This is a genomic window from Acidovorax sp. LjRoot129, assembly GCF_964253765.1.
Classification (GTDB): Bacteria; Pseudomonadota; Gammaproteobacteria; order Burkholderiales; family Burkholderiaceae_C; genus Acidovorax.
Window position 1 is genome coordinate 3,933,971 of the sequence record NZ_CAXUSE020000001.1, and the last position, 112,313, is coordinate 4,046,283.

The 112,313-nt window shown below is 65.5% G+C and carries 98 protein-coding genes (2 of these 98 running past the window's edge); 48 read left to right on the forward strand and 50 right to left on the reverse strand.

The annotated features are described in order from the left end of the window. The 7 genes from ACSQ3Q_RS18070 to ACSQ3Q_RS18100 form a co-directional block, all read left to right on the forward strand. Positions 1–918, forward strand: partial view of a tyrosine-type recombinase/integrase gene (locus ACSQ3Q_RS18070; RefSeq protein WP_436135709.1) — the 3' portion only. 162 nt of this gene lie to the left of the window's left edge; the window shows 918 of its 1,080 coding nt (coding positions 163–1,080); the start codon falls outside the window, past its left edge; the stop codon is at positions 916–918. A gap of 1,118 nt (positions 919–2,036) precedes the next feature. Beyond that, positions 2,037–2,420: a DUF6463 family protein gene (locus ACSQ3Q_RS18075; RefSeq protein WP_436135710.1), complete on the forward strand. Its 384-nt coding sequence runs from the start codon at positions 2,037–2,039 to the stop codon at positions 2,418–2,420. Between the two features lie 58 nt (positions 2,421–2,478). After that, the gene (locus tag ACSQ3Q_RS18080; RefSeq protein WP_436135711.1) at positions 2,479–3,024 is read left to right on the forward strand and encodes a DUF2867 domain-containing protein; all 546 of its coding nucleotides are present in this window, start codon (positions 2,479–2,481) and stop codon (positions 3,022–3,024) included. A gap of 889 nt (positions 3,025–3,913) precedes the next feature. Next, positions 3,914–4,195 carry a hypothetical protein gene (locus ACSQ3Q_RS18085; protein WP_436135712.1) on the forward strand — a complete coding sequence of 94 codons (282 nt, stop codon included), beginning with the start codon at positions 3,914–3,916 and terminating at the stop codon, positions 4,193–4,195. A 33-nt stretch (positions 4,196–4,228) separates the two neighbouring features. Further along, positions 4,229–4,468: a hypothetical protein gene (locus tag ACSQ3Q_RS18090; protein WP_436135713.1), complete on the forward strand. Its 240-nt coding sequence runs from the start codon at positions 4,229–4,231 to the stop codon at positions 4,466–4,468. Positions 4,469–4,912: 444 nt separating this feature from the next. Next, entirely contained in the window at positions 4,913–6,079 is a 1,167-nt protein-coding gene (gene bcsZ, locus ACSQ3Q_RS18095; RefSeq protein WP_436135714.1) for a cellulose synthase complex periplasmic endoglucanase BcsZ, read from the forward strand. A 178-nt stretch (positions 6,080–6,257) separates the two neighbouring features. Then, positions 6,258–7,490 (forward strand): multidrug effflux MFS transporter, encoded by a 1,233-nt coding sequence (locus ACSQ3Q_RS18100; protein WP_436135715.1) that lies wholly within the window; start codon positions 6,258–6,260, stop codon positions 7,488–7,490. 55 nt (positions 7,491–7,545) lie between these two features. Here the strand turns inward: ACSQ3Q_RS18100 and ACSQ3Q_RS18105 are convergent, their stop codons facing one another. The 3 genes from ACSQ3Q_RS18105 to orn all read right to left on the reverse strand — a co-directional run bounded on the left by ACSQ3Q_RS18105 (position 7,546) and on the right by orn (position 12,024). Further along, positions 7,546–9,015: a sensor domain-containing diguanylate cyclase gene (locus ACSQ3Q_RS18105; RefSeq protein ID WP_436135716.1), complete on the reverse strand. Its 1,470-nt coding sequence runs from the start codon at positions 9,013–9,015 to the stop codon at positions 7,546–7,548. A 155-nt stretch (positions 9,016–9,170) separates the two neighbouring features. Next, positions 9,171–11,048: a DEAD/DEAH box helicase gene (locus ACSQ3Q_RS18110; protein WP_436135717.1), complete on the reverse strand. Its 1,878-nt coding sequence runs from the start codon at positions 11,046–11,048 to the stop codon at positions 9,171–9,173. Between the two features lie 397 nt (positions 11,049–11,445). After that, entirely contained in the window at positions 11,446–12,024 is a 579-nt protein-coding gene (gene orn / locus ACSQ3Q_RS18115) for an oligoribonuclease (RefSeq protein ID WP_436135718.1), read from the reverse strand. Between the two features lie 37 nt (positions 12,025–12,061). Between orn and ACSQ3Q_RS18120 the strand changes: the two genes are divergently transcribed. The 3 genes from ACSQ3Q_RS18120 to rsgA are packed head-to-tail and all read left to right on the forward strand — an operon-like array spanning position 12,062 to position 14,667. After that, positions 12,062–13,369, forward strand: coding sequence for a M48 family metallopeptidase (locus ACSQ3Q_RS18120; RefSeq protein WP_436135719.1), 1,308 nt, complete (start codon positions 12,062–12,064; stop codon positions 13,367–13,369). After that, complete coding sequence (locus ACSQ3Q_RS18125) at positions 13,366–13,701, forward strand: 4a-hydroxytetrahydrobiopterin dehydratase (protein ID WP_436135720.1); 336 nt, start codon at positions 13,366–13,368, stop codon at positions 13,699–13,701. The genes ACSQ3Q_RS18120 and ACSQ3Q_RS18125 overlap by 4 nt, the downstream gene beginning before the upstream one ends. Positions 13,702–13,722: 21 nt before the next feature. After that, positions 13,723–14,667 (forward strand): ribosome small subunit-dependent GTPase A, encoded by a 945-nt coding sequence (rsgA, locus tag ACSQ3Q_RS18130; RefSeq protein ID WP_436135721.1) that lies wholly within the window; start codon positions 13,723–13,725, stop codon positions 14,665–14,667. Positions 14,668–14,826: 159 nt separating this feature from the next. Here rsgA and ACSQ3Q_RS18135 read toward each other — a convergent pair whose 3' ends face one another. The 6 genes from ACSQ3Q_RS18135 to rpsP all read right to left on the reverse strand — a co-directional run bounded on the left by ACSQ3Q_RS18135 (position 14,827) and on the right by rpsP (position 18,910). Beyond that, positions 14,827–15,813: a CobD/CbiB family protein gene (locus ACSQ3Q_RS18135; protein WP_436135722.1), complete on the reverse strand. Its 987-nt coding sequence runs from the start codon at positions 15,811–15,813 to the stop codon at positions 14,827–14,829. A gap of 54 nt (positions 15,814–15,867) precedes the next feature. Continuing rightward, positions 15,868–16,587 carry a CoA pyrophosphatase gene (locus tag ACSQ3Q_RS18140; RefSeq protein ID WP_436135723.1) on the reverse strand — a complete coding sequence of 240 codons (720 nt, stop codon included), beginning with the start codon at positions 16,585–16,587 and terminating at the stop codon, positions 15,868–15,870. Positions 16,588–16,701: 114 nt separating this feature from the next. Continuing rightward, positions 16,702–17,097 (reverse strand): 50S ribosomal protein L19, encoded by a 396-nt coding sequence (gene rplS / locus ACSQ3Q_RS18145; RefSeq protein ID WP_436135724.1) that lies wholly within the window; start codon positions 17,095–17,097, stop codon positions 16,702–16,704. A gap of 126 nt (positions 17,098–17,223) precedes the next feature. Then, a complete protein-coding gene (gene trmD, locus ACSQ3Q_RS18150; RefSeq protein ID WP_436135725.1) occupies positions 17,224–17,982 on the reverse strand; it encodes a tRNA (guanosine(37)-N1)-methyltransferase TrmD in 759 nt (252 codons plus the stop codon). Positions 17,983–18,010: 28 nt separating this feature from the next. Then, positions 18,011–18,580 carry a ribosome maturation factor RimM gene (rimM, locus tag ACSQ3Q_RS18155; RefSeq protein ID WP_436135726.1) on the reverse strand — a complete coding sequence of 190 codons (570 nt, stop codon included), beginning with the start codon at positions 18,578–18,580 and terminating at the stop codon, positions 18,011–18,013. Between the two features lie 78 nt (positions 18,581–18,658). Continuing rightward, complete coding sequence (gene rpsP / locus ACSQ3Q_RS18160) at positions 18,659–18,910, reverse strand: 30S ribosomal protein S16 (RefSeq protein WP_436135727.1); 252 nt, start codon at positions 18,908–18,910, stop codon at positions 18,659–18,661. Positions 18,911–19,057: 147 nt separating this feature from the next. On the opposite strand from rpsP, the gene ACSQ3Q_RS18165 reads away from it, so the two are divergent. After that, positions 19,058–19,579, forward strand: coding sequence for an N-acetyltransferase family protein (locus ACSQ3Q_RS18165; protein ID WP_436135728.1), 522 nt, complete (start codon positions 19,058–19,060; stop codon positions 19,577–19,579). A 6-nt stretch (positions 19,580–19,585) separates the two neighbouring features. Then, on the forward strand, positions 19,586–20,032 hold the full coding sequence (locus ACSQ3Q_RS18170) for a hypothetical protein (RefSeq protein ID WP_436135729.1): 447 nt from the start codon (positions 19,586–19,588) through the stop codon (positions 20,030–20,032). A gap of 166 nt (positions 20,033–20,198) precedes the next feature. On the opposite strand, the gene ACSQ3Q_RS18175 is transcribed toward ACSQ3Q_RS18170, so the two are convergent. From ACSQ3Q_RS18175 to ACSQ3Q_RS18185, 3 genes are all read right to left on the reverse strand, one after another. Continuing rightward, complete coding sequence (locus ACSQ3Q_RS18175; protein ID WP_436135730.1) at positions 20,199–21,218, reverse strand: inorganic phosphate transporter; 1,020 nt, start codon at positions 21,216–21,218, stop codon at positions 20,199–20,201. Between the two features lie 16 nt (positions 21,219–21,234). Further along, the gene (locus ACSQ3Q_RS18180; protein ID WP_436135731.1) at positions 21,235–21,882 is read right to left on the reverse strand and encodes a DUF47 domain-containing protein; all 648 of its coding nucleotides are present in this window, start codon (positions 21,880–21,882) and stop codon (positions 21,235–21,237) included. A 150-nt stretch (positions 21,883–22,032) separates the two neighbouring features. Further along, positions 22,033–22,395 carry a DMT family protein gene (locus ACSQ3Q_RS18185; RefSeq protein WP_436135732.1) on the reverse strand — a complete coding sequence of 121 codons (363 nt, stop codon included), beginning with the start codon at positions 22,393–22,395 and terminating at the stop codon, positions 22,033–22,035. 405 nt (positions 22,396–22,800) lie between these two features. Here ACSQ3Q_RS18185 and ACSQ3Q_RS18190 point away from each other — a divergent pair, with 405 nt between their 5' ends. Then, positions 22,801–23,448 (forward strand): porin family protein, encoded by a 648-nt coding sequence (locus tag ACSQ3Q_RS18190; protein WP_436135733.1) that lies wholly within the window; start codon positions 22,801–22,803, stop codon positions 23,446–23,448. A 192-nt stretch (positions 23,449–23,640) separates the two neighbouring features. Here ACSQ3Q_RS18190 and ACSQ3Q_RS18195 read toward each other — a convergent pair whose 3' ends face one another. The 5 genes from ACSQ3Q_RS18195 to ACSQ3Q_RS18215 all read right to left on the reverse strand — a co-directional run bounded on the left by ACSQ3Q_RS18195 (position 23,641) and on the right by ACSQ3Q_RS18215 (position 28,866). Further along, complete coding sequence (locus ACSQ3Q_RS18195) at positions 23,641–24,369, reverse strand: ABC transporter ATP-binding protein (protein ID WP_436135734.1); 729 nt, start codon at positions 24,367–24,369, stop codon at positions 23,641–23,643. A 2-nt stretch (positions 24,370–24,371) separates the two neighbouring features. Continuing rightward, the gene (locus ACSQ3Q_RS18200) at positions 24,372–25,154 is read right to left on the reverse strand and encodes an ABC transporter ATP-binding protein (RefSeq protein ID WP_436135735.1); all 783 of its coding nucleotides are present in this window, start codon (positions 25,152–25,154) and stop codon (positions 24,372–24,374) included. Between the two features lie 25 nt (positions 25,155–25,179). Beyond that, entirely contained in the window at positions 25,180–26,256 is a 1,077-nt protein-coding gene (locus ACSQ3Q_RS18205) for a branched-chain amino acid ABC transporter permease (RefSeq protein ID WP_436135736.1), read from the reverse strand. A 13-nt stretch (positions 26,257–26,269) separates the two neighbouring features. Continuing rightward, on the reverse strand, positions 26,270–27,199 hold the full coding sequence (locus ACSQ3Q_RS18210) for a branched-chain amino acid ABC transporter permease (protein ID WP_436135737.1): 930 nt from the start codon (positions 27,197–27,199) through the stop codon (positions 26,270–26,272). A gap of 314 nt (positions 27,200–27,513) precedes the next feature. Then, on the reverse strand, positions 27,514–28,866 hold the full coding sequence (locus ACSQ3Q_RS18215) for a replication-associated recombination protein A (protein ID WP_436135738.1): 1,353 nt from the start codon (positions 28,864–28,866) through the stop codon (positions 27,514–27,516). Between the two features lie 262 nt (positions 28,867–29,128). On the opposite strand from ACSQ3Q_RS18215, the gene ACSQ3Q_RS18220 reads away from it, so the two are divergent. After that, the gene (locus ACSQ3Q_RS18220; protein ID WP_436135739.1) at positions 29,129–29,488 is read left to right on the forward strand and encodes a DUF1304 domain-containing protein; all 360 of its coding nucleotides are present in this window, start codon (positions 29,129–29,131) and stop codon (positions 29,486–29,488) included. An 80-nt stretch (positions 29,489–29,568) separates the two neighbouring features. On the opposite strand, the gene lolA is transcribed toward ACSQ3Q_RS18220, so the two are convergent. Further along, complete coding sequence (lolA, locus tag ACSQ3Q_RS18225) at positions 29,569–30,201, reverse strand: outer membrane lipoprotein chaperone LolA (protein WP_436135740.1); 633 nt, start codon at positions 30,199–30,201, stop codon at positions 29,569–29,571. A 137-nt stretch (positions 30,202–30,338) separates the two neighbouring features. Beyond that, a complete protein-coding gene (locus ACSQ3Q_RS18230; RefSeq protein WP_436135741.1) occupies positions 30,339–32,675 on the reverse strand; it encodes a DNA translocase FtsK in 2,337 nt (778 codons plus the stop codon). A 253-nt stretch (positions 32,676–32,928) separates the two neighbouring features. Here ACSQ3Q_RS18230 and ACSQ3Q_RS18235 point away from each other — a divergent pair, with 253 nt between their 5' ends. Continuing rightward, positions 32,929–34,941 carry an O-linked N-acetylglucosamine transferase family protein gene (locus ACSQ3Q_RS18235; protein WP_436135742.1) on the forward strand — a complete coding sequence of 671 codons (2,013 nt, stop codon included), beginning with the start codon at positions 32,929–32,931 and terminating at the stop codon, positions 34,939–34,941. Here ACSQ3Q_RS18235 and ACSQ3Q_RS18240 read toward each other — a convergent pair. Then, a complete protein-coding gene (locus ACSQ3Q_RS18240; RefSeq protein ID WP_436135743.1) occupies positions 34,934–35,611 on the reverse strand; it encodes a Crp/Fnr family transcriptional regulator in 678 nt (225 codons plus the stop codon). The two genes, ACSQ3Q_RS18235 and ACSQ3Q_RS18240, sit on opposite strands and share 8 nt — an antisense overlap. A gap of 225 nt (positions 35,612–35,836) precedes the next feature. Between ACSQ3Q_RS18240 and trxB the strand changes: the two genes are divergently transcribed. The 3 genes from trxB to rpmG all read left to right on the forward strand — a co-directional run bounded on the left by trxB (position 35,837) and on the right by rpmG (position 37,390). Continuing rightward, positions 35,837–36,790 (forward strand): thioredoxin-disulfide reductase, encoded by a 954-nt coding sequence (gene trxB, locus ACSQ3Q_RS18245; protein WP_436135744.1) that lies wholly within the window; start codon positions 35,837–35,839, stop codon positions 36,788–36,790. A gap of 184 nt (positions 36,791–36,974) precedes the next feature. Beyond that, a complete protein-coding gene (gene rpmB, locus ACSQ3Q_RS18250) occupies positions 36,975–37,208 on the forward strand; it encodes a 50S ribosomal protein L28 (RefSeq protein WP_010463481.1) in 234 nt (77 codons plus the stop codon). A gap of 11 nt (positions 37,209–37,219) precedes the next feature. Continuing rightward, on the forward strand, positions 37,220–37,390 hold the full coding sequence (gene rpmG / locus ACSQ3Q_RS18255; protein WP_007859760.1) for a 50S ribosomal protein L33: 171 nt from the start codon (positions 37,220–37,222) through the stop codon (positions 37,388–37,390). Positions 37,391–37,514: 124 nt separating this feature from the next. Here the strand turns inward: rpmG and ACSQ3Q_RS18260 are convergent, their stop codons facing one another. Continuing rightward, a complete protein-coding gene (locus ACSQ3Q_RS18260) occupies positions 37,515–39,041 on the reverse strand; it encodes a PLP-dependent aminotransferase family protein (RefSeq protein ID WP_436135745.1) in 1,527 nt (508 codons plus the stop codon). Between the two features lie 249 nt (positions 39,042–39,290). Here ACSQ3Q_RS18260 and ACSQ3Q_RS18265 point away from each other — a divergent pair, with 249 nt between their 5' ends. Continuing rightward, positions 39,291–39,719 (forward strand): hypothetical protein, encoded by a 429-nt coding sequence (locus ACSQ3Q_RS18265; RefSeq protein WP_436135746.1) that lies wholly within the window; start codon positions 39,291–39,293, stop codon positions 39,717–39,719. A 57-nt stretch (positions 39,720–39,776) separates the two neighbouring features. Here ACSQ3Q_RS18265 and ACSQ3Q_RS18270 read toward each other — a convergent pair whose 3' ends face one another. The 3 genes from ACSQ3Q_RS18270 to ACSQ3Q_RS18280 form a co-directional block, all read right to left on the reverse strand. Continuing rightward, positions 39,777–40,991, reverse strand: coding sequence for a DesA family fatty acid desaturase (locus ACSQ3Q_RS18270; RefSeq protein ID WP_436135747.1), 1,215 nt, complete (start codon positions 40,989–40,991; stop codon positions 39,777–39,779). 192 nt (positions 40,992–41,183) lie between these two features. Next, positions 41,184–42,458, reverse strand: a complete 1,275-nt coding sequence (locus ACSQ3Q_RS18275; protein ID WP_436135748.1) for an RsmB/NOP family class I SAM-dependent RNA methyltransferase — start codon at positions 42,456–42,458, stop codon at positions 41,184–41,186. Between the two features lie 221 nt (positions 42,459–42,679). Next, complete coding sequence (locus ACSQ3Q_RS18280; RefSeq protein WP_436135749.1) at positions 42,680–44,533, reverse strand: M48 family metalloprotease; 1,854 nt, start codon at positions 44,531–44,533, stop codon at positions 42,680–42,682. A gap of 62 nt (positions 44,534–44,595) precedes the next feature. Here ACSQ3Q_RS18280 and ACSQ3Q_RS18285 point away from each other — a divergent pair, with 62 nt between their 5' ends. Beyond that, positions 44,596–44,862: a DUF1653 domain-containing protein gene (locus tag ACSQ3Q_RS18285; RefSeq protein ID WP_436135750.1), complete on the forward strand. Its 267-nt coding sequence runs from the start codon at positions 44,596–44,598 to the stop codon at positions 44,860–44,862. A 324-nt stretch (positions 44,863–45,186) separates the two neighbouring features. Here ACSQ3Q_RS18285 and purN read toward each other — a convergent pair whose 3' ends face one another. Continuing rightward, the gene (gene purN / locus ACSQ3Q_RS18290; protein ID WP_436135751.1) at positions 45,187–45,768 is read right to left on the reverse strand and encodes a phosphoribosylglycinamide formyltransferase; all 582 of its coding nucleotides are present in this window, start codon (positions 45,766–45,768) and stop codon (positions 45,187–45,189) included. A gap of 24 nt (positions 45,769–45,792) precedes the next feature. On the opposite strand from purN, the gene ACSQ3Q_RS18295 reads away from it, so the two are divergent. The 5 genes from ACSQ3Q_RS18295 to ACSQ3Q_RS18315 all read left to right on the forward strand — a co-directional run bounded on the left by ACSQ3Q_RS18295 (position 45,793) and on the right by ACSQ3Q_RS18315 (position 52,009). Beyond that, positions 45,793–46,503, forward strand: a complete 711-nt coding sequence (locus tag ACSQ3Q_RS18295; protein ID WP_436135752.1) for a YceH family protein — start codon at positions 45,793–45,795, stop codon at positions 46,501–46,503. A 47-nt stretch (positions 46,504–46,550) separates the two neighbouring features. Beyond that, a complete protein-coding gene (locus tag ACSQ3Q_RS18300; protein WP_436135753.1) occupies positions 46,551–47,756 on the forward strand; it encodes an acyl-CoA dehydrogenase family protein in 1,206 nt (401 codons plus the stop codon). A gap of 129 nt (positions 47,757–47,885) precedes the next feature. Then, a complete protein-coding gene (locus ACSQ3Q_RS18305) occupies positions 47,886–49,001 on the forward strand; it encodes an acyl-CoA dehydrogenase family protein (RefSeq protein ID WP_436135754.1) in 1,116 nt (371 codons plus the stop codon). Between the two features lie 91 nt (positions 49,002–49,092). Then, positions 49,093–50,484 (forward strand): alpha/beta fold hydrolase, encoded by a 1,392-nt coding sequence (locus tag ACSQ3Q_RS18310; protein WP_436135755.1) that lies wholly within the window; start codon positions 49,093–49,095, stop codon positions 50,482–50,484. 214 nt (positions 50,485–50,698) lie between these two features. Then, entirely contained in the window at positions 50,699–52,009 is a 1,311-nt protein-coding gene (locus ACSQ3Q_RS18315) for a tetratricopeptide repeat protein (RefSeq protein WP_436135756.1), read from the forward strand. 96 nt (positions 52,010–52,105) lie between these two features. Here ACSQ3Q_RS18315 and ACSQ3Q_RS18320 read toward each other — a convergent pair whose 3' ends face one another. Further along, positions 52,106–52,663, reverse strand: coding sequence for an HNH endonuclease (locus tag ACSQ3Q_RS18320; protein ID WP_436135757.1), 558 nt, complete (start codon positions 52,661–52,663; stop codon positions 52,106–52,108). Positions 52,664–52,832: 169 nt separating this feature from the next. Between ACSQ3Q_RS18320 and ACSQ3Q_RS18325 the strand changes: the two genes are divergently transcribed. From ACSQ3Q_RS18325 to lspA, 3 genes are all read left to right on the forward strand, one after another. Beyond that, the gene (locus tag ACSQ3Q_RS18325; RefSeq protein ID WP_436135758.1) at positions 52,833–53,882 is read left to right on the forward strand and encodes a bifunctional riboflavin kinase/FAD synthetase; all 1,050 of its coding nucleotides are present in this window, start codon (positions 52,833–52,835) and stop codon (positions 53,880–53,882) included. A 106-nt stretch (positions 53,883–53,988) separates the two neighbouring features. Continuing rightward, positions 53,989–56,859, forward strand: coding sequence for an isoleucine--tRNA ligase (ileS, locus tag ACSQ3Q_RS18330; RefSeq protein ID WP_436135759.1), 2,871 nt, complete (start codon positions 53,989–53,991; stop codon positions 56,857–56,859). Beyond that, positions 56,856–57,401 carry a signal peptidase II gene (lspA, locus tag ACSQ3Q_RS18335; RefSeq protein ID WP_436135760.1) on the forward strand — a complete coding sequence of 182 codons (546 nt, stop codon included), beginning with the start codon at positions 56,856–56,858 and terminating at the stop codon, positions 57,399–57,401. Before ileS ends, lspA begins: the two co-directional genes overlap by 4 nt. A gap of 246 nt (positions 57,402–57,647) precedes the next feature. Here lspA and ACSQ3Q_RS18340 read toward each other — a convergent pair whose 3' ends face one another. Then, the gene (locus ACSQ3Q_RS18340) at positions 57,648–58,556 is read right to left on the reverse strand and encodes a proline dehydrogenase family protein (protein WP_436135761.1); all 909 of its coding nucleotides are present in this window, start codon (positions 58,554–58,556) and stop codon (positions 57,648–57,650) included. Between the two features lie 801 nt (positions 58,557–59,357). On the opposite strand from ACSQ3Q_RS18340, the gene ACSQ3Q_RS18345 reads away from it, so the two are divergent. Next, entirely contained in the window at positions 59,358–61,010 is a 1,653-nt protein-coding gene (locus ACSQ3Q_RS18345; RefSeq protein WP_436135762.1) for a Na/Pi cotransporter family protein, read from the forward strand. 194 nt (positions 61,011–61,204) lie between these two features. Here ACSQ3Q_RS18345 and ACSQ3Q_RS18350 read toward each other — a convergent pair whose 3' ends face one another. Further along, complete coding sequence (locus ACSQ3Q_RS18350) at positions 61,205–62,026, reverse strand: NUDIX domain-containing protein (RefSeq protein ID WP_436135763.1); 822 nt, start codon at positions 62,024–62,026, stop codon at positions 61,205–61,207. Between the two features lie 8 nt (positions 62,027–62,034). Further along, on the reverse strand, positions 62,035–63,018 hold the full coding sequence (locus ACSQ3Q_RS18355) for a quinone oxidoreductase family protein (protein WP_436135764.1): 984 nt from the start codon (positions 63,016–63,018) through the stop codon (positions 62,035–62,037). 150 nt (positions 63,019–63,168) lie between these two features. On the opposite strand from ACSQ3Q_RS18355, the gene ACSQ3Q_RS18360 reads away from it, so the two are divergent. Further along, positions 63,169–64,068, forward strand: a complete 900-nt coding sequence (locus ACSQ3Q_RS18360; RefSeq protein ID WP_436135765.1) for a DMT family transporter — start codon at positions 63,169–63,171, stop codon at positions 64,066–64,068. A 62-nt stretch (positions 64,069–64,130) separates the two neighbouring features. On the opposite strand, the gene ACSQ3Q_RS18365 is transcribed toward ACSQ3Q_RS18360, so the two are convergent. The 4 genes from ACSQ3Q_RS18365 to ACSQ3Q_RS18380 all read right to left on the reverse strand — a co-directional run bounded on the left by ACSQ3Q_RS18365 (position 64,131) and on the right by ACSQ3Q_RS18380 (position 69,769). Further along, positions 64,131–64,700, reverse strand: coding sequence for a hypothetical protein (locus tag ACSQ3Q_RS18365; protein WP_436135766.1), 570 nt, complete (start codon positions 64,698–64,700; stop codon positions 64,131–64,133). Between the two features lie 97 nt (positions 64,701–64,797). After that, positions 64,798–67,497: a bifunctional diguanylate cyclase/phosphodiesterase gene (locus ACSQ3Q_RS18370; RefSeq protein WP_436135767.1), complete on the reverse strand. Its 2,700-nt coding sequence runs from the start codon at positions 67,495–67,497 to the stop codon at positions 64,798–64,800. Then, positions 67,494–68,618, reverse strand: coding sequence for a TRAP transporter substrate-binding protein (locus ACSQ3Q_RS18375; protein ID WP_436135768.1), 1,125 nt, complete (start codon positions 68,616–68,618; stop codon positions 67,494–67,496). Before ACSQ3Q_RS18375 ends, ACSQ3Q_RS18370 begins: the two co-directional genes overlap by 4 nt. Positions 68,619–68,938: 320 nt before the next feature. Further along, on the reverse strand, positions 68,939–69,769 hold the full coding sequence (locus ACSQ3Q_RS18380; protein ID WP_436135769.1) for an SDR family oxidoreductase: 831 nt from the start codon (positions 69,767–69,769) through the stop codon (positions 68,939–68,941). Between the two features lie 64 nt (positions 69,770–69,833). On the opposite strand from ACSQ3Q_RS18380, the gene ACSQ3Q_RS18385 reads away from it, so the two are divergent. Together ACSQ3Q_RS18385 and ACSQ3Q_RS18390 are read left to right on the forward strand one after the other, a co-directional pair. Then, positions 69,834–70,451, forward strand: a complete 618-nt coding sequence (locus ACSQ3Q_RS18385) for an SH3 domain-containing protein (RefSeq protein ID WP_436135770.1) — start codon at positions 69,834–69,836, stop codon at positions 70,449–70,451. A gap of 11 nt (positions 70,452–70,462) precedes the next feature. Continuing rightward, positions 70,463–71,470: a M48 family metalloprotease gene (locus ACSQ3Q_RS18390; RefSeq protein WP_436135771.1), complete on the forward strand. Its 1,008-nt coding sequence runs from the start codon at positions 70,463–70,465 to the stop codon at positions 71,468–71,470. A gap of 163 nt (positions 71,471–71,633) precedes the next feature. On the opposite strand, the gene ACSQ3Q_RS18395 is transcribed toward ACSQ3Q_RS18390, so the two are convergent. From ACSQ3Q_RS18395 to ACSQ3Q_RS18435, 9 genes are all read right to left on the reverse strand, one after another. After that, entirely contained in the window at positions 71,634–72,563 is a 930-nt protein-coding gene (locus ACSQ3Q_RS18395; protein WP_436135772.1) for a DMT family transporter, read from the reverse strand. A gap of 22 nt (positions 72,564–72,585) precedes the next feature. After that, on the reverse strand, positions 72,586–74,208 hold the full coding sequence (locus ACSQ3Q_RS18400; RefSeq protein WP_436135773.1) for a gamma-glutamyltransferase family protein: 1,623 nt from the start codon (positions 74,206–74,208) through the stop codon (positions 72,586–72,588). A gap of 294 nt (positions 74,209–74,502) precedes the next feature. Continuing rightward, complete coding sequence (locus ACSQ3Q_RS18405; protein WP_436135774.1) at positions 74,503–75,804, reverse strand: DUF3422 family protein; 1,302 nt, start codon at positions 75,802–75,804, stop codon at positions 74,503–74,505. A gap of 119 nt (positions 75,805–75,923) precedes the next feature. Continuing rightward, on the reverse strand, positions 75,924–77,435 hold the full coding sequence (locus tag ACSQ3Q_RS18410) for a tripartite tricarboxylate transporter permease (protein ID WP_436135775.1): 1,512 nt from the start codon (positions 77,433–77,435) through the stop codon (positions 75,924–75,926). A 15-nt stretch (positions 77,436–77,450) separates the two neighbouring features. Beyond that, positions 77,451–77,939 (reverse strand): tripartite tricarboxylate transporter TctB family protein, encoded by a 489-nt coding sequence (locus tag ACSQ3Q_RS18415; RefSeq protein WP_436135776.1) that lies wholly within the window; start codon positions 77,937–77,939, stop codon positions 77,451–77,453. A 128-nt stretch (positions 77,940–78,067) separates the two neighbouring features. Further along, positions 78,068–79,861 (reverse strand): GspE/PulE family protein, encoded by a 1,794-nt coding sequence (locus tag ACSQ3Q_RS18420; protein ID WP_436135777.1) that lies wholly within the window; start codon positions 79,859–79,861, stop codon positions 78,068–78,070. A 39-nt stretch (positions 79,862–79,900) separates the two neighbouring features. Further along, positions 79,901–80,665 carry a spermidine synthase gene (locus tag ACSQ3Q_RS18425; protein ID WP_436135778.1) on the reverse strand — a complete coding sequence of 255 codons (765 nt, stop codon included), beginning with the start codon at positions 80,663–80,665 and terminating at the stop codon, positions 79,901–79,903. Between the two features lie 8 nt (positions 80,666–80,673). Next, a complete protein-coding gene (locus ACSQ3Q_RS18430; protein ID WP_436135779.1) occupies positions 80,674–81,231 on the reverse strand; it encodes a DNA-deoxyinosine glycosylase in 558 nt (185 codons plus the stop codon). A 125-nt stretch (positions 81,232–81,356) separates the two neighbouring features. Further along, on the reverse strand, positions 81,357–82,190 hold the full coding sequence (locus ACSQ3Q_RS18435) for a TatD family hydrolase (RefSeq protein WP_436135780.1): 834 nt from the start codon (positions 82,188–82,190) through the stop codon (positions 81,357–81,359). Between the two features lie 103 nt (positions 82,191–82,293). On the opposite strand from ACSQ3Q_RS18435, the gene ACSQ3Q_RS18440 reads away from it, so the two are divergent. From ACSQ3Q_RS18440 to ACSQ3Q_RS18460, 5 genes are read left to right on the forward strand one after another with little or no spacing between them, the layout of a single operon-like run. After that, positions 82,294–83,244, forward strand: a complete 951-nt coding sequence (locus ACSQ3Q_RS18440; RefSeq protein WP_436135781.1) for a S1C family serine protease — start codon at positions 82,294–82,296, stop codon at positions 83,242–83,244. A gap of 35 nt (positions 83,245–83,279) precedes the next feature. After that, the gene (locus ACSQ3Q_RS18445; RefSeq protein ID WP_436135782.1) at positions 83,280–84,296 is read left to right on the forward strand and encodes an AAA family ATPase; all 1,017 of its coding nucleotides are present in this window, start codon (positions 83,280–83,282) and stop codon (positions 84,294–84,296) included. A gap of 18 nt (positions 84,297–84,314) precedes the next feature. After that, complete coding sequence (locus tag ACSQ3Q_RS18450; RefSeq protein ID WP_436135783.1) at positions 84,315–85,352, forward strand: DUF58 domain-containing protein; 1,038 nt, start codon at positions 84,315–84,317, stop codon at positions 85,350–85,352. A 34-nt stretch (positions 85,353–85,386) separates the two neighbouring features. Continuing rightward, positions 85,387–86,433, forward strand: coding sequence for a VWA domain-containing protein (locus tag ACSQ3Q_RS18455; RefSeq protein WP_436135784.1), 1,047 nt, complete (start codon positions 85,387–85,389; stop codon positions 86,431–86,433). 44 nt (positions 86,434–86,477) lie between these two features. After that, positions 86,478–86,726, forward strand: a complete 249-nt coding sequence (locus tag ACSQ3Q_RS18460; protein ID WP_436135785.1) for a hypothetical protein — start codon at positions 86,478–86,480, stop codon at positions 86,724–86,726. Positions 86,727–86,775: 49 nt separating this feature from the next. Here the strand turns inward: ACSQ3Q_RS18460 and lolD are convergent, their stop codons facing one another. After that, complete coding sequence (gene lolD, locus ACSQ3Q_RS18465) at positions 86,776–87,507, reverse strand: lipoprotein-releasing ABC transporter ATP-binding protein LolD (RefSeq protein ID WP_436135786.1); 732 nt, start codon at positions 87,505–87,507, stop codon at positions 86,776–86,778. Beyond that, positions 87,500–88,753 (reverse strand): lipoprotein-releasing ABC transporter permease subunit, encoded by a 1,254-nt coding sequence (locus tag ACSQ3Q_RS18470; protein WP_436135787.1) that lies wholly within the window; start codon positions 88,751–88,753, stop codon positions 87,500–87,502. Before ACSQ3Q_RS18470 ends, lolD begins: the two co-directional genes overlap by 8 nt. Positions 88,754–88,887: 134 nt before the next feature. Here ACSQ3Q_RS18470 and ACSQ3Q_RS18475 point away from each other — a divergent pair, with 134 nt between their 5' ends. Beyond that, a complete protein-coding gene (locus ACSQ3Q_RS18475; protein WP_436135788.1) occupies positions 88,888–89,844 on the forward strand; it encodes a phosphoglycerate mutase in 957 nt (318 codons plus the stop codon). Then, on the forward strand, positions 89,841–91,565 hold the full coding sequence (recJ, locus tag ACSQ3Q_RS18480; protein WP_436135789.1) for a single-stranded-DNA-specific exonuclease RecJ: 1,725 nt from the start codon (positions 89,841–89,843) through the stop codon (positions 91,563–91,565). The genes ACSQ3Q_RS18475 and recJ overlap by 4 nt, the downstream gene beginning before the upstream one ends. A gap of 227 nt (positions 91,566–91,792) precedes the next feature. Here recJ and ACSQ3Q_RS18485 read toward each other — a convergent pair whose 3' ends face one another. Both ACSQ3Q_RS18485 and ACSQ3Q_RS18490 read right to left on the reverse strand, forming a co-directional pair. Further along, positions 91,793–92,017, reverse strand: coding sequence for a tautomerase family protein (locus ACSQ3Q_RS18485; RefSeq protein WP_436135790.1), 225 nt, complete (start codon positions 92,015–92,017; stop codon positions 91,793–91,795). 169 nt (positions 92,018–92,186) lie between these two features. After that, positions 92,187–94,025, reverse strand: a complete 1,839-nt coding sequence (locus ACSQ3Q_RS18490) for a methyl-accepting chemotaxis protein (protein WP_436135791.1) — start codon at positions 94,023–94,025, stop codon at positions 92,187–92,189. A gap of 193 nt (positions 94,026–94,218) precedes the next feature. Between ACSQ3Q_RS18490 and ACSQ3Q_RS18495 the strand changes: the two genes are divergently transcribed. Both ACSQ3Q_RS18495 and ACSQ3Q_RS18500 read left to right on the forward strand, forming a co-directional pair. Next, the gene (locus ACSQ3Q_RS18495) at positions 94,219–95,091 is read left to right on the forward strand and encodes a 3',5'-nucleoside bisphosphate phosphatase (protein ID WP_436135792.1); all 873 of its coding nucleotides are present in this window, start codon (positions 94,219–94,221) and stop codon (positions 95,089–95,091) included. A gap of 20 nt (positions 95,092–95,111) precedes the next feature. Further along, complete coding sequence (locus ACSQ3Q_RS18500; RefSeq protein WP_436135793.1) at positions 95,112–95,747, forward strand: L-threonylcarbamoyladenylate synthase; 636 nt, start codon at positions 95,112–95,114, stop codon at positions 95,745–95,747. 251 nt (positions 95,748–95,998) lie between these two features. On the opposite strand, the gene ACSQ3Q_RS18505 is transcribed toward ACSQ3Q_RS18500, so the two are convergent. Next, complete coding sequence (locus ACSQ3Q_RS18505; protein WP_436135794.1) at positions 95,999–97,216, reverse strand: methyl-accepting chemotaxis protein; 1,218 nt, start codon at positions 97,214–97,216, stop codon at positions 95,999–96,001. A 303-nt stretch (positions 97,217–97,519) separates the two neighbouring features. Then, positions 97,520–99,343 carry a diguanylate cyclase domain-containing protein gene (locus tag ACSQ3Q_RS18510; RefSeq protein ID WP_436135795.1) on the reverse strand — a complete coding sequence of 608 codons (1,824 nt, stop codon included), beginning with the start codon at positions 99,341–99,343 and terminating at the stop codon, positions 97,520–97,522. Between the two features lie 106 nt (positions 99,344–99,449). Here ACSQ3Q_RS18510 and ACSQ3Q_RS18515 point away from each other — a divergent pair, with 106 nt between their 5' ends. Both ACSQ3Q_RS18515 and ACSQ3Q_RS18520 read left to right on the forward strand, forming a co-directional pair. Then, positions 99,450–100,118 carry a site-2 protease family protein gene (locus ACSQ3Q_RS18515; protein WP_436135796.1) on the forward strand — a complete coding sequence of 223 codons (669 nt, stop codon included), beginning with the start codon at positions 99,450–99,452 and terminating at the stop codon, positions 100,116–100,118. A 37-nt stretch (positions 100,119–100,155) separates the two neighbouring features. Further along, complete coding sequence (locus ACSQ3Q_RS18520; RefSeq protein WP_436135797.1) at positions 100,156–101,460, forward strand: tryptophan--tRNA ligase; 1,305 nt, start codon at positions 100,156–100,158, stop codon at positions 101,458–101,460. Between the two features lie 113 nt (positions 101,461–101,573). Here ACSQ3Q_RS18520 and ACSQ3Q_RS18525 read toward each other — a convergent pair whose 3' ends face one another. Together ACSQ3Q_RS18525 and ACSQ3Q_RS18530 are read right to left on the reverse strand one after the other, a co-directional pair. Next, positions 101,574–104,987, reverse strand: coding sequence for a FecR domain-containing protein (locus ACSQ3Q_RS18525; protein WP_436135798.1), 3,414 nt, complete (start codon positions 104,985–104,987; stop codon positions 101,574–101,576). A gap of 29 nt (positions 104,988–105,016) precedes the next feature. Next, a complete protein-coding gene (locus tag ACSQ3Q_RS18530) occupies positions 105,017–107,020 on the reverse strand; it encodes a CHASE2 domain-containing protein (protein ID WP_436135799.1) in 2,004 nt (667 codons plus the stop codon). Between the two features lie 202 nt (positions 107,021–107,222). Between ACSQ3Q_RS18530 and ACSQ3Q_RS18535 the strand changes: the two genes are divergently transcribed. The 5 genes from ACSQ3Q_RS18535 to ACSQ3Q_RS18555 form a co-directional block, all read left to right on the forward strand. Further along, the gene (locus ACSQ3Q_RS18535) at positions 107,223–107,492 is read left to right on the forward strand and encodes a hypothetical protein (protein ID WP_436135800.1); all 270 of its coding nucleotides are present in this window, start codon (positions 107,223–107,225) and stop codon (positions 107,490–107,492) included. Further along, positions 107,489–108,541: a formylglycine-generating enzyme family protein gene (locus tag ACSQ3Q_RS18540; protein WP_436135801.1), complete on the forward strand. Its 1,053-nt coding sequence runs from the start codon at positions 107,489–107,491 to the stop codon at positions 108,539–108,541. Before ACSQ3Q_RS18535 ends, ACSQ3Q_RS18540 begins: the two co-directional genes overlap by 4 nt. Positions 108,542–108,711: 170 nt before the next feature. Next, positions 108,712–109,410, forward strand: a complete 699-nt coding sequence (locus ACSQ3Q_RS18545) for a response regulator transcription factor (protein WP_436135802.1) — start codon at positions 108,712–108,714, stop codon at positions 109,408–109,410. A gap of 103 nt (positions 109,411–109,513) precedes the next feature. After that, positions 109,514–111,268: a FecR family protein gene (locus ACSQ3Q_RS18550; RefSeq protein WP_436135803.1), complete on the forward strand. Its 1,755-nt coding sequence runs from the start codon at positions 109,514–109,516 to the stop codon at positions 111,266–111,268. A gap of 65 nt (positions 111,269–111,333) precedes the next feature. Continuing rightward, a protein-coding gene (locus tag ACSQ3Q_RS18555) for a CHASE2 domain-containing protein (RefSeq protein ID WP_436135804.1) crosses the window boundary here: on the forward strand, positions 111,334–112,313 show its 5' end (the start). 1,327 nt of this gene lie beyond the right edge of the window; the window shows 980 of its 2,307 coding nt (coding positions 1–980); its start codon is at positions 111,334–111,336; its stop codon lies beyond the right edge, outside the window.

Below are 112,313 nucleotides of genomic sequence, written 5' to 3' on the forward strand. Positions count from 1 at the left end.
GCCGGCACCTATGGCACCGTTGCCTACTGGTTGGACATGTTCATTGTGAATTGCGCAGTGCGAGTGAAGGCAGGCACCCTTGCACAGCGCACGCTTGACGACTACACGAAGAACGTCGAGCCGCTGAAGGCCTACTTCGGAGGGATGTTGCCTGATCACATCCAGCCGAAGCATGTGCAAGCGTACCTGGATATTGGTGCCGAGGAAGGCAGACCAGTGCGCGCCAATCGCGAGCGGTCGTGCCTGAGCTCGTGCTTGAGTTGGCTGATGCGCACTGGACAGTCGAATCTCGCGATCAACCCGTGTATGCAGGCCAGCGGGACCAAAAGCAATACAGAAACGCAGCGAGAGCGCTATGTAACCCACGAGGAGTATCAGGCCGTGTACGAAGCCGCCGGCACTCAGGTGCGCATGCTCATGGAGTTGACCTATCGGACCTTGCAACGACCGGAGAGCGACATTCTGGAATGGACGCCTGCGATCCTCGCTCGCGACCCCCACAGCAAGCGACGGGTCATCCAATTCACACAGGGAAAGACCGGACGTCGCATCAAGATCGCGATGACTGAGCAGCTGGAAATTCTGGTTATGCGGGCAATGGGACCCGTGCCCCACCTCGATCAGACGCTGGTGCACAACCGCCGAGGGGATTCCTACACTTACAGCGGGATCATGTCGATGCTGACTAAGGCTATCGCGAAGGCAAACGCCGCACGCAAGAAGAAGGAGTTGGCAAAGATCGAGAGCTTCGGCTTTCGCGACCTGAAGGGCAAAGGGGCGACCGACATGTGGCTGGCCGGCACTCCTATCGAGCAGATTCAATTGCTCTGCGGGCATTCAGATAAATCCACCACTGAAAAGTACATCAAAGCGCGTTGGAACGCGACGGCGTTGCCCAACGAAACAGAGCTGGCCTAGCGAGGGCAGGCCGCTTTCAGCATGAAGCGGCACCGGCCGCCGGATGCGCTTATCTGACCGATGCGCGACTTCTGCGAGTGGTTCCGGCGCCATATGTGCGATGCCGCACAGACGGCAATCCCGGGACATGCCAACCTGCTGAATGGAACAAAATCTTTCCGTCACAAGCGGCTCGGTGTCCCGTGACATAGCGAGATGGGTCACGGCCCTCGGCGCAGCTCTGGAACACATCGACCGAATGGCCAAGGGCGAGACCACGCACCCTGCAGTGACAAGCGAATTGCTTGCTGCCATCGAGGTAGCGCGCCAGCGATGCGTGGGCGAATTGCAATCTGGACCTACACCGACGTGACTTGGCCGGACGCATACGGCGCAGATGCATAGGGGCCACTTCACTTACCGCTTTTGGCACGCTGGCCTAGCCATCCAAACGGGGAATGAACTGGGGGGCCGCAAAACCGTTTGCCTCAAATACAGTGCGCGGGTCCCGGAATGAGACGAACCGATGCTGCAAATGGCGTAGCCACGCGGCTTCTGGCTGTATTGCCACAGCGGCCTCTTAATCCGTAGGTCGAGTGTTCGAGTCACTCAGGACCCACCAAACCAAAGCCGCTGCAATCAAAAGGTTGCAGCGGCTTTTTTCTTGCCTGCGTTGTGCGACGTTGGATGTGACGCGTCTCATATCCAGATCCCTTCTCAATTCGCGGAGGGCCGTCTCCAATCCAGTGTTTAGGCCTGTTTCAAGTAGCCGTGAGCTTGCCCTCAGTTCATGACGGACGCTCATGAATTGCATGCGATGAGCGCTTTGCCCTTGCCGAGTTAGCGAGACATCAACCCCACGACGGCTTTGGCTTCTGGATCATCTGGAGAGGCGCCCCGTACACCGACCAGCGCCACGTCGTCTGCCCAGGCGTTCTCTCAACTGCTTCGCGGTTCCAGACCGGTCACGCCAGCATCGCGATGTTGAACATACGCAATCTGGCCCCTGATCACGAGCCTTCGCGCTCTACCTAGCCGACCGCTGAAGACTCGTCGCGCCCAAACCACAATCGGAAAATACTATTCTTAAACAAGAAAATTCTTGGTATTTATAGATATAAATTCACTTCATTCATCAAATGGAATTTATGATCAGTAACTGGAAGACAGCAGCTGCCTGGGCTCTCATAGCCCTGGGCTTTCTCCATATCGCTATGGGTTTCGCGCGGTTTAAACAGCCTTTTATGGCGGCGCTATCTGAGGGAATTTTTGACGCCTTCAAAGCCGATGACACGCGTCGCCTGGCTTTCTGGTTCACGCTCCTTGGCCCCGTGCTTTTGCTGTGCGGGCACCTCGCATTGCGGGCTGCCCAAGGGGGAGATTTGGAAACCTTGGGGCTGATCGGGCTGTACCTGCTGGTGGCTGCGGTTCTGGGCATCGTGGCCTTCCCGGCGTCGCCACTGTGGGCGCTGCTGGTGGTCGCAGGGCTGTTGTTCGCTGCGGGGCGGGGTTGGCTGACCTGAGCTCTCGATCTTTTTTTTCTCGCCTTCGTGCCTCAGAAACTAACCATTGACCGCGTACATGTCCATCGAACACCCCCACGTAACCCCCGTGCCGCTTCCTTCCGAATCGGCGATTGCCAACGTCTACGCATCGGTGAATCTTGCTGACGCCTACTCCATCGAACTCCCCGCCGATGCGTCGACCCATCCCGAACTGTTGGCGAGGTTTATCTTCGCTCACCAAGCGCCATGGATCAGCAGCCTCATGGCGGTTCGAGACGCGGCCGTGGCCGGGTTCGGCTTGAAGACAGCCAAGCATCTCGCATCACTGGAGGCACAGAGCGGAACGGGCCGACTCAGCATCTTTAGGGTCTACAGCACAAGTCCAACTGAAGTTGTTTTTGGAGAAGACGACAAGCACCTGGACTTCAGGATTTCTGTTCTGTGCTCTGGGGGGCCATCGCCGGGCGCTCAACGCCACTTGACTATGTCGACCGTTGTCCATTGCAACAATCGCTTAGGTCGTCTCTACCTTTTTCTCATTGCTCCGTTTCACCGCTTGGTCGTTCAGTCCAGTCTTCGGAGTGCTGCACGGAGCGGCTGGCCCTCGGCGACAAAGGGGTAAGCCCATCCTAATCATCACCCGCCGCCCATTGCGGGCAAACCGCCATCACGCGGACCCCGCCTGGCCTACTGGCCATGCCGGTCATGACCAACATCAATGGGCCTATGGGTAAGCAGGCAACGTCAACGTCAATGGGTCATTCCGCCGCTCTGGTTCTATTGGGTCTCTGGGGGGTCCTGGAGCTTGGGATGGCAGGCACTCTGACCCTCGCCTTCTGGTTCGCTTGGCTCCTGTATGCCGCCTTGCTTGTGTGGATGAGCAGCGGAAGCACGGTGGGCGCGTGGCTAGTTCTTGCCCCGCCTTCATGGCTGGCCGCATTCAGTGGGGCAAATGTTGTTCCGCAGGTGCTGGCGGTATTGGCGGGTGCAAGCGTCAGTCCACACGCCTTGCCCGGCGCGCTGCTAGTGACTTTTCCGTGTGGTACCGCCGTGGCAATCCACCTCTGGTATGCAGCGGCGGCATGCAAGAGGTAACCGGACTGTTGGCAAACCCAAGTAAGCCACTGCCGGAAGCTTCGGCTCTCCCGAGCTTCTGATCACGAAGCTCCAGTCCAGCGGCTTCAATGTTCGGTGCGAAGCTGGCATGCGCGGGTGGTTCGCCTCGTCACACAAAGCGTTTAACCCTCCCATGGAGAGACGTCGAGCGCGCGCATCCACTAGCCGCCTGTGGCTGATTCTGAACAACGCCGTCACGCAGCTACATCTTTCTCGCGCTGCGGTTCACGCCCCGGCGCTCGAGTGTCGGGCGCACAAGACGGCCCCCGGGTCTCCGGCGACTAATGACTACAGACACCGCGCCGCCCCCGGCGCACGCTATGGACAGCATTGATGACCAACGGGGCTGGGTCTCTTCGCCGCAGGCACAGCAATCCCACAACCCAAGGTTATCCATGGCTATCACTATCACCGTTGCGCAGACGGTGTCGAACGACGTTTTCTCTCGAATCGTTGCTTTGGCACAGGTTTTGCGGCAGTCGGACCCCAACTTTGAAGGCTTGACCATCTCCGTGTCGCGGGGTGCTGACACCCTCGTCACGGACACCGACGACAAGCTGCGCGAGACGCTCTTGCACCTGCTGGTTGAAGACGAATTGGCCGCCGGCTCGGAGCCGTCGTTGCATACGCGTCACTTTCCATGCAACGACCCGCCTGGGATGAGCGGGCGCCCATGACCGCCCTGCAAGTCGCTAGCAGGCAAGCTATTCATGGGAATCACCATCACCGTTTCGCACACTACCTCTGACCAGGATTTCGAAAAAGTCGAAGCACTTGCGAAGCATTTGCAGGGCAACGACTACAACTTCAGCGGCCGCGCCATTTGCGTGGAGCGCGGCTTGTTGACCGAAGTGAAGGACACCCAAGACGCGCTGCGTGGCGCGCTTTTGTGGTTGATGGTGGAGGCGGTGCTGAACCATCGGACTCCCTCCAGACCAGGCGCTGCGTAGCGGTCCACAAAGTGGCAAGAGCCGGGTCCCCCCGCGTTGGTTTGGCGACCAGCACATTGCTGGCGGGGTAGGACCCAGGCTTGGGGTGGTGCGTGGCGACTACATCTGGTGCCACACGCTGGGCGTTTCCCGCGACAAGGCGGCCCCTGTTCAAATCACCACCTCGCGCAGCGATGAAGAAAACCTGGCGTGCTGTCAGCCCTTGGCAGTATCGCGAGCCTGCCTCAACAGCTTTCTGGCTAGGATAGGGAAGCTGGCGCAGCACTGTGCAACCACGGTGTCAGCTCAGACCGGTTCCGCCGGGCCAATATTTGAGTCAAATTGGCCGCTAGCGCTTGTTCTATAAGCACTTAATGCTATTTTATTTGTAGCATCAAAGTGATTGTACGAGCAGCACGCGAGCTCTGCAGCCCCTTTACCACCACACAGACCACGAGAACATCCATGTTGACTGCACCGCTGCCACGACGGACAGCCCTGCTCACGGGCCTTGGCTGGCTTGCCCCGCTGGCGTTGTACGCGCAAGCCCAGCCGCCGGCCGTTGCAAAACTTGCCCGGGGCGGACAATGGCCCGCCTGGGACCACTTCAAGGCCCAGTTCGTCAGCGAAGACGGCCGCGTGATCTCCAACGATGACGACGGCACCCGCACCTATTCGGAAGGTCAGGCGTACGGGCTTTTTTTCGCGCTCGTGGCCAACGACCGCAAGGGATTCGACGCCATCCTGCGCTGGACCGAAAACAACCTGAGCGGCGGCGACCTCGCAGTGCGCTTGCCCGCCTGGCTTTGGGGCCGCCGGCCCGACGGGACCTGGGGCGTCATCGATAGCAACGCGGCTTCAGACGCCGATCTCTGGATCGCGTATGCACTGGGCGAAGCCGCCAGGATCTGGAAATCGCCGCGCTATCACGACCTGGGCGCGCGCCTCGCCATGCGAATCCTGGCCGAAGAGACGGCGGATTTGCCGGGCCTGGGCGTCACGCTGCTGCCCGCACCCCGCGGATTTGTGGAGGCCGAGGGCCGCTGGAAGCTCAACCCCAGCTATCTACCGCTGCAGGTGATGCACCGGCTTGCGGCGCTCTACCCGCACGCCGCGTGGAAGCCACTGGCACAGAGCTCTGAAAAAGTGATCGCGGGCGCCTCGCCCAAAGGGTTTGCGCCCGACTGGATTCTCTATGACGCAAAACTCGGCTTCCTGGTCGACGAGAAGGGCAAGGAGAAAGGCCAAGGCGGCTACAACGCGATCCGTGTGTACCTGTGGGTCGGCATGCAGCACGCTGCGTCGCCCGGCCGCAAAGCGCTGCTCTCGGCACTGGGCGGGATGGCCCGGTACGTGCGCGAGCAGGGGCATCCCCCGGAATCCATCGACGTATTGAGCGGCCTAGCCGCCGCAGCCGGTCCGTCGGGTTTCTCTGCAGCGATGTTGCCCTTTTTGCGGGCGCAAGGGGACGATGCAGCGCTGGAGGCACAGCGCCGCCGCCTCACAACCAACCCCGTGCGTCCCAACGCGTACTACGAGCAGACCCTGGCGTTGTTCGGACTGGGCTGGATGGAAGGCTGGTTCCGGTTCTCGGCTGCGGGCCAGCTCCTGCCCAAAAAAACGGTGCCGTAAGGTTGACCCGGCGCTGCCCGTGCGGCGACGCCTGGGCATAGGCACGGGCCAGTGATCGAGGTTTCGGCAACTTGCGGTGCCCTGCCAACGGCCGTCCGCTTAACATCGCCCTCTTGCCTCCACCGGTCGCCGCAGCAACCCGCATGACTGCGGGGCCGCCCAACAGCTCCACACCTTCATGAACCCCAACGCCCACACGCTCTGGCGCGCCCCGCAATGGGCGCTGGCCGCCCTGCTTGCCGTGCTGGGCATGCTCGGCCCGTTTTCTATCGACACCTACATCCCCGCCTTCACGGGGATCGCCGGGGCGCTCGGCGCCACGCCGGTCGAGATGCAGCAGACCTTGTCGGCCTATCTCTTCGGGTTTGCGTTCATGAATCTCTTCCACGGTGCGCTGGCGGACAGCTTTGGCCGCAGGCCGGTGGTGCTGTGTGGCATTGCGATGTTCACAATCGCCTCCGCCGGATGCGCCCTGTCGCAAAGCATCGAGCAGCTTATCGCGTTTCGGGCGTTGCAGGGTTTGTCGACCGGTGCGGGCATCGTGGTGTCGCGCGCTGTGATCCGCGACATGTTCCCGCCCGCGCGCGCCCAGCAGGTGATGAGCCAGGTCACGATCTACTTCGGGGTCGCGCCAGCCATCGCACCCATCGTGGGCGGCTGGTTGTTTGTGCACACCGGTTGGCACAGCATTTTCTGGTTTCTGACGCTCGTGGGTGTCGTGCTTTGGATCGCCAATTTCAAGCTGCTGCCGGAGACTCTGCACGCAGACCTGCGCCAGCCTTTCAACGTGCCACACCTGATGCGCGGCTACTGGCAACTCGGATCGAGCCCGCGCTTCGTGCTGCTGGCCCTGGCCAGCGGCGTGCCGTTCAACGGGATGTTCCTTTATGTGCTGGCGGCGCCGGCGTTTCTGGGCGAACACCTTGCCTTGGCTCCCACGCAGTTCTTCTGGTTCTTTGTGCTCACCATCGCCGGCATCATGGGCGGCGCTTGGCTCAGTGGGCGGCTGGCGGGCAAGATCGCGCCCAAACGCCAGATCCGCCATGGCTTTGTGATCATGTGCATCGTGGCGGTGCTGAACCTCGGGGCCAACCTGGTTTTCCCGGCCCATGTGGCCTGGGCGTTGGCGCCCATCGCCGTCTTTGCCTTCGGCTGGGCGCTCATGGTGCCCGTGGTCACCTTGCTCGTGCTGGACCTGTACCCCGAGCGCCGGGGCATGGCGTCGTCCATGCAGGCGTTTGTGGGGTCCACGGCCAACGGGCTGGTCGCCGGGGTCATCGTGCCGCTGATCATGCATTCCACGGTGTTGCTGGCCCTGGCATCGTTGCTGATGATGGCCATCGGCATGACAGCCTGGATTTACCTGCACCATCGCTGGCCCGACGTCGGCCGCACCGCCACTGGCGGCTGAAATCAGACTCTGAAGCAGGTACCGAGGTCCGGAAGAATCCCGGAGGGCCATGCAGCTAGGGGTTGCCCTGCCGCCGTTCCATGCCCCTATCCTGGTAATACCGGTTCTTCGCCGCATACATGGCCTGGTCCGCACGATGGATGGTCGCCTCCACCTGGTCGCCTGACCCACACGAGGCGACACCCATGGCCAGGCTGATGGGCTGGCCTGGATAGAACTGGTTGTTCAGGTCCAGCATTGAGAGAATGCGCTCTTGCAGCGCAAACGCGCTGCGTTCATCCATGCCCGGCAGCAACACCATGAACTCGTCCCCGCCGATGCGCGCTGCACAGGCTGGGGCGTCCACGGCCTTGGCCAGCACTTCGCCTACCCGGCGCAGCAGGGCGTCCCCTGCGGCATGGCCTTCTTCGTCGTTGACGGCCTTGAGCCCGTTGAGATCGATCGCGATGACCGACAGCGGCCACGGGCCCTTGCGCGTGATGCGGTTGAGCTCCTCGGCATAAAACGCACGGTTGCGAAGCTGCGTCAGCACGTCGTGTTTGCCCAGGTATTCGAGGTAGGCCTCGGCCTTCTTGCGTGCTGTGATGTCCACCAGCGAGAGCAGCACCAGACCCCAGTCGGCAAGATGGTCTGCCAGCACTGAAAATTGCATGTGGATGTGCACCGCATCGCCCGACAGTGCGTAGTTGACCACCTCGCGCTGCTGGAACGTCTTGCCTTCCCACAGATCGATCAGCTGCTCCGCAAACGACTCGTGCATTTCGCCGCGGAACACACGGCCGATGTTGTTGAGCAGCACCTCTTTGCTAGCTGCACCGAACATGCGCAAGGTTTGCTGATTCACGTCGATGACGCGGATCTCCTGCATGCAGCGCGTCACGAACTCAGGGTGCACGGTGATAAAGGTCTTGAAGTCGTCAATGCCCTGAGCCCGAACGCTGTCGAGCAGGTTTTTGACAGCGCTGAAATCCTCGACCCACAGCGACACGGGCGAGTGCTCGAACAGGTCCCTGGCGTGTTGCTCGCTGCGCCGCAACCGGCCGGCGCCCCGCACCTGGGCCGTGATGTCTTCCAGCGACAACAGCACGCGCGCCCAGTTTTCTTCGTAGCCGGGCAGGATGCGCCCCCGAACCTGCACGTCGAGGCGCCGGCCATCCAAGGCGTAGTTGACGCTCTGGTTCGAAAACTCGTGCTCCCCGTCCCACAGTGCCGCCAACTCATGCGTCACCGCATCGTGCATGTCGTCCCTGAAGACCTTGTCGAGGTTTGCGACCAAAGCCTCCTGGCTGTCGGCGGCAAAAAGCTCCAGGGTCCGGCGGTTCACCCTCACCACCTGGAGCGCAGCACTGCATTGCCGCACGCGCGCCGGATCCCGCGCAAGGTGGGAGCGAAGGTCGGTGACGCCTTCTGCGCGCCAGCTGTCAAACAGCTGCTTCACAGCGCTGTAGTCCTCTATCCAGAGCGAGACCGGCGCCAGTTCGAACATGTGCTCAAAGTCCGCGGCTGAAGATAAAGAAGACGACACAGCTGATTCCTCCCACGTCATTATTGTCGAGCCGCTGCGGTGCCCTGCCACGCCCTTGGCCGGCGCTCAAACAAAAAGGCCGGCACCTTGCGGTACCGGCCTTTTCTTTTGCACTTGATCGCAGCCCTGTCGGGCCGGATCAGAGCGAACCTTGATCAGCGAGCGGGGCGCGCTGGGCGCTTGCGCGCGTCGTGGGCCACGAAAGGCTTGACACCGCCACCAGCGGGCTTGGCAAAACCAGGCTTGCTGCGGGGTGCGAAGTCACCACGCGGAGCACCTGCATCGGCACGGGGGGCGAACCCACCGCGGCCAGCGTCACCAAAGCCTGGCTTGCGGCCAAAGCCTTCGCCATCACGGCGCGGGGCAAAACCGCGGTCATCACGGCCGCCAAAGCCACCGCCACCATTGCTGTCGCCGCGGGGCGCGCCACCACGGGGGGCGTCACGACCGGCAAAGCCGCCGCCGAAACCACCACCGAAGCCGCCACGGTCATTGCCGTTGCCACGCGCCGGGCCACCGAACTTGCGGTCACGGCTGTCGCGGTCGTAACCACCGCTAGGGCGGCCACGGCCACTGAAATCACCACCAGCGCGCGGTGCCTGTGGCGGGCGCTGCGAAGGCTCCATGCCAGGGATCACTTCGGCCTTGAACTGCTGGCGGCTGTACGACTCAATGTCGTAGATCTTGCGGCGGTCGCGGAACTCGGCAAAGGTGATGGCCAGGCCATCACGGCCCGCACGGCCGGTACGGCCAATGCGGTGGGTGTAGTCCTCGGCCTTCATGGGCAGGCCAAAGTTGAACACGTGGGTGATCGTGGGCACGTCAATGCCGCGTGCAGCCACATCGGTAGCCACCAGAATCTGCACCTGACCAGCGCGCAGTGCCATCAAGCGGCGATTGCGCAGACCTTGACTCAGGGCGCCATGCAACGCAACGGCCGAAAAGCCTTCTTGCTGCAGGTCGTTGGCCAGGCCGTCGCACTCCACCTGGGTGCTGGCGAACACGATGGCCTGGTTGATGCCGGTGTCACGCAGCCAGTGGTCCAGCAGCTTGCGCTTGTGCTGGGCATTGTCGGCCCAGTACAGCATCTGCTTGATGTTGGCGTGCTTTTCCTGGGGCGAATCGATGGTGACCTTCTGGACCGCCGAACCACCGTCGTGCATCACACGCATGGCCAGTTGCTGGATGCGCGGCGCAAAAGTGGCGCTGAACATCATGGTCTGCTTGCGCTGGGCGGTCAGCTGGTTCAGTTCGGCCAGATCGTCCGAGAAACCCAGGTCGAGCATGCGGTCGGCTTCGTCGACAACCAGGAACTGCACCTTGTCGAGCTTGATCTGCATCGAGCGCTGCAGGTCCAGGAGGCGGCCAGGGGTGGCCACCACCAGGTCGGCGTTCTGCAGCTTGGCGATCTGCAACTGGTAAGGCATGCCGCCCACCACGTTGGCCACGCGCAGACCACGGCAATGCTTGACGAGGTCGATGGCGTCGTGCGCAACCTGCTGCGCGAGTTCACGCGTGGGGCACAGGATCAGGGCACCTGGGGTGGCAGCCTTGAAATTGCGCGTGCTGGTGGGGTCCTTGCGCTTTGCGCGCTTGGGAGCGGGTTCGCCACGCTCAGCAGCTTCGGCCACGGAGCGGTCAAAAGCAGCGCGCTCTTCAGCTTCGGCAGCAGCTTGCTGGTTGATCAGCGTGTGCAGCACGGGCAGCAGGAAGGCGGCGGTCTTGCCGGAGCCGGTCTGGCTCGAGACCATCAGGTCGATGTACTTGGTGGCGTCGTTGCCGCCTGCCATGGCCAGGGGAATGGCCTTGAGCTGCACGCCGGTGGGCTGGGTGTAGCCCAGATCCGCCACGGCTTGCACCAGTTCAGGTGCGAGGCCCAGTTCGATAAAGCCGTTGGGTTCGGCAGTCACTGCCACGTCGGCGTCCAGGGCGTCAATGCCCACAACGTCAAGGGGGGACTGCACGAAAGCGTCGGCAACAAAGGAAGTATCTGCAGGCGCGAATTCGCCCTGCACCAAGGAGGTGTCGGTCATGATTTTTCTCTCACGAGGACGATCGCAGGCGTAGCCCGCGATTGGCTTCGTCAAATGGTTAAAAAACATCAACCATCAAACGAAACCTGCGCTGGCTCTAGGAATCAGGCCGGTGCGGGTGGGCTGTTATTCGCCAGTCCTGCACTGTCGAAAGACAGTGGGCTGGCTAGCCCGGTGTGTGAGGGGAGATGCACAATCTGCGAGGGCTTTCCCACGCAGCCAGCGATTATGGCACGGTTTAGGGTTTCCCCGCAATACCCTTTCACCCAGCTGCCTCAAATAGATCGCGACGTGCTCCCGCCTGGACGCGCCACGGTCGTCCATCGGGCTGCGCTTATCGGTGCCATGCATTCCCAGTGCGACGCCGTCGCCGCCAGGCTTCACCTCACACCCGTTCTCAGACCGACAACAGGTGTTTTCGGTAGTGCGCGAGTTCTTCAATCGATTCGTGCACATCGGCCAGTGCCGTGTGTTTCTGGGCCTTCTTGAAGCTGGTGTAGGCCTCAGGCTTCCAGCGTTTAGCGAGTTCCTTGAGGGTGCTCACATCCACGTTGCGATAGTGGAAAAAGCGCTCCAGCTTGGGCATGTAGCGCACCAGAAAGCGACGATCCTGGCCAATGCTGTTGCCGCACATCGGCGCCACGCCCTTGGGCACGTATTTCGAGAGAAAAGCGAGGATCTGCTGCTCCGCCTCTTCTTCGGTCACGGTGGATGCCTTGACCTTGTCAATTAGTCCACTGCGACCGTGTGTGCCCTTGTTCCAGGCGTCCATCTTGTCCAGCAGGTCGTCCGATTGGTGGATCACAAACACGGGGCCCTCGATGCGGGGCTCGAGGTTGGGGCCCGTCACGACGACGGCGATCTCCAACAGGCGGTCGGTGTCGGGCTCCAGGCCGGTCATTTCGCAGTCCAGCCAGACCAGGTTCTGGTCGGATTTGGCAAGGGCTTGAGGGGTGGGGTTGTTGGCTTCTGACATGGCGCGGATTGTCGCCGATGGCCTAAACTCGCCGCTCATGCCCATTTCCGACGCTTTTTCCCCTTCGATGGCGCTGACGCTCGCGTTTGCCGCCGCACTTTCCCTGGGCCTGGTTCTCAAATTCTGGCTGGCTACCCGGCAGATCCGCCATGTCGCCCGCCATCGCGCGGCGGTCCCCGAACCTTTCGCAGAACGCATCACGCTCACCGCCCACCAAAAGGCCGCCGACTACACCATCACCAAGGCCCGGCTGGGCTTGCTGGAGACGGCACTGGGCGCTGCCGTGCTGCTGGGCTGGACGCTGCTTGGAGGCCTGGATGTGCTCAACCAGTGGCTGCTGCAGACCCTTGGCGGCGGCATGGGGCAGCAGTTGGCGTTGATCGTGGCGTTTGCTGCCATCGGCGGACTCATCGATCTGCCGCTGTCGCTGTACCAGACCTTTGTGGTGGAAGAGTGTTTTGGCTTCAACAAGATGACGTGGCGGCTGTGGCTTGCCGACGCGGCCAAGGGCCTCCTGGTCGGTGCGGTCATTGGGCTGCCCATTGCAGCGCTGATCCTCTGGCTCATGGGCGCCGCGGGGCCGTTGTGGTGGCTTTGGGCCTGGTGCTTCTGGATGGGTTTCAATCTGCTCCTGATGGTGATCTACCCGACCTTTATTGCGCCGCTCTTCAACAAGTTCCAGCCGCTTGAAGATGAATCGCTCAAGGCCCGCGTGACCGCGCTGATGCAGCGCTGCGGATTCTCGGCCAAGGGCCTGTTCGTGATGGACGGCAGCCGCCGCAGCGCACATGCCAATGCGTACTTCACCGGTTTTGGCGCAGCCAAGCGCGTGGTGTTCTACGACACGCTGCTGCGCCAGCTGGCACCCGGCGAAGTCGAGGCTGTGCTCGCCCACGAGCTGGGGCATTTCAAGCACCGCCACATCATTCAGCGCATCGTGGTCATGTTCGGGCTGAGCCTTGCCGGGTTTGCGCTGCTGGGCTGGCTCTCCAATCAGGTGTGGTTCTATACCGGTCTGGGTGTGCGGCCCAACATCTCTCTCGACCCGGCCCTCGCGGCCGCCCCCAATGACGCTCTGGCACTGCTGTTGTTCATGCTGGTGGTGCCGGTGTTCACGTTCTTCATCTCGCCCCTGTTCTCGCAACAGTCCCGACGCCACGAGTTCCAGGCCGATGCCTATGCCGTGGCCCAGGCCAGCGGCGCCGACCTGTCGTCGGCCCTGCTCAAGCTGTATGAAGACAATGCCTCCACGCTGACACCCGACCCGGTTTACGTGAAGTTCTATTACTCGCATCCGCCCGCCACCGAGCGATTGGCGCGCATGCACACCCCCGCCCACCCATGACCACCATGCTGAAGAAAAAAGACTGGTCCACACTGACCCGCCGTGCGCTGACCGCTACCGAAGTCGTAGCCAAACTGGCCCAACTCGAAGGCTGGAGCCTCACCGGCGACGGCGCCAACGTGGCCATCGAGAAGACGTACCAGTTCGCCAACTACTACGAGACGATTTCGTTCGTGAACGCGCTGGCTTTTATCGCCAACGCTCAGGACCACCACCCCGACCTGTCGGTGCACTACAACCGCTGTGTGGTCCGGCTCAACACCCACGACGTGAACGGCATCTCCTCCACCGACGTCGAATGCGCCGCGCAGTTCGACGCCCTGATCGCATGAGCCTGTTGCGCACGCCCCTCCATGGCTGAGCGCAGCGCCCTCATGGAAGGCACCGTGGTCGCCAGCCACGGCCGCCACTGCATGGTCGAGACGCCGGACGGAGAGCGCCGCATCTGCCACCCACGCGGCAAGAAAAACCAGTGTGTGGTTGGTGACCGCGTGCTCTGGCAGTCGCCTCCTCCCGGCCAGGGCGACGAGGGCACGATCGAGAAGGTGCAGCCACGGCGCAACCTGTTTTATCGCCAGGACGAAATCCGAACAAAGTCCTTTGCCGCCAACCTCGACCAGATCCTGATCCTGATTGCGGCGGAGCCCGTGTTTTCGGAAAGCCAGCTCGCCCGCGCGCTGATTGCGGCCGAGGCGGAGGGCATCAAGCCCATCATCGGCTTGAACAAGAGCGACTTGGTCGAGCCCTTTGCGCGCGCCTGGCAACGCCTGCTCCCCTACCGCCACATGGGAGAGGGCCAGCACTACGGCGTGCTGCCACTGTCGCTGACCTTGTCGAGCGACGTGGACCGCGCCTTGCTCATGAAGCACCTTGAGGGCAAGACCACGCTGGTGCTCGGGCCGTCGGGGTCGGGCAAGAGCACGCTGATCAATCTGCTGGTGCCGGGTGCCACGGTGCTCACCGGCGAAATCTCACAGGCGCTGAATTCCGGCAAACACACGACCACCAGCACGCACTGGTACTGGATGGATGCGGAGCGCAAAACTGCCCTCATCGACTCGCCGGGCTTTCAGGAATTCGGGCTGCAGCACATTGCCCCTATGCAACTGGCGCCCTGCATGCCCGACATTGCAGCCCACGCGAACCACTGCAAGTTCTACAACTGCACCCACTTGCATGAGCCGGGTTGCGGGGTGCTGGATGCAGTCAAATTAGGGCCTAGCGCTGGTGGAATAAGCGCTACGCGCTATAAAATTTATAGCGACCTGTTTGAAGAGCTGGGCCACACGCGGTATTGACCGCTCTTGCGCCGCCGGAGACTGCATCGCGCGAGCATTGACGCGCATCGCCCTCTTACGGCACCCCCTACACCAGCGCACCTGAGGAACTGGCTCTGTCCGGCCACAGGCTGCTGTCTCTTCGGGTGAAGCCGCGCAGTGGCTCGTGGGGCCGGTTAGCTACCCCAACAAACGCGCCAGGGTGAGCAACGCCAGCAGCAGCATCCACACCACTACCGAGCGCCAGACCAGGCCCACCACACTGCGCAGGTGGCCCACTTCGGGCTCGCGGCCCGGCGTGGCGTCGCTGTCGCCTAGATCGGCATCAATCTCCAGCCCCTGGGGCGTGTGCAGTTCGGTGCGCGCCTTCAACGCCTCGCCACCCAGGCGCACGTTGATCGCGCCGGCGGTAGCCGCCAGCACCACACCGTCGTTGTCATTGGGAAAGCGCTGAGCATGAAAGCGCCAGCCCTCGATCGCCTCTTCAAAGCTGCCGACCACCGCAAAACTCAGCGCCGTCAGGCGGGCCGGGAGCCAGTCCACTGCCGTCCAGGCCTGGGCCGATGCCTGCTGCAGCGAGGCGCTGGCCGGTTGGGCGCCGGCGCGTTGCTTGTACTGCCAGTAGCGCGATACGAACTCGGCCAACCGGTACAGCACGGCGCCCGTGGGCCCGAGCCCCAGCGCCGCGAGCACCGAGAACCAGGCCAGCACGCCAAACACATGCCGGTGCGCTGCCAGCACCGAATACTCAATCACGTGGCGCACGATCTCGCTGCGCGGCAGCGCGCCTACGTCCACCTGCTGCCAATGCGCCAGCCGCTCGCGGGCGGCGTCTTCGTTGCCCTCTTCCAGCGCGTCGCGGATGCCCGTGAAATGGTGGCTGAACTGCCGAAATCCCAGCGTGACATACAGCACGGCCACGCTCCAGAGTACGGCAAACGGCCAGCCCAGGCCCCACAACAGCAACCAGTGGATCGCGAGCGTGATGAGGGCTGGGACGATCACCGCCAGGCTCCAGGCCACCCAGCCGTGGTGCGGTTTGCCCGCGTCGAAGTTGCGGCTCACGGACAGCGCCCAGGCACGAAGGCCGGCATGGATGGGGTTGCTGCGAGCCAGCGGACGTGCCTGCTCGATCAGCAGAGCGAACAGGATGGCGAAGAAACTCATGGGGGGCAATGATACTGGCGCTTCACCCCGGCGCGCCTTGCTGCACTGCGGCGATCAAGCCTGCATGAAACGGTAGAAATTGCGCAGCATGCCGGCCGTGGCGCCCCAGATGAAATGGGTTTTTTCGCCGTCGTGGAAGGGCATGGAGAACCACTCGCGATGCACCCCATCATGGTCGAACACATGGCGCCGATGGTTGGCCGGGTTGAGCAAAAAGGCCAGCGGCACTTCGAACAGATCGGCCACTTCGTAGGGGTTGGGCTGCAGCACGCAGTCGGGCCGCACCAATGCCACCACGGGCGTGATGATGAACGACGAACCCGTCACATACGTGGGTAGCGTGCCCAGCACCTCAACAAACTCCCCGGCCAGCCCCACTTCTTCCTGTGCTTCGCGCAGCGCGGTATCGGCTGGCGTGGCGTCCTCAGCGTCGGCGCGCCCTCCTGGGAAGGCCACCTGCCCTGAATGCGTGGACAGGTGCGTCGTGCGCTCGGTCAACAGCACCGTGGGCTGCTCGCGCAGAATGATCGCGAGCAGCACGGAGGCGTGGGCGGGCTCGCGGTTCATGAACTTCTTTTCGGCCACCACCTCAGGCTCCCACTGGGGTGGGTGGGCAAAACGCGCGCGCAAGGCCTGCGGTGTCTGCGCCTCGGCCGGCACAGCCGGCAGGTGCGTGTCGACGCCCGCGACCGGCACCTGGCGCGGATCGAAATCCGGCAGGCTGGACAGCGGGACGATGACGGACGAGACAGCGGGGGGCGACGAAGAGCTCACGGGTGGGCTGAAAAGGAAGAAAAGGAAAGGGGCGGGCCTGAAAGTTAAAAAGCCGCTACAGGCAATCGCTGTAGCGGCTTGTCAGGACTGGGCCGTGGTGCCCAACTTGTCCGATCAGGCGGCCGTCGTAGCGGCAGCAGCTGCCTTGTTGACGCGCTGTGGCAGCTTTTCCTTGATACGTGCCGACTTGCCGCTGCGCTCACGCAGGTAGTACAGCTTGGCACGGCGCACATCGCCGCGGCGCTTGACTTCGATGTTGGCGATCAGCGGGCTGTATGTCTGGAACGTACGCTCCACGCCTTCGCCGCTGGAGATCTTGCGCACGGTAAAGCCGCTGTTCAGGCCGCGATTGCGCTTGGCAATCACCACGCCTTCGTAAGCCTGCACGCGCTTGCGGGTACCTTCCACCACATTCACGCTCACGATGACGGTGTCACCAGGAGCGAATTCGGGGATGGTCTTGTTGAGGCGGGCAATTTCTTCCGCTTCCAGTGTCTGGATCAGGTTCATTTGGATTTCCTTGGGATCTTGACCGCGCCAAAAATGGCTGCATCGGGATTGATGTCTCAGTGTCTTGAGCAAATTTTGCAAAAAGACGGCCGGGCAGAGGATCGAAAAGCCTTTGATTATAGCAAGCTAGCCCAGTTTGGCCAATACGGCTTCGTCCGCGGCGGCCAAACGGCCCGCGCGGCGGGCAGATTCAATCAGGTCAGGGCGGTGTTGGGCGGTGATGGCCAGCCGCTGGTCGCGGCGCCAGCGCTCGATTTGCGCATGATGGCCAGACATTAGTGCGGCTGGCACCTGCTGCCCTGCCCATTCTTCGGGACGCGTGTAGTGCGGGCAGTCGAGCAGGCCATCCAGCGCCGGGTTGAAGCTGTCGAGCTGGTGACTGCCCTCGTCATTGAGCACGCCGGGCTGCAGGCGCGCCACGGCATCGAGCAACGCCATGGCGGCAATCTCTCCACCCGACAGCACAAAGTCCCCCAGGCTGATCTGTACATCGACATGCGTGTCAATGAAGCGCTGATCGATACCTTCGTAGCGCCCGCACAGCAGCACCGCGCCGGCACTGGCGGACCATCGCTCCACGGCCGCATGGTTGAGCGGGCGGCCGATGGGCGAGAACAACACCAACGGAGCCTGACTGACGGTGGGCTCTGCCCGCTCGCTGCGGATAGCAGACAGGCACCGCGCCAGGGGCTCGGCCAACATCACCATGCCGGGGCCGCCGCCAAAGGGCCGGTCGTCCACGCGGCGGTAGTTGCCGTCCGCGTAATCGCGCGGGTTCCACAGCCGCACATCGACCTGGCCGCTGGTGTAGGCGCGGCGTGTCACGCCGCTGGCCAGAAACGGCGCAAACAGCTCGGGGAACAGGGTGATGATGTCAAAGCGCATGGTGCGCAGCGCGGCCGGTGCGTGCTGATCAGTAGTCGGGCTGCCAGTCGACCGTGATGCGCTTTTCGGGCAGATCCACCTTGTCGACGAAGGCCGAAACAAAAGGAATCATGCGCTCCTGCGGCTTTCCGTCCTGCTCGTAACCAAGCACCAGCACCGTCTGCGGGCCGGTGGACATGAGCTCCTGCACCACGCCCAGCGCCACACCTTCGCGGTTGATGACCGACAGCCCAATCAGGTCGACCCAGTAGTACTCGTCCTCCGTGGTGGAGGGAAAGCTCGAGCGCGGCACAAAGATGCGCGCACCGCGCAGTGCTTCCGCCGCGTCGCGGTCGTCAATGCCCTGCGCCCAGGCGACCACGGTGTCGGAATGGTTCTTGGCCTGGCGGATGGGCAGCAGCAACGTGCCAGCAAAGGTCTTGGCACCGCGCTCGGACGGCTGCAGGTACCAGCGCTTGGCCGAGAACAGCACCTCGGGATTGCTGCTGTGCGGCAGCACCTTGAACCAGCCCTTGATGCCCCAGGCATCGGCGATGCGGCCCACTTCGACGGCGTCGGCGGGCAGCTCTGTGGGTTCAAGGGTCAGATGGGCAGCCATGGCAGTGATTCATTCCAGAATAGGAAAAGGGCGGGTTCCGCTCGGCAAGCCGAGGGAACCCGCCCTTTTCAGGGAGCTTTAAGCAGCCTTCTTGGCGGCTTGCTTGACCAGGCGGTCCACGGTAGGCGACGTTTGGGCGCCCACGCCAACCCAGTAGGACAGGCGATCTTGAACGATGCGCAGGCCTTCTTCGGTTTCCTTGGCGGTGGGGTTGTAGAACCCGATGCGCTCGATGAAGCGGCCATCACGGCGCACGCGCTTGTCAGCAACGACGATGTTGAAGAAAGGACGACCTTTGGAGCCGCCGCGGGAAAGTCGAATGACGACCATGATTTATCCTTCGGGTGGTGAACTCCGGCAACATTTGCCGTGAGCCACTGTGTTCGCAACCATATTCGCAACGCTTGAGACACGCGACATGGCCACCCGGCCAGCGACACGCTGCAAAGCCCGCGATTATATCCACATCTGTTTTCCATGCCCACTATTCGTCCCAGCACTGACGCCGACCTGCCCGCCATCACGGCCATCTACCGCCACCACGTCCTGCACGGAACCGGCACTTTCGAGATCGATCCCCCGTCTGAAGCCGACATGGCAACGCGCCGCGCCGACGTGCTGGCCAAGGGCCTTCCCTGGGTCGTGGCCGAGAAGGACGGCCGGGTTCTGGGCTATGCCTACGCCAACTGGTTCAAGCCGCGCCCGGCTTACCGCTTCTCGGCGGAAGACTCGATCTACGTGGCTGATGACGCCCGCGGCCTGGGCCTGGGCCGCAAGCTGCTGACCGAGCTGACCGCGGCGGCCGAGGCCGCTGGCGTGCGCAAGCTGCTGGCCGTGATCGGCGATTCGGCCAACGCCGGCTCCATTGGCGTGCACCGTGCGCTGGGCTTTACCGATGTGGGCGTGATGCGCTCGGTGGGCTGGAAATTTGGCGCCTGGCGCGACATCGTGCTGATGGAAAAGTCACTGGGCGCGGGCGACACCACGTCGCCGGAATAATCCCGCATGAAAAACAAGACCCTGGCAGCGTGGCTCGCCTTTCTGGGCGGGCCGCTGGGCCTGCATCGCTTTTACCTGCATGGCCTGTCCGACCTGCTGGGCTGGTTGCTGCCCCTGCCCACGGCGCTCGGTGTCTACGGCATCCAGCGCGTGCAGCAGTTTGGCCAGGACGACCCGTACAGCTGGATGCTGATTCCGCTGCTGGGCTTCACCATTGCGGGCTGCGCGCTGCAGGCCATCCTGTTCGCATTGAAGACGCCTGAAGCCTGGAACGCCCGCTACAACCCCGGCGCCGAACCCGACGCCGCCCCGGGCCGCACGCGCTGGCTGACCATTGGCGCCATCGTGGCGTCGCTGATGATCGGCACGGCTGTGCTCATGGCCAGCATGGCGTTCAGCTTTCAACGGTATTTCGAATACCAGATTGAGGAAGCGCGCAAGATTTCGCAGTGACCGTGCCTGCGGGTGGCGCCCGATGCAGTGCGGCACGCACCGCCGTGCGTCCGCCCGCAGAGCCGACAAAAAAATAAACGCCCCACAGAATTGGCATTCCATGGGGCGCCAGCGCTTGTCAAATAAGCGCTTATTGCTATCTATTCAGGAGCAAAAAACCACAACATCAAAAGAGCTGCAGGCTGATCCAGTACGCGACCGCTGCCACGAAGGCACTGGCCGGGATGGTCAGAATCCAGGCCCAGACGATGTTGCCCGCCACACCCCAGCGCACGGCACTCGCGCGCTGCGTGGAGCCCACGCCCACGATTGCACCTGTGATGGTGTGCGTGGTGGACACCGGAATGCCCAGCGTGGTCGCGAGGAACAGCGTGAGCGCCCCGCCCGTCTCGGCGCAGAAGCCGCCCACGGGCTTGAGCTTGGTGATCTTCTGGCCCATGGTCTTCACGATGCGCCAGCCGCCGAACATGGTGCCAAGGCCAATGGCCACGTAGCAGCTGATGATGGTCCAGGTGGGTGGCGAGGCATCGGTGGCCGACGTATACCCGGTGGCGATCAGCAGCAGCCAGATGATGCCGATGGTCTTTTGCGCATCGTTGCCGCCGTGGCCCAAGCTGTACGCACCGGCAGACACCAGCTGCAAGCGTCGGAACCACTTGTCCACACGGCTGGGCCGGGCGCGCCGGAAGATCCATGCCACCGCCACCATCATGATGGAGCCGAGCGTGAAGCCCAGCAGGGGCGAGACAAAGATGAACGCCACGGTCTTCAGGATGCCTGCCGACACCAGCGCACCCGCACCGGCTTTGGCGATCACCGCGCCCACAATGCCCCCGATCAGCGCGTGCGACGAGCTGCTGGGGATGCCGTAGTACCAGGTGATCACGTTCCAGGTGATGGCGCCCACGAGCGCGCCGAACACCACATGCGTGTCGACCACCCCAGGCTGCACGATGCCTTTCCCCACGGTGGCGGCCACCGAGAGGTGGAAGATGAAGATCGCCACGAAGTTGAAAAACGCCGCGAACAGCACCGCCTGCGCGGGCTTGAGCACGCCGGTGGAGACCACGGTGGCAATGGAGTTGGCAGCGTCGTGGAATCCGTTCATGAAGTCGAACAGGATTGCCAGCGCCACGAGCAGGACCACGACCCACAGGGCCGCTTGCACGGTTTGTACGGGTTCCATGCTGGTCAGCCGGGGATCAAGAGTTCTCGAGGACGATGCCCTCGATGCAGTTGGCCACGTCTTCGCACTTGTCGGTGATGGTCTCCAGCAGCTCATAGATGGCTTTGAGCTTGATCACCTCGCGCACATCGGGCTCTTCGCGGAACAGCTTGCTCATGGCGCTGCGCATCACGCGGTCGGCGTCGGATTCGAGCTTGTCAATCTCTTCGCAGGTCTTGAGCGCGGCCTCGGCGACAGCCGGGTCGGCAATCTTTTCCAGCAGCTTCACCGCATCGCGCACCCGCTCGCAGCACTTGAGGCTCAAGTCCGTGAGGCGCGTGATCTCTTCCGTCATGTGGCGCACGTCGTACAGCGCCATGGTCTCGGCAGAGTCCTGAATCAGGTCGGCCACATCGTCCATCGTGTTGATGAGCGTGTGGATCTGCTCACGGTCGATGGGGGTGATGAAGGTCTTGTGGATGGCCTTGTTCACCTCGTGCGTCACGCGGTCGGCAGCACGTTCGGCGTTGTCCACGTCCTGGTTGTACTTGTCGCGCAGGTGCGGGTCGTTGTAGTTGGCCACCAGTTGCGAGAAGGCCCGGGCCGCCTCCACGATGCGGTCTGCATGCTGGTTGAACATCTCGAAAAAATTGCCTTCGCGTGGCAACAGCTTGGCAAACAGCATGGGAGCTCCTGCAGGGGGATCGGTTTTTTAGGAAAGAGACAAAGCCATGACAGAAACATGACTTTTCGATGACCCGGGGAGTTTAACCGCCCGCCCTCTGCGCCTTGGAGCGCGGCGGCTCCGCAAGCCGACCCGCTGCAGCCCAGGCGGTCAGGCGCCGCGGAAGATGAAATACACCGCGCCCACCAGGCACAAGCCCGCCCAGAGATAGTCCCACTTGAGCGGTTGCCCCATGTAGAACACCGCAAAAGGCACGAACACCGCCAGCGTGATCACCTCTTGCATGATCTTGAGCTGCCCCACGTTGAACTGCGTGAACCCGATGCGGTTGGCGGGCACCTGCAGCAGGTACTCAAACAGCGCGATGCCCCAGCTCACCAGCGCAGCGATGTACCACGGCGATGCCGCCAGGTTCTTGAGGTGTCCGTACCAGGCAAACGTCATGAAGACGTTGCTCGCCGTAAGCAGCAGCACGGTCTGTAGAGGTATGGGCAGGGATTGAAGAGTGTTCATAGGGCCGACGCCAGCGGGAAAAGGCTGAATTATGGGCAAAATTGGCCTCTAGCGCTTATTCAATAAGCGCTGGTAGCTATGTAAACAATAGCAACATGCACCCGTCTCGGAACGCGAAACTTCTACACGGTGTGGCAGGGCTGGATGGCCACGGGCAACTTTGCGCCCTCTCCCCATTGCCCGCCTGCCCGGCCCCGCAACGCACCTGTTTGCGGCCCGAGGGCGCGGGCCAGCCCGCGCCCCAAGACCCCATCCGCGATGGTCAGCGCACTCCTACATCCACCCGCCGCTCACTCCCACGCCCAGCCCCAGGCAGCGCAGTAGATTGGTCTTTCCCCTTTCGCAGGGCGGTCGCTTCGGCCCCGCCCTCTTCGCTCACCTGACGGCTTTGAACAGGACCTCTCCATGACGACCCACTCTTCCTTTCGCGCGCTTCCCCTGGCGGTGGCCATCGCCGCCTGCGCGGGCCTGGGCGCACACGCGCAGACCAGTAGCTCTTCTTCCGCATCCGGCGCGGCCGCGCAGGGACGCACGTCGGACCGCAACTCGGTGCTGCCTTACACGCAAGACGGCTATGTCGGCATGAGCGCTGGCCGCTCCAACTACAGCCTCAGCAACGGCCCTGCCGGGCTCGGGCTGAGCCGGGACGACTCCGGCAACGCGTTCAAGATCTACACCGGCGGCTTTTTCCACCGCAACATGGGTGTCGAAGTGGGCTACCTCAACGCCGGCACCGCACGGCGCCTGGGAGGCGACACCAAGGCCCACGGGTTCAACCTGAGTCTGGTGGGGCGCGCTCCGCTCAATGAACAATTCGACATCTTCGGAAAACTGGGCACCACCTACGGCCGCACCCGCACCTCGGGCGTGGCAGGCACGGGCGTGGCCATGGGCAAGGAAGACGGCTTTGGCCTCTCGTACGGCCTGGGCGCACGCTGGGCCTTCACACCGCAGTGGGCGGCGGTCGTGGAATGGGAACGCCACAAGTTCAAGTTCTCGGACGGCGACGACTCGGTGAACCTCACGACGGTGGGTTTGCAGTACCGCTTCTAGGCGGCCTGCCGGCAGTCGCCGCCTGATCGATCGACAGCCGGGGTGACCACAGGCAGACCCATCCGTCAGGCGGTAAGCCAAGCCCCACAAAGCAAAAAGCGCGGCTCGAAAGAGCCGCGCTTTTCCTTTGCGGGGGCCGCACGGCAGAAGCCGTCCTCCCCCAGAGGCCCACACACCGCGGGCCCCGGCCTATCACTCGCCCAGGTAGGCCGCCCGCACCTTGGGGTCGTTCAGCAGATCACGGCCCGGGCCGGTCATGGTGATCAGGCCGGACTCCATCACGTAGCCGCGGTCGGCAATCGCCAGCGCACGGCTGGCGTTCTGCTCCACCAGCACGATGGTCACGCCCAGGGCGTACACGTCGCGCACCACTTCAAAGATCTTGTCGACCATGATTGGCGACAGGCCCATGGAGGGCTCGTCCAGCAGCAGCACCTTGGGCTGGCTCATCAGCGCACGGCCCATGGCCAGCATCTGCTGCTCGCCGCCCGACATGGTGCCGGCCAGCTGGTCCTTGCGCTCGCGCAGGCGCGGGAAGATGGTGAACATCTTCTCGATGTCGGCCAGGATGCCCGCCTTGTCGCGGCGGATGTAGGCGCCCATCTGCAGGTTCTCGGTGATGGTCATGCGCGCGAACACGCCGCGGCCTTCCGGCACCATCACCAAGCCTTCCTTGACCAGGTCCCATGCGCCCTTGCCCTTGATGCTCTTGCCCAGGTATTCGATGTCGCCATCGTTCATGCCCAGGGTGCCGGTGATGGCCTTCATGGTGGTGGTCTTGCCAGCACCGTTGGAGCCGATGAGCGACACCAGCTCGCCTTCGCGCACTTCGAAGTCCACGCCCTTGACGGCCTGGATCCCACCGTAGGCCACTTTCAGGCCCTTGACCTGCAGCAGTATCTTGTTGGATTTTTCGGCCATTCTCAATGTCCTCCGGTGCCCAGATAGGCCTCAATCACTTTTTCGTTCTTTTGCACTTCGGCAGGGTTGCCTTCGGCAATCTGCTTGCCGTAGTCGAGCACCGTCACGCGGTCGCACAGGCCCATCACCAGCTTCACATCGTGTTCGATGAGCAAGATGGTGCGGTTGTCGTTGCGGATGCGGTCGATCAGCTCGCGCAGCTGCACCTTTTCGGTGGCGTTCATGCCGGCGGCCGGCTCGTCCAGGGCAATCAGTTGCGGGTCGGTGGCGAGCGCGCGGGCGATCTCCAGGCGGCGCTGGTCGCCGTATGACAGCGTGCGCGCCTTGTAGTCGGCAAACTTGCCGATGCCCACGTAGTCGAGCAGCTCCTGTGCGCGCTTGGCGATCGCGGCTTCCTCTGCCTTGAAGCCCTTGGTGCGCAGCACGGCGCCCAGCAGCCCGGACTTGGTGCGGATGTGGCGGCCCACCATCACGTTTTCAAGCGCCGTCATTTCGGCAAACAGGCGGATGTTCTGGAACGTGCGGGCAATGCCCGCCTTGGCCACTTCGTGCACGGCGGTGGGCTCGTAGGGCTTGCCCGCCAGCTCGAAGGTACCGCTGTCGGGCGTGTACAGGCCGGTGATCACGTTGAAGAACGTCGTCTTGCCGGCGCCGTTGGGGCCGATCAGGCCATAGACCTGCCCGCGCTGAATGGTGATGCCCACATCGGACAAGGCCTGCAGGCCGCCAAACCGCTTGGAAATGCCGGCGACCTTCAGCACCACTTCATTGGATTTCTCTGTCATTGCTAACTTTCGGTGGTGTTCGGCTTCAGGTCTTCTGGGTCAGGCTCTTGCCATGCTCAGGCGACGGCCACAGGCCACGGGGGCGCAGCAGCATGATGATGATCATGGCCAGCGCGATCAGCAGCTGGCGCAGGATGGCCGAGTCCAGGCGGCCGTCCGTCATGGCCTGCAGCGGGCCGGCGACGTAGCGCAGCACTTCTGGCAGGGCCGACAGCAGCACGGCACCCAGGATCACGCCGGGGATGTGGCCGATGCCGCCCAGCACCACCATGGCGACGATCATGACCGACTCCATCAGGCTGAACGACTCGGGCGACACGAAGCCCTGGAACGCACCGAACATCGCACCCGACACGCCGCCAAACGAAGCGCCCATGCCGAAGGCCAGCAGCTTCATGTTGCGGGTGTTAATGCCCATCGCCTTGGCGGCGATCTCGTCTTCACGGATGGCCATCCAAGCGCGGCCAATGCGCGAGTCCTGCAGGCGATAGCAGATGATGACCGAGACCACCACCAGGATCAGGAACAGGTAGTAGTACAGCGTGACCGAGTTGATGTCGAAGCCAAACAGCTCCAGGCGCTTGCCCAGGTCCAGGCCGAAGATCTTGACCGAGTCGATCTGCCCGAGGCCCTTGGGGCCGTTGGTCAGGTTGACGGGGTGGTCCAGGTTGTTCAGGAAAATCCGGACGATTTCACCGAAGCCCAGGGTCACGATGGCCAGATAGTCGCCGCGCAACTTGAGCGTGGGCGCCCCTAACAAGGCCCCAAAGAACGCCGCCAATATCGCCGCCGCCGGTATTACCAGCCACAGCGAGGTGTGCAGCCCGTTGGGGAACATGGCAGCAAACGCCGCAAAGTTGTCTGCCAGGTGGGGCGACGCCATCAACGCGAACAGGTAGGCGCCCACGGCGTAGAACGCCACGTAGCCCAGGTCCAGCAGGCCGGCGTAGCCGACCACGATGTTCAGGCCCAGGGCCAGCAGCACGTACAGCAGGGCCAGGTCGGCAATGCGCACCCAGGCGTTGCCAAAGGATTGGAGGATCAGCGGCAGCACCAGCAGCGCGATGGCGCCGAGGATCCAGTGGGTCTTGGTGTTCTTCATGGTGTGGTCTTCCTCAGGCTCGATCCGCCACACGCTCACCCAGCAGGCCCGATGGGCGCAGCGTCAGGATGATGATGAGCACGATGAATGCAAAGATGTCGGTGTAATGGCTACCCAGGAGGCCGCCCGTCAGCGTGCCGATGTAGCCGGAGCCGATGGCTTCGATGAGGCCCAGCAAGATGCCGCCCACCACCGCGCCCGCCAAGTTGCCGATGCCGCCGAACACGGCCGCCGTGAAGGCCTTGAGGCCCGGCAGGAAGCCCATGGTGTGCTGCGCCGTGCCGTAGTTGGACGCATACATCATGCCGGCGATGGCCGCCAGGACGGCCCCAATGATGAAGGTGGCCGAGATCACCATGTCGGGCTTGACGCCCATCAGGGACGCCACGCGGGGGTTCTCCGCCGTGGCACGCATCGCGCGGCCGAGGTTGGTGTGGTTGACCAGATAGACCAGCGAAGCCAGTGCCACTGCGGTCACGCCCAGGATCAGGATCTGCGTGGGGGTGATGAACGCGCCGCCCACCTGGAAGGGAGTGCTCGGCAGCAGGGTGGGGTACGGCTTGTAGTTGGGCTTCCAGATGATCATCGCCAGCGTCTGCAGCAGGATCGACATGCCGATGGCGGTGATCAGGGGGGCCAGGCGCGGGCTGTTGCGCAGCGGCCGGTAGGCGACTTTCTCGATGGTGAAGTTCAGGGTGGCGGCCACCACGCAGGCGATGATGGTCGCCAGCAGCAGGATGAGCCAGCCGGGCGCGCCGGGCATGGCCGCTTGCATCATTCCTATACAACTCCAACTGGTGAGTGCCCCGATCATGAGCACCTCGCCATGGGCGAAATTGATCAGCTGAATAATGCCGTACACCATTGTGTAGCCCAAGGCTATCAAGGCGTACATGCTGCCGAGAACCAGACCGTTGATGATCTGCTGCAGCAAAATTTCCATAAGAGAAGTCCTTCGTTTGTGACGTACCCACCGCTCTGGCACCGAAATCGGTACAGCCTTGTGGGCCAGCCTGCCATGTAGCAAAAAACCCGCCAGAAGTGCAGCTGTGCGGGTTTGTGGACGGGATTGTAGCGAGTAGTCACCAGCGGCCCGCACCAAGCCGGCCGGGGTTTTCCCTCGGGTTTTGGCCCCATCAGCGCGCAACGCAGCGCATAAGCCACGATGATGGAAGCAGGAATATTGATGTGCAGGCTTATTACCGAAGTCATGCGCAATCGGCATGAACCGCGTCCGACGCCCGCCCCTGCTTGCGCTCAAGGGGTCTCGGCGGGGCCCTCTGCATCGCCCGTGGCTGCATTGCGGTTTTGCAGCTCACGCAGTTTCTGTGCGATCTTGATTTCGAGCCCACGCTCGACCGGCTGATAAAAACCCGGCGCGAGCATGCCTTCAGGCAGGTAGTTTTCGCCCGCCGCAAAGCCGCCTTCTTCGTCGTGCGCGTAGCGGTAGCCCTTGCCGTAATCAAGCTCTTTCATGAGCTTGGTCGGTGCGTTGCGCAGGTGCATAGGCACCGGGCGCGTGCCGTCCTTCTTCACCCAGGCGCGCGCGGCGTTGTAGGCCTTGTAGACCGCGTTCGACTTGGGCGCCATGGCCAGGTACACCACACATTCAGCCAGCGCCAGCTCCCCCTCGGGGCTGCCCAGGCGCTCGTACACCTCGGTGGCGTCCAGCGCCAGGCGCAGCGCCCGCGGGTCGGCCAGCCCGATGTCTTCGCTGGCCATGCGCACCAGGCGGCGCGCCATGTAGCGCGGGTCGGCACCGCCATCGAGCATGCGCACCAGCCAGTACAGCGCCGCGTCGGGGTCGGAGCCGCGCACGGATTTGTGCAGCGCGCTGATGGTGTCGTAGAACTGCTCGCCACCCTTGTCGTAGCGGCGCATGCGCTCGCCCAGCACCTTGAGCAGCCAGGCGTCGGTGATCTCGGCCAGCTTTTCTTGCGTGGCGGCCATGGCCAGCGTTTCCAGGGTATTGAGCAGCCGGCGCGCGTCGCCGTCGGCGTAGGCCACCAGGCGGTCGATTGCTACATCTTCGATAGCAGGTAGCGCTTTCTCCGCCTGCGCCAGGGCTACGATTTGCTTCAAATCGTCTTCCGACAGGGGCTGGAGCACGTACACGGCGGCGCGTGACAACAGCGCCGAGTTGACTTCAAAAGACGGGTTTTCAGTGGTGGCGCCGATAAAGGTGAAAAGGCCCGATTCAACGTGGGGCAGGAACGCGTCCTGCTGGCTCTTGTTGAAGCGGTGCACTTCGTCGACGAACACGATGGTGCGCTGCTGCATGAGGCCGTCGCGCGCCAGCTCGGCCCGTTCCACCGCCTCGCGGATGTCCTTGACCCCGCCCAGCACGGCGCTGATGCTGATGAACTGCGCATCGAACGCATCGGCCATGAGCCGCGCAATGGTGGTCTTTCCCACGCCCGGCGGCCCCCACAGGATGCAGCTGTGCGGCCGGCCGGATTCGAACGCGAGCCGCAACGGCATCCCCGGCCCCAGAACGTGCTGCTGGCCGATCACCTCGCCCAGCGTGCGCGGGCGCAGACGCTCGGCCAGGGGCTGGTGGTCGGGGTGCGCCGACGAGGGCGCTGCGGCGCTGGATGGGGTGGCAGCCATGTTTGACAGGTCCTAATCCACACAGCGCTGCGCGATGCACAGCAGCTCTCTACCGTCCAATGCGGTCGCGCGCTCGGCACAAGGCTGCGAGGCGTCTCGATGGAAGCAAAGTGGCAAGCTCATTTCCTGATTCCAACATATCCGATCCACCCCGGCGCGAGCACGCACGCCGGCCACTGTCCACCTCATGCGACAGGGTCGCGAATCGGCAGCGTCTAGCATCGGGCTTTTCATCCCCCATTTTTTTGGAGCTCTGCCCGCTATGTCCTTAGCCGCCAATATCGTCGTCGGTCTCATCGGCGTCCTGCATGTCTACATCCTCGTGCTGGAAATGTTCCTGTGGGAGAAGCCAGCCGGCCGGCGCGCCTTTGGTCAGTCACGCGAGCAGGCCGCTGCCACCAAGGTACTGGCTGCGAACCAGGGCCTGTACAACGGATTCCTCGCAGCCGGCCTGTTCTGGGGACTCACGCTGGGCGACGCGGGCGGGCTGGGCGTCAAGACATTCTTTCTGCTGTGCGTGCTGATTGCCGGCCTGTACGGTGCCGCCACCGCCAGCCGCAAGATCCTGTTCATCCAGTCCGTCCCGGCCGCTATCGGGCTGGCGCTGTTGTGGCTGGTCTGAGCACTGCGATTGAGCATCAAAATGGCCGCCAGCGCCTGTCCAGCAAGCGCTGACAGCTATATTTTTTATAGCAAACTGACTTACTGCTTCACCACGTCCGCGCCGGCCGGCGGCTTGAACTGAAAGGTACCGGCGGGCAGCGCCGTGTTGGCCTGCATGCCGTTGAAGCGGATCAGCGAGCGCTGGCCGAAGCTGTCCAGGATGTCCAGGGCAGCCAGTTGCTCACCCGCAAAACCCACGCGCACGCTTTTGAGCTGGCCTTCCTTGGTCTTGGGCGAGGCCAGCACCCATTGCAGTCCGTCCTGCTCCGGCGCGTTCTCGAGCGTGAACTCGGCCTTGAGCGCCGACAGATCCGGCGCCGACGCGAGCAGCGCTGCGGGCGTGGTGCCCAGCGCCTGCGCCTGGGCCCGCTGCGTGACCTGGTTCAGGTCCACGTCGTACAGCCACAGCGTCTGGCCGTCGGCCACGATGGTCTGCTCGAACGGCTTCTTGTAGACAAACTTGAAACGCCCCGGGCGCTGGAACTCGAAGCTCCCGCTCGACGTCTTGGTGCGTGCCGTCTGCCCGTCTTTGGGCGGCGACGTCACGGTCTGGCTGAAGTCAGCACGGCCCGTCTGCGTGCCCTTCATGAAGGATTCAAGGCTTTTCAGGCCGTCAGCGCTTGCTATACCTGCACCGGTAGCTATCAAAATAAGAGCAATCGTTTTTTTCATGGAATTCCTTGTGTTGGGAGACCGGCCTGGGGCATGGGTGCAAACGCCTTCTAAGCCCCGCGCCTTGGCTGCTGCGCTGCCATCACCCCTGACGGCTGGTGCCGGACAAGAACACCGCAGCGCAGACGACGGGTGGCCTATTCCCGCGCAGGCACCAGCACTTCGCGCTGGCCGCTGGTGGTGAGGCCGCTCACGATCCCCGCCTTTTCCATGTCTTCCAGCAGCCGCGCCGAGCGGTTGTAGCCAATGCGCAGCTTGCGCTGCACGTACGAGATGCTCGCCTTGCGGTCCTTGAGCACCACTTCGACGGCCTGGTCGTACATGGGGTCCTTCTCGCCGCCGTCACCACCGTTGCCGTCCCCTGACAGATCACCGTCACCATCCACAGTTCCGCCTTCGAGCACGCCTTCTATGTAGTCCGGCTCCCCTTGTGCCTTGAGGTAGTTGACGACACGGTGTACTTCCTCGTCCGACACAAACGCGCCATGCACCCGGATCGGCAGGCCCGTACCGCTGGCCATGTAGAGCATGTCGCCCATGCCCAGCAGAGCCTCAGCGCCCATCTGATCGAGGATGGTGCGGCTGTCGATCTTGGAGCCCACCGAGAACGCGATGCGGGTGGGGATGTTGGCCTTGATCAGGCCCGTGATCACGTCCACGCTGGGGCGCTGGGTGGCCAAGATCAAATGAATGCCCGCCGCCCGCGCTTTTTGCGCCAGCCGGGCAATCAGCTCTTCGATCTTTTTGCCCACCACCATCATCAGGTCGGCCAGCTCGTCGATGATGACCACGATGTGCGGCAGGCGCTGCAGCGGCTCGGGCTCTTCGGGCGTCAGGCTGAAGGGGTTGTAGATGAACTCTTCGCGCGCCTTGGCTTCGTCGATCTTGACGTTGTAGCCCGCCAAGTTGCGCACGCCCAGCTTGCTCATGAGCTTGTAGCGGCGCTCCATCTCGGCAACGCACCAGTTCAGGCCGTTGGCCGCCTGCTTCATGTCGGTGACCACGGGCGCCAGCAGGTGCGGAATGCCCTCGTAGACCGACATTTCCAGCATCTTGGGGTCGATCATCAGCAGGCGCACGTCGCGCGCCTCAGCCTTGTAGAGCAGCGAGAGGATCATCGCGTTGATCCCCACCGACTTGCCCGAGCCGGTGGTCCCTGCCACCAGCACGTGTGGCATCTTGGCGAGGTCGGCCACCACCGGATTGCCCACGATGTCCTTGCCCAGACCCATGGTGAGCATGCTCTTGGCCTCGTGGTAGACCTGCGATCCCAGAATCTCGGACAGGCGGATGGACTGGCGCTTGGCATTGGGCAGCTCCAGCGCCATGTAGTTCTTGCCGGGGATGGTCTCCACCACGCGGATCGAGACAAGGCTCAGCGAGCGCGCCAGATCCTTGGCCAGGCCCACGATCTGCGAGCCCTTCACGCCCGTCGCAGGCTCAATCTCGTAGCGCGTGATCACCGGGCCGGGCATGGCCGCCACCACGCGCACTTCCACGCCAAAGTCCTTGAGTTTTTTCTCGATGAGGCGGCTGGTCATCTCCAAAGTCTCGGGCGCCACGGTTTCCTGGCGCTGCAGCGGGCCGTCGAGCAGATCCACCAGCGGCAGCTTGCTGTCGGGCATCTCGGTGAAGAGGGGCTTTTGGCGCTCTTTCACCACGCGGGCGCTTTGCGGCACATCCGTCAGGATCGGCTCGATGATCTGGATGGGCTCTGGGTGGTGCACTTCGCTCTCGGTGCGCTCCTCCAGCACCACCACTTCGCGCTCGCGCGCGGCCTTGCGGCCCACCGCCACGTCCTTGGCCACTTCGCGCTTGGCCAGGCGCGACTGCACCAAGGAGTCGATGCGCGAGCCCAGCACCTCGGCCACGTGGCCCCAGGAGAAGCGAAACACCAGCGCCGCGCCCAGCACCGCCAGCACAATCGACAGCAGGGCCGAGCCGGTATAGCCCAGCCACTTCACGCTCGCGGGCCCCACCACGTACCCCAGCACGCCACCGGCGTGCCCGCCCGGCAGCAGGGATTCGAACCGGTACATGCGCGACCACTCCAGGGCCGTGCTGGCGCACATCAGCAGCACCAGCCCACCCCAGAACAACGCCCGCCGCTGCATCGGGCTGGCGGCACCCGGCACCGGCTCGCCACCGCGCATCCAGCGCGCCAGCGACGACAGCCAGGCGCGCACGCCCGCAGCCACACACCACCACACGGAAAAGCCCATCGCAAAATAGCTGCCATCGGCCAGCCAAGCGCCGAAGCGCCCCGCCCAGTTGGCCACCATGCGCACGTCGCGCGCACCAGAATTGGAAAACGCAGCATCCTGCGTGGAGTAGCTGGCCAGCGCCAGCAGCCAGAAAACCAGGGCCAGCAGCCCCACCATCAGGCCAATCTCATGGCCAAAACGGGCGGCGCCCGTGCGAGGCGGCGACTTGGCCGCCGACGATGCGTTCAGGGTATTGAGGGAATAGGTCATATGCGTGCCGGGCGAGCTTACCGCAAGCACCGTGAACGCTTCGGTCGCGCTGACGCATACCGCAAAGCCATACGTCAGAGCCACTGCGGCCAGTTACGAAGCACAGCACGAGTCGCCGTACTGTACTGACTGCTGTGATGGCAGGCGTTGGGACCGCAGTTTGATAATGCCGGTCTGTACCATTCGCGACTCACCTGTCGAGCACCTTGGCAAACAAGCCTGCTTGAGCGAATGAAAGTCACCAGTTTCAGCAATGGCCATCCACCTGTTCACTCGCGCCGCAACCACGCCTACACCACTTGAATTGCAGACCCTGCTGCACCTCTATCAAGAGGGCGATCTGCAGGGAGCTTATTTGAAAGCACAGGCGCTGACCGTCCAATTTCCCAAGCACGCAATGGGATGGGGGATTCTGGGCGCCATTCATCGCGCGCGCCGCGACGATGCGAAAGCCCTTCCGTGCTTGAAAAAGGTCGCGGAAATCAGCCCCAGCGATCCCACGGCACACTTCAATCTGGCCAATGCGCTGAGGGACCTGGGCCTTTCGGAAGAAGCCGCAAACCACTACCACCGCGCTCTGAAGCTCAAACCCGACCTCCCACACGGTTTTTTTCACCTGGGAAACATGCAGCATGAGTCTGGCAAGCTCGCTCTGGCCGAACGAAGCTATCGGCGGGCCCTGGATCTGTCGCCCGATCATGTCGAAACCCTGAGCAACCTCTCCTACGTACTGCAGGACTGCGGTCGCCTACAGGAGGCCCTGGCAGTCAACGACCGTGCGCTGGATATCCAGCCCTCCAACGCCGCACTTCACTACAACCGCGGCGACCTCCTGCTGGAACTGGGCTTACTCGACGGCGCGGAAACCGCGGCACGCAAGGCGATAGATCTGGCACCTGACATGGCCCCTGCACGCGCACTATTAGCTAACGTGCGCAAGACCCGAGGGGATCTGGAGGGGGCGGTAAGCGCGTACCACGATGCCCTCGCCATCGAGCCTGAGAACACTGACATTCAGAGCAACCTGCTCTTCACGCTAAGTTATCTGCCGTCGTACAGCCAGTCTGATAGCTTCAAACGCGCCCAGGCGTTTGGACAAACAAGCGCCCGGAACGTCAAGGCGCTGACACAGGGTTGGGCAGGCGACCCTTCCTCCCAGGTACTGCGCGTGGGACTGCTATCTGCGGATTTGCGCAATCATCCCGTCGGTCATTTCCTGGAGGGGGTGCTCGCCCACCTTGATCCGAAGCGTGTCGAACTGGTGGCGCTGAGCACCCAGACCTTCGAGGATGAACTCACGCGTCGCATTCGCCCCGCCTTCCGGGAATGGCATTCGCTTGCTGGCATGTCAGATGCAGATGCTGCGGAGATGATTCGACGCCTTGGGTTGCATTTAGTGGTCGATCTGTCAGGCCATACCGCGGGGAACCGGTTGCCCTTGTTCGCCTACCGCCTTTCCCCCGTGCAAGCGACTTGGCTAGGCTATTTCGCAAGCACCGGCTTGCGTGAGATGGACTATTTGATTGCAGATCCGGTCAGCCTGCCCGCTGAATGTGAACCCTATTTCACAGAATCCATATGGCGGCTGCCCGACACCCGCTTGTGCTTTACGCCGCCAAGGGAGGCCATCGACGTGAATCCACTTCCTTCTATTTCCAATGGCTTCGTGACATTCGGCAGCACCAGCAACCTGCTAAAGCTTAACGATTACGTTGTTGCGTTGTGGAGCCGCATCCTTGGTAGCGTGCCCGGGAGTCGTCTGCTGCTCCAAGCCAAACAATTGGGCTCTGCCGACATGCGAAATGCGCTGGCTCAGCGCTTCGCGGCACATGGCGTCCAGGCAGTCCAACTGCTGCTGGAACCACCTACTGAGCGCAGCAGTTACCTTCGTACATACCAACGCATCGATTTTTGCCTGGACCCATTTCCTTTCCCCGGGGGAACGACCACCGCAGAGAGTTTGTGGATGGGCGTACCTGTTCTTACCTTGAACGGCAGCCATTTCCTGGCCAAGCAAGGCACTGGGCTGATGACCAGCGTGGGCCTCTTTGACTGGATAGCAACCGACGAGGAAGACTACGCCGCACGCGCCGTGCGGTTCGCTCAGGATGTTCGCTCCCTAGCAGAACTCCGACAATGCCTGCGCCAAAGGGCGCTGGCATCGCCGATCTTCGATGCGCCTCGTTTCGCGCAGAACCTCGAAGCTGCCTTCAGGGGTATGTGGGAGCAGAAGAAGCAGGCGGGCCTCCTTTCCGGACTCAGCTGAGCGCGTTCAACCGGTCCTTGAGCAACGTCGCCCCTGTTGGCAACGCCTCGATGAAACCGCGCTCCTCCAGGTCCTTCATCACGCGGCTGACCATCTCGCGGGAGGCGCCCACCATCTTGGCCAGGTCCTGGCGGGAGATCTTTTCCTTGATGATCAGCTGGCCTTGGGCATCGGGCACCGCGAAGTCCAGCAATGCATGGGCCACGCGTCCGTACACGTCCAGCAGCGCCAGGGATTCAATCTTGCGGTCGGCGTGGCGCAGGCGCTTGACCAGGCCGCGCATCACCACCAGGGACATGGAGGCGTTCTCGGTCAGGCAGCGGGCAAATTCTGCGCGGCCCAGCATCAGCACGTCGGTCTGCACCTCGGCGCGCACGGTGGCCGAATGCGGCTCGTTGTCGATGATGCTCATCTCGCCCAGATAGTCCCCTTGCGAGAGCGTAGCCAAGATTACTTCGCGGCCGCGGCTGTCGGACGTCATCACCCGGGCGCGCCCGGTGAGCAGGATGAAGAGCGCGTTGGACTTTTGTCCCTGCTCCACCAAAGGCTCGCCGCGCTTGAAGCGGCGCTTGATCACGGCGCCGCTGATCACCTCGGCCTGCGACACCGTGAGCAGCGAAAACAGGGGCACCCGGCGCAGCAGGTCCAGGTTGGACAACATCGTCGACATGGAAACTTCTCCTCTAGAGCGTGTGATGCGCTTTCGCGTGCCGCAAAAGCATGGGCTATGCGCGGCTCCACCTGTGCCGCGGCGGGTTATCCATCGGTTCTTACAATCGCCGTGATTGAAATTGGAGCGGCTGGTGGCAATCGCAAGCGATTGATACTTGGCGCCCTGCCCCACAGCTTTCCCAACAGCGCCCCATGTAGCGGACGCAAAACACAGGCTTTTACCATGTCCACCAACCAACACGCGAAAGTTCTGATCCTCGGCTCTGGCCCAGCGGGCTACACGGCCGCCGTCTATGCAGCGCGCGCCAACCTCAGCCCCGTGCTCATCACCGGCATGGCCCAGGGCGGCCAGCTGATGACCACGACCGAGGTGGACAACTGGCCTGCCGACGTGCACGGCGTGCAGGGACCCGAGCTGATGCAGCGTTTTCTGGAGCACGCCGAGCGCTTCAAAACCCAGGTGATCTTTGACCATATCAACAAGGTCGATTTCAGCCAGCGCCCCTTTACGCTGACGGGCGACAGCGGCACCTACACCTGCGACGCGCTGATCCTGGCCACGGGCGCATCGGCCAAGTACCTGGGCCTGCCTTCGGAAGAAGCCTTCATGGGCAAGGGTGTGTCGGGCTGCGCCACCTGCGACGGTTTCTTCTACCGCGAGCAGGACGTCTGTGTGGTCGGCGGCGGCAACACGGCCGTGGAAGAAGCGCTGTACCTGTCGAACATCGCCCGCAAGGTCACCCTGGTGCACCGCCGCGACAAGTTCAAGGCCGAACCCATCCTGGTGGACAAGCTCAATGAGAAGGTTGCTGCCGGCAAGATCGAGCTCAAGCTGTTCAATACGCTCGATGAGGTGCTGGGCGACCACACCGGCGTGACCGGCATCCGCATCAAGAGCACCAAGGACGGCAGCACCGAAGACATCAAGCTGCAGGGCTGCTTCATCGCCATCGGCCATGCGCCCAACACCGAGATCTTCCAGGGCCAACTGGAGATGGAAAACGGCTACATCATCACCCAGGGCGGGCTCAAGGGTTTTGCCACGCAAACCAGCGTGCCGGGCGTGTTTGCCGCAGGCGACGTGCAGGACCACGTGTACCGCCAGGCCATCACCAGCGCAGGCACGGGCTGCATGGCCGCGCTCGACGCCCAACGCTTTCTGGAACAGGAAAGTTGATCAAAAACTGGGCATCAGGCTATAATCTGCGGCTTTGCTGAATTCGGCCCGTTTTTTGCGGTCCTCCGAAGCAGGCAAATCGGGTTACCGCCACCCTTTCTGGCGAGGTGAGGCCGCAAGCCAACCTGGGAAACTGCTCCTCAGGGCCCAGCGAACGGCCGTTAAAAAGTATCGGAGTGTCCTCATGGCACGCGTCTGCGACGTAACGGGCAAGAAGCCCATGACGGGGAACAATGTTTCCCACGCCAACAACAAAACCAAGCGCCGGTTCCTGCCGAACCTGCAATACCGCCGTTTCTGGGTCGAGACCGAAAACCGTTGGGTTCGCCTGCGTGTTTCGAGCGCTGCCCTGCGTTTGATCGACAAGAACGGTATCGACTCGGTGCTCGCAGACCTGCGCGCACGTGGTCAAGCCTAAGGAGAAGCACCATGGCAAGCAAAGGCGGACGCGACAAGATCAAGCTGGAATCCACTGCGGGTACCGGTCACTTCTACACCACGACCAAGAACAAGAAGACGATGCCCGAGAAGATGCTGATCATGAAATTTGATCCTAAAGCTCGCAAGCACGTTGAATACAAGGAAATCAAGCTGAAGTAATCCAACTTCGGTTTGCATCCTCAAAAAACCGCCCTCATCAGGCGGTTTTTTTATGTCTGGAGAAGACGCGCAGGCACCCACCCATCGCGTGCACTTCCCCGCTGGCTCCTCCCCGCGTGCCGGATCAAGCAGCCTTGCGCGCACGCGGTGCCTCGGCCAATTGGGCTGCCATCAAGGCTCCCAGAGTGCGATACCCCTCCTCCACCTCCGGGGTGAAAGGCATGCCACAGCTGAGCCGCAGAAAATGCTCGTAGCGGCCGGTGTTAGAAAACATGGGGCCAGGCGCGATGCGGATCCCGTTCTGGAGCGCCGCGTCGTACAGGCGTGTGGACGAGATCCCGGTCGGCAGTTCGAGCCACAGGCTCAGTCCGCCGGGCGGCAGGCTCAGGCGCGTCCCCGTGGGGAAGTGCCTCGCCACCGCGCGGGCTGCCTGCTCGCGCTGTATGCGCAGCTGCGCACGCATCCGGCGCATGTGGCGCTCGTAGGCCGGCGAGTCCACGCTGCGCGCCGCCAGCAGCTGGGACCAAGTCTGCATGTTGCGTGTGCGCGCAAACTTGAGCATCTGCACCCGGGCCTGCCAGCGGCCGGCGCTCATCCAGCCCTGGCGCAGGCCCGGCGCAAAGCTCTTGCTGAGCGATGCGCAGTAGATCACCTGGCCGGCATCCCCCTGGCGGTCCCAGGCCTTGGCGGGCCGCAGCACGTGGGGGGATTCGACAAACTCCCGGTAGATATCGTCCTCGATCAGGGCCAGGCCGTATTCGACGCACAACGCCACCAGGCGCTCCTTGTGCGCGTCGGGCATCACGCTGCCCTGGGGCATCTGCAGGTGGGGCACGACAACCACGGCTTTGAGCCGCGGCTCGTTGCGTGCGGCCAGCTCCAGCGCTTCCAGCGACATGCCGGTGTGGGGGCTGCAGGGGATTTCCAGCGCGCGCAGCCCGCTCACCTCAATGGCTTGCAGGATGCCGAAAAAGGTGGGGGATTCAACCGCGATCACATCGCCAGGCTGCGCCACCGCGTCCAGGGCCAGGTTGACGGCCTCGGAGTTCCCATGGGTTGCGCCGATGTCGGCTGGCGCCACACACACGCCAAACGTGAGCGCGTGGCGTGCCATGGCTTGCTGGAACTCTGGATGCGTCGTGGGGGCGGAGGGGCAGTACAGCAGGACGTCGGGTTGCTCGCGCAGCAGGCCCTGAGCGAGCCGGTTGAGGGCGGTGGCATCGAACAGGCTGGGCGCAGGCATGGCGCTGCCCAGGTCCAGCGGCAAGGGCCCGGCCCGGCGGGCCTTGTCGAGAAACACCGAAATGCGCTCATTGATGCCGGTGAACACCTGAGGGTCGCTGGCCAGCGGCTCGTGCACCTCCGGCTCGCGCGCAAGCGGCAAGACGACACCCCCCACCTCGCGAACGAAATACCCCACACGTTCGCGCGCCTCCACACAGCCTTGGGATTCAAGATGGCGCAGCACCTGCAATGCGGTGGTCAGGCTGACCTGATGGCGTTGGCACAGCTCGCGCACAGACGGCATGCGCATGCCGGGCTTCAAGCTGCCCGCGGCAATGGCCTGTTCGTACAGCGCCGCCAGCTGGCGGTAGAGAGCAGGTTCGCGGGGAGACGGGGGATTGGAGGTGGAGGCAGTACGTGTGGACATGGGCGGAATCCTGGAGTGCTGCTGTGCTGTGCTGCGCTGTGCTGTGGCGCGGGCGGGCACCGAGCCGGTCGATGGTGCCCCAACGCCACGCAGCGGTACAGATACAGGAATGGTCAGAAGCAACCATAACAGTGTGCACGCAATCGCTGCTGTTCTACCTTAAGCAGTGGGTTGTGTACCTGTTGCCGCTGGCCTGTTTTTTTTACGCTAGAGGCCTCTCCACAGCCCTTTGCACCAGGAGCACGCCCCATGACCACACGCCCTCTGACAGCTGTAGCTAAAGCCACCGCCACGTTCTCCATAGCACCCGGGCAGAGCCTCTGGGCTTGCCTCGCGCCAGGAAGCAGCCTGCTCATTACCCAAGGCCGCGTCGCCATCCGCCCTGCGCCCTATCCCGGCGGGCAGGCCACGAGTCTGCCGCCCACCGCCGTGATGGATGCCGGTGAACACCTGGTGTGGCATGCGAGCCCTCCACAGGCAGCCTGGGTCCAAATTGACAGCACGGCGCGCCAAGCCGCCGAAATCACCGTCGTAGAAAAAGCGCAGGCGCCCGGGGTGGCGTCGAAGGTGTGGGGACTCTTGCAGCGCACATTGTTTGCGGCCCGCGATGGGGCCGATAAAGCGCACGGGGCAGGCGGGGCGTGTGGGCCCCAGCCCGCACATTGCGTCGCCAAGTAAAAAGCAAAAAAGGCCTTGCCAGGTGGCAAGGCCTTTTTGCAGATCAGCGCAGCCGGTTCAGGCCTGGGCTGAGCGGAGCCGCAGCGAAAACTCACGCAACGCAGCAACGCCGCTTTCTTCTGCTCGGCGGCACCATGCCTGCAGGTCTGCCGTCAACTGCTCACGCGACTGCGTGGTGTTGAGCCACAACTGGCGCAGTTCTTCGCGCATGGCGACCATCTTGTCGAGCGAAGGATGGGCGGCTCGCACCTGGGCCAATTGGGGCAACACCACGGCCGGCACCTTCTCGGTATCGCGGTGCAGCCAGCGCTTGGCGGCCGTGAGCACCGAGACATCCGCATGCCGGGCCTGCAGTGCAGCGATTTCTTCTTTGCAGGCTTGGCGCACCCCGCGCGCATAGGCAGCCATCACCTCGTAGCGGTTGGCAATCAAGGCCTCCAAGGTCTTCTCGTCGGCCACTGGCTTCACCGCGCCCAGCTGCAGCTTGGGCGGCATCTTCTTGACCGTAGCCCAACCCACTTTCTGCATCAAGCTGATGTAGGCCCAGCCGATGTCGAACTCATAGGGCTTGACAGAGAACTTGGCGGACGTGGGGTAGGTGTGGTGGTTGTTGTGCAGTTCTTCGCCGCCAATGATGACGCCCCAGGGCGAGAGGTTGGTGCTGGCGTCCTGCGCCTCGAAATTGCGGTAGCCCCAGTAGTGGCCCACGCCGTTGACGATGCCTGCCGCCCAGAACGGAATCCAGAGCATCTGCACCGCCCACACGGCAGCCCCCAGCGCACCGAACAGCGCCAGGTTCAGCACCAGCATCAGGCCCACGCCTTGCCAGCCAAAGCGGGTGTAGACATTGCGCTCCATCCAGTCATCGGGCGTACCGTGGCCGAATTTCTTCATGGTCTCCATGTTCTTGGATTCGGCGCGGTACAGCTCGGCGCCGCGCCACATCACGGTATCGAGGCCACGCGTCTGCGGGCTGTGGGGGTCGTCCACGGTTTCGCACTTGGCGTGGTGCTTGCGGTGGATCGCCACCCATTCCTTGGTGACCATGCCGGTACTGAGCCAGAGCCAGAACCGGAAAAAGTGCGAAGGGATGGCATGCAGATCGAGCGCCCGGTGGGCCTGGGTGCGGTGCAAAAAAATCGTGACCGCCGCAATGGTGATGTGCGTGGTGGCCAGGGTGTACAGCACGACCTGCCACCAGGACAGATTCCACAATCCATGGCCCAGCCAGTCAATGGCAGCGTTCAGAACCGCCCAGTCGGGTAACAGCATATTCACAAATACCTCTACAGAGAACCTGCTCCATAGTGAAACAGACCCCCGATTTTAAATTGACACCCCATCTTTAAGTAGAGGGGAATCCGTAGGATTGACGCTGGTTTACACGTCGTTTGGACGCCATCTAGCTCTCAACAGCTCTGTTCAGGTAGCGCACACAGCCTCCAGCGTCAAATCCTGCCGGCATCAACCCTTGCGGGTCCAAACGGCCGCAAAAAAGCCATCCGTCTGATGGATATGGGGCCACAGGCGCAAATAACCACTGCCTGACGCGCCCCCGCTGCACAGTCCCTGCGCGCCTTCTACCTTGAGCTGCGCGAGCAGCTCTCCGGCATCCACCAGTTCGAAGTCAGGGTGGGCGGCGCTGAAAGCCTCGGCAATGGCTTCGTTTTCCTGCGGCAGGATGCTGCAGGTGGCGTACACGAGGCGCCCACCCGGCTTGAGCAGCCGCGCGGCACTGTCGAGGATCGCGGTCTGCTTGGCCACGAGTTCTTCCACCGCCTTGGGCGACTGGCGCCACTTGAGGTCGGGGTTGCGGCGCAGGGTGCCCAGGCCCGAGCACGGCGCATCAACCAGCACACGGTCGATCTTGCCGGCCAGGCGTTTGACGCGGTCATCGCGCTCATGGGCGATGGCAGCAGGGTGCACGTTCGACAGTCCGCTGCGGGCCAGGCGGGGCTTGAGGGCATCGAGCCGGTGGCCCGATACGTCAAATGCATACAGGCGGCCGGTGCTGCGCATGCCCGCGCCAATCGCCAGCGTCTTGCCGCCCGCGCCGGCGCAAAAATCCACGACCATTTCGCCACGCTTGGCGTCGAGCAGCAGGGCCAGCAGTTGCGAGCCTTCATCCTGCACTTCAATCGCGCCACGGGTGAACACATCCAGCTTGGTCAGCGCGGGCTTGCCATCGATCCGAAGACCCCAGGGTGAATACGGCGTGGGCACAGCCTTGATACCGGCCTTGGCAAGCTCCTTTTGCACATCGGCACGCTTGTCTTGGAGCGCGTTGACCCGCAGGTCCAGGGGCGCAGCGTTCGACAGGCTCTCTACCAGCGGCCAAAAGCCGGTGCCCAGCTGATCCTTGAGCGGCTGCACCAGCCACTCAGGCAGGTTGTGGCGATGGCGCTCCATCAAATCGTCCACCGTGACGGAATCGCACTGCTCGAGCCAGTTCTTTTCCTGATCGGTCAGAGCGCCCAGAAGGAAGTCGCGCGGGCCGTAAAAGCCCAGGATGGCCAAGCGCCGCTCTTTCGGGCCCGAGCCCGAGGGGGCCATGTGGTCGAACAGCAGCTTTTTGCGCAGCACGGTGTAGACCGTTTCGGCCAGCGTGGCTCGCTCACGGGGGCCAAGGCCCCGGTTGTCACGGAAAAAACGCGACACCACCGCATCGGCGGGGTGTTCAAAAGTGAGGGTGAGCCTGACGAGTTCGGCACAGGCGTCGAGAAGAACTTTGGGATGCATCCCCCGATTGTCCCACTGTGGATGGAAGCCCCCCTGAGTCGCCTTCGGCCACTTCCCCGCTGGGGGGCGCGCCCCCAGCGCACGCAAGCGAGCGCCGCATACGCGCCGGGCAGCCCTTGCGCGGGGCGCTGGCCTTGGCTGGCTCGCTGCAGACCGGCAGGTTGCGCAAAGCGCAGTGTCACCAACTACGTGTCACCTCAGAAGGCAGAAGGCGCCGCCTCTCAACGCACGTAAACAGGGTCAAACGCGTAGCGCTGGATTTCCTTGAGCGAAGGCGATTCGCCCGCCCACAGCGCCAGCGCGGGGCCCGGGAGGCTCAGGTTGCGCTCCAGGCTGCGGCACAGGTGGTAGCGGCTTTCATCGTCCATGCCGGGCAGCTCCAGGAACACCAGGTACGCCCGGCGCTGCGGATGCTCGCGCAGGTTCTTGCGCACCAGCCAACAACGGGTGAGAGCTGCGCAGCGGGCCAGCTCCGATTGCAGCTCGGCCAGCTCAAAGGGGCTCAGGTCATTGCGCGCGATCTGGTTGAAGAAGGAGGTACCCGACAGCTCCTCCCAGGCGCGCTCTTCGGACTCCTGCGCGCGCTCCAGCCGCTTGCGCCATTGCTTGAAGGCCGCCGCGTCATGGTCCTTACCCATGCGCGGAGTCTCCAGCTCGGCCAGTGCGGTGCGCGCGGCCCAGTAGCGGTCGTTGCTGCCAGCCTCCCACACCCGGTGCAGCAGCAGGAGCCTTCCCTCGCGGTCGTCCTCCGGCAGGCAGGGCACCAGTCCGCACAGGGCGGGGGGGTATTCCGCGCTGCGCTCGAGCGCCAGCTCATACAGCGCACCCACATCGGCGTGGGGGTCGAGGTGGCGCTTGAGGCGGGCCAGCTCCACCAGCTCGGCGGCGCTGCTCTGGGCCATCGACGCGCCGAGCGCTTCAGCCCGTGCACGCACACGCTCCAGCCACGCATGGTGCTGCTTCCACTCGGTGGCGTTGTCGCGGCACCATTGTTTGTCAAAGTGTTTTACCCACCGCTTGGCCTCGTCGCCCAGCAGGGTCAGGGCATTGCCATGCGACCACTCGGGCAGTGTGGGCGTGGCATCCAGCGCTTCGATGCGGTCCCGAAGGCCGGGGTGGGTGTCGTCTACACCGCTCAGGCGCTTGAGCGCCTGGCGCAGTGCGTCGTTGGCAAATGCGGCATCGGGCGCCTTGGCCAGACCCCGGCGCATGCTGCGGTAGGGCCCCACCGGCAGCGGGTTGCCCGCGGCGGCGCACCAGTGGTTGCCCCAAAACTCCGCCTGCAGCCACGCACCCCGGATTTCGATCTCGGCCAGAGCGGCAGCCGTCACATCCCGACCCAGCAACTTGCCTGCAATGCGGTCGGCCTCGTACTCGTCCTGGCGGGCCAGCGCAAAGGTCTTGGCCGAAAAACGCGGAAAGTACCAGCGCATGAAAGCCTGCGTGGCGGCCGCCACCGGGCCTTCGTCGTCGGCCAGGCTGTGGTTCAGGCGCATCCACGACAGGCGGGTGCGGTAGATCCAGGCGGCAAACCGGCCGTGGTCGCCGCGCAGGTGGCCGTATTCATGGGCCAGCACAGCCAGAAAACGGGGGCGGTCCAGGGCCATGAGCAGCGGCAGGCCGATGGTGAGATGGTTGACCGCGCCGCCCAGCAAACCATAGCGGGGCACCTGCTGAATGCTGGCGTTGAATTCATCGCTCAGCCACACCTTGTGGATGGGTGGCCCCTTGATCTTGCGACGGATGCGCTCGAGCGCCTCGAACAAGTCCGGCGCCTCCAGTGCGGTGATCTCCACGCCTTGCGGCGCCTCCATCCGCACCCACAGCGCGCGCAGGCTTACCCAGAGCAAACCGGCCGCGGCCAGCAAGGGCCACAGCATGGCAAAGCGGACGCGCCCCTGCAGCAACTGGGGCACGATCCACAGCAAGAGGCCCGCGGCCAGCGCCATGCAGCCCAGGACCCAGGCATAGCCCAACGCTGCAAATGCGGCCACGCTGCGTCGGTACGCGCGACTGTTGTCGGCGCTGGCATGCTCGCTCATGCGCACAAGGTGCACAAAATCTGCCTGATCCACGGCTCTCCCCCGGTAAGTTTGCTTTTTTTGACCGCTCTCCGAACCTGCGATCCTAACGAACCATGAACGACAACGACCTTCCCGACCTGATCCGCACCCCGCCCGGCCTGTACCGCCACTACAAGGGCATGCTTTACCAGGTGATCGACACGGTGCGCCACAGCGAAACGCTGGAGCCTATGACGCTGTACCGCGCGCTGTACGGCCAGCACGGCCTGTGGGTGCGACCGGCGGCGATGTTCGAAGAGAAGGTGGTGATCGACGGCGTGCTGCGGCCGCGGTTCGAGAAATGCCCGGAAGGTGCCGAGCCCGGCACGACGGGAGGATGAGGCTGGCCACTGAGCCTGGGGCTTTAGGGCCGCGTCCGCCATCCGTAACCTGCAGAGCGTGGGCGACTTCGGCAAGTGCCGGAGGTAACGCCACTGCACCCGCCAGCAGGAAATTTTTGAATGAAATTGGGGCCCAGCGCTTGATCCATAAGCACCAATAGCTATCATTTTTATAGCTAATCGATTCTCCGCTGCCGCGGCGCTCACGAATCGCTCTGCAGGCCCCCTACGGGGCCCGCATTCCGGGACTCAAATAGCCCAGCAGAGAAAAATTGCCAGCCCGTCGCCCCGCTCCCACAGGCGAGGCGCCGGCCCCCTCAAGCCCTACAGCCGCTGCACCAGCGCCCGCACAGCGCGGGGATAAATCACATGCTCCTGCGTGAGCACCCGGGCGGCCAATGTATCGGCCGTGTCATCTGGCAGCACAGGCACCACGGCCTGGTCCAGGATGGGTCCGACGTCCAATTCGGCCGTCACCTGGTGCACGGTGACCCCGGCAAACTTACAACCCGCGTCGATGGCGCGCTGGTGCGTGTGCAATCCGGTGAAGGCCGGCAGCAGCGAGGGGTGGATGTTGATCAGCCGCCCCGCATACCGCGCCACAAAACCGGGCGTGAGGATGCGCATGAACCCGGCCAGCACGACCAGCGCGGGGTCGTGGCGGTCCAGCAGCGCCGCCAGCTCGGCGTCAAACGCCTCGCGGCTGGCAAAACCCTTGTGGTCCAGCACCTCGGCCGCGATGCCTTGCGCGCGCGCAAAGGCCAGCCCCCCGGCGTCCGCCTTGTTGCTCACCACCGCTGCCACGCGGGCCCCGTAGCGCTGTTCCCAGTTTTCCTGCTGGGCGGTGCGGACGATGGCGGCCATGTTGGAGCCGCCGCCTGAGATCAGAATGACGATGTTCTTCATAAATTGCCCCGGATTATCCCAGCCATGCCTTTTGATCCCGCCATCCGCCCCCTCACCCCCCACGAAGCCCGCGTGCTCGCCACCCTGATGGAGAAAGCCCGCACCGTGCCCGACAGCTACCCCATGTCGCTCAACGGCCTGCTGACCGGCTGCAATCAGAAGACCAGCCGCGACCCGGTGATGAACCTGAGCGATGCCGAGGCGCAAGAGGCCCTGGATTCGCTCAAGCTCCTGAGCCTGGCGTTCGAGAGCAGCGGCAACCGCACCACGCGCTGGGAGCACAACTTTCAGCGCGGCGTGGGCGTGCCCGAGCAGTCGGCGGTGCTGCTGGGCCTGTTGATGCTGCGCGGCCCGCAGACCGCAGGGGAACTTCGCATCAATGCCGAGCGCTGGTACCGGTTTGCCGACATCTCTTCGGTCGAAGCCTTCCTGGATGAGCTGCAGGAGCGCAGCGCCGAAAAAGGCGGTCCGCTGGTTGTGTTGCTGCCCAGGGCCCCGGGCGCACGTGAGCAGCGTTGGGCCCACCTGCTGTGCGGCCCAGTCGATACCAGTGCCAGCGCGATGGTCAGCGGCGGTGGAGGGGGCAGTGGCGGGAGTGGGGGCAGCGCAACCGCCGCCCTGCAAGCCCGCGTGGATGCGCTCGAAGGCCAAGTCACCGCCCTGCAGGCCACCGTGCAGCGGCTGTGCGCCGAACTGGGAATCACGGGCGAAATGTCACCACCCGGACAGGACTAAAACGAACGACCGTGCTACAAATGCGGAATCACTTGGAGACAAACCGCATGGATCTCGCATTCACCCCTGAAGAGCAGGCCTTCCGCGAAGAAATTCGCGCCTGGGTTCACGCCAATCTGCCCAAAGAAATTTCGCACAAGGTGCACAACGCCCTGCGCCTGACCCGCGACGATCTGCAGGGCTGGGCCAAGATCCTGGGCAAGAAGGGCTGGCTGGGCTTCGGCTGGTCCAAGGAATTCGGCGGCCCCGGCTGGACCGCCGTGCAAAAGCACCTGTTTGAAGAGGAATGCGCCCTGGCCGGCGCGCCCCGCATCGTCCCTTTCGGCCCGGTGATGGTGGCGCCGGTGATCATGGCTTTCGGCAATGCTGAGCAGCAAAAACGCTTTCTGCCCGGAATCGCCAGCGGCGAAGTCTGGTGGAGCCAGGGCTACAGCGAACCAGGCTCAGGCTCTGACTTGGCATCCGTCAAGACCCGCGCCGAGCGCGTGGGCGACAAGTACATCGTCAACGGCCAGAAGACCTGGACGACCCTCGGCCAATACGGCGACTGGATGTTCAACCTGGTGCGCACCAGCACCGAGGGCAAGCCGCAGACCGGCATCTCCTTCCTGCTGCTGGACATGAAGTCCAAGGGCGTGACCGTGCGCCCCATCAAGCTGCTCGATGGCGAGTGCGAAGTCAACGAAGTGTTCTTCGACAACGTCGAAGTGCCTGCCGAGAACCTGATTGGTGAAGAGAACAAAGGCTGGACCTACGCCAAGCACCTGCTCAGCCACGAGCGCACCAACATTGCCGATGTGAACCGCAGCAAGCGCGAGCTGGAGCGTTTGAAGCGCATTGCCAAGACCGAGGGCGTATGGGATGACGCGCGTTTCCGCGACCAGATCGCGCTGCTCGAAGTGGACGTCGTGGCGCTCGAAATGCTGGTGCTGCGCGTGCTGTCGGCCGAGAAGTCGGGCAAGAACTCCCTGGACATCGCGGGCCTGCTCAAGATCAAGGGCAGCGAGATTCAGCAGCGTTATGCCGAGCTGATGATGCTGGCCGCTGGGCCGTTTGCCATGCCTTTCATCGAAGAGGCCATGGAGGCCGGTTGGCAGGGCGACGCTGCCGCAGGGGCGCTGGGCGGTTTCCCTGGCGGTGTCACCGCCAACGCACCACTGGCGTCGACTTACTTCAACCTGCGCAAGACCACCATTTACGGTGGCTCAAACGAGGTCCAACGCAACATCGTGGCTCAGACTGTTCTCGGCTGACGCCGACAACAGTCCGCGCTTTGCACGACAGGACTGCTCCCCCGTGCCCCCTCCAGGAGGGGGTTCCAGCTAGAGCTTCGCTGGTTGTAGAAGGCGCCACGGCGCCACAACCTGCACAAGGAGAGACACATGGATTTCGATTTTTCTGACGACCAGGAACAACTGCGCGACGCCGTGCGCAAATGGGTGGACAAGGGCTACACGTTCGAGCGCCGCCGCGCTGCCGTGGCTGCCGGCGGCTTTGACCGCGCCGCCTGGGGCGAGCTGGCCGAGCTGGGCCTGACTGCGCTGACCGTGCCCGAGGCGCACGACGGCATGGGCCAGGGCGCCATCGACGCGATGGTGGTGGCCGAGGAACTGGGCCGCGGCATGGTGCTGGAGCCGATCGCCCAGGCCTTCATCGCCAGCAGCGTGCTGTCGCAGTACGGCGCTGCCGACGTGCAAGCCGCCTGGCTGCCCCGCGTGGCCAGCGGCGAAGCGCTGGTCGTGCTGGCCTACCAGGAGCGCAAGGCACGCTACCGTCTGGACGTTTGCGAGGCAAAAGCGGCCCCAGCGCAAGCTGGTCATGCGGTAACCGCTACAAAAAGCATAGTAGCCGCTGGTGACCAGGCTGACGCGTTCATCGTGCCGGCGCAGCTCGACGGCAAGATCGCCCTCTTCCTGGTCGAGCGCTCGGCCGCTGGCGTCACCACGCGTGGCTACGTCACGCAGGACTGCAGCCGCGCGGCGGAAGTGCAGCTGGCCAACGCCCCCGCCACGCTCATCACCACCGACGGCCTGGCCGCGCTGGAACTGGCGGTGGACACCGGCATCGCCGCCACCTGCGCCGAGGCCGTGGGCGTGATGGACAAGACTGTGGCGCTCACCGTCGAATACATGAACCAGCGCAAGCAGTTCGGCGTGTTCATCGCCAGCTTCCAGGCGCTGCGCCACCGCGTGGCCGATATGAAGATGCAGCTGGAGCTGGCCCGCTCGATGAGCTACTACGCCAGCCTGAAGCTGGGCGCTCCGGCCGCCGAACGGCGCGCCGCCATGGCGCGCGCCAAGGTGCAGCTGGGCCAATCGATGCGGTTTGTGGGCCAGCAGTCGGTCCAACTGCACGGCGGCATCGGCGTGACGGACGAGTACATCGGCAGCCACTACTTCAAGAAGCTCACGCAGCTCGAAACAGCCTTTGGCGACACGCTGCACCACCTGGGCGAAGTGTCGGCCCGCATGCAGGACACGGCCGGCGTGTTTGCGTAGAGATGCCCAGAGACTCTGACTTGTAACGCCCCTGTGCAATGCTCGTGGATTCCCCAGTCCACGGGCATTTTTTCTTATTGGAGACACGCCAATGAACACTGCTTTCCTGCAACGCCGATCCCTCTTGCTCGTGGCAACCGCCGCGGCCAGCCTGGCCCTGGCCGGCTGTGCCACCCAGGGCCCCAGCCTGGCCGAGGCGCCGCCCATCGTCTTCGTGCACGGCAACGGCGACACCGCCGCGCTGTGGCAGACCACGGTGTGGCGCTTCGAGTCCAACGGCTGGCCGCGCGAGCGTTTGCATGCCATCGACGTGCCCTACCCGCTGTCGCGCGACGACGATGCCAAACCCCAACCGGGCCGCACCTCGGCGGCGGAGCACATGGCCTACCTCAAGGCCGAGGTGGACAAGGTGCTCAAGGCCACCGGCGCCCGCCAGGTCGTGCTGGTGGGCAACTCGCGCGGCGGCAACGCGATTCGTAACTACATCTACAACGGCGGCGGCGACAAGACCGTGAGCCACGCCATCCTGGGCGGCACGCCCAACCATGGCGTGTGGGCGATACCGGGCTTTCGCGAAGGCAATGAATTCTCGGGCACCGGCCCGTTCCTCAAAGCCCTGAACGCCCCCAAGAATGCCGCCGGCGACGAGGTGAGCGGCCCGGTCAAGTGGATGACCATCCGCTCGGACAACAACGACAAGTTCGCGCAGCCCGACGGCCTGTGGATCGGCCAGAAAGGCACGCCCACCAACGTGACCGCCGCGGGGCCCGAGCTCAAGGGCGCGACCAACGTGGTGATCCCGGGCATCGACCACCGCGAGACCTCGTACTCGCCCGCAGCGTTTGAAGCCACCTACCGCTTCAGCACCGGTAAGGCACCGGTGCGCAGCGGCGTTGCGGCCGAAAAGTCTGTGGTGCTCAACGGCAAGATCACGGGCCTGGGCGTGGACTCTGCCGACGCAAAGACCGGCAACTTCAGCAACAATCTGCCGCTGGCTGGTGCGCAGCTGGAGGTCTACGTCACTGACCCCACCACCGGCGCCCGCACCGGCGCCGCGTTGCTGCGCAAGACGGTGGGCGCCGACGGCGTCTGGGGTCCGCTGACCACCCAGCCCGGCGAGCCGCACGAGTTCGTGATTTCAGCCCCGGGCTACGCGACAACGCACATCTACCGCAGCGGCTTCCCGCGCAGCAGCGATCTGATCCACCTGCGCCCAGACCGCATCGCCGACGCGGACAAGACCGCCGAATCCATCGTCACCCTGACCCGCCCCCGCGGCTACCTGGACCCGGCGCGCGACAAGATGCTGCTGGACGGTGCGCCGCCTGCAGGCGTGCCGGCTGGCGCAGGGGTGGCATCGGCCAAGGTCAAGCCTGCCGGCGGGCAGCGCGCTATCGCGGCAGAGTTCAACGGAGAACGTGTGGTGGGCCAGACCTGGCCTGCGGCCAGTGGCCACTTGGTGTTTCTCGAGCTTTCCAACTAGCTAAGCATCACGACCCTCGCTGAAACAGGCGCTGCCTGGAGAGGCGACGCCGACAAGCCCTTGCACGCCCCCAGCAAACCCCCAGGGGTTCGCCCCTTGGGCCGCGCAGGGCCTGCCGGCAAATCCAGGATAATCCGCAATCCGTCTGCGGCAGCCACCGCAGTTCAGCCGAGCTCTCCTTCGTTAGCTCTGCATTTGCCCACATTCCTGCCCCATGAGCGCTACTGCCACCGATCCCAACATCAAGCACCTGAAACAAGCCCGTGAGCAGATCGCCAAGGGCGATCTCAAGAACGCAGCGCTGACGCTCAACAAGGCCAATGCCAAGTGGCCCCAGGACCCTCGCGTCTTCATGCTGGGTGGCTTGCTGGCAGAGAAGTCCGGCAACATCAAGGGCGCTTTTGAAGCCCTGCGCAAGGCGGTTTCACTGTCTCCAGACTGGGGGCCCGGGCTGCTTGAACTGGCTTTGCTGCTTGCGCGCCAGAACCAGTTCCAGGAAGCCGTAGAAACGGCCGAAAAGGTCGCAGCGCTCGAACCCAAGAATCTGCAGGTGCTGGCCGGTGTGGTGGACATTGCCCACCGGGCGGGGCACACCGAAATGGCAGTGCGCCATCTGCGCCGCGGCCTGGAGCTGGTGCCAGGGGACGTCATGCTGCGCCGCCTGCTGGCCCGTGATTTGAGCGAACAAGGCCACCATGAGGATTCACTTGCGATGTGGGCGGCGCTGATCGCTGAAAACCCCGCCGACACCCAATCTCTCGTTGGCCGCGTGCAGGCGTGTTTGGCAGCTGGCAAACCGGCCGACGCACAGCCCGACACCACCGCCCTGCTGGCCCTGGCGCCTCAAGATGCGGTCTACCAGTACTACGACCAGTTGGCCCGCGGCGAAACGCCTGCCCAGCAGCCGTCTGAACTTACGCAGCCATTGTTCGACAACATGGCCGAGTTCTATGACTTGCACATGGTGCGTAGCCTGAAATACCAGTTGCCCAAGCAAGTGGCAGAAAAAATCACTGCGCGCTACCCCGACAAGAAGCTGAATGTGTTGGACCTGGGTTGCGGCACCGGCCTGCTGGGGGTTTGCCTCGGACGCCTGGACGGCTTTCTCATCGGCGTGGATGTGTCCACCAAGATGGTCGAACAGGCGGCACGGCACAACGTCTACGACCGCTTTCACACGGTCAACTTGCATGACGCTCTGCGCGAAACACCGGGTGGGCTGTACCAAGCCATCACCGCGCTGGACGTGTTCATTTACGCGGGCGACCTGACCGAAGCGATTCCGAACGCCTATCGGGTGCTGGCTGACGACGGGATGCTGGTTTTCTCCTGCGAGACTGCCAGCGAAACCGGCCCAGACCTGGTGCTGCTGCCCACGGGGCGCTACGCCCACAAGCGCAGCCATGTCGAAGCGTTGTGCAAGGCAGCGGGCTTTGACACGGTGGACATTGAAGAAACCGTGCTGCGCCACGAAAGCCACCAGCCTGTGAATGGCTTCGTGGTGACTGCGCACAAGCCGGCCTGACGAGGCTAACCACACCAGGTGCGGGCGGGCCGCGGCTTTCAGCAGCCAGCGCCCGCTGATCTGTCGTATTAATCGACGTTAGCTACGGACCTGGGACTAAGCCAACAGACGCGACGACTTGGGCACGTGGGCCATCAAAAACTCCATCTGGTCGGCCAGGATGCGCCGATTGCGCAAGATGAAGTCCTCCCACAGGCTCGGGATGTACGGCGCGTAGAGCAGCGGCATGTGGGCCTGCTCGGGGGTGCGCGGGCCTTTGCGGTGGTTGCAGGGGCGGCAGGCGGTGACCACGTTCATCCAGTGGTCCTGGCCGTTGCGGGCAAAGGGCACGATGTGCTCGCGCGTGAGGTCTTCTTCGTGGAAGTGGCCGCCGCAGTAGGCGCAGACGTTGCGGTCTCGGGCGAAGAGTTTGCTGTTGGTGAGGCTGGGTTTCAGGTCGAACGGGTTGATGCCCGGCACACCCTTGGTCCCGATGATGCTGTTCACCGCGATCACCGATTGTTCGCCGGTGACAGCGTTGTACCCACCGCGGAACCGGGCGATATGGGCACCCGACTCCCAGCGCACCTCATCGGCGGCGTAGTGGATGACCGCCTGCTCAAGCGAAATCCATGATTGGGGCAGCCCTTGGGCCGACAGCTTCAAGACCTTCAAAACACGCCTCCTGGAACAAGAATGAACACAAGGAATCGGAACGCGGATGTCTCGCGTGCGGTCCTGCGCTGGACTGCACCTCGGTCACAATATACTCCGTTTTGATGACAAATTGGCGTCCTGCGCTTGATAGACATGCGCTTGCTGCTATCAAAAAGATAACAAACCGATGAAGATCTTTCGCGGATTCCACCACAGGGGCATCGCCAGCGCGTGCGCGCTCACCATCGGCAATTTCGATGGTGTGCACCGGGGCCACCAGGCCATGCTGGCCCTGCTCAACAACGAGGCGGCGCACCGGGGGGTGGAGAGCTGCGTGCTGACCTTCGAGCCCCACCCACGCGATTACTTTGCAGGCGCCCACCACAAGCCCGAGCTGGCGCCGGCGCGCATCGGCACGCTGCGCGACAAGCTGACCGAGCTGGCGCGCTGCGGTGTTCAGCAGACCGTGGTGCTGCCGTTCGATGCGCAGTTGGCAGCGCAGTCGCCCGCAGAATTCATCGACGAGGTGCTCATCCGCGGCCTGGGCGCGCGCTACGTGCTGGTGGGTGACGATTTCCGCTTTGGCCGCCAGCGTGCGGGCGACTACGCCATGCTGGACGCGGCCGGCCAGGCCCGGGGCTTTGACGTTGCGCGGATGAACAGCTACGAGGTGCACGGACTCAGGGTGTCGAGCTCTGCCGTGCGCCAGGCGCTGGGCCAGGGCGACATGGAAGCTGCGGCGCGGCTGCTCGGGCGCCCTTACACCATCTCAGGCCACGTGGTGCATGGGCGCAAGCTGGGGCGGGAGCTGGGCGCTACGGCCGAGGGCGCGGGCGACGGGTTTCGTACCCTGAACCTGCGCTTTGCGCACTGGAAACCCGCCGCCAGCGGCATCTTTGCGGTGCTGGTCCACGGGCTCGCCGATGTGCCATTGCCAGGCGTGGCCAACCTGGGCGTGCGGCCGTCCCTGGACCCGAACGATGTGAACGGCGGGCGGGTGCTGCTCGAGACCCATTGCCTGCAGTGGCCTGCCGATCTGGGGCCCGAAGGGGCGTACGGTAAAATCGTGCGCGTGGAACTACTGCACAAACTGCACGACGAGCTGAAGTACGACAGCCTGGATGCCCTGACGACGGGCATCGCCAAGGACTGCGCCGATGCGCGTGCCTACTTTGCGACGGCCCACGTTCCCTCGCACACCGAGACCCGGCGTCAGACCACGCGCGACCGAATTTGAGGGGGCTGCTTTCCGCAGCGCCTGCCTCTGCAGGCCCGTCCTTCTTCGCGCACACCCCTCTCCCGATCCGGGCACGCCCCGGAATGCCCCCTTTTAAGGCACCCTCATGTCCGACGACAACGCCAGTTCTGCATCTGCACCCGCACCCACCGCCACGGACTACCGCAGCACCCTGAACCTGCCCGACACGCCCTTCCCTATGCGCGGCGATCTGCCCAAGCGCGAGCCGGGTTGGGTGAAGGAATGGGACGACAAGGGCCTGTACAAGCGCCTGCGCGATGCCCGTTGCGGTGCGCCCAAGTTCATCCTGCACGACGGCCCGCCCTATGCCAACGGCCAGATCCACATGGGCCACGCGGTCAACAAGATCCTGAAGGACATGATCACCAAGGCGCGCCAGCTCGAAGGCTTTGACGCGCTGTACGTGCCCGGCTGGGACTGCCACGGCCTGCCGATCGAGAACGCCATCGAGAAGAAACACGGCCGCAACCTGAGCCGTGACGACATGCAGGCCAAGAGCCGCGCGTTTGCCACAGAGCAGATCGAGCAGCAGATGGTGGACTTCAAGCGCCTGGGCGTGCTGGGCGAATGGGACAACCCCTACAAGACCATGAACCCCGCCAACGAGGCGGGCGAAATCCGTGCGTTCAAACGCGTGATGGAGCGTGGTTTTGTCTACCGCGGCTTGAAGCCCGTGTACTGGTGTTTTGACTGCGGCTCTTCCTTGGCCGAGTTCGAGATCGAATACCAGGACAAGAAGAGCACCACGCTCGATGTGGCCTTCAAGGCGCACGAGCCCGCCAAGCTGGCGGCCGCCTTCGGCCTGCCAGCGCTGGCCAAAGATGCCTTTGTGGTGATCTGGACCACCACGGCCTGGACCATCCCGGCCAACCAGGCGCTGAACCTGAACCCCGAGATCAGCTACGCCCTGGTAGACGCGGGCGAGCGCCTGCTGCTGGTGGCCGAACCGCTCGTTGCCGCGTGTCTGGAGCGCTACGCCCTCACCGGACAGATCCTCGCCACCACCCTGGGCAAGAACCTGGGCGGCCTGGAGTTCGAGCACCCGCTGTACGACGTCGATGCCGGCTACCGCCGCCTCTCGCCCGTCTACCTGGCCGACTACGCCACCGCCGACGACGGCACCGGCATCGTGCACTCCTCGCCAGCGTATGGCCTGGAGGATTACAACTCCTGCACCGCCCACGGCGTGAGCAACGACGACATCCTGAACCCCGTGCAGGGCAACGGCACGTACGCGGCCGACTTCCCACTGTTCGGCGGCCAGCACATCTGGAAGGCCGTGCCGGTGATCATCGAGGCGCTGCGCAGCGCTGGGCGCCTGATGGCCACCAAGGACATCGTCCACAGCTACCCCCATTGCTGGCGCCACAAGACGCCGGTGATCTACCGCGCCGCGGCGCAGTGGTTCATCCGCATGGACGAGGGCGAAGGTGTTTTCACCAAGGCAGGCGAAAAGCCTGCGGAAACACTGCGCCAGATCGCGCTGGGCGCGATCGAGCACACCAGCTTTTACCCAGAAAACGGCAAGGCGCGCCTGTCTGACATGATCGCCAATCGGCCTGACTGGTGCATCTCGCGCCAGCGTAGCTGGGGCGTGCCCATCCCGTTTTTCCTGCACAAGGATTCGGGCGAGCTGCACCCGCGCACCATGGAAATCATGGACCAGGCGGCAGACATCGTCGAAAAGGGCGGTATCGAGGCCTGGAGCCGCGTGACGGCCGAAGAGATCCTGGGTGCGGCTGATGCGCCGCTGTACACCAAGAGCACCGACATCCTCGAAGTGTGGTTCGACTCGGGCTCCACGTTCAGCCACGTGCTGCGCGGCACCCACCCCAACGTGCACCACGACACCGGCCCCGAGGCCGACCTGTACCTGGAAGGCCACGACCAGCACCGCGGCTGGTTCCACAGCTCGCTGCTGCTCGCATCGGCGCTCGAAGGCCGCGCGCCCTACCGCGGCCTGCTGACCCACGGCTTCACTGTGGACAGCCAGGGCCGCAAGATGAGCAAGTCGCTGGGCAACGGCATCGACCCGCAGGAGATCAACAAGAAGCTCGGCGCCGAAATCATCCGCCTGTGGGTGGCCGCCAGCGATTACTCGGGTGACATCGCGGGCGACGAGAAAATCCTGGCGCGTGTGGTCGATGCCTACCGCCGCATCCGCAACACGCTGCGCTTCCTGCTGGCCAATGTGAGCGATTTCGACCCGGCCACGGACACCGTGCCGTTCGACCAGATGCTGGAGATCGACCGCTATGCGCTCACCCGCGCGGCCGAGTTCCAGGCCGAGGTGCTGGCTCACTACAAGGTGTATGAGTTCCACCCCGTGGTGGCCAAGTTGCAGCTGTACTGCTCGGAAGACCTGGGCGGCTTCTACCTGGATGTGCTCAAGGACCGCCTGTACACCACCGCGCCCAAGAGCCTGGCGCGCCGCAGCGCACAGACCGCGCTCTACCAGATCACCCACGCCATGCTGCGCTGGATGGCGCCGTTCCTGTCGTTCACGGCCGAAGAGGCGTGGAAGGTGTTCGGCCAATCCGACTCCATCTTCCTCGAGACCTACGGCTCGATCACGGGCGCCGACGAAGGCGTTCTGGCCAAGTGGTCGCGCCTGCGCGAGATCCGCGATGCGGTGAACAAGGAAATCGAATCGCTGCGTGCCGCGGGCCAGGTCGGCTCATCGCTGCAGGCCAATGTGGTGCTCACCGCTGCGCCTGAGGACCACGCGCTGCTCGCCAGCCTGGGCGATGACCTCAAGTTCGTGTTCATCACATCCGCTATCGAATTAGTAGCTGGAAGTGCACTACAGATAAGCGCCAGGCCCAGTTCTGACGCCAAATGCGAACGTTGCTGGCATTACCGCAGCGATGTGGGGCAGGATGCGGCGCACCCCACCATCTGCGGGCGCTGCACCAGCAACCTGTACGGCGCTGGCGAAAGCCGGGTGCACGCATGAGCGCGGGCAGCAGCACAGCGCTGGGCGGGCGCTCCGGCGCGGGCATGTGGCCATGGCTCGCGTGGGCCGTGGTCCTGCTGGTCGCCGACCAGATCACCAAGACGCTGATCATCAACCACTACCAGCTGGGCGATGCCACGGTCATCACCAACTTCTTCAACATCGTGCGGGCGCACAACACGGGTGCGGCGTTCTCGTTTTTGCAGAACGCGGGCGGCTGGCAGCGCTGGCTGTTCACCGGCATCGGCGTGGTGGCCACGATCTTCATCGTGTGGCAACTGCGTGCGCACCCGGGGCAAAAGCTGTTCAGCTTTGCGCTGTCCAGCATCCTTGGGGGTGCGGTCGGCAACGTGGTGGACCGCCTGATGCATGGCTACGTGGTGGATTTTCTCGACTTCCACTGGGACTTCCTCGCGGGCATCTTCCACGGCGGCCACTTCCCGGCGTTTAACGTGGCGGACATGGCGATCAGTGTCGGGGCAGCTTGCCTGATCCTGGACGAGGTGTTGCGGATGCGGCGCGAGCGCCAAAACGCGCGCTAGGCCCCGTCGCAACATGGGCAGCACCTCCAAACCCTTGCCCATCAACGGCCCGCCCTGTGCGGGCCGTTTGCATGGCGGCTGCCCAAGTGGGTGGCTTTCGCAAGCGGCTGGCGGAGGCCAGGTCCCGGCCCCAGCACGCCGCAAGGAGGCCACCGCCTTTCGCAATTGATCCACCGCGTGAGGCACCGCGCGCACCGGTGAAGCCTGAGCCCAAGGGCCACGCCACCACCGGTGCAATCGGCCGCGTCAAAGCCCGATCAACGCCTTGGCCACGTATCCGGCGATGCGCGGGTTTTCGGTCAGTCTGCGTGTGCTGTAGCCGTACCAGTCCTCGCCAAAAGGCACGTAGATGCGCACGGTAAAGCCCATTTGCCGCAACCTGTCGCGCAAGGGCTCGCAAACGCCCAGCAGCATCTGAAATTCGAACCGGGTGTGATCGATCCCGCGGCAGCGGACCATTTCGATGATCTGCCCGATCAGCCCGGCATCGTGCGTGGCGATGCCTACAAAACTCCCTGCTTCAAAGCAGCGCGTCACGTGGTTCAGAAAATGCCCGTTGATGGCGCGCCGGTCGCTCCAGGCGTTGGCCACCAGGTGGGCGTGGTCTTCCACATAGATCCCTTTGCAGATGCGCAAGGTGCAGCCCTGCTCGACCAGAGGCTCGATGTCCTCGTAGGTCCGCTGCAGATAGGCCTGCAACGCCAGGCCCGCGCCAGTGGAGCGGGCCCGAAGACCGTTGAACAGCGCGATTTCCTTTTGCGTGCAGCGTACGTCCTCCATGTCGATGCAAATGGAGTTGTGATGGCGCGCCGCGGCATCCAGCACGCTGCCGGCAAGGTGCTCGCACTGGGCGGCATCCAGCAGCAGGCCTAGCGCCGTGGGCTTGATGGAAATGTTGGCCTGCAGTCCGTGGGCGGCAATCGCACCGAGAAGTTCGATGTAGGCGTCGGCAGTGGCCTGTGCCTGCGGCAAGCTGGACACCGCTTCGCCCAGGATGTCGAGCGTGACAGGGAAACCCTGCGCGTTGAGTTGCTGCACGCGGACCCGTGCTTGGCCCAGGTTGCTGCCGGCGATGTAACGGCGGGAAATTTTATGGACCAGCGCGCGCGGGATCCAGGGAATGGCGCGCATGGCCAGGGTATTGAGAAGTTGCATGTTGGCGATCCGATGAAGAACAGAACAGCTGCTCACAAGCCACACCGACGGGTCTCGGCGATGGAGGGGCGGAGCAGGACAGCCGGCCCGGGGCGGGCTGGCAAGGCAACGCGGTGCCGCGAGCGCTCAAGGCGCTGCAGCCGCCGTTGCGGGCGTTCAGTTCTTCAAAGGAGGCCAGGCTGCGCGGTGCATGCGTCGTCTTTGGTACGTGCGGGTGTACGGGGTGGCAGGAACCAGCGCTCAGGTTCGTGGGGCGAGGGGCCCCAACGCGAGTGGGTCAGGCGCGCATGGTACAAGGTTTGCACAGCGCAAAGCAGCGACCAACGGGGGGCGCCGGGCTATCCGCCACACCGCGGCACCCCTGCCGCAATATGGGCATCTGTCCTCGCTATCGAATCAGGAGTATGCTTATATGTCAGTTTTGTGACAATTACAGGTGCCACCGCCCTTGCGTGCAATCGCTGCGGCAGTCGCGCAACCGGCAACGCAGACCCATCTGCCAGCGCTTGCCGGCACAAAATGTAAACGCCGCCCCTGAGTACCCGTCAAACGGACGCTGGATGCCCTTGCATCTGCCGTGGGCCCGGCGCATGCTCTTTTGCGCGCACCCGTAGGAGTCTGTCGGACTTGGAATCGTCGGCTGCAAATTGACCCCAGCGGTCCATTTTTCACCGTCTTTTTGCCCCATAGCTCGGCTATGGGGCTGCAAATCCGGCAAAAAACTGTCCTCGCTGGACCCAATTTTCGCGAATCGACGCTCCAAGTCCGACAGACTCCTAGAAGAAGAAACGACGGTTTTCCATGAAGCATCTCTTGAATTTGTTGGCGGCGGTATCGCTGCTGATCTGGGGCACCCATCTGGTGCGCACCGGCATCCTGCGTGTGTTTGGCGCCAACTTGCGCCAGCTGATCGCCCACAGCGTCAGCAACCGCTTCACCGCCGTGCTGTCTGGCATCGGGGTGACCGCGGTGGTGCAGTCGAGCACGGCCACCGCGCTCATCGTCTCGTCGTTTGTCGGCCAGGGGCTGGTGGGCCTGCCCGCCGCGCTGGCCGTGATGCTCGGCGCCGACGTGGGCACCAGCGTGATGGCCGTGGTGTTCTCGATGGACCTGTCGTGGCTCTCGCCGCTGTTCATCTTTGCGGGCGTGGTGCTTTTCATCTCGCGCAAGGACACCGCCGCAGGCCGCGTGGGCCGCGTGCTCATCGGCCTGGGCCTCATGCTGCTGGCCCTGCGCCTTATCACCGAATCGACCATCGTCCTCACGCAGTCGCCCACCGTGCGTGCGCTGCTCGGGGCGCTCACCAGCGATTTGTTGCTGGAGATTTTCACCGGTGCGGTGCTGGCCATCGTGGCCTATTCAAGCCTAGCCACCGTGCTACTGACCGCAGCGCTGGCCGGCTCGGGCGGCATCCCGCCCGACGTGGCGCTGGGCCTGGTGCTGGGCGCCAACCTGGGCAGCGGCGTGCTGGCCGTGCTCACCACCATGAAGGCCAACGTGCAGACGCGCCAGGTGCCGCTGGGCAACCTGTTCTTCAAGATCATCGGCGTGGTCATCATGACGCCGCTCACCGGCCTGTGGCTACAGCATGTGCGGCCGTATGTGCCGGAGATTGCGGCGCTGGTCGTGCTGTTCCACCTGGCCTTCAACCTCGTGGTGGGCATCATCTGCATCGGCCTCACGGGCACCGTGGCGCGCGCCGTGCAGCGCCTGCTGCCGCAAGAAAAAGCCCAGGCCGCGGGCACACGCCCGCAGCACCTGGACCCTTCGGCCCTGGCCACGCCGTCGCTGGCCATCTCGTGCGCCGCGCGCGAGGCGCTGCACCAGGCCGACGTGGTCGAATCCATGCTGCGGGGCCTGCACAAGGTGATCCAGACGGACAACCTCCAGCTCGCCCAGGACCTGCGCAAGCTCGACGACGAGGTGGATGGCCTGTACTCGGCCATCAAGTACTACATGACCAAGATTTCGCGCGAGGCCCTGGACGAGCGCGAAGGCCGCCGCTGGGCCGACATCATCAGCTTCACGATCAACATGGAGCAGATCGGCGACATCATCGAGCGCGTGCTGATCGACATCGAGGACAAGAAGATCAAGAAGGGCCGCCAGTTCTCTGAAGCCGGCATGGAAGAGATCAATGAACTGCACGCGCGCCTGATCGACAACCTGCGGCTGGCGATGAGCGTGTTTCTGAACGGCAGCGTGCGCGATGCGCAAAAGCTGCTCGAAGAGAAAGCCCGCTTCCGCGACCTGGAGCATGCGTATTCGGTCACCCACCTGGCGCGGCTGTCCGACAACACGGTGCAGAGCATCGAGACCAGCTCGCTGCACATCGACTTGATCAGCGAGCTCAAGCGCATCAACTCGCTGCTGTGCTCGGTGGCCTACCCGATCCTCGAATCGGCCGGCGCCCTGGCACCCAACCGACTGCGTGCCATGGTCGACCAGCCCTGAGGCCGGGACTCTGCGCTTCAGGTTTTGAGGTGTTTTTGGCCTCTAGCGCTTGATGTATAAGCGCTAGCAGCTATTATTTTTATAGCAAACAGCAAAAGATTGCTCCGAGCAGATCCAGGCAGCTTGGGCACAGTCGTTCAGACAGTCGCTCCGACATCCGCTTCGACAGTACTTTCGCAGCGACTAAAACAAGGTCACAGCCCCAGAAACCCTGCAATCACCAGCCCGGCTTCCAGCGTGAACTGGCCTTGTGCCACCTGCTCGCGCACCTCAGGGATCGGCAGCAGGTCAAACCGCTCCACCTCGCCGTCCTGGTTGCAAGGCTCCATGCCCTCGGGCACTTCGGCGCTGAACCAGTCGATGCGCTCGAGCATGTAGCCCACGCCACCGCCCTCGCGGCTGGGGCGGCCGAAGTCGACGTGCCCGCCGCGGGTGACGTGGTGCAGATCACTGATGCGCAGCCCGGCCTCTTCCCAGGTCTCGCGCGCGAGCGCCTCGGGCAGCGAATCGGCGGCCGACACCATGCCGCCCATCAGCGTGTCCCACAGGCCGGGGTTGTTGGGCTTTTGCATCGACCGCTTTTGCACCCACATGCGGCCATCGGGCGCCAGGCCCACCAGGTGCACGGCGCGGGTGGTGATGCCCAGCACGCGCACAGCGCCGCGCTCTACCGTGGCCACCACCTCGCCCGCGGCGTTGCACACGGCCAATTGCTCATCGCGCCACGGGCCGCACAGGCTCTCGTCGCGTAACGCGGCCGCCAGGGAGTTGAGGGCGTCCGTGGCACTGCCCGGCGGGGCTTGCAGCCACCAGGCGGGCGCATCGTCATGCTCCTTAATTGATAGCGAATAGCGCTTATCCAACAAGCGCTGGAGGCTTATTTGATGCAAAAAACCTTCTGCCACCGACCCGATCACCTGCCCGGCCACCACCAGAGGCTGGCGCGGCTGGGCCGGCGGGCGTTGCGCTTCGTGCCGGGCGCCCGCCAGCCACTGGTCGAACGCGGGGTTTTGCATGACCGCGTTCACAGCGTGAGGATGGTGGAGCCGGTGGTCTTGCGCGCTTCCAGGTCGCGGTGCGCCTGCTGCACCTCGGCCAGCGGGTAGCGCTGGTCGATGTGGATCTTGACTTGCCCGCTGGCCACCACGGCAAACAGGTCGTCCGCCATGGCCTGCGTGCTCTCGCGCGTGGCAATGTGGCTGAACAGCGTCTGGCGCGTGACATAAATCGAGCCCTTGGCACCCAGCGAGCCGGGCGCAAACGGCGGCACCGGGCCCGAGGCATTGCCAAAGCTCGCCATCAGGCCAAACGGCCGCAGGCAATCGAGCGATTTGTCCCAGGTGTCCTTGCCCACCGAGTCGTACACCACCTTCACGCCTTTGCCGCCCGTGATCTCCTTCACGCGCGCGGTGAAGTCCTCCTGTTGATAGTTGATGGCGTGTGCGGCGCCGTTGGCCAGCGCCAGCTGGCACTTGGCATCCGAGCCCGCGGTGGCGATGAGCGCCAGGCCCAGCGCCTTGGCCCACTGCGTGGCGATCAGCCCCACGCCCCCTGCGGCCGCATGGAACAGCACGTGGTCGCCCGGCTGCAGGCCCTCCACGGGCAGTGTTTTCTTGAGCAGGTACTGCGCCGTCAGGCCCTTGAGCATCATGGCCGCGCCGGTCTCAAAGCTGATGGCGTCGGGCAGCTTGCACACGCACTTGGCGGGCATCACGCGGACCTCGCAATAGGCGCCCGGTGGCTGGCTGGCGTAGGCGGCGCGGTCGCCCGCCTTCAGGTGCGTGACACCCTCGCCCACCGCTTCGACCACACCCGCGGCTTCCATGCCGATGGTGGCGGGCATGTTGAGCGGGTACAGGCCGGTGCGGTGGTACACGTCGATGAAATTCAGGCCGATGGCGTGGTGGCGGATGCGGATCTCGCCGGGGCCGGGCTCGCCCACGGCCACATCGACCAACGCAAGTTCTTCGGGACCACCGTGCTGGCGGATCTGGACGGCAAGGCTCATGAAAAGGCTCTCCTCAAAAGATGTGGGTGCGATGACGGCGGCCATCCTGCCACGAATCGTGCGAACGCGTCGTCCGCCTGACCGGGGTGAAGCAAGGGCCTTGCGCCGCCGCACAGCGCCACCGCGAGCGCACCGTTACAGTGCAGGCCCATGACACAAAAACTCACGCCCGGCACGGCGGCGATCCTGGTAATACCGCCGCTGCTGTGGGCCGGCAATGCCGTGGTGGGGCGGCTGGTACACGAGCTGATTTCTCCCGCTGCCCTCAATTTCATCCGCTGGGTGCTGGCCTTCGGCATCCTGCTGCCGCTGGCGCACGGCGTGCTGCGCAAAGACAGCCCGCTGTGGCCCCACTGGCGCCGTTATGCGCTGCTGGGGCTGCTGGGCATCGGCCTGTACAACGCGCTGCAGTACATGGCGCTGCAAACATCCACGCCCATCAATGCCACGCTGGTGGGCTCCAGCATGCCGGTGTGGATGCTGGGCGTGGGCGCGCTGTTCTTTGGGGCGGCCGTCACGCGGCGCCAGCTGCTGGGCGCCTTGCTGTCGATGTGCGGCGTGCTGCTGGTGCTCAGCCGCGGCGAATGGGCGCAGCTGCTGGCCTTCAGGCTGGTGCCGGGCGACCTGTTCATGCTGCTGGCCACCGTGTCGTGGGCGTTCTACAGCTGGCTGCTGTCGCGAACCAGCGAGCCCACCCGCATCCGGGGCGACTGGGCGGCGTTCTTGATGGCGCAAATGGTGTTCGGCCTGGCCTGGTCGGGCAGCTTTGCCGGCGTGGAATGGGCCACGGGCCATACGCACGTGGACTGGGGCTGGCCGCTGGTGGCAGCGCTGGTGTTCATTGCCGTGGGGCCCGCCGTGCTGGCCTATCGCTTCTGGGGCGTGGGCGTGCAGCGCGCGGGGCCTGCGGTGGCAGGCTTTTTTGTGAACCTCACGCCACTGTTTGCGGGCATCTTGTCGGCCGCGTTTTTGGGCGAGACTCCGCAGCTGTTCCACGGGGTGGCGTTTGCGCTGATCGTGGGCGGGATTGTGGTGTCGTCAAGGAAGTAGCCATGGCTCTACGGTGAGCGGACACCACGGCGGAGTGCGCCGTGCTCCGTATGCTCGCCTTCCTACTCCTGCACGCGCAGCGTCTCGGCCGAGGCGTTGAAACCGGCTTCCTGCTGCGCAAAGTCCGCCACGGTGGCGTTGTAGTTCACGCCCACCATGTGACCGCCCAGGCTGGTCAGGTACATGAGGTTGCGGATCTCTGTGTCCACCGCCGGGGCCGTGCTGTCCATGCGCACCCAGCGGTGCTCGGCAATGCCCACCAGCGATGAATCCCGCAGCACCATGCCCGGCGTGAGCTGGGGCAAGGTGGTTTCCATCGCGGTCTTGAACTCGGGCAATTGCGCAGGGGTCAGGGGCCTTTGCGCCATGCGCGACCAGGTCACCGCCACCGTGCTGCTGCGCCTGGCGTTGCCCCAGGCCGCCAGCGGCCTGCGGCCATGGCGGCCAAACTTGGTTTGCAGCTCCTCTTCGCTCAGGGCGGTGTAGTCCGCAGGTGTGTCGAGCCGCAGCGTGCCGCTGGGTGTCTTGACGGTTACCGGTTCAGCAGCGACCGCGCTGCAGGCGAGCACAACAGCCGCCGCGCAGCAACGCCAGGTCAAAGCACTGGCCGACAGGGGCGTCCACGATGTCATGGGGCAGTCCTTGGTTTGCAATGGAATTCCCGGCACGCGCCGTTGGCCGTCAGTGCACGGGCCGCAGCCCAGGGCATGCACAGCGCCGCGCGATGGCTCAGCGCTCCGACAGGGCGCCTGGCAAGGTGGCATGCACAGGCGCGTCGCCCGCCGCACTGCGCAGCAGCGCTTCCAGATCGGCCACCGGATTGGGCATGGCGAGCAGATACCCCTGGAAGAGCTGGCAGCCATAGTCCGCCAGCAAGGCCTTCTGCGCGGCGGTCTCCACCCCCTCGGCGATCACGTCGAGCTCCAGGTTGCGGGCCATGCCGATGATGGTCTGCACGATCACATCGTCGGTGTGGCGCACCCCCAGGTTGCGCACGAAGGACTGGTCGATCTTGAGCTGGTCGATCGGCAGCCGCGTCAGGTAGGCCAGCGACGAGTAGCCAGTGCCGAAGTCGTCCACTGAAAAACGCACGCCCTTGGTCTTGAGCAGGCCCATCTTGGCGATGGTGTCGTCCACGTCGTCGAGCACCAGCGATTCGGTGAGCTCGAGCTTGAGCAGGTGCGGCCGCGCGCCGGTTTCGCGCAGCACCTCGACCACGCGGGCCACGAAGTCGCGTTGGCGGAACTGCCGGGCGCTCACGTTGACCGACAACTGCACATGCCGGTAGCGCGGATCGTTGGCCCACGCGGCGAGCTGCTCGCACGCGGTGCGCAGCACCCAATGGCCAATGGGCACGATGAGCTCGCTCTCTTCGGCCACGCGGATGAAGCCGCCGGGCGCCACCAGCCCACGCTCGGGGTGCTGCCAGCGGATCAGCGCCTCGGCGCCCACGATGCGGCCGTCCAGGTGGAACTGGGGCTGGTAGTACAGAACAAACTGCCCCGCCATCAGCGCGGTCTGCAGGTCGGCCTCCAGCTGCGCCCGGGCGCTGATGGCGATCTGCATCTGGGGGTCGAAAAAACACAGCGCATTGCGCCCCTGCGATTTGACCTGGTACATCGCGATGTCGGCCTGCTTGAGCAGATCGACCGAGGGCTGCAGCGCGCCGCCCATCAGCGTGGCGCCAATGCTGGGCGTGCTGTGGTGCGTGTGGCCGCCCAGCGAATACGGCGCGTTGAGCGTGCGCAGGATCTTTTCGCCCACGCGGCGCGCGTGGGCGGCGGCCTCCTCGCTGTGCAGCGACAGCTCGTGCAGCATGACCACAAACTCGTCGCCCCCCAGGCGCGCCACGGTGTCCTCGCGGCGCACGCAGGTCTTCAGCCGCTCGGCCACCTGGCGCAGCAGCATGTCGCCCACCTCGTGGCCCAACGTGTCGTTCAGGGTCTTGAAGTGGTCGAGGTCGAGAAAAAGCAGCGCGCCGTATTGCCCGCTGCGCGTGCTGGCGGCAATGACCTGCTGCATGCGGTCCATCAGCAGGCGGCGGTTGGGCAGGTTGGTCAGCGGGTCGTAGAACGCAAGGCTCTCGATCTCGGCGCTGGCGCGGCGCAGGGCGGTCACGTCGTGGTAGGTGATGACGAGTCCGCCATCGGGCGTGAAGCGTTCGGTGATCTGGATCGTGCGGCCGTTGGGCAGCACCTGTTCGTGCGGATCCTGGTGCTGCTTTTGCTGGAGCAGCCGCTGCTCCACCCAGCGCATGCGCTCGTCTTCGCTCGCACGCGGCAGGTGGTGGCGGGAGGTTTCTTCCATCACCCGCCGAAACGGCACACCGGGCGCCATGGCGACGCGCAACCACGGAAAGATTTCTTCAAAGCGGCTGTTCCACTGCACCACGCGTTGCTCGCCGTCGAGCAGCAAGAACCCACTGACCATGGACTCCAGCGCCTGGTCGAGCGTGGCCTTGGACTGCGCAATGGCCATGCGCGCCTGGGCAAGGCGGTGCAAATAGCGCAGCGCCAGCAGACCCGCGGCAACGATCATCGCCAAGAACAGCAGCCCGGTGAGGGCGATGGCGTTGCGCTGGTCGCGCCAGCCCGCCAGCGCGTCGCGCAGCGGGATGCTGGCGGAGATGCGCAGGTCCTGGTAGAGGATGGGGCGGTAGACCAACAGGGCGGGTTCGCCGCTCAGCCGCGCCGGCGCCTGCCACTGCTGGCCCAGCGTGGTCAGCTCGTGCAACGGGGGGGCCAACGTGATGGTGGCGGCCTCTTCGCGGCTGGGCACACTGAGCAGCAACTGCCCGGCTGCGCGTTCCAGCGTGACCTGCAGGCCGCTGATGTCCACGCCCTGGACCAGCACCGAACTCAGCGCGTTGACAGGGACTTCGGCCACGGCCACCACGCGGGTGCTGTCGGCCATGCGCAAATGGCGGGCGAAGTAGAGCACGCGGTCGGCAGTGGCAAAGCTCACCACCGGCGGGCTGATCATCAGGGTGGAGACGGGTTGCTCCAGCACCGAGCCCAGAAAGCCCGGGGGCAATTGCACCGGCAGCGCACTGCCTGCGGCGTCGGACGACCCCATGGTCTTGCCGTTTGCATCGAGCAGCGCCACGTAGCGCACCATCAGGTTCTGCCGGGCAGAACTGCGCAGGCGCTGGCTGGCAAGATTGGGGTCAATCCAGTCGCCCTGTGCGCCCGACAGGCCCAGCAGCTCGTCCATGCTGGCCAGCAGCACATCGACCGCCAGCAGCGACCGGTTGAGCGCCGCCTCAGCGCCTGCCACAAAGCGGGTGGCCTGGGCTTCGTTGTCGGCCTGCGCCACCTCGCGCGCATTCCAGACCAGCGCAGCGGAAACCAGCACCACCGCCGCCGAGAACACCGCCGCGCCGGCCCAGACAGCGGCCTTGATGCGCAGCGGCGTGTTGCCCTCGTTCATTTCGCGGGGGCTGCCGCCAGGCCGCGAACGGGGCCGATCGTCTGGTTCCACACCTGGGCGCACCGCGCCCCGCAGCGCTGCACCCAGCGCGGCAATACCGTCGAGGCAAGAATCTCCTGGCGGCTGCGCTCATCCTGCGACGACGAAGGCACCACCACCATGCTGCCCTTGCGGCCCCCCACACACGCGGCAGCGCCGCGGTTGCAGGCCATGCCGTCCAAGGTCTCGCGTTCGGACTCCTCCCAGATGGCGGTCTCCAGCCTTGGCAGCTCGCGGCGCAGCAGGGCCCGCAGGTCGGGCGGCAGGGCCTCCCACGCGGCCTGGTTGGCACCAAAGATGGCCAGGCCCCAGGTCACCGGCATGGCGTGGACATGGGTGGTGATGGACGGCAGACCCAGCGTGTTGCCTGACATGGTGCCGGTGATGGCGCATTCGGTGTTGCCCGCCGTGAGGCTGGGCACGATCTGCGCAAACCCGGTCAGCACCGGCACGCCGCCCAGCGCGCTGACGAAGTCTGCCTGCGTGGACGATGACACGCGTGTGCGCCGGCCCGACAGGTCGGACAGCATGCGCAGCGGCTTCTTGCAGTACACCACCTGGGCGGGGTAGACGTACACCGCCAACGCTTCGATGCCGTGCTGCTCGCGCAGAGCTTTTTCCAGGTAGGGCCGGAAGGCACCCAGCGTGGACTTGAGCGTGGCGATGTCGGGATTGAGCCCCGCCAGGTCGGGCGCGGTGTACTCGGGGTACTGGGCAGTGAAGGAGCTCATGAGCGTCGTGCCAAACGGCACCACGCCCAGTTGCAGCAGGCGCAGCATCTCGGCACCGGGCACGCCGGCGCGGTCAAACGGCACGATGTCCGCGTCAAACCGGCCACCGCTGATGCGCAGCAGCTCCTTGCTCCAGAAGGGCTCTTCCTGCCGGACGTATTGGTTGATGCCCGCAAGCCCCCCCACGATGCGCAGCTTGTAAGGGGCGGCAGGCGCTGCCGGGGTGGTGCCGGTTTGCTGGGCTGCGGCGTAGGGCAACCCACAAAGCGCCGCCGCGGCGACGCACAGCGCCGCGATGCGCTGGCGGGTGCGAAGGCGAGAGCGCGAGATCAGAGTGGGCGTTGGCTGCATGGCAACGGGGTACTGTCACCCGTAAGCAAGTAAAGAGGGCATCGTAGACCGAAGCTTCAGGCCCCGCGCCGGGTAAAACCCGCCGCTCATGCCCGTCGCGCAGTAGAAACCGCGGCGACCTGCGACACAAACCGGAGGGTGAATGCGGGGGTTCATGGTCCGGACTTTCGTTGAGTGCAGGGGCCCCATTCTTTACCAAGTTTTTCCACCTGGCAGGAAAGCTGTCGGCAAAATGCCACGAGATCGCGCCGTTGGCAACTGAATAATTTGCGCGGTCCCCGGCAAGGGCGGCGACCGCGCCGCCACCCCGCCCTCCAGGATCAGAAAGTCCCGGCGTACGCGCCCCCGTCGGCCAGCACGTTCTGCCCCGTCATGTAACCCGCCTGCTGGCTGCACAAAAACGCGCAGATGGCGCCGAACTCCTGTGCCGTGCCATAGCGCCCCGCGGGAATCTGCGCCTGCTGCGCCTGGCGCACTTCGTCCACGCTTTTGCCGGCCTTGCCCGCGGCCGCAGTGACGGTGGCGGCCAAGCGGTCGGTATCGAATTTGCCCGGCAACAGGTTGTTGATGGTCACGCCGCGCGCAGCGATCTTGCTGCGCGAAACGCCCGCCACAAAACCCGTGAGCCCGCTGCGCGCGCCGTTGGACAAGCCCAGGATGTCGATGGGCGCCTTCACCGCGCTGGAGGTGATGTTGACGATGCGGCCAAAGCCCCGGGCGGCCATGCCGTCCACCGTGGCGCGGATGAGCTCGATAGGGGTCAGCATGTTGGCGTCCACTGCCTTGATCCACGCATCGCGGTCCCAGTCGCGGAAGTCGCCGGTGGGCGGGCCGCCTGCGTTGGTGACGACGATGTCGAAGTCACGCCCCGGGCCACCGGCCGCGGCAAACACCGCATCGCGCCCGGCAGCCGTGGTGATGTCGGCAGCAACGGCCAGCACCTGTGGTTTTGAACCATTTTGGCCGCCAGCGCTTGAATACATTGCACTTTCAGCTATCAATTGTGCAGCAGCCTGCTGCAAAGCCTCTGCATTGCGTGCGTTGATGACGACGTTGACGCCCTCGCGCACAAGGGCCAGCGCGCTGCCGTAACCCAAACCCTTGCTCGCGCCGCACACGAGCGCCCATTTGCCTGCGATACCCAAATCCATAACAATCCCCTGGTTGCACACTGATACATATAGCGCCGGGAAATCATAAAGGGAGAGCACCGCCATGAACCGCTTGCACCAAGGAGCCCTTGCCATTTGGCTGGCTTCCATATTTCTCGGCTTGACGACGGGCATCGCCCACGCTCAAGAGGCGGCCGTGGTCAAACGTGCTACCCAGTTGCGCGACACCCCGGCAGACACCGGCGCCAGCGTGGCACCGCTGGAGGCCAACGCAGTGGTCACGCGCAGCAACGAGCGCAAGGGCGCCTGGACCAAGGTGAGCACGCCCCAGGGCGCCACGGGCTGGGTGCACATGTTCGACCTGGGCCCGCAGACTGGCTCGGCCGTCCCCAGCAACAACGCGGCCACCAGCGGCCTGCGGGGCCTGGGCGGGCTGTTCGGCGGCAACAGCGGCCCCACGACCACCGCGACCTCCACCGTGGGCATCCGCGGCCTCGGGGCAGAAGACATCGCCAACGCCCAGCCCAACCCCGCGGCCGTCGGCCAGGCCGAGGGCCTGCGGATGAATGCGGACCAGGCGCGGCAGTTCGCCACGACGGCATCGCTGCAGCCGCGCACCGTGCCGCCGCTGGTGGCGCCGGCCCGGCCCACTTCGAGCGGCAGCGGCGGGGCCACGGGCTCATCGGCCAATCCGTCTGACCCCAACTTCAGCCCGAACTGAGGAGCGCCGCCATGCGACTATCCACCCGCCTTGCCAGCACGCGTTTGCTGGCCACTGCCGCCGCTGCCCTCGTGCTGACGCTCGCGCCTGCCACCGGCCAGACCCAGGGCATGCTGAACATCCTCAACGCCATCACGGGCGGCGGCGGCAACACCAATGCCGCGCAAGGCGAAGACCTGCTGGGCATGCTGAGCCGCTCGGTCGAAAGCATTGACGAGCCGCGCGAAATCGCCATTGGCCGGCAACTGGCCGCGGTGCTGCTGGGCAGCAAGCCGCTGCACCCCGACATGGCGCTGCAGCGGTATGTCAACCAGCTGGGGCGCTGGATCAGCCTGCAGTCCGACCGGCCCACGCTGCCCTGGACGTTTGTGGTGCTCGATGACGCCGGCTACAACGCGTTTGCCGCGCCCGGCGGGTATGTGTTTGTGACCAAGGGCCTCATCGACCGCTGTGCCGACGAGGCCGAGCTGGCCGGCATTCTGGCGCACGAGATCACGCACGTCACCGCCAAGCACCACCTGCTGGCCATGCGCAAGACCGCGCAGTCGGGCATGCTCACGCAGCTTCTCGCGTCGCAGATCAAGACCAACGCCGTGGGCAACATGGTGGCGTCGCAGTTCCTGGCGCTGGGGCGCAATCTGTATGCGCGCGGGCTGGATCAGTCTGATGAATACGAGGCCGACCTCAAGGGCGTGGCGCTGGCCACGCGCGCAGGGTTCGACCCCTATGGTTTGGTGGCTGTGTTGCAGCAGCTGCGCACTGCAGCGCCCGACAACCCCATGTTCACGCTGGCGCTGGCGACACATCCCCCAGCCCAGGCGCGCCTGGAACAACTGGAGGTGGGCATGGGCAAGCACCTGGACGCCTTCACGGGCGCCGCCCCGGTGACCGTGGCCCAGCGCATCAACGGCAAGCCCGCCAGCGCTGCCGCCCCGGCCGCGGGGACGAGCCCGCCAGCGAACGGCGCCACGCCCGCGCGCAAGCCGGCACCGGTGCCGTCGAAGAAGAAGGCTTCCTAGAACCTGTTCCAGATCTTTTCGGGGTCGTAGAGTGGCCCGCGGCGTGAGGCAGCGCGCGCGGCAACGCTGCGTCACCAAGGGGCCGCGTTGCTCTGCGCTTAGGCGCTTGCGCTTCCTGGACCTCAGCCGCCGGTGGAAGCGGCCGGCCCCTCATGTCTGCCGTTCAGGTCGGCGCAGCACGCGCCATGCGCGTGAACACAAAGATCCCCACGATCACCAGCGCCGTGCCCGCGGCCACCCACAGGGTGAAGGGCTCGCCCAAGATCCACACGCCCATCAAGATGGTGGACAGCGGCCCCACCATGCCGGTCTGAGCCGTCAGGCCCGCGCCCACGCGCTCGATCGCCATCATCACCATCAACACCGGCGCGGCCGTGCACAGCGTGGCGTTGAGCACCGACAGCCAGATCACCTCGGGCGCGACCACTGCGGCGCTAAAGGGGCGCAGGACCACAAACTGCAGCAGGCAGCACAGGCACGCCACCGTGGTGGCCAGCCCCACCAGCCGCAGCGCCCCCAGCCTGCGCACCAGCTCACCGCTGTAGACCAGATAGATGGCATAGCTCACGGCGCTCAGGAACACCAACAGCGCCCCCCAGGCCGCATCGGAGCCCTGCAGGGTGGCCTCGTGCCCGAACACCAGCACCACGCCGCAATAGCTGATCAGCATCCCCACGGCCTGGCCCCAGTGGATGCCACGCCGGTACAACACCCAGCCCAACATCACCACCAGCGTGGGGTTGAGGTACAGGATCAGCCGCTCGAGGCTGGCGCTGATGTAGGCCAGGCCGGCAAAGTCCAGAAAGCTGGCGAGGTAGTAGCCCGTGACCCCCAGGCCCAGCACCCCCAGCCAGTCCTTGCGGCTCAAAGGAGGCTTGCCGCGGCTGGCCCACCAGGCCATCACGGCAAAGATGGGCAGCGCAAACAGCATGCGGTACATGATGAGCGTGACCGCGTCGACCCCATGGCGGTAGGCCAGCTTGACGATGATGGCCTTGCCGCTGAATGCGATGGAGCCGAGCAAAGCCAGCAAAAGACCGCTTGCTACGTTTTTTGTAGCTGCTTGCGCTTGTACAGATTGCGGTGGGGCCACTTTTTATTCAAATCCTTTGCCATCAATAGCCTGCGACCTGGCCATCGCGGCGCGGATCGCTGGCGGCCACGTAGCCGTGCACCTTGGGGTCGCCCATGCGCCAGATGAACTGGCCGGCGCCAAAGTCCTGGTAAGAATCCTGGATCACGTCCATGTGGTGCCCCAGCCCCTGCAGGCCCTGCACCGTGGCCGCGGGCATGGCGGCCTCGACATTGATAGACAGCCCTTCATTGAAGCGCCAGCGCGGCGCATCACAGGCAGCTTGGGGGTTCTGGCCGTAGTCGAGCATGCGCACCAGGGTTTGCATGTGGCCCTGCGGCTGCATGTTGGCGCCCATCACGCCGTAGCTCATCACCGGCTGGCCGTTTTGTGTGAGGAAGGCAGGGATGATGGTGTGAAACGGCCGCTTGCCTGGGGCCACCAGATTGGCACGGTTGGCCCCCCGGGGATCGGTGCTGAACGCCTGGCCGCGGTTTTGCAGGCTGATGCCGAAGGTGGGCTCTACACACCCGGAGCCAAAGCCCATGTAGTTGCTCTGAATGAAGCTGACCATCATGCCGTTTTCATCGGCTGCGGTCAGATAGATCGTGCCGCCCTTCACCGGATTGCCTGCCCCGAAATCCTGCGCCTTGCTCATGTCGATCAGTTTGGCACGGGACGCCAGGTACGCGTCATCGAGCATTTGCGCGGGTGTCACCTCCATGGACGATGGCTCGGCCACGTAGCGGTACACATCGGCAAACGCGAGCTTCATTGCTTCGATCTGGAGATGCTGGGACGCCGCACTATCGACGGGCAGCGAGGCCACATCAAACTGGTCCAGGATGCCCAGCGCGATCAGCGCCGCGATGCCCTGCCCGTTGGGCGGAATCTCGTGCAGGGTGTAGCCGCGGTAGTTGCGCGCGATGGGGGTCACCCATTCGGGCCGATGGGCCGCCAGGTCTTCGAGCGTGAGGCTGCCGCCCTGGGCCCTGGAAAAAGCCACCAGCGCCTGGGCGATTTCGCCGGTATAGAACGCCTGGCCGCGCGTGGCGCCGATGGCGCGCAGGCCCCGGGCGGCGGCTGGGAACTGGAACAACTCACCCACGTTCGGCGCTCGGCCCCAGGGCATGAAGCTCTCTGCAAAGCCTGGCTGGGACTGCAGCTCGGGCACTGCGGCTTCCCACTTTTGCTGCACCACCACAGGCACCAGATAGCCCCGCTCGGCAATCTCGGCCGCGGGCTCCATCAGGTCGGCAAAAGGCAGCTTGCCAAAGCGCTCCGACAGGGCCACCCAGGCGCTGACGGCGCCCGGCACCGTGACGGCATCCATCCCGCGCCGGGGTGGCGAGGCCTGGCCAGCACCATAGCGGCCGTGAAAGTATTCGGGCGTCCAGGCCTGCGGCGCGCGGCCCGACGCGTTGAGCCCGTGCAAGGCCTTGCCGTCCCACAGGATGCAGAAGGCGTCGCTGCCCAATCCATTGCTCACGGGCTCGCAGATCGTCATGGCAGCGGCTGCAGCCACGGCGGCATCGACCGCGTTGCCGCCCTGCTGCAGTATGCGCAAGCCGGCCTGCGCGGCCAGCGGGTGCGAGGTGGAAACGATGTTGCGCGCGAACACCGGCAAGCGGGTGCTGGCATAGGGGGTGGTGTAGCTGAATGGCATCGGGCCATTATGGGCCGGTGCCTTCGGGCTTGCAGTGCGCTGGCGCGATGCCAGACCGCTCGGGTCGACCGTAGCGTTCACACATTCCGGTAGGTCCCCACCGTGCTGTACATGGCCTAGACCACCTGCCGCATGCGCATACGAATGCACAGGCACACGCACAGGCACGGCAGATCAGCCAGGGCCGCCGCGCCACACCGTCGCATCAACAACGTGTGCATTCATGCTGATGGCGGTACCTTCTGGCGCCGCACGCAAAGTGGATAGCGACGCCCGCGTTCAGGGCGTCTCCGCTCAGCCGTGCTTGCGAAACACCCGGTGGTGCAATCGCCGCAGAGACCACCACACGCCGAGCGCCACCACCGGGATGGCAATCGCCGCCGTGGTCTCGGCCGACAACGGCCAGCCGAGTTTTTGCGCCCCCTTGGCGAGGTAGCTCACCAGGCCCACGATGTAGTACGTGATGGCCGCCACCGAGAGGCCTTCCACCGTGGACTGCATCTTCAGTTGCAGGTCCTGGCGGTGGTTCATGGTCGTCAGCAGTGCCTGGCTGCTTTGCTGCTGCTCGATCTCCACCCGCGTGCGCAGCAGGTTGCTCATGCGCGAGACCCGCTGCGACAGCGCATCCTGCCGCCGCGTGGCCCACTCGCAGGTGCTGCGTGCGGGCGTCAGGCGCCGGTCCATGAACTCGCGGATCGTCTGCATGCCCGCCAGGCGCGATTCGGCGATGTCCTCGATGCGGCGGTCCAGCAGTTCAAAGTACGCACTGCTGGCCGAAAATCGCGAATGGGTGGCCGCGTACTGGCTTTCCACCTGTCCCGCCAGGCGGGTCAGGCGGTCCAGCAGCACAGGCTCGGCGTCGCGGTTGGCGGTGCGGATGGCGTCGGCCAGCTCCGCCAGTTCGCGCTCGGCAAAGGCCAGCACGCTGGCGGCTTCGCGCGCCGCGGGCAGTCCCAGCAGCGCGGCCATGCGGTAGGTTTCGATCTCGAGCAGGCGCTGAACCAGCCGGCCCAGGCGGCGCGGCGTCATGCCGCCGGCCAACAGCACCATGCGCGAGAAGCCGTCCGCATGGATCGCAAAGTCGGTGTACACCTCGCCGTGCCCGTCGGCCACGGTCGAGGCGACCAGGGTGTCCTCATGCAGCACGTGCTTGACCAGCGATCCCGAGCCGAAGCTGTGCGTGGGCAGCACCCACAGGTTCAGGCTGCACAGGCAGTGCCCCGGCAGGGCACCCAGCCACTCGTGGGGCACGGCCTCCACAGCGCTGGTGGGCTCCCGCTGCTCCCCAAAGGCGTCCGCCGGGGTGGGGACCATGAAGGTCCAGCTCACAAATTCGGTATGCAGCTCCCACCGCAGGCGAAAGCCGCCCAGGTCCATGCGCAGGTGGGTGGTGTGCGCGTCAGGCAGGGCCATGTGGTGGTCGCGCAAAAGGGCCGCCACATGCGCCCGGCTCGCCTCGCGCCCGGCCGCATCGGCCAGCATGACGATGTGCGCAATCGCCAGCGGTGCTGCCATGGCCTCGGGCGGGCGGGCATGGATTTCGTTGTGCAGCATCGCCCGGTGGGGGTGCTGTGCGAGATGGAATGGTGTGGGCATGCGGTCCTCTGCCCGCGATTGTGTACCGGCGTCAGCGGGGTGCCGCCGCGCGGCCTCGCCAAAAAACAACGGCACCCGAGGGTGCCGTTGTTCTGGAGTCGGATGAAAAAGCAGCGCGCTCAGTCCTCGACGAATGCCTCTTCGCGCTTGTTCTTCACGGAAGGCAGCAGCACGATGATGAGCAGCAGCGCAGCGGCAGCCAGCAGGCCGGCCGACAGCGGACGCGTGACAAACACGCTCCAGTCGCCCCGCGACAGCAGCAAGGCGCGGCGCAGGTTTTCTTCCATCATCGGGCCCAGGATGAAGCCCAGCAGCAAAGGCGCAGGCTCGGTGCCCAGCTTGTGGAAGATGTAGCCGACCAGGCCAAACGCACCCACCATCCAGATATCAAACGTGTTGTTGTTGGTGGAATACACCCCCACCGCGCAGAACAGCACGATGGACGGGAAGAGCCAGCGGTAGGGCACCGTGAGCAGCTTGATCCAGATGCCGATCAGCGGCAGGTTCAGCACGATCAGCATCGCATTGCCGATCCACATCGAGGCGATCAGGCCCCAGAAGAGTTCGGGGTTGCTGGTCATCACCTGGGGACCAGGTTGGATGTTGTGGATCGTCATCGCGCCCACCATCAGGGCCATCACGGCGTTGGGTGGGATGCCCAGCGTCAGCAGAGGAATGAAGGAGGTTTGCGAACCTGCATTGTTGGCCGACTCGGGAGCCGCCACACCGCGGATGTTGCCTTGGCCAAATGGCACTTCGCCGGGCTTGAGCTTGGTCTTCTTCTCGACCGTGTAAGCAGCAAACGCGGCCAGCAATGCACCACCGCCGGGCAGGATACCCAGTGCCGCACCCAACGCCGTGCCACGCAGCACGGCAGGAATCATGCGCTTGAAGTCTTCCTTGGTCGGGAACAGGCCCTCGACCTTGGCAGTGAACACCTCGCGCTCATCGTCAGGACGCGAGAGGTTGGCAATGATTTCGCCGTAACCGAACACGCCCATGGCGATGGTCACAAAGCCGATACCGTCGGTCAGCTCAGGGATGTCGAAGCTGAAGCGGGCCACACCCGAATTCACGTCAGTCCCCACCAGGCCCATCAGCAGGCCCAGCACGATCATGGCCACGGCCTTGAGCAGCGAGCCCGAGGCCAGCACCACGGCACCAATCAGGCCCAGCACCATCAGCGAGAAGTACTCGGCAGGGCCGAACTTGAAGGCCACTTCGGTGAGCGGCGGCGCAAACGCGGCCAGGATCAAGGTGCCCACGCAGCCCGCAAAGAACGAGCCCAACCCCGCAGCAGCGAGGGCGGGCCCCGCCCTCCCCTTTCTCGCCATCTGGTAGCCATCGATCACGGTCACCACCGAGGACGATTCTCCCGGCAGGTTGACCAGGATGGCCGTGGTGGAGCCGCCGTATTGGGCGCCGTAATAGATGCCAGCCAGCATGATCAGGGCGGCCACCGGAGGCAGCGCATAGGTGGCAGGCAGCAGCATGGCGATGGTGGCCACAGGGCCGATGCCCGGCAGCACACCGATCAGCGTGCCCAAGAGGCAGCCGACAAAGCAGTAGATCAGGTTCTGGAACGTGAATGCCACGCCAAAACCCATCGAGAGGTTATTGATCAAATCCATGGTCGGTGCTCCTGCTTAACCCGTGATGAAACTCGGCCACACAGGGAACTGCAGCTTGAGCGCCCAGACGAAAGCCACGTAGCTGCCAATGGCCAGCACCGTGGCGAGGACAAACACGGACTTCGCATGGAACTCCTGCCCTGCAAGACTTGCAATGAACGTCAGTGCATAGATGCCGACGATGAGGCCCATCGCAGGCACGCCCACACTGGGCAGACCGCCCAGCAAGATGCCGAAGGCGAAGTTGGCGGCCAGGATGAAGAACAGCGGCTTCCAGGCCCACTTGCCGATCTTGTCACCGTCCTGGGTTTCCACTGTGGTGGCTTTGAAGGTGATCACGCTGCCGATGATGGCCAGCAGGATCCCCAGCAGCAGGGGAAAGTAGCCCGGGCCCATGCGTGCACCGTTGCCGACGTTGTACGTGGTTGCGCCCCACGCAAACGCTACGCCGATGCTCATGAACATGAGCCCGGCAAAGAAGTCTTTTTGACTTTTGATTTTCACGAATTGTCTCCTTGGCGGAAATCTCGACTGCGCGATTGTGCGGGCAACAATGCGCCTCACAGATGTGGATTCCACCTACATCCAGTAACGTGTTACCACCTGTTGTCGGGGCGCAGGTGCCCGTCAGATCATTCCAGCGGCGGCGTGGCAGCGACCACTTCTTCCATGGTGGTGATGCCTTCGGCCACGCGCAGCGCCCCCGCCAGGCGCAGTGGGCGCATGCCGTCCTGCACCGCCTGGCGGCGCAGGCTGTCGATGGACGGTGCCTGGTTGATCTTGTCCTTGAGGGCCTCGCTCACGGTGAGCAACTCGTACAAGCCCATGCGCCCGCGGAAGCCACCCATGCGGCAATCCACACAGCCGACCGGCTTGTAGGGCTGGTAGCCCCCGCTGAGCTTCCAGGGCTTGACCATGGCCGCCAGGGCTTCGCGGTCGGCGCCCTCGTCCTTTTGTTTGCACTGCTTGCACAGGGTGCGCACCAGGCGCTGGGCTAGCACACCGAGCAAGGTGGCATTGAGCAGGTACGGCGGCACACCCAGTTCCATCATGCGGGTGATGGCGGACGGGGCATCGTTGGTATGCAGGGTCGAGAACACTAGGTGGCCCGTGAGCGCCGCCTGGATCGCCATCTCCGCCGTCTCCAGGTCGCGGATTTCGCCCACCATGATGATGTCGGGGTCCTGCCGCATCAGTGCGCGCAGGCCTTCGGCGAAGTTGAAGTCGAGCTGGGGCTGCACCTGGGTCTGGTTGAAGCTGGGCTCGATCATTTCGATCGGGTCTTCCACCGTGCTCACGTTGACCTCTTCGGTCGCCACCCGCTTCAGCGTGGAATACAGCGTGGTGGTCTTGCCCGAGCCCGTGGGCCCCGTCACCAGAATGATGCCGTGCGGGCGTTTGACTAGGCTCTCCCAGCGCGCCGCATCGTGTTGGGCAAAGCCCAGGGCATCAAGATCCTTGACGGCATTGTCCGGATCAAAAATCCGCATCACCATCTTTTCGCCGAAGGCCGTGGGCAGCGTCGAGAGGCGCATTTCCACCTCCTCGCCGCGCTGGTTGCGGGTCTTGATGCGGCCGTCCTGCGGGCGGCGCTTTTCCACCACGTCGATGCGGCCGAGCAGCTTGATGCGCGACACCATCGCGTTGTGCACGCCCATGGGCATCTGGTACACGGGATGGAGCACGCCGTCGATGCGAAAGCGGATCACGCCCTGGTCGCGGCGCGGCTCCAGGTGGATGTCGCTGGCGCGCTGGTCAAACGCGTACTGCCAGAGCCAGTCCACCACCTTGACCACACCCTGGTCGTTGGCGTCCAGCTGCTTGTTGCTCTTGCCCAGCTCCACCAGTTGCTCAAAGCTGCTGCCACCCGAGTTGCCACCGGCCTTCTGTGCGGCGCGCACCGATTTGGCCAATGCAAAAAATTCGGCGGTGAAGCGGTGAATGTCCAGCGGGCTTGCGACCACGCGGCGCACAGTGCGCCGGGACTGGCGCTCCACCTCTGCCACCCAGTCATCGATGAAAGGCTCGGCCGTGGCCACTACGACCTCCTTGGTGGTGACCTGCACCGGCAACACCTTGTGGCGCTCGGCGTAGGTGGCGCTCATGGTGTCTGCCACACGGCCCACGTCCACCTTGAGGGGATCAATGCGCAGGTAAGGCAACCCAGCGCGCTTGGCGATGTATTCAGAAAGGGCTTCAATATCGAGCGGTTTGCCGTCGCTGGCGCGCTCCATCGCCACGTTGGCAAGGCGGACCAGCGCGTGCTGGGAGCTTTCTGCCTGCGAGCAGCGGGCGACCGTGCGCTGGGCCTCTTCGGGGGAGATGACCTGGTCATCGCTCAACCACTGCACCACGCGGCGCCAGTCCATGGGGCCCGCATACGACCGGCCCGCAGTGGTATCAGGGGAAGCGAGGGACGTTTTCATGAAAGACCTTTTTCGGTAGGGCGCCGCTGGCGTGTGGGGTCAGGCAGCCACGGGCTTGAAGACCCGCAGCCATTTCGTGGTGGGCAAATCCCAGCGGGCTTGAATCGCCTCGGCCCGGGCAGCCAGCTCCGTACGCTTGGGTCGCGTGGGATTTCGCTGGGCGAGCACGACGGTGTTGCCCTCCCGCGTGGGTTTGAACGACCAGAGCGCGTCTTCGCCAAAGGCTTCGGCCATGCTCTTGAGGCTGCGGTCGTAGCTGGATGCTCGGCCGAACAGGTTCACGGTCATGCTGCCGGTTTCGGTAAGCAGTGCGCGGCAGTCGGCGTAGAAGTCCGGGCTGTCGAGCACGGGCGCGGCCGCGTCGTGGTCATACAGATCCACCGCCAGCGCGTCCACAGTGCCCAGCCACATCGGGTTCTGAATCTCCTTGGCAGCGTCGGCCAGGACCACGCGCAGCTTGGGGCCGTCGGGCGGCAGCTTGAACCATTGCCGGCACACCGCCACCACCTGCGGGTTGAGCTCGATGGCCGTGGTGCAGATGCGCAATTTCTTGTGGCAGAACTTGGTGATGGCGCCGGCCCCCAGGCCCAGCTGCATGGCGTGGCCTTTGGAGACTTGCGCGGGCTCGGCAAACAGCAGCCAGGCCATCATGCGCTGCACATATTCCAGCTCCAGCTCAAACGGCTCGGCCACGCGCATCGACCCCTGGATCCAGGGCGTGCCCAGGTGCAGGTGCCGCACCTCCCCGTCGTCGGAGACGCTGACTTCTGGCAGCTCTGGGGTCGTGTTCTTTTTTCGGGTCATTCAGGCAGTCAAATCAATCTGTGGGCGGCCATCAGCTCCGACCAGGCGGCCAATTTACGCTCAAAACTCCACGAGGCGTTGGCCGGGCTGGTCGACGGAAGCCGCACCGCCGTGACGTGGGGGATGTCTGGCGCGCCCAGGCAGGCCAACGCGGCCGGGGCATGCCGAAAACTCTCGGCACCGTTGTGCGCCAGGGCCGCCAGGCGCGGGCAGAGCCCTTGCAGGCGGGCGAAGTCGTTGACCTGGGCGCGGCGGATACTGGCATCCAGGCTGCCGTCGCGCTCGCAGCTTTCGTAGACATCCCACATCCCGAGGCCGCGGGCCAGCAGCCAGTCGCAGCGCTGCGGGTAGGGGCCTGGCAGCGCATATTGCGGCCACAAGGCCTGCAGGATCTTCCAGAAATGGTTCTGCGGGTGGGCGTAATACTGCTGCGCCCGCAAGGAGGCCGCACCTGGAAAGCTCCCCAGCACCAACACCACCGTCTCTCCGGACGCCACAGGTGGCAGCCCTTGCCAGCGGGGGGCGGCAGGGGCTGGCGTGGCACCGGTTGTAGGGACTTCAGGCATGCGGCGATTCTGGACCGAAACCGCGCGAGGCCCCTTGCCGGTTCACAAAAAAGATAGCTGCAAACCGTGACCCATCCAGCGCAAACCTCCCAAATTGCTCCACATTCTGGCCGCGCGGAATGCGCTCACGCCACCGGCGCCAGCAAAGCTTGCAACCGCGGCAACGCCGCACATGCGTTGCGGGTTGTGGCCGCGGCCAAGGCCTGCAGAGGTTGGCCGCGCAGCTGTGCCAGCACCTCGGCAATGCGCGGCAACTCCCCGGGCGCATTGCGCCCCTGGGGTTGGCCTTCGGCCCGCTGGGCTGCCGTGGTGTAGAGCCAGTGGGGCTGGATGTCGGGGGCGTCGGTTTCCATCACCAGGGCATCCCCGGGCAATTCAGCCGCCAGGCGGCGCAGCTGCAGGGCCCGGTCATAGGTCATGGCGCCGCCAAAGCCGAGCTTGAAACCCAACCCGATGAACGCCTGCGCCTGCTGCAGGCTGCCATTGAAAGCGTGCGCAATGCCGCCCTGCACGGGCAGCTCGCGCAGGCCCTTGAGCAATTTGTCGGACGAGCGGCGTACATGCAATATCACCGGCAGATCGAACCGGCGCGCCAGCTGCAACTGCGCCCGGTAAAAGCGCTCCTGCCGGGTCGGGTCGAGGCCGGCGACGAAATAGTCGAGGCCGATTTCACCGATGGCGACCAGGCGCGGGTCCGCGCGGTGCTGTTCCAGTTCCGCGGCCAGCCGGTTCAGGTCTTCGTCCTCCGCACGCCCGGTGTACAAGGGGTGGATGCCGAGCGCGTAGCTGTCCCGATGCCGATGCGCCAGCTCCCGCACGGTGGCCCAGTTGCTGCGCTCCACCGCCGGGATCACGCAATGCGCCACGCCGCGTGTACGGGCTTCCTGGCGGACCGCATCGCGGTCGGGGTCGAACTCGGGCGCGTCCAGGTGGCAATGGGTGTCGATCCAGGCAGTCATCCATTCATGATGCCTCACGAAACCTTGCAGGTGCATCTGGCTCGGATACGTGCTAACGTGAAAACCATGCGCTTTTCCCCGGCGCAGTAGAAAAGGTGACAGGATGCCCCGGCCCGCCCTCTACAGCAGTTCCCGCCCAGCCCGCCGCCCCGCTGCGGAAGGGGACGTTCCGGCCACTGCGTCTGCCTCTCAAGCCTCGGCAGCCGATGACATCGGCCTCGCTCCCTCCACTCCTGCCCTCCCCGTAGCTGCAGCCGCAGCCCCGCTGTCCCGGCGACATGTGCGCAGCCTCTGGGCCATGATCGCGCTGCTCTCAGCCCTGCTGGTGGCCAGCCTGTGGCTGCACCACCGCCCCGCCCCGCGCAAGATCACACAGGAAGACATCGACGCCGCAGTACTGCGCACGCTGGAAACCACCACACTGCCTTCCGCCGCAGCCCGCGCTGTCGAGGCGATCTCGCCCTCCATCGTGCGGGTGGTGGGCTACGGCCGCAGCAAGAACGGCAAGGAAGAAGTCGAGCGCGGCGTGGGCACCGGCGTCGTCATCATCGACAAGGGCGTGATCCTGACCAACCTGCACGTGGTGGCAGGCTCCGACCGCATCGCCATCACCTTCCACGACGGCCTGGAGACCACGGCCAGCATCACCGGCGCCCAGCCCGAGAACGACCTAGCCGTGCTGCAGGCCCACAAAGTGCCCGACGACCTGTTTGCCGCCCCGCTGCGCTCCACGCAGGACCTCCGCCCGGGCGACCATGTGGTGGCTGTTGGCTTCCCCTTTGGAATTGGCCCTTCGGCCTCGGCGGGCGTGGTGTCGGGCCTCAAGCGCGAATTCACCTCGCCCGAAGGCAAGCGCCAGCTCAGCAACCTGATCCAGTTCGACGCTGCGGCCAATCCGGGCAATTCCGGCGGCCCGCTGGTCACGCTCGACGGCGAGGTGGTGGGCATCGTCACTGCCATCCTCAATCCCACCTCGGCGCGCACCTTCATCGGCATCGGCTTTGCGGTGCCCATTGAGAACGCGGCGTCTGCCGTGGGCATGCCGCCTTTCTGACCCTGCCTATCGACCCGTCTTCCTCAAGGAGCACCATGGAATCCACCCCATCGCCCCATGCCACCAACGCCTCCACCGCCACCTTGATGGAACAGGTGCTCTACGAAGTCAAGCGCGTGGTGGTGGGCCAGGACCGCTTTCTGGAGCGCGTGATGGTCGCCATGCTCGCCCAGGGCCATCTGCTGGTCGAGGGCGTGCCGGGCCTGGCCAAGACGCTTACCGTGAAGACGCTGGCCAGCACCATTCAGGGCAGCTTCAAGCGCATCCAGTTCACGCCCGACCTGGTGCCCGCTGACCTGGTAGGCACCCGCATGTACAACCAGAAGACGGGTGAATTCAGCACGGCCCTCGGCCCGGTGTTCACCCACCTGCTGCTGGCCGATGAAATCAACCGCGCGCCCGCCAAGGTGCAAAGTGCCCTGCTCGAGGTGATGCAGGAGCGCCAGGTCACGATTGCCGGCGAGACGCACAAGGTGCCCGAGCCCTTCCTCGTGATGGCCACGCAAAACCCGATCGAGACCGAAGGCACCTACGCGCTGCCCGAGGCCCAGGTGGACCGCTTCATGATGAAGGTGCTGCTGGGCTACCCCACCGAAGAGGAAGAGTTCGTGATCGCGCAGCGGGCGCTCGACCTGCCCGTGCAGGTGTTGCCCGTGGCCACCACCGCCCAGCTGGCCGTGCTGCAGGCCGAGTGCCGCACGGTGTATGTGGACCCGTCCATGCTGCAGTACGCCGTCAAGCTGGTGGCCGCCACGCGCGTGCCGGCGCGGCACGGCTTGAAAGAGCTGGCCGGTTTCATCAGCTGCGGCGCCAGCCCGCGCGCCACGATTGCGCTGGCCGAAGGCGCGCAGGCCCTGGCCATGCTGCGCGGGCGCAACTACGTGCTGCCCGAGGACATGACCGACCTGGCCGCCGATGTGCTGCGCCACCGCGTTGCGCTGTCGTACGAGGCGCTCTCCGAGGGGCTGGACGCCGACGCACTGATCCAAAAGATCATGGCCAAGATTCCTGCGCCTGCACGCCCCTTGCACCACGAGCAAAAAGTTGCCTGAACTTTTTTGACGACCGCCATGAGCACTAAGCCGCCTGAAGCCCCTTCCGCCACGGTCCACGCACTGCCTACCCTGCCGGGGCAGGCCGACCGGCTGCTGCGCGAGCTGGAGTGGAAGGTGATTCGCCGCCTGGACGGCCTGCTGCAGGGCGACTACCGCACGCTGATGCGGGGCAGCGGCCTGGACCTGGCCGACCTGCGCGAATACCAGCCCCACGACGATGTGCGCCATATCGACTGGAACGTGACCGCACGCCTGAACGTGCCCCACGTGCGCGTGTTCACCGAAGACCGCGAGATGACCGCTTGGTTCCTGCTCGACTTGAGCCCGTCGATCAGTTTTGGCCCCGCGGGCCAAACCAAGCGCGACATCCTGACCGGCTTTGTCGCCGTGCTCTCGCGCCTGCTCACGCGCCACGGCAACCGCGTGGGCGCCATGCTGTACGGCGGCGGCGGCGGCCAGGCCGAACGCGTGGTAGATGCCGTGCTGCCACCCCGCAGCAGCCGCGCCCACGTGCTGCATCTGGTGCACCGGCTGCTGACCCCCGAAAAAGCCGCGCCCAAGCGCACCAAAGCGGGCGGTGGCGCCACTGAGCTGCATCGGCTGCTGCTGACAGGGCTCACCAACCTGCGCCGCCGCTCCACTGTATTCGTGGTGTCGGACTTCATCAGCGCCCCCGGCTGGGAAAAGCCGCTGGCCCAGCTCGCCCAGCGGCATGACGTGGTGGCCGTGCGCCTGCTCGATCCGCTGGAGCTGGAGCTGCCCGACGTCGGCCTGATCACGCTGCGCGATGCTGAAAGCGGCGAACAACTGATGGTGGACACCCACGACGCCGGCTTTCGCCGGCGCTTTGCGCGCCTGGCCGCAGAGCGCGAGGCGACGCTGCGCGAAGGGCTGACCCGCGCCGGCGCCGACACGCTGGAGCTGTGCACGGACGACGATCTGGTTGACGCCCTGCTGCGCTTCATGGACATGCGCCAGCGCCGCGTGCGGACGCCACGCGGCCGCTCCATCGCGCCACTGGCGGGGGCAACGGCCGTGCCCGCCGCGGCCTGAACGACCACCCACACGCCACCCGAGGACCCGCACCATGGTTTTTCTCTGGCCCACCCTGCTCTGGCTGCTGCTGGTTGCGCCCCTCTTGGTGCTGCTGTACTGGTGGCTGCTGCACCGGCGCAAGAAGACTGCGCTGAGCTACTCCAGCCTGTCGCTGGTGCGCGAGGCGCTGGGCCCTGGCCAGCGCTTTCGGCGCCACATCCCGCCGGCTCTGTTCCTGCTGGCGCTGATCGCATTGCTGCTGGCCGCCGCCCGGCCGCTGGCGGTGATCACCCTGCCTTCGCAGGACCAGACCATCATGCTGGCCATGGATGTCTCAGGCAGCATGCGCGCCACCGATGTGGAGCCCGACCGCATCACCGCCGCCCAGAACGCCGCCAAGGCCTTCATCACCGAACTGCCTCGGCACGTGCGCGTGGGCATCGTGGCGTTTGCCGGCAGCGCCCAGCTGGCCCAGCTGCCCACCCAAAGCCGCGAAGACCTGGTCAAGGCGATCGACAGCTTTCAGCTGCAGCGCGGCACAGCCACGGGCAACGGCATCATGCTGTCGCTGGCCACCATCTTCCCCGACGCCGGGATCGACATCGCCGCGCTGGGCGGCCGCCAGGCCATGCGCCCCAAGCCCATCGACGAGATCGGCAACAAGCAGGACCCGGCCAAGACCTTCACCCCGGTGGCACCGGGCTCCTACAACTCGGCCGCCATCATCATGCTGACCGACGGCCAGCGCACCACCGGCGTCGACCCGCTCGAAGCCGCCAAGTGGGCAGCCGACCGCGGGGTGCGGGTGTACACGGTGGGAGTAGGCACGGTGCAGGGCGAGACCATCGGTTTCGAGGGCTGGTCGATGCGTGTGCGGCTGGATGAGGAGACCCTGAAGGCCGTGGCCACCCGCACCAATGCCGAGTACTTTCACGCCGCAACGGCAGCGGATCTGAAGAAGGTGTACGAGACCCTCAGCTCACGCCTCACGGTGGAAAAGAAGGAGACCGAGATCTCCGCCCTGCTCGCACTGGCAGGCGCGGCGCTGGCCCTGCTGGCGGCGGCGTTGTCGGTGTGGTGGTACGGGAGGGTGATGTAGCAACCAGCATGTCGTCGACACGACGTGCCAACCAGGAGACATCCATGCGTTCTTTGATCCAAGCGTGCGCCTTTGTGCTCGTCGCCACGGCGGCCGGCACCGCACTGGCCCACAACTGCCCCAACGAAATGAAGGCCATCGACGCCAAGCTGGCCACCAATCCGAGCCTGTCGGCAGACAACGCCGCCAAGGTCAAACAGCTGCGCGCCGACGGCGAAGCGCACCACAAGGCGGGCAAACACGACGACTCGATGAAATCGCTGGCCGAAGCCAAGAAGATTCTCGGCATCTGAGCCGCGCCCCGGCCCGCAACGCTGGGCTCAGCGGTGGGGCCGAGCTTGCCTAGCTTAGCCGCCCTAGCACCAGCCGCACCACGCGGTCGCAGCGCGCGGCCAGTGACTCATCGTGCGTGACCATGACAAACGCCGTGCCCTGGTCGCGCGCCAGTTGCAGCATCAGGTCGAACACGCCGTCTGCCGTGGTGCGGTCCAGGTTGCCAGTGGGCTCGTCGGCCAGCACACAGGCGGGCCGCGTGACCAGCGCACGCGCAATCGCCACGCGCTGGCGCTCGCCGCCCGACAGCTCGGCGGGCCGGTGCATCAGGCGTTCCTTCAACCCGACGGAGGTGAGCACCCGCTCAGCCTCGGCATGGCACTGCGCCAGCGGCATGCGGCGGATGCGCAGCGGCATTGCCACGTTGTCCAGCGCGCTGAACTCAGGCAACAGGTGGTGGAACTGGTAGATAAAACCCAGGTGCTGGTTGCGCAGCTGGCCCTGGCGTTCTGCCGACAGCGAGGACATTTCGTCGCCCTTCAGCCGCACGGTGCCTGACGTCGGCGCATCCAGCCCGCCCAGCAGGTGCAGCAGCGTGCTTTTGCCAGAGCCCGACGCGCCGACGATGGCCAGCGTTTCGCCGGCATGGATCTGCAGGTCCACGCCCTGCAGCACGGTCACGTCCAGGCGGCCTTCGGTAAAGCGCTTGGTGATGCCACGGGCTTCCAGTACGACCTGGTTTTTCAAGCCATTTTGGCCTCCAGCGCTTGATGGTACTGCGCTAGTAGCTACATTATTCATAGCGAAGTGCCTCGGCGGGGTTCACGCGGCTGGCGCGCCAGCTGGGGTACAGGGTGGCCACAAAAGCCAACACCAACGAGATGATGCCGATGGGCAGGATGTCGCTGCTTTGCGGCTCGCTGGGCATCTTGCTGATGAGGTAGATGTCCTTGGGCAAGAAGCTCGCGTTCAGCGCCTTCTCGATGGTCGGCACGATCACGTCGATGTTGAACGCGATCCCCAGGCCCAGCAGCAGGCCCACAGCCGTGCCGATCACGCCCACCATGGCGCCCTGCACCACAAAGATGCCCATGATGCTTTTCGGGCTCGCCCCCAGCGTACGCAGGATGGCAATGTCGGCGCGCTTGTCGGTCACCGTCATCACCAGGGTAGAGACCAGGTTGAACGCGGCCACGGCCACGATCAGCGTCAGGATGATGAACATCATGCGTTTTTCGAGCTGAACGGCCGCGAACCATGTGCGGTTTTGTTGCGTCCAGTCGCGGATCAGCAATTGGCCGCTTAAGGACTGCGCCAGCTGCTGGGCCACCTCGCGCGCCATGTGCAGGTCCTTGAGCTTCAGGCGCACGCCCGTGGGGCCTTCCAGGCGGAAGATGCGCTGCGCGTCCTCGTGGTGCAGCAGCACCAGGGCGGAGTCGTATTCGTAGTGGCCCGAGTCGAACGTGCCGGCCACCGTCATCTGCTTGAGGCGCGGCACCACTCCCGCCGGGGTGACCTGGCCTGCGGGCGCGATGAGCGTGACCACATCGCCAGCGCGCACGCCCAAGGCGCGGGCCAGTTCACCGCCCAGCACCACGCGGAATTCACCGGGCACCAGCTGATTGAGCACCTGCTCATTGGCAGCGGCCAGGTCGGTCACCGCGCCTTCGAGCGCCGGGTCGATGCCGCGCACCAGCGCGCCCTTCATGTCCTCACCCCGTGCCAGCAGCGCCTGGGCCGCCACAAACGGCGCAGCGCCCACCACGTTGGGGTTCTGCTTGGCCTCGGCCAGCGTGCGTGCCGGGTCGGCCAGGGCCGCGCCCTGGGGCGCAAAGATCTCGACGTGCGAGACCACGCTGAGCATGCGGTCGCGCACTTCCTTCTGGAAGCCGTTCATCACCGAGAGCACGATGATGAGCGCCGCCACCCCGAGTGCAATGCCCAACATGGACACGCCCGAGATGAACGAGATGAAGCCGTTGCGCCGCGTAGCGCGGCCAGCGCGCGTGTAGCGCCAGCCCAGGGCCAGTTCGTAGGGGATTTTCATGGATCAAAAAGAAAGGGCCCGGGCAGTGCGGAATGCCTGGGAGCCTGCGCGGCATCGGCAGCATTGGCTGCCACCTTCACCGCCCCGACTCCCAGCCTGGGCGGGCAGATTGTGGCATCCCGGACAATAGCCGGATGTCAGACACCCACCATTTGCTCATCCCCCATGCCGCCAGCACGGCCCCGGGATGCCAGCAAGCCCTGCAGGGCCTGGCCCTGCCCCACCTGGACCGGCTGCTGGCCCGGCTCAGCCCCCACGCTGCCGGCAGCGACAGCGGCGAAGACACCAGCTTCTCCACCCCGCACGAACGCGCCCTGGCGCGCGCCCTGGGCCTCCCCGCGCAAGACGGCCGCATCCCCTGGGCCGCATGGCATCGCCACCAGCAAGGCCAGCCGGCAGACGGCGAGGCCTGGGCGTTCGTCACGCCCTGCCAGTGGCAGGTCAGCACCGACCACGTCACGCTGCGCGGCCCCGAGCAGCTCGCACTGGACGAGGCCGCATCGCGCGCGCTGCTGGCCATCGTGTCCCCCTGGTTTGCCGAAGACGGCATCGCCCTGCACTACGACCAGCCCACACGCTGGCTGGCCAGCGGCCCACTGTTTGCCCAGCTTGCCACCGCCTCGCTGGAGCGCGTGCTGCAGCGCGATGTGCGCGCCTGGATGCCGGATGTGAAAGAGGCCCGCACGCTGCACCGCCTGCACAGCGAGATGCAGATGCTGCTTTACACCCACGCCTTCAACGACGAGCGCTCGGAGCGCGGGCTGCCGGTGATCAACTCGTTCTGGGTGCATGGCACGGGTCCATTGCCTTCGCCTGCGCCTTCAGCAACTCCTGCCCCGACGGTGCCCTCCACCTTGCGCGACGCCGCAGTCAACGAAGACTGGCGCACCTGGGCCGCCGCCTGGACCGCGCTGGACGCTGGCCCGGTGGCCGATCTGCTGCGCAGGGCCGAAGATGGCGCGCCGGTGCAACTGACACTGTGCGGCGAGCGCAATGCGCTGGCCTTCCACACCGCGCCGCGCACGCTGGCCCAGCGTTTTCGAAGCATTTTCAGGCCCCAGCGCTTTATGGACGTGCGCGAGCAGCTATGAAAATAATAGCAAGAGACATTCCCCCCCGCGCCGCCTGGGCGCTGGAGCAGGCCGGCGTGCACCCGCTGCTGGCGCGCCTGTACGCGGCGCGCGGCGTGCGAGGCAAGGACGAGCTGGACGACGGCTTGGCCCGGCTGCTGCCGCCCAGTGGCGACAAGGGACTCAAGGGCATTGAGACCGCCGCCCGCCTGCTGGCCGATGCCATGGCGCAGAACAAACGCCTCGTGATCGTGGCCGACTACGACTGCGACGGCGCCACCGCCTGTGCCGTGGGCGTGCGCGGGCTGCGGCTGCTGGGCGCGCAGCATGTGGACTACCTGGTGCCCGACCGCGTGACCGATGGTTACGGCCTCACCGCATCCATCGCCCGCCGCGTGGCCGAGCGCGGCGCCGACGTGCTGATCACGGTGGACAACGGCATCGCCAGCGTAGAGGGCGTGGCCGAGGCCAAGGCGCTGGGCCTGACGGTGGTCGTCACCGACCACCACCTGCCCGGCCCCGAGCTGCCGGTGGCCGACGCCATCGTCAACCCCAATCAGCCCGGCTGCACGTTCGAGAGCAAGTCCATGGCCGGCGTGGGCGTGATGTTTTATGTGCTGCTGGCGCTGCGCGCCGAGCTGCGGGCGCGGGGCGTGTTTGATGCGGCCAGCCAACCCAAGCTCGACCCGCTGCTCACGTTGGTTGCGCTGGGCACCGTGGCTGACGTGGTCAAGCTCGACGCCAACAACCGCCGCTTGGTCGCGCAGGGCTTGCGGCGCATCCGCGCGGGCCAGATGCCGGCCGGCGTGGCCGCACTGTTCCACGCCGCCGGCCGCAAGGCGCCCGTGGCCACCACATTCGACTTCGGTTTTGCTCTGGGCCCGCGCATCAACGCCGCAGGGCGCCTGGCCGACATGACGCTGGGCATCGAATGCCTGCTGACCGACGACGCGGGCCGCGCCGCCGAGCTGGCCGCCACGCTCGATGGCATCAACCGCGAGCGCCGCGAGATTGAAGGCGGCATGCGCGAGCAGGCCATGCTGATGGCCGAGAGCCTGTTCCAGGAAGACGAAGAACCGCCGCCGGCGATCAGCGTGTTCGACCCCGATTTTCACGAAGGCGTGGTCGGCATCGTGGCCAGCCGCATCAAGGACAAGCTGCACCGCCCGACCTTTGTGTTTGCAGCCAGCAGCGCGCCGGGCAAGGAACATGAGCTCAAAGGCTCGGGCCGCTCGATCCCCGGCTTTCATCTGCGCGATGCGCTCGACCTGGTGGCCAAGCGCCACCCGGGCGTGATCCTCAAGTTTGGCGGCCACGCCATGGCGGCGGGCTGCACGGTGGCCGAACAAGCTTTCGAGGTGTTTGAGCGCGCCCTGGCCCAGGTGGCGCAGGAGTGGTTGGACGCCGCCACCCTCACCCGCCGCATCGAGACGGACGGGCCCCTGGCCCCCGAGTACTGCCGTGCCGACATGGTGGACACCCTGCACCACGAGGTCTGGGGCCAGGGTTTTGCACCCCCCACCTTCAGCGAAGAAGTGCAGATCGTGAGCCAGCGCCTGGTGGGCGAGGCCAAGAACCACCTGTCGATCAAGCTCATGCACCAGGGCAACCCGGTGGACGCCATCTGGTTCGGCCACACCGAGCAGCTACCCGCACGCGTGCTGCTGGCCTTCCGGCTTGATGTGAACGAGTGGAAGGGCGAGCGCAGGGTGCAGTTTCTGGTCGAGGGGGCGCAGGTGTAGGAAAGCTGCACGGGCCCGCTTCGGGCGACGAGCGTACCTGGTGGGCTCAAGGTCGGGGTGGGTCCCGAGGGCGTGAAGCGCAGGGATCGCCACTGCGCTGCTTGCAGTAAGACCCGCTGCCAGGGCAAGCACTTCGCGATACCCATTGTCCGAGCCTCCAGGCGCAGGCCGCAGCGGCCGACCGTGACGGCGGCGGTGGCCGTGCGCACGCCCATGGGTGCCTCCCTTCAGGCCTGCGCCGGGCCTTTGGCGCGCTGGCGAATCGCCGTCACCGGTTCACCACCATGCCCCCAGTTCTCCGGGTCGACCTCATCAATGATCACCGTGACGGTGTCGGGGCGTTTGTCCAGCACTTGCTGCATGAGCTGCGTGACGCCGGTAATCAGCGCGGCCTTTTGCGCGGCGGTGGTGGGCACGTCACGGCGCGCCAGGCGGATGTTGACCAGGGGCATTCGTCTTTCCTTCTTCAGAGCATCAAGCTGGACAAAACAAAAGGCAGCCGAGGCTGCCTTGGAGGACGGGCGCCAGCGGCATTTTTAAGTAAAAACGGCCGCCTGCGCTGGATGAATAAGCACTTGTAGCTATCAAATCAGGAGCAAATGTCTTTGCGCCTGCGATAGCTCAGAAGCTTTCCCAATCGTCATCCCCACCATTGGCCGCAGCGCGCGGTGCGGGGGCCGACGATGCGCTTGGGGGTCGCGCAGCGGGAGGGCGCGCCACTGGCGGCCGCGCGGCCGGGGCAGGAGCCGCCGACGATGACAGCCGCGGCGCCGCCGGGGCGCGCGGTGCGGCGGGCTTGGCGCCGGTGACCCGCGGTGCGCTGGCCGAGGCCGGTTTGTTGCCCACCGCGGGCCTTGGCGCTGCAGCGGGGGCCGGCGCAGGGCGTGGCGCTGGGGCCGGCGCGCGCACCGCGACGGCGCCGACGTTGAACACCGACACCACTTCGGCCAGCCGCTGGGCCTGGTCGCGCATCGATGCGGCCGCGGCGGTGGATTCCTCCACCAGCGCCGCGTTCTGCTGCGTCATCTGGTCCAGGTGCGTCACGGCCTGGTTGACCTGGGCGATGCCATCGCGCTGCTCGCCGGACGACGCAGTGATCTCGCCGATGAGGTCGCTCACGCGCTGCACGCTGGCCACGATCTCGCCCATGGTCTGGCCTGCCTGGGCGACCTGCGCCGAGCCGGACTCGACGTTCTCGACCGAGGCGCTGATCAGGTTCTTGATCTCCTTGGCCGCCTCGGCGCTGCGCCCGGCCAGGCTGCGCACTTCACTGGCCACCACGGCAAAGCCGCGGCCTTGTTCGCCCGCACGGGCGGCTTCCACGGCGGCGTTCAGCGCCAGGATGTTGGTCTGGAAGGCGATGCCGTCGATCACGCCGATGATGTCGCTGATCTTGCGCGAGCTGTCGGTGATCTGCTGCATGCTGGTGACCACCTGGCCGACCACCTCGCCGCCGCGTGCCGCCGCCTGGGCTGCCGTGCCCGCGAGCTGGTTGGCCTGGCGGGCCGTGTCGGCCGACTGGCTCACCGTGGCAGTCAGCTCTTCCATGCTGGCCGCGGTTTCCTCCAGGTTCGAGGCAGTCTGCTCGGTGCGGGCCGACAGGTCGTGGTTGCCATTGGCGATCTGGATCGACGCGGACGAGACCGCGTCCACGCCGCCGCGCACCTCGCTCACCACGCCGCGCAGGCGGTTGGACATGGCCGACAGCGAGCGCAGCATGTGACCGAACTCGTCCTTGCGGGTGGACTGCAGTTCGCGCGTGAGGTCGCCAGCAGCAATCGCATCGATGGTCTGCACGGCTTCCTCGAGCGGCACGGTGATGGAGCGCACGAGCTTCCACGCAAGCAGCAGCACCACCACGATCAGCACGGCCGACATCACCAGGCCCTGGATGGCGTAGGCAACGCGGCGCTGGGTGGTTTCTGCACGGATCTCTTCGCGCCGTTTTTGCAGCACCGCCACAAAGTCATCCTGCGCCTTGAGGTAGCGCGCCACCAGGGGGGTGAGTTCGTTGTCGGCAAACTGCTGGGTCGCCACGCCGTCGCCCGCGCCCTTGAGCTCCCAGGTCTTGGCGGTGGCGGCCAGCACCAGCTTGCGTTCGGCCAGCACTTTTTCGAGCGCGGCTTTTTCCTCGGGCGCCGTGGCGCCGGCCACGATGCCTTCCTGGATCTTGTTGATGCCGCCAATGATTTCCTTGACCTTGGCGTCGTACTGCTGTGCCAGCACCGCATCGGTGGTGACCGCGCCGCCCATCACCATGTTCACCGCGGTCTCGGTGGCGCCGCGCCAGCGTATGGCGGCAGAGATGCGCTCTTCGATCTCGACCACCTGGTCCATCGCGCCCGACATCGAGGTGTTGCCCCGGTATTGCTGGTAGCCGGAAATGACCAGCATGACCAGCATCAGCAAAAGAAAAGCGCCCCACAGTTTTCTTGCTACCCGGATATTGTCGATTTGCATGGTGTTCTCTTTGTCGAAACGTGGGAGTGGCAAGTATGCAGGCACACGCTACACACAGCTGCATGCGGGCCCTGATGGCGCTAACGCCTGCGAACCCGTGTCGGCGGCGAACGCGGCGCAACGCAATGCCCCTCTAGCCAGTGTTGCCGGGCGCGCGCGACCGCGTTATTGGTACAAGCCCTAAAATGCCAGCGTGACATCCCCCATCCTCAACGCCGACCTTCACTGCCATTCCGTCGTATCCGATGGCACCCTGACTCCCGAAGACCTGGCCGCGCGCGCCCAGGCCAACGGGGTCGAGTTGTGGGCGTTGACCGACCACGACGAGGTCGGCGGCCAGCACCGGGCCATCGCTGCCGCGCATGCGCAGGGCATGGCCTACCTCACGGGGGTCGAAATCTCCGTCACTTTTGCCGACACCACGGTCCACATCGTGGGCCTGGGGTTTGATCCCGACAACGAGCAGCTGGCCCAGGGCCTGGCCGCCACCCGCGGTGGCCGCGGTGAACGCGCGCTGGACATGGCCGAGCAGTTGGCCAAGGTGGGCATCAAGGGCGCGTACGAAGGCGCGCTGCAGTTTGTGGGCAACCCGGCACTGATCTCGCGCACCCATTTCGCGCGCTTTCTGGTGGAAACCGGCGTGTGCCGCGACACCCCCGAGGTGTTTCGCAAATACCTCACCGAAGGCAAGCCCGGCTACGTGCCGCACCGCTGGGCGTCGCTGGGCGATGCCGTGCGCTGGATCACCGGGGCCGGCGGCATGGCGGTGATCGCCCATCCGGCGCGTTACAAGTTCACGGCCAACGAAGAATTTGCGCTGTTTTCCGAATTCAAGCAGCACGGCGGGCGCGGCGTGGAGGTGGTGACCGGCAGCCACAGCGCGTCCGAATACGTCACCTACGCCGCGATGGCGCAGGAGTTCGGCCTGGCCGCCTCGCGGGGCAGCGATTTCCACAGCCCGGACGAGTCCCACACCGACCTGGGAACCCTGCCGCTGCTGCCCGGCCAACTGACCCCCGTGTGGGAGCTGCTGGCAGAGCGCATCCGCCACCCCGCTGCCGCTTAAGACGGCGCCCCCCCAACACCATGGCCCAGTATTTTGAAGCGCACCCCGACAACCCCCAGCCGCGGCTGCTCAAGCAAGCGGCCATGCTGCTGCAAAAGGGCGGGATCGTGGCCGTGCCGACCGATTCGAGCTACGCGCTGGTCTGCCACCTGGACGACAAGGACGCCGTGGACCGCCTGCGCCGCATTCGCCAGGTGGACGAAAAACACCATTTGACCCTGCTGTGCCGCGACCTGTCGGAGCTGGCCAACTACGCGCGGGTGGACAACCGGCAGTACCGCCTGCTCAAGCTGGGCACGCCCGGGCCCTACACCTTCATTTTGGAAGCCACCAAGGAAGTGCCGCGCCGCGTGAGCCACCCCTCGCGCAAGACCATCGGCCTGCGCGTGCCCGACCGCAAGGGTCTGCAGCTGTTGCTGGAGTTGCACGGCGCGCCGCTGTTGGCCACCACGCTGATACCGGCGGGGGAGAGCGAGCCGCTGAACGACCCGCAAGAGATCCGCACACGCTACGAGAAACTGCTGGACGCCATCGTGGACGCAGGCGCCTGCCCGCTGGAGCCCACCACGGTTATTGACCTCACGCCCATGGGCAGCGGCGGCGATCCGGAAGTCATCCGCGAAGGCCGCGGGAGCCTGCAGGCGCTGGGGTTGTAACGCCGAAAACCCCAGGCTCGGCTTTGCCTCTGCAAGCGCGTGCGTTTTGAATTAGCGCTCCAAGGAGTCTATTGAGGGCTCACTACCTGCGACTGAGGTTGCTGCCTAGAAGCCGAGCATAGACCGGTCCCGCTCCCAGTAACCAGCGCCCAAAACTGGCGCTGCCCAATACCCAGCACCACCGTGGAACTGGCTCCGCCAGGCCACGGGTGGTGTCCCCCTGAGGGGGAAGCGGCGCAGCCGCTCAGGGGCTACAACTTAAACGCGCCGACCGCCTGCTCCAGGTCACGCGCCTGCGCCGTGAGCCCGGCGGCGGTGTTGACGGCGTTCTGCACCAGTGCCGCGGTTTCCTGGGTTGTGCCGTCCATGTGCGAGACCGCCACGTTCACGTGGCTGATGGCGTCGCTCTGCTCGCGCAGCGCGGTGGAGATTTCGCTCAGCAGCGAGCTGACCTGGCCCACGGCGGTGACGATCTCCTGCATGGTCTTGCCGGCCTTGCCGACCTGGCCGGCGCCGCTCTCCACCTGCTCCACGGATGCGCTGATCAGCGCCTTGATCTCGCGCGCCGCCACGGCGCTGCGCTGGGCAAGGTTGCGCACTTCGCTGGCCACTACGGCAAAACCGCGGCCTTGCTCACCGGCGCGGGCGGCTTCGACCGCGGCGTTCAGCGCCAGGATGTTGGTCTGGAACGCGATGCCTTCGATGACCTGGATGATGTCCACGATCTTGCGCGAGCTGCCGCTGATGGCCTGCATGGTCTGCACCACTTCGCCCACCACGGTGCCGCCATGCTCGGCAATGCCCGACGCTTTGACGGCCAGATCGCTGGCCGAATGGGCGCGCTCGGCGTTCTGGCGCACGGTGGCGGTCAGCTGCTCCATGCTGGCCGCGGTTTCGGTCAACGATGCCACCTGGTCTTCTGCCCGGCGCGAAAGGTCGGTGTTGCCGTGGTCGATGTGGTCCGCAGAGGTGCTGATCGCATCCGCGTCGTCCTTGATGCGCGAGACCAGGTCGGTGAGCGTGTCTTCCATCGTGCCGAGTGCGCCCAGCAGCCGCCCGAAGTCTCCTTTCAGCTCGGTGCTGAACTCCTGGCTCAGGTCCCCCGAAGCGACCGTCTCCGCAATCAGGATGGCCTGGTTGAGCGGGCTCACGATGCTGCCGCGCAGGCCGACAAAACCCATCAGCGACAGCGCGACGACGGCCAAACCGCCGCCCACGATCCACCAGCGTGCGCTGGACAGATGTTCCTGACCAGCCTGTGCCGCGCGCTGGGCATCGGGCCCGGCGGCTGCAGCGGTGGCGGGGGCCCCGCCGCTTGCACCCGTCAGGGACGACAGTGCGCCGCGGTAGGCGTCTTCTGCCCGGGAGATGCGTGACAACCCCATGCCCACGAGCACAGCGACGATGAGGGTGATGCCGCCAAACGCCAGGATGAGGCGGGTTCCGATTCTGAGCTGATCAAAGGGCACGGGATGGGTCTCCAGGAGCTTGGCAAAAACAGGTGCAGGCGGTCACGGGGCGACGCCGTCGGGTGGGATTGGTAACCGAATGCGACATGCTATCAATGATTGGAAGCGCGGGCCAGCGGGCCGCACCTGCCGGTCAGCGCTGTGTCTTTTTTGGCGTGGCGGGTTGCACAGCGACGGGTTGAACCCGTAGGCACCAGCGCGTGTGGCCCCGTTGGTCTGCGCGACTTGCTCAGGTGTTTTCAAGGCGATTTTTCAAGTACTTTTGGCCGCTAGCGCTTTCTGCATATGCCCGCATAGCTATTATTAGGATAGCAATTGATTCTCAGCCGCCCGGGCGCGGTGGAGACTGCGCTTGCCGCTGTGTTTGCCGATGTACATCGCGGCGTCGGCTTGCTGCAGCAGCCGTTGTGCGTCCTGGCTGTCCAGCGGCGCCAGTGCATAGCCGATGGTCAGCCCCACCGACAGCCGCAGCGGCCCCACGGCGAACGGCTGCTCGAACGCCCCCAGCAGCGCACGGCCCAGCGCCTCGGCCTCTGCAGCGCTGTGGAGCCCGGGGGCCATCAGGATGAACTCGTCGCCACCGAGCCGCGCCACCACGTCTGCCGCGCGGCACCGGCCCTGCAGGCGCTGCGCCACCGCCACCAGCAGCGTATCGCCCACGTCGTGGCCATGGCGGTCATTGATGGGCTTGAAACCGTCCAGGTCCATCAGGTAGACCGCCACGGGCCGCTCGGGCGTTGCGCGGGGCAGCGCGGCCTGCAGGGCCTGCTGCAGGCCGCGCCGGTTCATGAGGCCGGTCAAAGGATCGCTGTGCGCCAGCGCGTGCATCTGGTCGCGCTCGTGCAGCGCGCGCTGGGCGGCCGCCTGCAGCGCCTGCGTGCGCAGGCCCATCACACGCAAGAAGAGCAGCATGTCCAGCGTGGCCCCGATCTGAAAGGAATGCAGGGTCCAGAAATTGGCCGGCAGCACGCCATACACCAGGCCGGCCATGACCAATACCGCAATATCAAAGACGGTCCAGGCCAGCAGCAGCGTGCCGCCGATCGGGTCACGCTGGCGCCACCGACGCACCGCGGCCGGCAAGCTCAGCAGCAAGGGCATGGGCCCCACCAGTGCAATGTAGATCGTGGTGGTGCGCACGCTCAGCAGGTCCAGCGCGAAGACCAGGCCGCACAACACCGTCAACCCGGCGCCCGCGTGCATCGCGCGCTGGTAGCGGCTGTGGCGCCCCGCCCCCGCGAGCGTATGGCACAGAAACAAGAACGAGCCCGCAAGCCCCAGCAACCCGGCCAGCACCGCGCCGTGCAGCTCCATCCAGACGTTGCCCGGCCAGAAAAACTGCACCGCAATACCAAAAAACTGCAAGGAAAAGCCCGCGCTTCCGAACACCACCAGCGCGTAGTAGCCAAACAGCCGCTCGCGCTGCAGCAGGTACTGGATCAGGCTGTAGACCAGCAGACAGAAGGCCACGCCGTTGAGGAAGCCCTGCAGCATCTGCTCACGCAGCGCACGGTACTGGGCCACGGGCTGCTCGCTGATCGTGATCGGCAGGATCAGCGGGCCGGGCGAGCGCACGCGGACCAGCAATTCGTGGCGTTCGCCGGGCACCAGCGGCAGCACCATCGCCGGTGTGCGGCTGGCCAGCGTGGCCGGGCCCGGGGGGCGCAGGTATCCGCCTTGCTGCTGGCGCAGCACTTGGCCGGCGCGTGCCACGACGATGTCGAGCTCCTGCACCGACCCGTACTCCACGGTCAGCACCCAGTGGCTGTCGGCCTGCCGCGGCGCCACCACCGGGATGTGCAGCCACATCGCTTCCTCGCGCACCCCCAGCGACCCACCGCGCCGGGCCGGTTCTTCAAAACGGTCAAGCTGCTGCAGAACCTGTTGCGCGCTGAGCGAATGGTTGGGGTCCGCGAGGATCCGGATATTCGGCCACGCGTCTTGTGGTGACGCGCCGATCTGCAGCTGCAGCGGGTCGCCGTGCAGTGATGGCTCTGCGTGCACCGCGCCAGTGGCGTCCCACACTGCACCGCAGAACATCAGGCCCAGCAAGATGGCCCGGCAAACGCGGCGCCAGGACTCACGGATGGCGCCCAGGTCGCTGTGCACGTGTGCAGGGAAATGCATCAGAGGGGCGGAATAGGGACTTGTTGCTGGACGTAGCCGCGTGCAGTGTAGGCCAGCGCACGGGGCCCTCCACAAGCCGCGCCGCCCCGTCTGAGACAATCGACCGGTGGACATCTCCAATCTCATCCAAACCGTTCTGATCTACGCCCTGCCGGTGCTGTTTGCCATCACGGTGCACGAGGCAGCCCATGGCTACGCCGCGCGGCACTTTGGCGACAACACCGCGTACATGATGGGGCGCATCACCCTGAACCCCATCAAACACATCGATCCGGTCGGCACGATCTTGATGCCGCTGCTGCTGTATTTCGCCACCTCGGGGGCGTTCTTGTTTGGCTATGCCAAGCCGGTGCCCGTCAACTTCGGCAACCTGCGCAACCCCAAGCGGCACATGGTGTGGGTGGCGCTGGCGGGGCCGGCGTCCAACTTCTTCCAGGCGATTTTTTGGGCGGTGCTGCTGGTTTCCATGGTGGGCTCGGGGGTGGAGGAGCGCTTCTTCATTGAGATGGCGCGCGCCGGGGTGCTGGTCAACCTGGTGATGTGGGCGTTCAACCTGTTCCCGCTGCCGCCGCTCGACGGCGGGCGCATCTTGGTGGGCCTCTTGCCGTGGAAGCAGGCGCACATGGTCTCGCGCATCGAGCCTTGGGGCTTCTTCATCGTGATGGGCCTCGTGATCGCGGGCGTGGTGGGCACGTTCTGGCTGCGCCCGCTGATGTCGCTGGGCTACGGCGCCATCACCCTGTTGCTCACGCCCTTGACCGCGCTGCTGCGGTGATCCCTGTTTTCTTTCGTTTTCTGGCAAAGCTGTTCCCATGAGCATCACGCGTTTTCTCACCGGCATCACCACCACGGGCACGCCCCACCTGGGCAACTTCGTGGGCTCCATCCGCCCCTCGGTGGCGGCCAGCCTCACGCCCAACGTGCAGAGCTTTTACTTTCTGGCCGACTACCACGCGCTCATCAAGTGCGAGGACCCGGTGCGCATCCAGCGCTCCACGCTCGAGATCGCGGCCAGCTGGCTGGCTGCAGGCCTCGACCCTGAAAAGGTCACGTTCTACCGCCAGTCCGACATCCCGGAGATTCCCGAGCTGACCTGGCTTTTGACCTGCGTGACCGGCAAGGGCGTGCTCAACCGCGCGCATGCCTACAAGGCCAGCGTGGACAAGAACACCGCCGCCAGCCGCGAGCAGGACGATGGCGTGACGGCCGGCCTCTTCATGTACCCGGTGCTCATGGGCGCCGACATTTTGATGTTCAAGGCGCACAAGGTGCCCGTGGGCCGCGACCAGATCCAGCACATCGAGATGGCGCGCGACATGGCCGCGAGCTTCAACCACCTGTACGGCGAGCACTTTGTGCTGCCCGAAGCCGCCATCGACGACCACGTGGCCACCTTGCCGGGGCTCGATGGCCGCAAGATGAGCAAAAGCTACGACAACACGATTCCGCTGTTCAGCTCGCGCGAGCAGCTCAAGAAGCTGATCGGCGGCATCCTGACCGACTCGCGTGCGCCCGGCGAGGCCAAGGAGGTCGAGGGCTCGGCGCTGTTCCAGATCTACCAGGCGTTTGCCACGCCTGCCGAGACCGAAGCACTGCGCAAGGCCTACGCAGACGGCATTGCCTGGGGCGATGCCAAGCAGTTGCTGCTGGAACGGGTGGACCAAGTGATCGCCCCGATGCGCGCGCAGTATGAGGAGCTCATCCACAACCCTGCGCGCATCGAAGCCACCCTGCTGGGGGGTGCCGAACGTGCCCGTGCGATGGCCACGCCGTTCATGCGCGAGCTGCGCGGCGCCGTGGGCCTGCGCAGCCTGGGCCAGGCCGCCACCGCGGCCAAGCCGGCAAAGGCTGCCAAGGCCGCTCTGCCCGCGTTCAAGCAATACCGCGAGGCCGACGGCAAGTTCTACTTCAAGCTCGTGGCCGCCGACGGCCGCCTGCTGCTGCAAAGCACCGGTTTTGACGCGCCCAAGGAGGCCGGCCAGGCCATCGGCCAGCTGCAAAAGGACGCAGGCGCGCTGCAGGCCCTGGCCCCACGCCTGGCGCCAGTGGATGGTGTGCAGGGTGACGAGGTGGCTGCAGCGCTGAAGGCGCTGGCAGAGGCTGCCGCCGCGTCCTGAACGAATCACCGCGCTTGAACAAAAAGCCGGCCCCTGTGGCCGGTTTTTTTTGTTTGCTATTAATTAGATAGCTATCAGCGCTTATCCATCAAGCGCTAGCGGCCAAAAAAGCTTCAATCCCGGTACCGCACCAGCGCCCACAGCGTTGGCCGCTCGCCCTGGCGCAGCCCGGTCTGCACCGTGCCGGTGAAGCTCCAGCGCCGGTCCAGCGATTCCCAGCCGTGGCCCAAGGCCAGGCTCCAGCCTGGCGGGCGCAGGGCCGTGTTGGCCTCGTCGGTGTAGCGCGCGCCGCGCCATGTCATGCGCAGCAGCGAGAAGCTGCGGCCTTCGTGCCGCCACGTGGTCTGGGCCAGCACCACATGCCGGGCAAAGCCGGGCAGTTGCAGGCCCGCAAAGCCTGCACCGGTGTTGCGAGAGTCGGTGTGGATGTAGCTGCCCAGCACGCTCCAGCGCGGCCCGAGCAGGTGGTTGACCGACACGCTGGCCTGCGCCAGGTGCCCCTGGCCAAAGATGGGCGACCCTTCGTAGGTGTTGAGCGTGGTCTGCGCGTTGAGCACCACCGGCGCGATGTTGCCAACGTTGTCGAACAGTGCGCTGGTGTTTTGCGCAAACAGCCGGCCCCCTTGCGCCAGCAGGTTGCTGATGCGCTGGCCCGACAGGCTCGCCCCGATGAAGGTGGATGCGTTCAGCTCCCAGTCGAGCTGCACGGCGTGCTTGCGCGCGTAGCTGCCGGCCATCAGGTACTGGTTGTCCACCGCAATCGCGCCCGTGGCCACCGGCGCCAGCGTATGGGTGCCGGCGGCGCGCAGGCTTTCTTGGTATGCCCAGTGCAGCGCGCGGCCGGGCCCCAGGCGCAGGCTGGCGCCCACGCGCGGCAGCAGGCGGCGGCGGTGGGCGGCGCTGTCGTTGAGGGGATCGAGCAGGTCCTCACCTGTGGCGGTGTCGGTGAAGCGGTCTTTTTGCTGCGTGGTCATGTGCGGCCAATAGGCCTCGGCCATCCAGCTCCAGGCGCCGCTGCGCCATTCGCCCGCCACCCAAGGCATGCTGTAGCGCTCGGTGTTGGTGCGCGGCGTGGTGATCTGCAGGTCAGAAATCACGCTTCCGCTATCGCGGTCCACGCGCTCCAAGCCCAGGCTGAGGCGGTGCGCGCCCCAGAGCACGGTGTGCCGCAAAAACACGCCCTTCTCGTCGCTGGCAAAGCGGTAGTCCTGCGGGCCGTAGCGCGCATCGTCCAGCACCAGGCCCACGGTCTGGCGGCCGGTATGGACCTTGATCCAGGTCTGGCTGTCGGCCGACCAGCGCCACGACGCGCCCATGTCGGTGCGGCGTGCGCGTGTTTCGGCGCCGCCGTTGAAGGTGACGCTGTTGCCAAAGTCCAGGCCGTCCGGAAAACGGTAGCGCAGCGTGGTGTCGCCATGCAGCGCAAAAAGCGCCAGGCTTTCGGTCGGCCGGGCGCCCACTGCCAGGTCGATGCCGGGCGATGCCATGCGGTAGCGCGTGTTGGGCGGGCCTTCGCGCGGCCACATCTGCACGTCGATGGCGCGCACCAGCCAGGCCACCGGCAGGGTGCTGGCGGCCAGGCCGCGGTGGCCCACATCCACGGTGGCGTTGTGGCGCAGCGGGTTGCGCTCGGCGCTGGCGCCCGCGGTCCATTCGCTGCCGGTGGTCAGCATCAGCGGTGCGCGCTTGTCGCTGGCGCCAAACACGGTGGGGTCGGTAAGGTAGCCCTGAAATAGCTCGGAACGGCGGTTGAAGTCGCTCTCGTACCGGTCGGCCAGAAAGAAATGGCTGCCCGCCCACAGCGGGTAGTACGAAGCACTGGCGTACGCGCGGGCCCAGTGCTCCATGCCGAAGTCCCCGAGGGCCTTGCCCAGATTGGCCGAGCCCTGGCTGTCCGACGCGAGCGCGTTGAGCGACTTGAGGTACGGCAGCCGCGTGAGCGCCTCGCGCGCCGCAGCGATGGCCTGCACCGGCTCGCCGCTGTCGTTGCGCAGCATGGCCTCGATCTGCCAGGGCAGCGGGTCTCGCGGGTCGGCCAGGCGTGCGCGGTCCAGGGCATCCAGCGCGGCAGCGCGTTCGCCCAGCGTGTACTCGGCCACCGCCAGCCACACCTGGGCGCGCGCATGGCGCGGCTCGATCACCAGGGCCTTGAGCAGCTGGGTGCGCGCTGTCTCCGCATCGCCCTGGCGCAGGGCCAGCAGTCCGGCGCCCGCCAAGCCCACGTAGTCGTCCGCCGCCAAGGCCAATGCGGCATCGAAGCCGGCGCGGGCTTCGGGCAGGCGCAGCGACTCGGTGGCGGCGGTGGCCAGCTCGCTTTGGTACGCGGGGTCATTGGGGGCGAGCGCCACCGCACGCTCCAGCGCGGCACGGGCCGCCCGCGGGTCGCCGCGCTCGTGTTGCGCGCGGCCCCAGGCCCACAGCGCTTGTGCCTGCAGGGAGGGGGGCACCGCGCCCGCGCTGTTCGAGGTGTGGTCCACCGCCGTGCGGTACCGGGCCAGCGCGGTATCGGCCTGCCCGTCCAGGCGATGCCAGTCGCCATCGGCCAGCAGCAGTTCGACGGCGTCGGGTGCTGCGGCGCGCGTGGCGTCGAGCCACCGGCGCGCCTCGGGCTGCCGGTCCAGCGCCATGAGGAGTTCAGCCCGGCGGGCCGCCGTGCGCGCATCGCGCGTGCGCAGCCAGGCCGCGGCCAGGCGGGTTTGTGCGGCCTCGATCTGGCCGCCCAACACATCCAAATCCGCCAAGGCCAGGTCGACCACGGCGCCACCCCCGCCCTGCGCGGCCATCGCCTGCAGCTGCTGCTGCGCGCTGCCCCATCGCCCGGCCTGCAGATCGGCGCGGACGGCGGCGAGGGCGGGCGAAATGCCAGTCTCTTGAAACTCCGCCCAGCGCGCCACGTTGGCCGGATAGGCCATCACCCACTGCACCCGGTCGCGCGGGCGGACCAGCAGGCGTTTGACCGGCGCACGGCCCGGCTCTGCGGTGCCCTGCTCGGCCGGGCCCAGCTGTACGCTGCCCTGGGCGTTGGACAGCTCCACCAGCCCCGACAGCACGGTGAGCGTAGTGCGCCCGGCCGCGTCCACCTCCACATCCCAGTCGGTGCCGCGCACCACGGCCAGCGCCGCAGGGGTTTGCAGCTGCAAAGCGGCGGGGGTCTTCTTGGTGCGGGCCCACAGGCGGCCGGCAGCCAGCTCCAGCACGGTGCGGGCGGGTTGCGACTCGCACAGGCGCACCTGGGCCTCCGCCGCCATGCGGATCTGCGTGCGGTCGGCCAGCAGCAGCGCAGCCGATGACAGGGCCAGCGTGCGCACATCGGCGCCAGGGCGCAGCTGCTGCGCCAGCGCGGCGGGCGACCACGGCTCGGTGCCCGGCGCCCGCGTCTGGCCCCGGCCGGCCAGGGCCACGATTTGTGCGGCGGGCGCACCGGGCGCAGCCACGGTGCCCGTGCACTGGGCCCAGGCAGCGGGGCCGCCGTAGCCAGCGGCGGCCAGGGCCAGCGGCGTCATCCAGACAAGGCGGTGTGCGCGCATGGTGGCGGGCCTTTCGTGAAAACAGGGCGTCAGGACTTGTCGAGCGCGCGGGCGCTGAACAGGGGTTCGGAAGTGTTGGCCCGCGGCCTGGGCGCTGGGTGTTCGCCCATCCGCGCCTGCACCCGGCCGCGCAGCTGGGTGGTGTGCGCAAGCCACTGCGGCGCGTGCTGCTCTGCATGCGCATGCCAATACGCGCAGCACTGCAGGGCCGCGGCCCAGTCGCCCGCGCGTAAGTGGCCTTGCAGCGCCACGCTGATCTCCACCAGCCCGGTGTCATCGCACGGTGTGTAGACGTCGATACCCACACTGCGGCCGGCCAGCACCACGGTGTCTACCCACAACAGACGCGCCAGCTCGGCACCACCGGGCCCCATCGCGTCGCGCGTGGCGGCCGACAGCAGGACGCTGGTGCCAAACGCTTTATTCGCGCCTTCCAGCCGCGCGGCGGTGTTCACGGCGTCGCCCACGGCGGTGTAGGTAAAGCGTTCATGCGATCCCAGGTGTCCCACCGCGGCCTCGCCCGTGTGCAGGCCGATGCGCAGCAGCACCCGGCCAAACGGCGTGCCCTGCCATTCGGTGCGCAGGGCCACCATCTCGGCCTGCATGGCCTCTGCACACGCCAGGGCGCGCGCGGCGTGGGCGGGCTCGGGCAGCGGCGCGTTCCAGAACGCCATGACGGCATCGCCAATAAATTTATCCAGCGTGCCGCCGTGCTGGTGCACGCAGCGCGTCATGCGCGAAAAGTAGGCGTTGAGCGCACGGGCCACGGCCTCGGGCGGCAGGTGTTCGCTGGCTGCAGTAAAGCCCGCCAAGTCTGAAAACAGCAGCGTCAACACGCGGCGCTCACCCTGCACCGCAGGCATGGCGGCGCCGGCTGCGGTCAGCGCATCGACCACCGCGGGCGGCACGTAGCGCGCAAAGTCGCTGCGCAGCTGCTCGCGGCGGCGGCGCTCGCGCCAGTAGCTGCTGGCCGCGCCCACATTGAGGTGCAGCGCGAGGCCAACCAGCGTGGGCAGCGCGCTCCACCACACGCCCAGCAGGTAAGCCCAAAACGCGCCGATCAAGGCCAGCAGCGACAGGGCTACGGTGAGCCAGCTGGCCCGCCAGCCACTCCAGTGGCGCGTGGTCCACGCCACCAGGGCCACAACCAGTGCGGCCTGCAGCGCCGGGCCGGCCGGGTGGGCGGGCACGATCCAGTCGCCGGTCAGCCCATTGATGAGCGCCGTGGCGTGCAGAAACACGCCCGACTGCCTGCCCCCGCCCAGCACGCGCTGGGGCGTGGCGAACTGGTCCACCCCGCCCACCGGCGTGTTCTGGCCCAGCAGCACGAGCCGGCCTTGCAGTGCGGCTGCGGGCAGGTGGCGCGCGGGCTCGAGCGCCTGGGTGTAGTGGGCGTATGGCAAAGGCACTTCGGGCGCGTAGTAGCGCAGCAGTGCGCCCGGCGGCGGCGCCGTGACGTTGCGCCCGGCACTGCGCGCCACCGCCCGCCAGAACGCGTCTTCACGCACCGGCATGCGGCGCAGCACACCGTCATCGTCCACCTGCACCGCCACACTGCCGTGCGGCGCCTGGCTGAAGATGGATGGGACCGTCTGCTGGTAGTGCGCCACCTGCGAGCTTTGCACCGCCACCTCGGCGCTGGCCAGCACCACGGGCAAACGGCCCTGCAGTGCGCGGGCCAGGGCGGCATCGTCGGCGGGGGTCTGGGGCGCGGCAAACAGCAAGTCGACACCCAGCGCCGCGGCGCCCCCGGCCGACAGCGCTTGCACCAGCTGCGCGTGCAGGCGGCGCGGCAGCGGTGGCGATTGGTTCAGCTCTGCCAGGCTGGGCTCGTCCAGCCCTACCACCAGCACCCCGGCATCGGGCCGCACGGGCGCGGTCAGGCTGCTGAGCAGGTCATATTCGAGCCGCTGCAGCACCGTCCAGATGGGCAGGAGGTGCAGCAGCGCGAGCATCAGGAGCGCAGCCAGCACCCGCAGTGCCAAGGACTGCCACGCATCCTTCACCCCGACCGGTGCCCGACTGCCTGCCATTCCCCGCCCTCCCGCGCCGTTCAGGCGCCATCACGCAGCAGCTTCACCAGCACCTTTACGCAGCTGCGTGTAACACACTGTATCTCTGCAGCCAGGCCCTGCCCAGCGTAGACACCCTGATATGGCCAGCCGGCCACACAAGGCCTGGGCCCCTGCGCAGGCATGTGCTTAAACTGCCCCCTCACCTGTTTGTGGAGATGCCATGAAGCTGTTGACCGCCTCCCTGTGCTCCTTGTGTGTGATCACCCTGCTGGCCGGCTGCAACGCCGCCACCACGCGCCCGTCCTCCGCCATGGCCTCGGGCCGGGACCGCACCTTCAGCGTGCCGGTGTATGGCACGGACACCGCACCTGCCTACGCTGCCGCCACACGCGAATGCCAGAAGCTCGCGCTGTTTCCCAAGCTGCTGCGCAACGATGGTTCGCGGCTGGTTTTTGAATGTGTGAGCGAAGCGCCCGGCCGCCAGCCATGAGCGGCCCTGGAGCGCGTGGCCGGGTAGGCCGCGCAGGCCGCGGCAGCCTCGCCGTCGCCGCCCTGCTGCTGGCAAGCGTGGCGCATGCCGCGCCTCCCACCACCTGGACCAACCGCCTGGGCATGGTGTTTGTGAAGGTGCCCGCAGGCAGCTTCACCATGGGCGGCGTAGAACCGCCAGAAGTGCTCGCGCAGGCCTACCCCACACTGGAGACCCGGCGCTTCACCGACCTGGCCGACGAGCAACCTGCCCACGCCGTGCACATCCGCCGTGCGTTCTACCTGGGCCAACACGAGGTGACGGTGGGGCAGTTCAGGCGCTTTATCGAGGCCTCTGGCTACGTGCCTGAATCGATCGCAGATGGCACGGGCGGCTACGGCTACAACGCCCAGTACGACCCGGCCACCACGCGGCGCGGCGACGCCTTCGAGGGGCGCGACCCGCGCTATTCATGGCGCAACCCAGGCTTTGCGCAGGGCGACGACCACCCGGTCGTCAACATCACCTGGAACGACGCACAGGCCCTGGCCGCATGGCTGACCCGCACCGATGGCCACCGCTACCGCCTGCCCACCGAGGCCGAGTGGGAATACGCCTGCCGCGCCGGCACCCGCACCCGCTACCCCCACGGCGACGACCCACAGGGCCTGACGCAGGTGGCCAACACGTTCGACCAGACGGCCGTACCGCTCTGGGCGCGGTGGCAGCAGCATGCGCTGGCCGGCAGCGATGGCCACGCCTTCACGGCGCCGGTGGGCAGCTACGCCCCCAACGCCTTCGGCCTGCACGACATGCTGGGCAATGCGTGGGAATGGGTGTCGGACTGGCATGGCGACGACTACTACGCCAAGTCCCCGCCCTCCGACCCGCAAGGCCCCGCAGAGGGCTCGGTGCGCGTGCGCCGGGGGGGCTCCTGGCACACCTGGTCGTTCTACGCGCGCTGCGGCTACCGCAACTGGAACAGCCCCGAGACACGCTACACGCTGGTGGGCATGCGGCTGGTGCGCGAGATCGCGCCGGCGCCGCGCCGCCGTAATCCCGCCCGCTGAGGATTCCTGCCGATTGGCACCCGCTGCAGCGGCCGGCCATCGCCCGCGCGTGCCCGTCGCGCAACACTCCGTGAACAAATGTCAACTTGCTGACGAGGGCGCGGGCGCCGCGCCGGCCGCACCGCGGTTATCGCAAATAATCCGCCATTGAATTTTCGACAGGGGACACCATGCGCATAGCCGCTTTGGACGACGATGCGCTCCAGCTGGATCTGATCAAACAAGCCACCGAGGCGCTGGGCCATGTTTGCCACACCCACCTCAACGGCGCCGACCTGCTGCGCGAGATGCGGCGCGAAACCTTCGACCTGTTGATCGTGGACTGGCACCTGCCCGACACCACGGGCCCGGAAGTCGTGCGCTGGGTGCGCAAGAACGTTGGCACGCAGTTGCCGATCCTGTTTGTCACCCACCGCCAGGAAGAGCGCGACATCGTCGAGGGCCTGGGCAGCGGCGCCGATGATTTCATGGTCAAGCCCGTGCGCATTGGCGAGCTCAACGCCCGTGTGTCGGCCCTGCTGCGGCGCGCCTACCCGGCCAATGCGGGGGGTGTGGTGGAGTTTGGGCGCTACCGCTTTCTGTCGGAAACACGGTCTATCGAGATCGACGGCGCTCCCGTGGAGCTCAAGAACCGCGAGTACGATCTCGCCCTGTTTCTGTTCCAGAACATGGGCCGGCTCCTGTCGCGTGACCACCTCAAGGACATCGTGTGGGGCCAGGTGGCGGACGTGATGTCGCGCTCGCTGGACACCCATATCTCGCGCTTGCGCACCCTGCTGGACCTGCGGCCTGCCAACGGCTTCATCGTCTCGGCCGTGTACGGCGTGGGATACCGGTTCGAATCCGTTGAGCCCCAGCGAAAAGGCTAGGCAAGCCTCGGCCGGGGCAGAAACACCTATCCAACCCGCCACTTGTGGCCCTGCAGATACCGCGACCCGCCCGCCACTGCGCGCAGGCTGAAGGAGTTTTGACTTGTCAACGAACCACGGCCGCACCCGCTGGGCCCTCACGGCCCCCGCCGCGCTCACTCTCGGCTTGCTCGCGGGATTGGTGACCACCACCGCCAGCGCCAACCCGGCCGCAGCGCAGAACGACGAGATCGCCCACACCGTGCAGGAGGGCGACACGCTCGAAGCCCTCGCCAAGGCGTACCTGGACGCCCCGCGGCAATGGCCGCTGCTGCAGGCGCGCAACAAGGTGGCCAACCCCCGGCAGTTGCAGCCGGGCTCGGTGGTCTGGATCCCGGTGCGGCTGCAACCAGCGGAGTCGGCCACGGTGGAGTTTGTGCACGGCCCAGTCACGGCACAAGGTCAAGGCAATGGGGCCGCGGGACCCGTGTCGAAGGGCGGCCGGCTGGACGAAGGCACGGTGTTGCAGGTCGGGCCGGACGCCTTCGTGGCGGTGCGGTTGGCCGATGGCACGGTGGTGCGCGTGCAGGCGCAGTCTGAACTGCAGCTGCGCCAGCTGCGCCGGCGCGGCCGCGCAGGCAGCCTGCAGTCGGTGCTGGAGATGCGCAGCGGCGCCGTGGAGTCCTCGGTGCCGCCCAAAGCCGAGGCGTTTCGCCGGTTCGAGCTGCGCACCCCGCAGGCCGTGACCAGCGTGCGCGGTACCCGCTTCAGCGTGGCCATGGGCGACGCCGGCCAGACCACCGCGGCGGTGCTCGACGGCTCGGTCGCAGTGCAGCAGCGCGCAGATTCCGCCCACGCGCCCCATCCTTCCGCCTCTGCGCAACCGCACCCCGCCGCGCTGCTGGCCCCCGGCCAGGGCCTGGCGGTGGCGGCCGACGGCACGGTGGGTACACCCCGCGCCCTGCTGCCTGCGCCCGACACCTCGGCCGTGCCTGACACGCTGGGCGACGCAGGCCTTCTGGCGATTGATGTGCCGGCGCTGCCGGGTGCCGCCCGCTACGAGGCCCAGGTGGCGCAGGACGCGGACTTCACGCAGGTGCTGCGCCATGGGCGATTTGCCGATGGGCATCTGCGCTGGCGGGCGCTGGACGACGGCCGCTACTACCTGTCGGTGCGCGGGGTGGACGACGCCGGCATCCCGGGCCGGCCCGCCGTGTTGCCGTTCACCGTCAAGACCCGCCCGGTGGCGCCGCTGTACCAGTTGCCCGCGCCCGGCGCCGTGGTGGGCACCAGCACGGGCGAGCTGCAGTGCACACAGGTACCCGGCGTGCGCTGGTACCGCGTGCAGGTCGCCAGCAATGCACAGTTCAACCAGCCCTTAATCGACGCGCAGCGGCTGACCGAATGCCGCCTGCCGCTGACCGCTCTGCCGGCCGGCAACTACTTCTGGCGCGCGGCCAGCGTGCTGGAGCTGCCCGGCGGCCAGGCAGACCAGGGGCCGTTTGCGCCACCGCAGCCCTTCATGGTGGCCGACCGCCCCGCCGCCCTGTCCTTGCAATCGCTGCAGGCGCAGGACGGCGAACCGACCGTGCGCCTGCATTGGCCTTCCCAGGCCGGCCAACGATTCCGCCTGCAGCTGGCCGCGGCTGCTGACCCTGCTTTTGACCAGCCAGTGCAAGACACCGTGCTCGATGCGGCCGAGTGGACTGCTAGCCACCTGGCTGCGGGCGAGTACCTGGTGCGCATCCAGGTGCTGGACCCCACGGGCCTGCAGAGCGACTTCTCGCCCCCGCGGCAGATTCGCGTGGGGACGGGCCTTCGCACCGGTGCGGGCTTGCCCGTGTCCACGTCCACCGGCCAGCCGGTGGGACGCCCTTGAGCCGGCGCGGATTGCCCCCCCGGCCACAGCGGCCTCATCAGCCCCTTGCCCTGCAGGACTGAGCCATGTGGAGCATTGCACGCACGCGCGGCCGGCAGCGGCGCCTGGAGTGGGCCGTTCTGGCCATCGCCCTGCTGGCGCTGGTGGCGTGGCTGAGCCCACCCGCCAACCTGGGCCGGGTCAATCACCTGGTGCAGGACGCGGGCCTGCGCCTGGTCTCGCGCCCCGCGCACTCGGACATCGTGATCGTGACCATCGACGATCCCAGCATTGCCGCCATCGGCCGATGGCCGTGGCGCCGCGCGCTGCATGCCGAGCTGATCGCACGCGTGTCGGCCCAGCAGCCACGCGCCATTGGCATGGACGTGTTGTTCAACGAAGACGACCTGGACTACCCCGAGGACGACGTCCTGCTGGCCGATGCCATGCGCCGCAGCGCCCGCGTGGTGCTGCCCGTGCTGCGGCGCGGGTATGGCCCGGCTGCCGACATGGCCGACCTGCCCTCGTCCGCGTTTGCCGACGCGGCCGCCCGCCTGGGCCACGTGCACGTGGTGCCGGACAACGACGGCGTGGTGCGCAGCCTGTACCTGCAAGAGGGGCCCGCCGCGGCGCCCTGGCCGCACTTCAGCATGGCGCTGCAGTGCGTGGCCGAACCCGCCCTGCCCCACTGCGCAGCAGCGCCGGCCCACCCTGCGCAAGCCGGCGGGTGGCAACGCGCCGAGCGGGCGCTGATCCCCTACGCCGGCGGCCCGGGCCACTTCACCGCCTATTCGTACATCGACGTGTTGCGTGGCCAGGTGCCCGCTGATGCATTCCGAGGAAAGTACGTGCTGGTGGGGGCTGCGGCCTCGGGCCTGGGCGACCTGTTTGCCACGCCCGTGAGCCACCAGTCGCGCCTGATGCCGGGGGTGGAGGTGGTAGCCCAGGTGCTCGACGGGCGCCTGTCGGGCGTGCGCATCCTGCCCGCGGCTCCAGTGCTCAATACCTTGTTCAACCTGGCACCGGTGGCTGGTGCGTTGCTTGCTCTGTTGCTGGCCGGCCCGTT

What these genes read in the sequence shown, in the direction of transcription:
- ACSQ3Q_RS18075 (WP_436135710.1), top strand. Translation starts at nt 2,037, where the DNA reads ATGGAATTTATGATCAGTAACTGGAAGACAGCAGCTGCCTGGGCTCTC.
- ACSQ3Q_RS18080 (WP_436135711.1), top strand. Translation starts at nt 2,479, where the DNA reads ATGTCCATCGAACACCCCCACGTAACCCCCGTGCCGCTTCCTTCCGAA.
- ACSQ3Q_RS18085 (WP_436135712.1), top strand. Translation starts at nt 3,914, where the DNA reads ATGGCTATCACTATCACCGTTGCGCAGACGGTGTCGAACGACGTTTTC.
- ACSQ3Q_RS18090 (WP_436135713.1), top strand. Translation starts at nt 4,229, where the DNA reads ATGGGAATCACCATCACCGTTTCGCACACTACCTCTGACCAGGATTTC.
- bcsZ (WP_436135714.1), top strand. Translation starts at nt 4,913, where the DNA reads ATGTTGACTGCACCGCTGCCACGACGGACAGCCCTGCTCACGGGCCTT.
- ACSQ3Q_RS18100 (WP_436135715.1), top strand. Translation starts at nt 6,258, where the DNA reads ATGAACCCCAACGCCCACACGCTCTGGCGCGCCCCGCAATGGGCGCTG.
- ACSQ3Q_RS18110 (WP_436135717.1), bottom strand. Translation starts at nt 11,048, where the DNA reads ATGACCGACACCTCCTTGGTGCAGGGCGAATTCGCGCCTGCAGATACT.
- orn (WP_436135718.1), bottom strand. Translation starts at nt 12,024, where the DNA reads ATGTCAGAAGCCAACAACCCCACCCCTCAAGCCCTTGCCAAATCCGAC.
- ACSQ3Q_RS18120 (WP_436135719.1), top strand. Translation starts at nt 12,062, where the DNA reads ATGCCCATTTCCGACGCTTTTTCCCCTTCGATGGCGCTGACGCTCGCG.
- ACSQ3Q_RS18125 (WP_436135720.1), top strand. Translation starts at nt 13,366, where the DNA reads ATGACCACCATGCTGAAGAAAAAAGACTGGTCCACACTGACCCGCCGT.
- rsgA (WP_436135721.1), top strand. Translation starts at nt 13,723, where the DNA reads ATGGCTGAGCGCAGCGCCCTCATGGAAGGCACCGTGGTCGCCAGCCAC.
- ACSQ3Q_RS18135 (WP_436135722.1), bottom strand. Translation starts at nt 15,813, where the DNA reads ATGAGTTTCTTCGCCATCCTGTTCGCTCTGCTGATCGAGCAGGCACGT.
- rplS (WP_436135724.1), bottom strand. Translation starts at nt 17,097, where the DNA reads ATGAACCTGATCCAGACACTGGAAGCGGAAGAAATTGCCCGCCTCAAC.
- trmD (WP_436135725.1), bottom strand. Translation starts at nt 17,982, where the DNA reads ATGCGCTTTGACATCATCACCCTGTTCCCCGAGCTGTTTGCGCCGTTT.
- rimM (WP_436135726.1), bottom strand. Translation starts at nt 18,580, where the DNA reads ATGGCTGCCCATCTGACCCTTGAACCCACAGAGCTGCCCGCCGACGCC.
- rpsP (WP_436135727.1), bottom strand. Translation starts at nt 18,910, where the DNA reads ATGGTCGTCATTCGACTTTCCCGCGGCGGCTCCAAAGGTCGTCCTTTC.
- ACSQ3Q_RS18165 (WP_436135728.1), top strand. Translation starts at nt 19,058, where the DNA reads ATGCCCACTATTCGTCCCAGCACTGACGCCGACCTGCCCGCCATCACG.
- ACSQ3Q_RS18170 (WP_436135729.1), top strand. Translation starts at nt 19,586, where the DNA reads ATGAAAAACAAGACCCTGGCAGCGTGGCTCGCCTTTCTGGGCGGGCCG.
- ACSQ3Q_RS18175 (WP_436135730.1), bottom strand. Translation starts at nt 21,218, where the DNA reads ATGGAACCCGTACAAACCGTGCAAGCGGCCCTGTGGGTCGTGGTCCTG.
- ACSQ3Q_RS18180 (WP_436135731.1), bottom strand. Translation starts at nt 21,882, where the DNA reads ATGCTGTTTGCCAAGCTGTTGCCACGCGAAGGCAATTTTTTCGAGATG.
- ACSQ3Q_RS18185 (WP_436135732.1), bottom strand. Translation starts at nt 22,395, where the DNA reads ATGAACACTCTTCAATCCCTGCCCATACCTCTACAGACCGTGCTGCTG.
- ACSQ3Q_RS18190 (WP_436135733.1), top strand. Translation starts at nt 22,801, where the DNA reads ATGACGACCCACTCTTCCTTTCGCGCGCTTCCCCTGGCGGTGGCCATC.
- ACSQ3Q_RS18195 (WP_436135734.1), bottom strand. Translation starts at nt 24,369, where the DNA reads ATGGCCGAAAAATCCAACAAGATACTGCTGCAGGTCAAGGGCCTGAAA.
- ACSQ3Q_RS18200 (WP_436135735.1), bottom strand. Translation starts at nt 25,154, where the DNA reads ATGACAGAGAAATCCAATGAAGTGGTGCTGAAGGTCGCCGGCATTTCC.
- ACSQ3Q_RS18205 (WP_436135736.1), bottom strand. Translation starts at nt 26,256, where the DNA reads ATGAAGAACACCAAGACCCACTGGATCCTCGGCGCCATCGCGCTGCTG.
- ACSQ3Q_RS18210 (WP_436135737.1), bottom strand. Translation starts at nt 27,199, where the DNA reads ATGGAAATTTTGCTGCAGCAGATCATCAACGGTCTGGTTCTCGGCAGC.
- ACSQ3Q_RS18215 (WP_436135738.1), bottom strand. Translation starts at nt 28,866, where the DNA reads ATGGCTGCCACCCCATCCAGCGCCGCAGCGCCCTCGTCGGCGCACCCC.
- ACSQ3Q_RS18220 (WP_436135739.1), top strand. Translation starts at nt 29,129, where the DNA reads ATGTCCTTAGCCGCCAATATCGTCGTCGGTCTCATCGGCGTCCTGCAT.
- lolA (WP_436135740.1), bottom strand. Translation starts at nt 30,201, where the DNA reads ATGAAAAAAACGATTGCTCTTATTTTGATAGCTACCGGTGCAGGTATA.
- ACSQ3Q_RS18230 (WP_436135741.1), bottom strand. Translation starts at nt 32,675, where the DNA reads ATGACCTATTCCCTCAATACCCTGAACGCATCGTCGGCGGCCAAGTCG.
- ACSQ3Q_RS18235 (WP_436135742.1), top strand. Translation starts at nt 32,929, where the DNA reads ATGGCCATCCACCTGTTCACTCGCGCCGCAACCACGCCTACACCACTT.
- ACSQ3Q_RS18240 (WP_436135743.1), bottom strand. Translation starts at nt 35,611, where the DNA reads ATGTCGACGATGTTGTCCAACCTGGACCTGCTGCGCCGGGTGCCCCTG.
- trxB (WP_436135744.1), top strand. Translation starts at nt 35,837, where the DNA reads ATGTCCACCAACCAACACGCGAAAGTTCTGATCCTCGGCTCTGGCCCA.
- rpmB (WP_010463481.1), top strand. Translation starts at nt 36,975, where the DNA reads ATGGCACGCGTCTGCGACGTAACGGGCAAGAAGCCCATGACGGGGAAC.
- rpmG (WP_007859760.1), top strand. Translation starts at nt 37,220, where the DNA reads ATGGCAAGCAAAGGCGGACGCGACAAGATCAAGCTGGAATCCACTGCG.
- ACSQ3Q_RS18260 (WP_436135745.1), bottom strand. Translation starts at nt 39,041, where the DNA reads ATGTCCACACGTACTGCCTCCACCTCCAATCCCCCGTCTCCCCGCGAA.
- ACSQ3Q_RS18265 (WP_436135746.1), top strand. Translation starts at nt 39,291, where the DNA reads ATGACCACACGCCCTCTGACAGCTGTAGCTAAAGCCACCGCCACGTTC.
- ACSQ3Q_RS18270 (WP_436135747.1), bottom strand. Translation starts at nt 40,991, where the DNA reads ATGCTGTTACCCGACTGGGCGGTTCTGAACGCTGCCATTGACTGGCTG.
- ACSQ3Q_RS18275 (WP_436135748.1), bottom strand. Translation starts at nt 42,458, where the DNA reads ATGCATCCCAAAGTTCTTCTCGACGCCTGTGCCGAACTCGTCAGGCTC.
- ACSQ3Q_RS18285 (WP_436135750.1), top strand. Translation starts at nt 44,596, where the DNA reads ATGAACGACAACGACCTTCCCGACCTGATCCGCACCCCGCCCGGCCTG.
- purN (WP_436135751.1), bottom strand. Translation starts at nt 45,768, where the DNA reads ATGAAGAACATCGTCATTCTGATCTCAGGCGGCGGCTCCAACATGGCC.
- ACSQ3Q_RS18295 (WP_436135752.1), top strand. Translation starts at nt 45,793, where the DNA reads ATGCCTTTTGATCCCGCCATCCGCCCCCTCACCCCCCACGAAGCCCGC.
- ACSQ3Q_RS18300 (WP_436135753.1), top strand. Translation starts at nt 46,551, where the DNA reads ATGGATCTCGCATTCACCCCTGAAGAGCAGGCCTTCCGCGAAGAAATT.
- ACSQ3Q_RS18305 (WP_436135754.1), top strand. Translation starts at nt 47,886, where the DNA reads ATGGATTTCGATTTTTCTGACGACCAGGAACAACTGCGCGACGCCGTG.
- ACSQ3Q_RS18310 (WP_436135755.1), top strand. Translation starts at nt 49,093, where the DNA reads ATGAACACTGCTTTCCTGCAACGCCGATCCCTCTTGCTCGTGGCAACC.
- ACSQ3Q_RS18315 (WP_436135756.1), top strand. Translation starts at nt 50,699, where the DNA reads ATGAGCGCTACTGCCACCGATCCCAACATCAAGCACCTGAAACAAGCC.
- ACSQ3Q_RS18325 (WP_436135758.1), top strand. Translation starts at nt 52,833, where the DNA reads ATGAAGATCTTTCGCGGATTCCACCACAGGGGCATCGCCAGCGCGTGC.
- ileS (WP_436135759.1), top strand. Translation starts at nt 53,989, where the DNA reads ATGTCCGACGACAACGCCAGTTCTGCATCTGCACCCGCACCCACCGCC.
- lspA (WP_436135760.1), top strand. Translation starts at nt 56,856, where the DNA reads ATGAGCGCGGGCAGCAGCACAGCGCTGGGCGGGCGCTCCGGCGCGGGC.
- ACSQ3Q_RS18340 (WP_436135761.1), bottom strand. Translation starts at nt 58,556, where the DNA reads ATGCAACTTCTCAATACCCTGGCCATGCGCGCCATTCCCTGGATCCCG.
- ACSQ3Q_RS18345 (WP_436135762.1), top strand. Translation starts at nt 59,358, where the DNA reads ATGAAGCATCTCTTGAATTTGTTGGCGGCGGTATCGCTGCTGATCTGG.
- ACSQ3Q_RS18350 (WP_436135763.1), bottom strand. Translation starts at nt 62,026, where the DNA reads ATGCAAAACCCCGCGTTCGACCAGTGGCTGGCGGGCGCCCGGCACGAA.
- ACSQ3Q_RS18355 (WP_436135764.1), bottom strand. Translation starts at nt 63,018, where the DNA reads ATGAGCCTTGCCGTCCAGATCCGCCAGCACGGTGGTCCCGAAGAACTT.
- ACSQ3Q_RS18360 (WP_436135765.1), top strand. Translation starts at nt 63,169, where the DNA reads ATGACACAAAAACTCACGCCCGGCACGGCGGCGATCCTGGTAATACCG.
- ACSQ3Q_RS18365 (WP_436135766.1), bottom strand. Translation starts at nt 64,700, where the DNA reads ATGACATCGTGGACGCCCCTGTCGGCCAGTGCTTTGACCTGGCGTTGC.
- ACSQ3Q_RS18370 (WP_436135767.1), bottom strand. Translation starts at nt 67,497, where the DNA reads ATGAACGAGGGCAACACGCCGCTGCGCATCAAGGCCGCTGTCTGGGCC.
- ACSQ3Q_RS18375 (WP_436135768.1), bottom strand. Translation starts at nt 68,618, where the DNA reads ATGCAGCCAACGCCCACTCTGATCTCGCGCTCTCGCCTTCGCACCCGC.
- ACSQ3Q_RS18380 (WP_436135769.1), bottom strand. Translation starts at nt 69,769, where the DNA reads ATGGATTTGGGTATCGCAGGCAAATGGGCGCTCGTGTGCGGCGCGAGC.
- ACSQ3Q_RS18385 (WP_436135770.1), top strand. Translation starts at nt 69,834, where the DNA reads ATGAACCGCTTGCACCAAGGAGCCCTTGCCATTTGGCTGGCTTCCATA.
- ACSQ3Q_RS18390 (WP_436135771.1), top strand. Translation starts at nt 70,463, where the DNA reads ATGCGACTATCCACCCGCCTTGCCAGCACGCGTTTGCTGGCCACTGCC.
- ACSQ3Q_RS18400 (WP_436135773.1), bottom strand. Translation starts at nt 74,208, where the DNA reads ATGCCATTCAGCTACACCACCCCCTATGCCAGCACCCGCTTGCCGGTG.
- ACSQ3Q_RS18405 (WP_436135774.1), bottom strand. Translation starts at nt 75,804, where the DNA reads ATGCCCACACCATTCCATCTCGCACAGCACCCCCACCGGGCGATGCTG.
- ACSQ3Q_RS18410 (WP_436135775.1), bottom strand. Translation starts at nt 77,435, where the DNA reads ATGGATTTGATCAATAACCTCTCGATGGGTTTTGGCGTGGCATTCACG.
- ACSQ3Q_RS18420 (WP_436135777.1), bottom strand. Translation starts at nt 79,861, where the DNA reads ATGAAAACGTCCCTCGCTTCCCCTGATACCACTGCGGGCCGGTCGTAT.
- ACSQ3Q_RS18425 (WP_436135778.1), bottom strand. Translation starts at nt 80,665, where the DNA reads ATGACCCGAAAAAAGAACACGACCCCAGAGCTGCCAGAAGTCAGCGTC.
- ACSQ3Q_RS18430 (WP_436135779.1), bottom strand. Translation starts at nt 81,231, where the DNA reads ATGCCTGAAGTCCCTACAACCGGTGCCACGCCAGCCCCTGCCGCCCCC.
- ACSQ3Q_RS18435 (WP_436135780.1), bottom strand. Translation starts at nt 82,190, where the DNA reads ATGACTGCCTGGATCGACACCCATTGCCACCTGGACGCGCCCGAGTTC.
- ACSQ3Q_RS18440 (WP_436135781.1), top strand. Translation starts at nt 82,294, where the DNA reads ATGCCCCGGCCCGCCCTCTACAGCAGTTCCCGCCCAGCCCGCCGCCCC.
- ACSQ3Q_RS18445 (WP_436135782.1), top strand. Translation starts at nt 83,280, where the DNA reads ATGGAATCCACCCCATCGCCCCATGCCACCAACGCCTCCACCGCCACC.
- ACSQ3Q_RS18450 (WP_436135783.1), top strand. Translation starts at nt 84,315, where the DNA reads ATGAGCACTAAGCCGCCTGAAGCCCCTTCCGCCACGGTCCACGCACTG.
- ACSQ3Q_RS18455 (WP_436135784.1), top strand. Translation starts at nt 85,387, where the DNA reads ATGGTTTTTCTCTGGCCCACCCTGCTCTGGCTGCTGCTGGTTGCGCCC.
- ACSQ3Q_RS18460 (WP_436135785.1), top strand. Translation starts at nt 86,478, where the DNA reads ATGCGTTCTTTGATCCAAGCGTGCGCCTTTGTGCTCGTCGCCACGGCG.
- lolD (WP_436135786.1), bottom strand. Translation starts at nt 87,507, where the DNA reads ATGAATAATGTAGCTACTAGCGCAGTACCATCAAGCGCTGGAGGCCAA.
- ACSQ3Q_RS18470 (WP_436135787.1), bottom strand. Translation starts at nt 88,753, where the DNA reads ATGAAAATCCCCTACGAACTGGCCCTGGGCTGGCGCTACACGCGCGCT.
- ACSQ3Q_RS18475 (WP_436135788.1), top strand. Translation starts at nt 88,888, where the DNA reads ATGTCAGACACCCACCATTTGCTCATCCCCCATGCCGCCAGCACGGCC.
- recJ (WP_436135789.1), top strand. Translation starts at nt 89,841, where the DNA reads ATGAAAATAATAGCAAGAGACATTCCCCCCCGCGCCGCCTGGGCGCTG.
- ACSQ3Q_RS18485 (WP_436135790.1), bottom strand. Translation starts at nt 92,017, where the DNA reads ATGCCCCTGGTCAACATCCGCCTGGCGCGCCGTGACGTGCCCACCACC.
- ACSQ3Q_RS18490 (WP_436135791.1), bottom strand. Translation starts at nt 94,025, where the DNA reads ATGCAAATCGACAATATCCGGGTAGCAAGAAAACTGTGGGGCGCTTTT.
- ACSQ3Q_RS18500 (WP_436135793.1), top strand. Translation starts at nt 95,112, where the DNA reads ATGGCCCAGTATTTTGAAGCGCACCCCGACAACCCCCAGCCGCGGCTG.
- ACSQ3Q_RS18510 (WP_436135795.1), bottom strand. Translation starts at nt 99,343, where the DNA reads ATGCATTTCCCTGCACACGTGCACAGCGACCTGGGCGCCATCCGTGAG.
- ACSQ3Q_RS18520 (WP_436135797.1), top strand. Translation starts at nt 100,156, where the DNA reads ATGAGCATCACGCGTTTTCTCACCGGCATCACCACCACGGGCACGCCC.
- ACSQ3Q_RS18525 (WP_436135798.1), bottom strand. Translation starts at nt 104,987, where the DNA reads ATGCGCGCACACCGCCTTGTCTGGATGACGCCGCTGGCCCTGGCCGCC.
- ACSQ3Q_RS18530 (WP_436135799.1), bottom strand. Translation starts at nt 107,020, where the DNA reads ATGGCAGGCAGTCGGGCACCGGTCGGGGTGAAGGATGCGTGGCAGTCC.
- ACSQ3Q_RS18535 (WP_436135800.1), top strand. Translation starts at nt 107,223, where the DNA reads ATGAAGCTGTTGACCGCCTCCCTGTGCTCCTTGTGTGTGATCACCCTG.
- ACSQ3Q_RS18540 (WP_436135801.1), top strand. Translation starts at nt 107,489, where the DNA reads ATGAGCGGCCCTGGAGCGCGTGGCCGGGTAGGCCGCGCAGGCCGCGGC.
- ACSQ3Q_RS18545 (WP_436135802.1), top strand. Translation starts at nt 108,712, where the DNA reads ATGCGCATAGCCGCTTTGGACGACGATGCGCTCCAGCTGGATCTGATC.